Origin of the sequence: Arthrobacter globiformis (assembly GCF_030815865.1) — a bacterium.
Lineage (GTDB): Bacteria > Actinomycetota > Actinomycetes > Actinomycetales > Micrococcaceae > Arthrobacter > Arthrobacter globiformis_B.
Window position 1 is genome coordinate 3,931,548 of sequence record NZ_JAUSXI010000001.1, and the last position, 113,590, is coordinate 4,045,137.

Sequence of the window (113,590 nt, forward strand, 5' to 3'; positions counted from 1 at the left end):
TCAGCCCGGCGAGGGACCACAGTTCGTTCCGGCGGTGGATGCGGCGCCCGTTGGCGGCCAGTCCGTGGTTCCGCGCCCCGAGCCATGCCTCACCGGCGCGGTACAGGAACAGGATGCCGATGGTCGCAGCGAACGGAACACCCGTGGGCCGGGAAAGGCACATGGCCAGAACCACGGGAATGGCCCACAGGTACCGCCGCCGGACAACCAGTAGCAGCGCAGCGGACAGCAGCAGGAGGTTCAGGGATTCCGCGTACGGCACCTGGAGCACCGGCGAAACGGGGAAGGTGGAGAAGAACGCGGCACCCCACATCGCCGGCCAGTGGGCTGCCCTCGTGCGGAACAGCACGTAGACCACCAGCGAGGCCGCCAGTCCGGCGAGCATCGCGATCAGGATGAGGGCGGCCGCGGGGCTGAGGCCGGTGGCAGCGGAGAGCATCCGCCCCAGCGTGGGAAACAGAGGGTAGAAAGCCCAGGTGTTCTCCTGCACGTTTCCGGCCGCATCCACCGGCAGTTCGTTCGGGTACCCTCCCGTCATGACGGACTCGTACCACCGCGCGTCCCAGATGTTGATGAAGTTCCAGTAGTCGGGCTTGCCCGGGAACCAGGGGTTGAATCCCTGATGCAGGGCGGCCGACATGAAGATGCAGGCGCTGACCAACCGGGCGGCCACGTACACCGCAGCCACCTGGGCCCACCACGGCCAGCGGACCAGACGGCCACCCAGCCGTGCCGCGGCGGTCCGGAACACCGTGTCCAGCCGCGTCCCGTGATCGGACGACGGGGGTTCGGCTGTTGCCGGCGGCAACGGGCCCGGAGGCGGCATTGGGGAGCTCACGTCCGGTCCTCGGCGGACGGCTGTTCGGCCCGGACCAATTGGGCGGCCGGCTGTTCCCCAGCGGCCAATGGTTCGGCACGGGCGCTCAACTGCTGCCGGAGGCTTTCTATTTCGGCGTTCCTGGCAGCCAGCTGGTCCCGCAGGTCGTCCAGCACCTGGTCCACCTGGTCCATCCGGTAACCCCGCAGCCCCAGCGCAAACCGGACATGGTCGACGTCGGCCGGTTTTGCGTCGTCGGGGAGCAGTACGGGTGGCAGGGACGCGACGGGTTCATCGAACCCGTCGTTGAAGCCGTCTCTGGCGAGAGGCGCGCGGGCGCGTTTCCTCCGCAGCATGCCCGCCCCGAGGTCGGTCCCGATGAGGACGGTGGCTCCAATCAGGACGATGGCGAGGAAAACGAGGAAGAAGCTCACACCCCCAATCGTGCCAGATGCAGCCCCGCCTGCTGCCTAGTCCGGCAGCTGCTGCCCAGGCCGCGTGCCCCGGGCAGCTGCTACTCGGGGCGCTGGTCCTCGTCGGAGGACGGCGCCCGGACATGGCCATGGAGGACCAGGTTCACAGCTTCCTCCGGACTGTCCACCACCTGGATGAGGTCCAGGTCCTTCTCGTAGACCATCCCCTCAGCCACCAAGGTCCCCTTGATCCAATCGATCATCGGCCCCCAGAACGCCGCGCCCAGCAGGACGATCGGGAACGATGTCACCTTCTGTGTCTGAACGAGAACCATGGCCTCGAAGAGCTCATCAAGGGTGCCGAGCCCGCCGGGAAGGACGATAAAACCCTGGGCGTACTTCACGAACATGGTCTTCCGCGCGAAGAAGTAGCGAAAGTTGATGCCGAGGTCCACCCACTGGTTCAGGCCCTGCTCGAACGGCAGCTCGATGCCCAAGCCGACGGAGACGCCGTTGCCTTCTACGGCGCCCCTGTTCGCTGCTTCCATCGAGCCCGGTCCACCACCGGTAATGACAGCCACGCCGGCTTCGGCCAGTTTGCGTCCCACCTCGACGCCCATCTCGTAGAACGCACTTCCGGGTTTGGTGCGCGCCGAGCCGAATACGCTGACCGCCTGGCCCAGGTCAGAGAGTGCACCGAAGCCTTCCACGAACTCGCTCTGGATCCGCATGACCCGCCACGGATCGGTGTGGATGAAATGTCCGGGTCCCTTGGTGTCGAGCAGTCGCTGATCCGACATCTCCACCGCAGCCTGTTTACGGCGCAGCTCTAGGGGCCCTTTCCGGCGGGGCTGTACTGATTTCGACGGGTCTGCGTTGATGCTCATCCCCCAAGGCTAACCTGCTGACCTGCAGGTATCTCTTGAATTACGATCAGCGGGAATTGGGGTGATTCCGGTCATAACGGTGCAATGTTCGCTAGATTCTTACTTATGACTACTCAACTGCCCGGCGATGCACTCGTCTCTCTGAATGCCGTCAACAAGCATTACGGTCAGCTGCACGTTCTGAAGGACATCAACCTCCAGGTCCGCAAGGGCGAGGTGGTTGTGGTCATCGGCCCGTCAGGTTCGGGGAAGTCCACACTGTGCCGGGCGATCAACCGGCTGGAAACCATTGACGACGGCGACATCGCCATTGACGGCAAGCGGCTGCCCGAGGAGGGCAAGGAGCTCGCCCGGCTGCGCGCCGACGTCGGCATGGTGTTCCAGTCGTTCAACCTGTTCGCGCACAAGACCATCCTGGAGAACGTGACGCTTGGCCCCATCAAGGTCAAGGGCGTCTCCAAGGCAGAGGCGGACAAGGAGGCCATGGCCCTGCTCGAGCGCGTGGGCGTGGGCCACCAGGCGCCCAAGCTCCCGGCTCAGCTCTCCGGCGGCCAGCAGCAGCGCGTGGCCATCGCACGTGCCCTCGCCATGAAGCCCAAGGTCATGCTGTTCGACGAGCCAACTTCTGCGCTCGACCCCGAGATGATCAACGAGGTCCTGGACGTCATGATCCAGCTGGCCAAGGAGGGCATGACCATGATCGTGGTAACCCACGAGATGGGGTTCGCCCGCAAGGCCGCCGACCGCGTGGTCTTTATGGCCGACGGCCAGATCGTCGAGGACGACACACCCGAAGAGTTCTTCACCAAGCCCAAGAGCAGCCGCGCCAAAGACTTTCTGTCCAAGCTGCTCACGCACTGACAACCGATCCAGCAGTCCCCACCAACATTTCAAGACCACCCGAATTCGCACCCAGGCCGTCACCGGCGGCCGCCCAATGAAAGGAATGTCATGAAGGCATTTTTGACCCGAAGGAAATCCCTTCTGGCAGCAGCATCCGCGGCCATCGCTCTTACACTGAGCGCTTGCGGCGGCGGCGGCGGCACCGGGACCGGGTCCAACCCCACGCCGGTCGAGAAGCCCAGCTTCGCTGCAGGCACAACCATGGAAAAGCTCGCCTCGGCCGGCAAGGTGACCATCGGCACCAAGTTCGACCAGCCGCTGTTCGGCCAGAAGGGCCTGGACGGCAAGCCTGTCGGTTTCGACGTCGAAATCGGCAAGCTGCTCGCCGCCAAGCTGGGCATCCCCGCAGACAAGATTGAATGGGTCGAGACCGTCTCCGCCAACCGCGAGCAGTTCATCAAGCAGGGCAAGGTGGACCTGATCGTGGCCACCTACACCATCAACGACAAGCGCAAGACCGAAGTCGACTTCGCCGGCCCGTACTACGAAGCCGGCCAGGCGCTGATGGTGAACAAGGACAACACGTCCATCACCAAGCCCGAGGACGTCAAGGGCAAGAACGTCTGCTCCGTGACGGGCTCCACCCCGGCCTCCACCATCGTGGAGAAGTACGGCGCAGTCCTGGTGCCGGCCGCCACTTACTCGGCCTGCCTCGAGCCGCTGCGCAACAAGCAGGTTGAAGCCGTCACCACGGACAACGTCATCCTAGCGGGCTTCGTCAACAAGGAACCGGACGCGTTCAAGCTGGCATCCGACGAGACCTTCACCAAGGAGCCCTACGGCATCGGCCTGAAGAAGGGCGACACGGAGTTCCGCAACTGGGTCAACGACCAGCTGGAAAGCTTCTCCAAGGACGGTTCCTACAAGAAGGCCTGGGAAGACACGGCCGGCGCGGTCATCAAGACGGCACCGGAGCTTCCGGCCATCGACCGCTACTAAGACGATCGTGGCGGTTACCGGCGGCTGTGCATGCCACAGCCTGCCGGTAACCGCCGCTTCCGTTTTCCGCACATTCCCCTGAACGCAGCTAAAGGATCCTATGGACGTCATCATTGAAAGCCTCCCCCAATACTGGGATGGCTTTCTCAGAACCCTGTTCCTGGCCGCCGTTTCCGGCATCATCGCCTTGGTGGCAGGCACGCTGCTGGCCGCCGCCCGCGTCTCCCCTGTTGCAGCGCTCCGCGGCTTCAGCATGGCCTACGTGGAGGTGGTGCGTAACACCCCGCTGACCATTGCCTTCTTTTTCGCGGCGGTGGTCCTTCCCCGCCTGGGCGTGACCTTCCAGCAGTTCGAAATCGCGGCCATCATCGCCCTGAGCGCCTACACCGCCGCCTTCATTGCCGAGGCTGTGCGCTCGGGCGTCAACAGCGTTCCTGTCGGCCAGGCGGAGGCAGCCCGCAGCATCGGCATGAAGTTCGGCCAGGTACTCTCCCTCATCATCCTTCCGCAGGCGCTCCGCACCGTGATCCCGCCGATGATCAACATCCTCATCGCACTCGTCAAGAACTCCTCGGTTGCCGGCGCCTTCTACGTGTTGGAGCTGTTCGGCTACGGCAAGCAGCTGGCAAACGACCATGGCGACGCCGTCATGTGGGTACTGGTGGGGGTTGCCTTCTTCTATCTCCTGATCACCGTGCCGCTGGGCTACCTCGCCCACCAGGTCGAACGAAAGGTGGCGATCGCACGATGAGTTCGGTTCTCTACGACGTCCCCGGCCCCAAGGCCCGCCGCGTCTCGCTGATCGGGTCAGTGATCGGCGTCGTGCTGATCGCTGCCCTGCTGGCCTGGGCCGTGATGACCCTGGGCCAGCAGGGGATCTTCCAGGCACAGCGCTGGGCGATCTTCGGTCAGGCTGATGTCTGGTCGCTGATCGCCAACGGCATCGGCGCAACGCTGGCCGCGGCGGCCATCGCAGCGGTCATTGCCTTTCCGCTGGGGCTTCTGCTGTGCCTGATGCGCATCTCCGACGTCGCCTGGATCAGGATTCCCACCAGGATCGTGCTCGAGTTCCTGCGCGGCATGCCCGTGGTCCTCATGATGCTGTTCGTGCTGCTGGTCTTCGCCACCAGCTCGTTCATCGCCGTGGTGACCGGCCTGGTCCTCTACAACGCCGCGATCTTCGCGGAGATCATCCGCGCCGGCATCCAGTCCCTCCCACGCGGCCAGCGTGAAGCAGGTTTGGCGATCGGCCTGACCAGCTTCCAGTCCCGGCTGACCATCGAACTGCCGCAGGCCGTCCGCCGCATGCTGCCGTCCCTCGTTGCGCAGCTCGTGGTCCTGCTGAAGGACACGTCGCTGGGGTACATCGTTGCCTACGGTGAACTGCTGCGTGCAGTGCAGGTGATGGCGGACTTCCTGGGCCCGCAGTTCCTGTTCCCGGTCTTCTTCGTAGCCGCGGCCATTTACATCGCCATCAACCTGGCGGTGTCCCGACTGGCCATCTGGATTGAGCGGCGCGGTTCCAAGAAGGCCGCCGGCGGAGTGGCAAAGGCCCCCACCGCCGGCGTGTCCACCGTAGTGAAGTAAACGTCGTGAAATAAGGCGGCAGGCACTAACAGCGAAGGGTCCGCAGCCAACCGGCTGCGGACCCTTCGTGCTTATCTGCCAGTGCCCAGACGTCTGAGTCTCAGCGCAGCATGCTCAGGACAGCCACGTCTGCAGTGCGCGCAGGCAGGTGCGGACGGCTTCGGCCTCCACGTGTTCGTTGTCCTTGTGGGCCAGCAGCGCGTCGCCGGGCCCGAAGTTCACTGCCGGAATGCCCAGTTCGCTGAAGCGGGCGACGTCGGTCCAGCCGTATTTGGGTTTCGGCTCGCCGCCCACGGCGGCAACGAAGGACGCGGCAGCAGGGTGGTTCAGTCCCGGCCGCGCGCCGGCGGCGCTGTCAGTGCGGACCACATCGAAGCCGTCCAACAGCGCGCGCACATGCGCTTCAGCCTGGTCGGGGGTCTTGTCCGGGGCGAAGCGGTAGTTGATCTCCACAACGCACCGGTCCGGGATGACGTTGCCCGCGGTGCCACCGTGGATCTTCACCGCGTTCAGGCTTTCGCGGTAGTCCAGGCCGTCCACGGTCACGGTCTGCGGGCTGTACGCCGCAAGACGTTCCAGGATGGGCGCGGCTGCGTGGATCGCGTTGCGGCCCATCCAGGCCCGGGCGGAGTGGGCCGCCTCGCCGGACGTGGTGGCGTGGAACCGCATGGTGCCGTTGCAGCCGCCCTCCACGGTTCCGTCTGTCGGTTCGAGGAGGATGGCAAAGTCGCCGCCGAGCAGCTCCCCGTGGTTCCGCACCAGCCGGCCGAGCCCGCTCTTGACGGCCTCCACCTCCTCATGGTCGTAGAACACAAAGGTGACGTCCTTGCTCGGTTCCGCCCCGCCGTCGAACATGGACGCCGCAAGTGCAAGCTGGACCGCAACGCCGCCCTTCATGTCCGTGGCGCCGCGGCCGTACAGGACGCCGTCGCCGGGGACCCCGGACGGCCAGGTGGACGGCACCGTTCCCAGCGAGTCTTCCGTAACGGGCAGCGGCACGGTGTCCAGGTGGCCTGCCAGGATGACCCGTTCGCTGCGGCCGAGGTTGGTCCGGGCGACGATGGAGTCGCCGTCACGTACCAGTTCGAAGCCGGGGAGCTGGCGGAGTGCCGACTCGACGGCGTCCGCAAGCTGGCGCTCGTTGCCGGAAACGCTGTTGATGTCGATCAGCGCGGCGGTCAGCAGTGCCACGTCCTGGCGCAGGTCAAGGGTTACGGGGGCTGTTTCGGCAATCACCATCCCACTGTATCCCGCGCCCGCCGGTCCCAACCGGGTAGCAGCTCAGGGCGTTCCCAGCGCCGGGAACGCCCTGAAATGCGACTCAGATATGAGCGGACCGGTTTCGGTGCGTGCACCTCGTCTCGATAGACTTGGCCCATGACTGAAACCGCTTCTTCCGCCGTGCCCGCTGCCCAGACATTGTCCGACGAATCCCGGTCGGCCTATGGATTCGGCGTAGCCACCATCGCCACGCGGAACGGCGAAGCCACCGTGCTGGATGCCTGGTTCCCCGCCCCCGCCCTCGGTGTGGCTGCCGAAAGCCTCCGCGCCGCGGAAAACGCCGACGAAACCCTGACGGACATCGCGGCCGCCGGCACTGACGCCGACCGCGGCACCGAGCAGAAGGTGGTGTTCGTCCAGATCAACCTGGACGAGGCCCCTGCGGACACCGCCGATGCCTATCTGCGCCTGCACCTGCTCTCGCACCGCCTGGTCCGGCCCAACAGCATCAACCTGGACGGCATCTTCGGCAAGCTCCCTAACGTCGTCTGGACTAACTTCGGCCCGTGCGCCGTGGACGGGTTCGAACTGACCCGCGCCAAGCTGCGCAAGCGCGGCGCGGTTACCGTCTATGGCGTGGACAAGTTCCCGCGCATGGTGGACTACGTCGTCCCGGCAGGCGTCCGCATTGCCGACGCCGACCGCGTGCGCCTGGGTGCCCACCTCGCCGAAGGCACCACTGTCATGCACGAAGGCTTCGTGAACTTCAACGCCGGCACGCTGGGGACCTCCATGGTTGAGGGCCGCATCTCCGCCGGTGTGGTGGCCGGAGACGGCACCGACGTCGGCGGCGGTGCCTCGATCATGGGCACCCTCTCCGGCGGCGGCAAGGAGAAGGTATCCCTGGGCCAGCGCGTCCTGCTGGGCGCCAACTCCGGCGTGGGCATCAGCATCGGGGACGACTCCGTGGTGGAAGCCGGGCTGTACGTCACGGCAGGCACCCGTGTCCGCCTTGCCGGCCCTAAGGACGCCGACGGCGAGGACACCAGCAAGATCGTGAAGGCCGTGGAGCTGTCCGGCGTGCCGAACCTGCTGTTCCGCCGCAACTCCACCACCGGTGAAGTTGAAGTCCTGCCCCGCCAGGGCCAGACCGTGGAGCTGAACGACGCCCTGCACGCCAACTGACCGCACGCCAACCGACCGTGAGGACATAGCCGGCACGCCATCCAGACGGGCGTGCCGGCAGATTGCTGGAGTAACAACGTGACACGCAGACGCAGGCTGCGCGGGGCTGTCATCACCGGCCTTTCCCTCGCCCTGGTCGCCGGCGGCATCTACACCGCGGCCACTTTGCTGCAGCGCTCCGAGCAGCTGATCACCGAGGAATGCACCGCCGCCATCGGCTCACAGCGGTCCGATCTGGCCACCGACCAGGCCGCGAATGCGGCGCTGATAACGGCTGTCTCGGTGCGCCGCGGGCTCCCTCCGCGGGCAGCCAGCATTGCCCTGGCCACCGCCATGCAGGAATCCAAGCTTCGGAACATCGGTCACGGCGACCTTGCCGGCCCGGACTCCAGGGGCCTCTTCCAGCAGCGCCCGTCCCAGGGCTGGGGCACCCAGGACCAGGTCATGGACCCGATCCATGCCACGAACGCCTTCTACGATGCCCTCGTGAAGGTGCCCGGCTATGCCACCCTGGAAATCACCGACGCCGCCCAGCGCGTCCAGCGCTCCGCCTACCCGACTGCCTACGCCGAGCACGAGGCCATGGGACGGTCCTTCGCCTCGGCATTGGCGGGTGAGACGCCCGCTGCCCTGAACTGCACGCTCCGCTCACCGGACACCGCCGGCAACCCCGCCACCCTGCTCAGTGAGCTGGAAGCCGCTTACGGAACCATCCCCACGGCGGCCTCCGACCGAACGCTGGAGGTGGACGTCGCCGACAGCTTTGCCTGGTCCGTGGCCCACTGGGCGGTGGCAAACGCCAAAGAGTATTCGGTGGAACGCGTGGACGTGGACGGAAAGCGGTGGGACAGGAAGGCGCGCAACGGGTGGCAGGATGCGCCGGATGCCGGCGGCCGGGTGGCCATCACGCTTGCTGCTGCCGGGGCCTGAATCTGACGCCGGTCCTGAATGCGCGGACGTCCTGAATGCGCGGACGTCCCGAAATGTGCGGACTTAAACGAGGATCTCCACGACCGGCTGCACGTAGCTGCGGAACACCTCGGGCTGCGAGAGCAGCTCGTGGCTCATGATGATCTTGTCCGGTTCCAGGTACCACGCCCGCTGCTCATCCAGCGGCAGCTCGATGATCGTCAGCGCAAAGTCCCGTGAATCCCGGCCGACTTCCAGGAGCCGGTCCTCCACGATGTCCTCGAGCAGGTGCGCGGAGCCTCCGGCCACGCGTTCGGCCTCCAGTTCGGCGTACTCCGCGCGCCGCTCCCGAGCCCAGGTCAGGGCTGCCCCGAAGTGCGCCTGCAGGACCTTGCGCAGCGCCGGCGAGTTGGCGAAAGACCGGAATCCCGGGGGCGACAGCTCAGGAGACATCTGCGGGTGGGCCTTCAGCAGCTGCTCCCACCAGGCTTCCCACTCAGTTTTCAGGGCGCCGATACCGCCCACTTCAGCGGTGAGGTGGGCATGGTCCACGTGGCGGACCTTCGGCGCGGCATGCGAAAGCGCCGGAAAGCCTGCGCCGTCGAGCCCGGCAACATCACGTATGTAAAGGGCAATAAGCATGGGCCCCGACGTGTCCATAGTGATTCGCCAGCCTGGACCGCCTGTGTGCTGCATGCGTATGCCTCCTTGGCATCTCGTTATCCACCCCGTTTGTGCGGCCACCCGCTCTCCGGCTTTCAGTCTATTCCCCCAGCCCGGGGACGTTAATGGCTGGCACCGACCCTCCTGCGGAGGCCCGCGACGTGGAATTCGAGCACGTCGAGGCACATTTCCGGCGACATCCAGCCCGGCTGAAGAAGGGCATGCATGGCCAGCCCGTCAAGGGTGGCCAGCAGGTGCTCGGCCGCAGTCACAAGCTGCGGTCCGGCATCGGCGCCGGTGGTATCGTCCTCATGCAGGAGCCGGGTGATCACCCGGCCGACGACGGCGGCCACGGCCCGGTGGCTCCTGTCCGCCTCGGCGGCCAGGAAGGGCCGGATCCGCGCCGCGTTCCTGAACGCCAGCCAGGCGCACGCATCCAGGGCGCGCTCTTCGTCCAGCGGCAGGAATTCGCCCAGCAGTGTTAATACGGCACGGCTCGTGTTTGGGTCACTGGCTGCGGGCCCGAGCCCTATAAGCGCTTTGTCGAGGCGCGTCAGGATGCGGCCGGAAACAGCTGCAAAGGAGTAGGCCAGCAGGTCATCGCTGCTGTCGAAGTAGTGCCGCACGGAGCCCACCGCGAGGCCCGCCTCATCCGCCACTTCCCGCAGGGACGCGCGCTCCAGTCCGTCTGTGGCGATGATCCTGCACACGGCGCCAACGATCTCCTGCCGGCGCTGCGCGGCGTCCACGATTTTCGGCACTCTTGTTTTTAGCACGGGTGCGCCCCCAAACCGCGGCGGCGCGGCGGTCCATGTTTTAACCCCGACGGCGGCCGCCCACCGGGAAGGTGGACGGCCGCCGTCGTGAATTGGACCCTTAGTTTGGGAGCCGGTGGAGGGCCCACACCGGCGAGGGGCCCGAACCGAGCGTGCGAGGTTTGGGAGCCGGTGGAGGGCCCACACCGGCGAGGGGCCCGAACCGAGCGTGCGAGGTTTGGGAGCCGGTGGGGACTAGCGGGCGGGGTACTGCCGCTCGGGCTCACCTGTGTAGAGCTGCCGCGGACGGCCGATCTTGGTGTTGGGATCGTTGATCATTTCGCGCCACTGGGCAATCCAGCCCGGCAGGCGCCCGATGGCGAACAGCACGGTGAACATCTTCTCCGGGAAGCCCATGGCCTTGTAGATCAGGCCGGTGTAGAAGTCCACGTTCGGGTACAGCTTGCGCTGGATGAAGTAGTCATCATTCAGGGCCTTCTCTTCGAGGCGCAAGGCGATGTCCAGGAGTTCGTCGTTGCCGCCGAGCTTCGTGAGGATCTCGTGAGCCGTGGCCTTGACGATCTTGGCGCGCGGGTCGTAGTTCTTGTAGACGCGGTGACCGAAGCCCATGAGGCGGACGCCGTCTTCCTTGTTCTTGACCTTCTCCATGTAGTCCTCGGGGCTTGGTGCCGTCGGCCTGGATCTGGCGCAGCATCTTCAGCACGGCCTCGTTGGCGCCGCCGTGGGCGGGACCGAAGAGCGCGTTGATGCCTGCGGACACGGAGGCGAACAGGTTGGCGTTGGAGGAACCGACCAGCCGGACCGTGGAGGTCGAGCAGTTCTGCTCGTGGTCGGCGTGCAGGATGAGGAGCAGGTCCAGCGCCTTGGCGACCACAGGGTCCACCTCGTACTGCTCGGCCGGCAGTCCGAAGCTCAGGCGCAGGAAGTTCTCCACCAGGTTGTGGGAGTTGTCCGGATACAGCATCGGCTGCCCGATCGACTTCTTGTGCGCGTAGGCCGCAATGACCGGCAGCTTCGCCATCAGGCGAATGGTGGAAACCTCCACCTGCTCGTCATTGAACGGGTCCAGCGAGTCCTGGTAGAACGTGGACAGCGCGGACACAGCCGAGGACAGCACGGGCATAGGGTGCGCGTCCCGGGGGAAGCCGCCGAAGAAGCCCTTAAGCTCCTCGTGCAGCAGGGTGTGGCGGCGGATCTTCTGGTCGAAGTCCTCCAGTTCGGCCGGCGTCGGGAGGTTGCCGTAGATCAGCAGGTACGAGACTTCCAGGAAGCTGGAGTGCTGGGCAAGCTGCTCGATCGGGTAACCGCGGTACCGCAGGATGCCTGCGTCGCCGTCGATGTAGGTGATGGCCGACGTCGTGGCGGCCGTGTTCATGAAGCCAGGGTCAAAGGCAACGGCGCCGGTCTGCTTCAGTAGCTTGGAAACGTCGTACCCTTCGTTTCCCTCAACAACCTTGATGCGCGGAAGTTCGAGTTCGCCGCCTGCGTGGCGCAAGATCGCACTGGTGGTCTCAGTAGCGCTGGTGGTCTCAGTCATGGAGTCCCCTTCATGAGGCCTCTTGGCCTCGCTAGAAAGCTGTATCCAACATCAGGTGAGCCGCGCGGGATCCCGCACGGCGGGACATCCAACGGCCGTGCTGCCTTCTTGTAGAAAGCCACCATTGATAGTCAGTTAAAAACTACCGCCACTTGCGGGTTGCCACTAATCCAGAAGCGCCAAATCATCCCCAAAACGGGCCAGTTGTGGCGCGAGTCACATCATTGTTACGGCGTTCCCAGAGTCAAAAGTCACCCTCGTCTCGGCATGACCACAATGCGAAAACTGGGAAACCGCTATGCCAGGCGGGCCACCGCGGCGTCGATCCGTTCGTCGGTTCCGGTGAGGGCCACTCGAACATAGCCGTGCCCCGCGTCGCCGTAGAACACACCCGGACCCACTACGATCCCCCGCTCCGCGAGGCGTGCCACGGTGTCCCAGGTTGCTTCGCCCGCCGTGCACCACAGGTACAGGCCGGCGGCGGACTCGTGCAGCGTCAGCCCGAAGGACCTGAGCGCCGGCAGGAGCCGCTCCCGCCGTCCGCGGTACAGGTCCTTCTGCTCGAGGACGTGCGCGTCGTCGCCCAGGGCCACGCGCATGGCTTCCTGCACCGGGTACGGCACGATCATGCCGGCGTGCTTGCGGCTGTTGACGAGGTTTGCCATGAGGGCCGCGTCACCGGCGACGAAGGCGGCCCGGTAGCCGGCCAGGTTGGACTGCTTGCTCAGCGAGTACACGGCGAGGAGCCCGTCGTGGGACGCACCGGCGACGCGTGGATCCAGGATGCTCGGAACAGCCTGTCCACCGCGCTGCAGGTCCCACTCGCCCCAGCCAAGCTCGGCGTAGCACTCATCGGATGCCACCAGGGCGCCGATTTCGCGCGCCTGGTCCACGATCTTCTTCAGCGACGCGGCGTCCCGGACGCTGCCGGTGGGGTTGCCCGGCGAGTTGACCCAGACCAGCCGGACTTTCGCCCGGGTAGCCGCGTCCAGCTCGTCGAGGTCATCAGCCGCAACCGCCGTGGCCCCGGCGAACGTGGCCCCGATGTCATAGGTGGGGTAGGCGACCGTGGGCCGGACGACGACATCTCCCGGTTTGAGGCCCAGCAGGAAAGGCAGCCACGCCACGAGTTCCTTGGAGCCCACCGTCGGCATGACGGCGCTGGGGTCCAGCCCCTCGACGCCGCGGCGGCGGGCGAACCACGCGGCGATGGCCTCCCGGAGCGCGGGCGTACCGTGCACGGTGGGGTAACCCGGCGCATCCGCGGCCGCCTTCAGGGCGTCCTGGATGACCGGCGGCGTCGGGTCCACGGGCGTGCCTATGGACAGGTTGACCACTCCGCCAGGGTGTTCAGCCGCTTTGGCGAGGTACGGCGCCATCGCTTCCCACGGGTAGTCGGGCAGGCTAAGGCCGAAACTGCGCACAGCTGTAGTCACGAAGGGGTCCGCCTCAGTGGTCCTGGTTCTGCGGCGGGAGCGCTGCAATCATCGGGTGGTCCTTGCCGGTGTTGCCCACCTTGGCGGCGCCGCCCGGGGAGCCGAGGTCGTCAAAGAACTCGACGTTCGCCTTGTAGTAGTCTGCCCATTCCTCGGGGGTGTCATCCTCGTAGTAGATGGCTTCCACCGGGCAGACGGGCTCGCATGCACCGCAGTCGACGCACTCATCGGGATGGATATAGAGGGAGCGTTCGCCTTCGTAGATGCAATCGACGGGGCACTCCTCAATGCATGCCTTGTCCTTAACATCTACACACGGCTGCGCGATTACGTACGTCACGTCCCTTGCCTCTCCACGTTGATTCCCGGCGGCTGGCCGGTTGCTGCATCCGGCCTGCATGCCGGGCTGTCCACTTCAGAGCCTATTATCTCCCAGGCCCGGCCCGCGAACGAAGCGGGCGCGTCACACTCCGGACAGGTCATACGATGGACGGGTGAGTCCGACGACACCAACGCCCCGCCAGTTCCTGGCCACGGCCCCGGCCGGAACGCGCGTGGTGGTGCGCTACAGGATCGACGGCGGCTTTACGGATGCGCTGGGAGACCTTCTGGAGTGCGGCGAAAGTGAGTGCACGGTGCGGACCCGGAGGTCCGACGTCGGCATTCCCCTTGACAGCGTGGTGGCCGCCAAACAGGTGCCGCTGGCACCTCCGCGGCGGGGTTCACGGCTGACCCCGCCAGCCGCGGGCTGACGGCCCGGGCCTAGGCCCTGTCCTTTTCCTCCAACACCTCGGCTTCCGAGGAACTATCTGCCAGCACGTCACCCGTCTGCACCCCGTCGGGAAGGGTGCGCATCGTGCGCAAGGGAGAGAACAGGACCGGGGCGGCGGCCAGGAGACTGCCAGCCGCTCCGATCATCATGGTGGTCACCAGGCCTATGTGCTCGCCCAGGTACCCCGAGGCCAGGGCCGACAACGGAATAACGCCCCACACGGCAAACCGGATGGACGCATTCATCCGGCCGAGAAGCCGGGGCGGGCAAACCCGTTGGCGCATGGTGAGCTGCACGACGTTGTACACCAGGACGCTGAAGCCAAACCCGAATTCGGAGATCACCAGCAGCACCAGTGAGACTGCGGGTTCGGGAACGACGCCGGCGAGCGGCACGAGCAGCAGAAAAACAGAGCTGACCACGGCGCACACCGGAATCACCGTGCCTTCGCCAACGCGGGCGGCCAGCCTCGGCGCCGCCACGGCGCCCAGCACTCCGCCGACCGCGCCAACGGTCATGACCAGGCCTATGCCCTGCGGCCCCAGCCCGAGATTGCGCAGCACCAGCAGGGGCGTCAGCGTGAAGATCAGCGTGCCGAAAAAGTTCATTCCGGCGGTACAGGCCGCAATGCGGCTGATGAGCGGATGCCGGAGCACAAAGGAGAGGCCTTCCCGGATTTCCGCGGGGAGCGGCCGCCGGTCGGCCGGGGGCACACGTACTTCTGAGTCCCGGGTGCGGGCCAGGAACACCGCGGAGAGCAGGTAGCCCGCGGCCTCCCCCACGAACAGCGCAGGAGCCGAGACAAGCGCCAGCATCGAGCCGCCCACGGCGGGTCCGCCGATGCGTGCAACCTGGGTGGTCGCCTCCAGCTTTGAGTTGGCCTCCCGCACCTGCGGAGACTCGACCAGCACCGGAACGTAGCTCTGGTACGCGACATCGAAGAACACCGTGGCCGTTCCCACGGTCGCCGCGATGACGTAGAGGTGCCAGATTTCCAGGCTGCCGCCCCACCACAGGAGAGGCACAGCGGCCATGGCGGCCATCCGCACCAGATCCGCGGCGATCATGGTTTTCCGCTTCAGCCAGCGGTCCACCCAGGCCCCAGCTGGAAGCCCAACAGCTAGGAAGGCGGCCAAGCCTGCGGCGGTCAGCACGCCAACCTCGAATTCGGACGCGCGGAGCATGCTGACGGCCAGCACGGGGAATGCCAGCTGGCCCAACTGCGCGCCGAACTGTCCCAGCGCCTGGCCGGCCCAAAAGGTGGTGAAGTTGCGGTCCCGCCACAGCGTTCCTGCTGTTGGGACCATCGCGGTTGGTTCGGCAGTCACGGCTTCAGTTTCGGGCAGTGATTGGCATATGTCAATCGTTCATTGCTCGTTACACTGGCGTCTATGACACCCCCGCCGGAAAGCGATGATGCAGACCTGGTGGCAAAGGGCCGCGCCCTAAGTTCTCCGCTACGGCTGAGGATTCTTCGTTTATGCCTGCACCAGTCACGTACCAACAAGGAGATCGCCGAACTGCTCGGCCTCAATCCCGCGTCCAGCCTCCACCACGTCCGCACCCTGGTGCGGACCGGGTTCCTGGTGGCCGAGGAGCGCCGGAAGGGGCGGCGGGGTGCCACCGAGGTACCCTACATCGCCAGCCGTAAGTCGTGGAGCACTCCCGTGGACAACGTTGCGCCCATCCTCATCGAGACGTTCCTGCAGGAAACCCGGGACCTTCCGCCCGAGGACATCGAGGTGTGGCGCCTCGGGGTGAAGTTCAACGCCGTCAGACGGGAGGAGATGCTGGCCAAGCTCCGCGCCGTGATCGAGGAGTACATGGCACTTCCCGCAGACAACGACGGCGAGGCCACCTCACTCATGATTGCGCACCACCGGGACCCGGCGGCAGACTAGCGGGCGGAACCGGACGAGCGGCTGTACCACCTGCACCAGGCCAGCATCGCGACGGTAACCACCACGATCCCGTAGACCCAGATGCCTCCGGCCAAGTCACCGGCAATGAGCCGCTTGCCTGGCTCCATCCCGGACCACCAGCCGGCCAGGGCATAACAGACCGCGCCGCACACCGCCGTCGGAATCAGCGTCCGGAACGCCGCACCAAGGAACAACTGAAGCGACGCCAGGAGCAGCAGCGCCGCCACGGCACCCATCGGCAGAACGGAACCGGCAGCAGCGAACTCCTGACGGTGCAGCGCGGTTCCGGCGAAGGCAGCAAAAAGAGCTGCCGGCACGGCGGCGGCCAGGCCGCCTGCCATGCCGGCAGCTCTTCTGTTCACGATTCCGGTTCCCTGCGGGAGGGTGCCGTTATGCCTTCGCGCGGGCGCGGTTGGCCTTGGCACGCTCGTTGGTGTCAAGGATGACCTTGCGGATGCGGATGGCGTCCGGGGTAACCTCAACGCACTCGTCCTCGCGGGCGAACTCGAGGGACTCTTCGAGGGTCAGGTCACGCGGCGGCGTCAGGTTCTCGAAGGTGTCCGAGGAAGCTGCACGCATGTTGGTGAGTTTCTTTTCCTTGGTGATGTTCACGTCCATGTCGTCGGCGCGGGAGTTCTCGCCCACGATCATGCCCTCGTACACCTCGGAGGTGGGCTTGACGAAGAAGGAGCCGCGTTCCTGCAGGTTGATCATGGCGAACGGGGTCACGACGCCTGCGCGGTCGGCCACCATGGAACCGTTGGTGCGGTATTCAATCGGGCCGGCCCAGGGCTCGTAGCCCTCGGAGATGGAGGCTGCGATGCCGGCGCCGCGGGTGTCCGTGAGGAACTTGGTGCGGAAGCCGATCAGGCCACGGGCGGGAACGATGAACTCCATGCGGCACCAGCCGGTGCCGTGGTTGGCCATATTGGTCATGCGGCCCTTGCGGGCGGCCATCAACTGCGTGACGGCGCCGAGGTACTCTTCCGGCACGTCGATGGTCATGTGTTCCATCGGCTCGTGGATCTTGCCGTCGACCGTCCGGGTGACAACCTGCGGCTTGCCCACGGTCAGCTCGAAGCCTTCGCGGCGCATCTGCTCCACGAGGATGGCCAGCGCGAGCTCGCCGCGGCCCTGGACTTCCCAGGCATCCGGGCGCTCGGTGGGGAGAACCTTGATGGAGACGTTACCGATCAGTTCCTTGTCCAGGCGGTCCTTCACCTGGCGGGCCGTGACCTTGGCGCCCTTGACCTTGCCGGCCAGCGGGGAGGTGTTGATACCGATGGTCATCGAGATAGCGGGATCGTCAACGGTGATCAGGGGCAGCGGCTGCGGGTTCTCGACGTCGGTCAGGGTCTCACCGATGGTGATCTCCTCGATGCCGGCGACGGCGACGATCTCGCCCGGACCGGCGGACTCGGTCGGAACGCGCTCGAGCGCCTTGGTGGCGAGGAGTTCAGTGATCTTGACGGTCTTGAGCTCACCGTTGGCGCGGGCCCAGGCAACCTGCTGGCCCTTGCGGAGGGTGCCGTTGTAGATGCGCAGCAGGGCGAGACGGCCCAGGAACGGGGAGGCGTCCAGGTTGGTGACATGCGCCTGCAGGACACCTTCCGGGTTGTAGGTCGGGGCGGGGATGTGCTCGATGATCGCGCTGAAGAGCGGCTCGAGGTCCTCGTTCTCCGGGGCGGTGCCATCAGCGGGCTGTTCGAGGGAGGCGCGGCCAACCTTGGCGGCGGCGTAGACCACCGGGACGTTGAGGATCTTGTCCAGGTCAAGGTCGGGAACCTCATCGGCAAGGTCGGAGGCCAGGCCCAGGAGCAGGTCCATCGACTCATGGACGACCTCTTCGATGCGGGCGTCGGGGCGGTCGGTCTTGTTGACCAGGAGGATCACCGGCAGGTGCGCGGCGAGGGCCTTGCGGAGGACGAAGCGGGTCTGGGGCAGCGGGCCCTCGGACGCATCCACGAGGAGAACGACGCCGTCCACCATGGACAGCCCGCGCTCCACTTCGCCGCCGAAGTCGGCGTGGCCGGGGGTGTCGATGACGTTGATGGTGATGGTTTCGCCGTTGGAGGACGGTCCGTTGTAGGCCACCGTGGTGTTCTTGGCCAGGATGGTGATGCCCTTTTCGCGCTCCAGGTCACCGGAATCCATGACACGGTCTTCGAGGTGGTTGTGCTCGGCAAAGGAGTTGGTCTGCTTGAGCATGGCGTCCACAAGGGTGGTCTTGCCGTGGTCAACGTGGGCCACAATCGCGACGTTGCGCAGGTCACTGCGAACTGCAGTTGCTACCGCGGTGTTGGTGGTGGATTCAGACATGCGTTATTGCTCGATTCAGTGGTGAAGTCAGCTGTTGTATCGCGACATTTCCAACCGGAACGCACGACGGATCAGACCCTTAACACAGGGCACCTGCCTCCAGTCTAAACGCTGAGCCATTTATTGGCCTAAAACGCGCGCCCGCACGCGCGCCGGACCCGTTACCAAATCGTGAATCCGATGGGGCGTCATGTGAGCAAAATCACTGGCTTTTCCGAAAGTGATCCACCACTATTGCTAGACCACTTACGAACAGGCCAGGAGTCCACGGATGTTACAAGCCTCGACGCGGGCCCTCCTGATTGGTCCGGTCATCGCCGCCAGCGTGTTTTTGGCGGGCTGCGGCGCAGCAATGGAATCGCCGCCGTCCGGTGCCGGATCGGCGGCGCCGGCGGTGCCGCGTGCCGCCGCCCCGGTGGCCGCCCCCGGTGAGGCCGTGGCCGCCGGTTCTGCGGTCGTGGGCGAGCTGGGGGCCGCCGTCGACCCCGCCAGCCTTCCGGCCGGAGCGCTATACCGCAATCCGGTCAACGGGCGGGACGAGGTAATCGTGGGCAACATCGCCCACACCGCACTGCTGATTGGCGACTCGCAGTCCGAGCCGCAGGCCAGCTGGCCACGCCGGGCCTTGGCAGGCCTGGGCTATGACGTCTTCTTCTGCGGCAAGGGCGGCACCGGCTACGTCGCCTCCAACGGCGCCACCGGCAACTACGTCGAGGCCCTGCAGCGCGGCGACTGGCACCTCCCCTACGGTTTCCCCCCGCTGGTGGTCATCGAGGGCGGCGGAAACGACGCGAAGCAAGGGGCGAGCGACGAGCAGATCTCGGCCAACGCAGACCGGCTTATTACGACGATCAAGCAGCGCTACCCGGGCGCGAAGCTGGCCATGGTGGGAACCTTGGGTAAGGGATCGGAGCACGGCGGCGCCCGGCGCGCCGAGGTGGACGCGCTGCTGGGGACCGTCGCCGCGGACCACGGTATTCCGTTCGTCAGTGTCGGGGACTGGCTCACGCGTTACGGGCTGGAGGCGCAGCTCAAGGACAGCGTCCACATGAACGGCGACGGGCACCGCGCCCTGGGTGCGCTGCTGGGTGAGAGGCTCGCGAAGCTGGGGCTGGCCCTGTCCTAGGGCCGTTTTTAAGCGAAAAAGCAAAAGGGAGCCGGTGGCCGCCCAGTGGCGGTCACCGGCTCCCCTGCTTTTGCTTCGCGCCGCGCTACTCTGTTCCGGTGACCAGCAGCTGTGCCCGCAGTTCCCGGCGCTCGCGCTGTTTTTCCGGATCCGGCAGGGGCACGGCGGCAAGCAGCCGCTGCGTGTAGGCTTCCTGCGGGTTGCGCAGGATCTGGTCGCGGGAGCCCTGCTCCACGATGCGGCCGCGCTGCATGACGCAGATGTGGTCTGCCAGCACGTCCACAACGGCGAGGTCGTGGGTGACGAAAAGGCAGGCGAATCCGAGCTCACGCTGGAGGTTCTGGAACAGCTCCAGGACCTTGGCCTGCACGGACACGTCCAGCGCAGATGTCGGCTCGTCCGCCACCATCAGCTTCGGCTTGAGCGAGAGTGCCCGGGCAATGCCGACGCGCTGTTTCTGCCCGCCGGACAGCTCGTGCGGGTACCTGTTCCGGTAGTTCCGCGGCAGCTCCACCTGGTCCAGCAGCGCCTCGATGCGCTTCTGCAGGTCGGCGCCCTTCGCCACGCCGGCAAGGTACATGGGCTCGCCGATGCTTTCGCCGATGGGCAGGCGCGGGTTCAGGGACGAGGACGGGTCCTGGAACACCATGCCGATGTGGCGGCGCACCTGGTGCAGCTGCTTGCCGTTCTTCTTCGCGGCGGAGATGTCCTCCCCTACAACGCGCATCGTTCCGGCAGCCACCGGCAGCAGTCCGACGGCGGCACGCCCGATGGTGGTCTTGCCCGACCCCGACTCCCCCACGAGGCCCACCACCTGCCCGGGATGGATGGTCAGGTTGGCGCCCTCGACGGCGCGGAAGGCCGGCACGCGGCCCTGCTTCGGGTACTCGATGGCGACGTCGGTCAGCTCCAGGACCGGTTCTCCCACGGGTCCCCTGGATTCGGCGGCTGCCAGGGCCGCCGCGTTCTCCCGCTCGCGGCGGACCAGTTCGTCGTGGTCTACGGAGTCAAGCTCGGCATGGGTGGCCGCTGCCAGCGCTGCTGTCACATCGACCTCCGGCGCAGTGTCCGTTCCGCCCTGGCCGAGGTGCGGCACGGCCGCAAGCAGCGCTTGGGTGTAGGGATGCTGCGGGTTGTGGAAGATCTGCTCCGCGGTGCCGGTCTCCACGATCAGGCCCTTGCGCATGACGGCGATCCGGTCCGCCAGGTCCGCCACGACGCCCATGTCGTGGGTGATTAGGACGATGGCGCTGTCCAGCTTGTTGCGCAGGTTCCGCATCAGGTCCAGGATCTCCGCCTGCACCGTGACGTCCAGGGCCGTGGTGGGCTCGTCAGCGATCAGCAGTTTGGGATCGCAGGAGAGCGACTGCGCGATCATGGCGCGCTGCCGCTGGCCGCCGGAGAGCTGGTGCGGGTAGGACTTGAACGCCTTTACCGGGTCCGGCAGCTCCACCAGCTCCAGCATCCGCAGCGCGCGCTCCTTGGCTTGGTCAGGTGAGATTTCGTTGTGAAGCCGCACCGTCTCGACGATCTGCGCGCCCACCGTGTAGACCGGGTTCAGCGCCGTCATGGGCTCCTGGAAGATGACAGCCACGTCCTTGCCGCGGACGCTGCGGATATTGGCCGCATCCGCGCCCAGCAGCTCCTTGCCGGAGAGCCTGACGCTCCCGGACACCCTGCTGTTGCTGGGCAGCAGGCCGAGCAGCGCCATGGAACTGGCGCTCTTGCCCGAGCCGGACTCGCCAACGATGGCCAGGACCTCGCCGGCGCGGACCTCATAGTTGAGGCCAATGGCGGCCGGCACCCACTTCTTTTCCACGCCGAAGTCGACGCTGAGGTCCCGCACTTCAAGGACGATGGAACCCTTCCCGTCGGCCCTCCGCCGTCCGGCGCCGGGCTCAATGGAGTCCGGCTCCGACGACGGGCGGTCAGGGCTGATGTAGTCAGACATGTTGGGGTTTTCCTTCCACGCGGGCCAGCGGAGCAGCTTTGATTAGTGCTGCGGCCGGGAATACTGAATTATTGGGGGCATGAGCACTGTGCCGCATGCCGGAAGCGCCGCAATTTTCAAGGCACGCACCAACAAATGGTTTGCCGGATTCTCGTGGCTCGTGGCGGCCGCCGGGCTGGCCGGCCTGGTTGTGGCGGGCGGAGTCCCCGCCCTGTCGGGTGCCGGGCCACTGCTGCTCATCGCCTACCTGGGCTGGCTGCTGTTCTGGCGTCCGGCGGTGGTTGTGCACGACGCCGGGGTCACCATAGAAAATCCGTTCCGTGCCATCACGGTGCCATGGGCGGCGCTGGTTCAGGTGGACACGCGGTACGCGCTGACCCTTGTCACGCCCGGCAGAAGCTACGGGGCCTGGGCGGCTCCCGCACCCGGCATCTGGGGCGGACGCAACGCCCGCCCGGAGGACCTCAGGGGGCTGCCGGACAGCACGTACGGGCCGGGGAACTCCGTCCGCCCCGGCGACCTCAAGAGCACCGACTCGGGGCAGGCCGCGCAGCTGGTCCGTGGACGCTGGCAGCAGCTGGTCGAATCGGGACTCCTTGATGCCGGAGCAGCCGAGAGCACTCCGGTCAGCGTGAAGTTCCGCTGGCGCGAGGCTGCCGCGACCCTGATCCTTCTCGGGCTGAGCTACTGGAGCGTGGCCGTCCTGTAGGCAGGCAGCGCGCTGCACCCGCCCGCGGCGTCGCAGCAGCAGCACGTCAGGCTCCCCTGTCCCCGCCGGCGGTCCGGCCGTCATCAGCCCTGCTGTCCAGGGCCGCCCCCGGCGTCGCCTCCGGGACTGTTGCCCCGGCGTCCCTGGCCTTCTTGGCGTTGAACTTCTTTTGCCGCGGGTCAAAGGCGTCTCGCAGGCCGTCGCCAATGAAGTTGATGCTGAGGCAGATGAGGACGATGAACAGGCCGGGGAACCAGAACAGCCAGGGTCGGGTGGCGAAGGCTTCCTGGTTCTGTGAGATGAGCAGGCCCAGCGAAGTGTCCGGGGACTTGACGCCGACGCCGAGGTAGCTGAGGGCCGTTTCGGTAAGAATCGCCGCCGACATGGTCAGGGTGACGTTGACGATCAGCACGCCCACCGCGTTGGGCAGGATGTGCTTGAAGATGATCCGGGCATTGCTGGCGCCGGAAATCCGCGCCGCGTCGACGAATTCGCGCTCCCGCAGGGTGAGGAACTCGCCGCGCATGAGCCTCGCCAGGCCCACCCAGCTGATGAACCCCAGGAAGATGCCGAGGGCGAGGACACCGTTGCTGCTGGCGAAGGCCGCGAACCAGCTGCCTTCATCCCGGCGTCCTGCCAGCTGGGCCATGACGGCGGCGAGGAGCAGCGCCGGGACGATGATGATGACGTCTGTGAGCCTCATCAGGACGGCTTCCATCCATCCCCGGAAATAGCCGGACAGTGCCCCGACGACCACACCGATCAGGCCGGCGATAAGGCCGATGACCACCATAATCGTGATGGACTGCTGGGCACCGCGCATGGTCATGGCGAACAGGTCGCGCCCGATCCGGTCCTGGCCGAAGGGATGCTCCCCCCAGGCCAGGGGCCACAGCGAAGCCGTGGGCGTGCCGTCGTTGACCAGCGGCGAGACGGCCTCGTGGGTGTACTTCCACCAGCCGGGGATCCCGGCATAGCCCACCGACGTGAAGGCCATAACGAAGATGATGGCGAAGACGGCAAGGCCGACGATGGCGCCGGAGTGGCCAAGAAACCGCTTACGGACAATTTGGCCCTGGCTAAGGCCCCTGGCTTCGGAGACAGGTTCGATGCCGGCAGATTCCTGCCGCAGGCCGGCCTCCTCCGCCATGATTTCATCCTGCTGACTGGGCTGGCTCATGCTTTCACCCTTACTCGTGGATCCAGTGCGGAGTAGGCGAGGTCCGCGATGAGGTTGAACGCCATGGCCGTGATGGCGACGCAGACGAAGACGCCCATGACGGGGTTCGGGTCAACGTGCTGGATGCCGTCCAGGAACAGGAATCCCATGCCCCGGACGGAGAAGACCGTCTCGGTGATGACCGCGCCGCCGATCAGCCCGCCGATGTCGAACGCGACGATGGTGGCCACGGGGATGAGAGCGTTCCGGAACGCGTGGCGCATGACCACGGTCCGTTCCGACAGGCCTTTGGCCCGCGCTGTGCGGATGTAGTCCATGTTCATGATCTCCAGCATGGAGGCCCGGGTGAACCTGGTGTAGCCGGCGAGCGAGATGAGGATGAGTGCGGTGGTGGGGAGGATCAGGTGCGTAAAGGAATCCAGGCCGAGGATCCAGAAGTCGCCTTCGATGTTCGGCGTGCCGGCGCCGATGGTGGCGATCGGCCGTCCCCGGACCCTGCTGTTGTTGAAGTACGCGGGCCAGGCCTGCATGAAACGGTCCAGCACGATGAGGAAGCCAACCAGGAAGGACGTGATGGCCGCCGCGCGCATGGACTGCCCGCGGTCGTAGCCGCCCATGAAGTAGCCGATGGCCATGCCGACCAGGACCGCGGCAACCGCCAGCAGCACGACCATCAGGAACGTGGCCTGGTCCAGCAGAGGCTGGACCACGAAGTAGAGGACCAGCCCTACGCCCACGGCGATCAGGGCGGACTGCAGCGCCTTGCGGTTCCGCAGGCCTGCGGTCAGCAGAGTTACGGCAAAGGCGATGCCCACCCCGGCGATGGCGATGACCACCGGCCCCAGGCCGGGTGTCTTGAACCACTGGGTCACCGAGAAGTAGGTGAGGACCGCGGCGACAGCAGCGAAGACGATGGCGCCAGTCGATGCCTTGCGTCTGGCGTCGCCGCCGGCCACGATCACGGCCACGGCGCCGAGGACGGCGGCGACGCCGAGAGAGACCGGCAGCGGAATCTCCGGGTTGCGGAGGAAGTTGTTGAAGCCGATGGCGCCGAATTCCTTGAGCAGGACGGCGACCCAGAAGATCGGCAGGGAGAAGAACAGGAAGGCCATGAAGGTCACGCCGTAATCCAGCGTGCTGTACTGCCGCAGGGCGGTGATGATGCCCAGCGTGATGCCCACAAGGATGGCCAGGACGGCGGCCCCGGTGACAAGCGTCAGTGTCTGAATGAGTGCATGGCCAAGGGCGTCTGTAATGGGCTGGCCGGCGATGTTCTTGCCGAGATTGCAGGATCCGGTGAAGGGCACCAGGCACTGGGCCGCACCGCCGAGCCATTTGAAATACCGCACGGGCGCCGGCGTATCGAGGTCCAGAAGTGCGGATCTCGAGTCCATGAGCTGCTGCTTGTTCGGCGCGCTGCTGGCACGGAACTCTGCGAGCGGGTCGCCTGATGCTGCGGTCAGCAGATACACCAGGAAGGACGCGCCCAAAAGGATGAGTGCGGCGGTGACAAGCCGCCGGACTATGTAGGTCACCATTGTGATAGAACCTCAGGATTCGGGCCCAGGGATTGCCCGGACCGGTCGCAGGTTTGGCGGCGCCTTACTGCTTGTGCTGCCAACACAGGCACTGCCGGGAGATGGCGCTGCAAGGCGCCGGGACCGTGGTGCATGGTCCCGGCGCCTCACCTAGCTAGTTGAACTTCGTGGCACGGGCTTACTTCTCGGCCCACTCCCAGAAGTTCCACCAGACACCCGTCTGGTTCGGCATGAACTTCACGCCGGTGATGCGGTCGCTGTAGGCGTCAACACCAACGGACTGGAACAGCGGGAGGCCGTAAGCCGAGTCCCAGATCTTCTTGTCGATCTGCTTGGTCAGGTCATCCTGCTTGCTGCGGTCAGTCGTCACAATGAGTTCGTCCATGAGCTTGTCGGCTTCAGGATCGCTGAACTTGTTGAAGTTGGAACCGTTTCCGGAGCGGAAGATCTGCGGCACGCCGGAGACCCCGACGCCCGGGTTGATCCAGCCGAAGATCGTGGCGTCATAGCCGCCCTTGCCCAGGGCCTTGCCCCAGTCAGAGGCGCCAAGTCCGCCGTCGATGATCTTGAAACCGGCCTTGGTTGCGGACTCGCGGATGAGCGAGAACGCGTCCACACGGTTCGGGTTGTCCTTGTTGTACATGATGCGGACCTCGGGGGTCGCACCGTTCAGGAGCTTCTTGGCGCCGTCAACATCAGCATCCGCGAAGGCCGAGGATCCGTTGCCCTGCACGGAGGCGTCGTAGGCCGGCTGCGCGGGAACGAACAGCTGCGAATCCAGGGGCTTTGCCTCGGGGTCGAGCTTCTTGATGATCTTGTCGACGATGTCCTTGCGCGGAACCGTCTTCATGAATGCCTCACGGACATTCTTGTCTGCGAAGGGTCCCGAGTAGTTCAGGTCGATGTGGTCGTAGGAGAGCTGGTTGCCCTGTTCGACCGTGACGCCCTGGCTCTCGAGTGCCTTGAGCTGATCGAGGGTGTCAGCCGATGCCTGCGGGGCGATGATGTCGGCTTCGCCGTTCTTCAGCGCCTGAACCTGGGCCGGGGAGGAACCGATGTAGCGGACGGTGATCTCGTCCAGCTTGGCCTCGGGGCCCCAGTTGTAGTCCTTGTTGCGGACCATGGTCAGGGACTGGTCCTGGTTGATGCTCTGGACAACGAACGGGCCGTTGGAGAGGAACAGGCTCGGATCGCTCGGCAGGGTCTTGGAGTCGAAGCCGGTGTTCCACATGTCGGACATGGCCTTGAGCTTGGCATCGGCGGTCTTGGGCGCCTTGGCGTCGCCGCGGGGCATGCTCTTGAGGTGGTCGATGAAGGCCTGCGTGTCGGCCAGGCCGGCCTTCTTGGCCAGAACGTGGGCCGGGATGTCAATGCCCGGTCCGCCCAGTGCGATCTCCCAGTCCGCGAACGGCTTGGAGTACTTGATAGTCATGGAGCGGTTGTTGTCGCCGATTTCGGGGAAATCGGTGAGCGCCAGACCCGTTGGGTCCCCGGCGTAGGAGAAGTAGGACGTTCCGGCCTTACCCTCGGCGTCGGCGTCGTTGTAGTACCCGGAGAAGGCTGCCCACTGCAGGAGCAGGTCGGCCGCGGTGACGGGCGTGCCGTCCGACCACTTCACACCTTCGTTGATGGTGTACTTGACGGTCAGCGGATCGTCGGACGTCTTTTCCATCTTGCCGAATTTGTCGTTGTGGACGATGTTCAGCTGGTTGTCGATGTAGTAGAAGCCGGAGTGTGTGGCGTAGCTGACCTTCGAGTTGATGTCAGTGTTGCCATCGGCCGTGTTGGGGTTGAAGGTGTTGAACGCGTTGACCTCAACTACAGTGGCTGTTCCCCCCTGCTTGCCGGCCGCATTACTGGACGGGGTTGTCCCGCCATTAGTGCTCGCGCAGGCGCTGAGCGCCAGTGCAGCCGCGGCTGCAACGCCTACTGCTTTGGAAATACGACTGAATCGCATTCCGCCTCCTATGTTTCTGTGAGTGTGGAAAAGACCTTCGCTGTGGGCGCCGGCCAGACCCGCTACATCCCCCCAGTGAGATGTGGCGAGTCTCACATGAGAAGTAGCCTAGACCCGAACGTGCCACCTGCGGTCCGAAAGTTGTCCCCCAGTAAAGGTTGTTATCGAGATGCAACCAAGCTGTTGCCGAGCGAAAAGTCCGCGTTCTTTTTCCTTGACGCCATGTTGCACGGAGGGTAGAGGAGTCAATCACAAAAAAGCCCCGATCCAAAGGATCGGGGCTTTTTGCCGTTAATACTCAATCACTGAGTAGCTCAGCGCAAACTCACACGTTGAAGCGGAACTCCACCACATCGCCGTCGGACATGACATATTCCTTGCCTTCGATGCGGACCTTGCCGCGCGACTTGGCCTCCGCCATGGAGCCCGCGTCGATGAGGTCCTCGAAGGAGACAACCTCCGCCTTGATGAAGCCGCGCTGGAAGTCCGTGTGGATGACGCCGGCTGCCTGCGGGGCGGTGTCGCCCTGGTGGATGGTCCACGCGCGCGCCTCCTTGGGCCCGGCCGTGAGGTAGGTCTGCAGCCCCAGCGTGTGGAATCCGACGCGGGCCAGCTGGTCCAGCCCGGATTCGTCCTGCCCGTTCAGTTCGAGCATTTCGCGCGCCTCGGCCTCGTCCAGTTCCACCAGGTCGGACTCGAGCTTGGCGTCAAGGAAGATGCAGTCGGCCGGCGCAACCATCGCGCGCAACTCGGCCTGCTTCTCCTCGCTGCCGAGAATTCCTTCGTCTGCGTTGAAGACGTAGATGAAGGGCTTGGCCGTCAGAAGGCTGAGCTCCTTGAGGTGCTCCATCTCCAGCTTGTCGCTCTTGACGGAAGAGTAGATGGTGTCACCGCGCTCCAGAACCACCTGTGCGGCCTTGATGGCGGCGAGCTCCGCAGCCTCCCGCTTCTTGATCTTGACCTCTTTTTCGATCCGGGGAATGGCCTTCTCGATCGTCTGCAGATCGGCGAGGATCAGCTCGGTGTTGATGGTTTCCATGTCGGAGCGGGGGTCGACCTTACCGTCGACGTGGATGACGTCGGGGTCATCGAAGACGCGCACCACCTCGGCGATGGCTTCCGCCTCACGGATGTTGGCGAGGAACTGGTTGCCCAGGCCTTCCCCTTCGGAGGCGCCCTTGACGATGCCGGCGATGTCGACAAAGGAGACAGCCGCGGGCAGTACACGCTGCGAGCCGAAGATCCCCGCGAGCTGCTGGAGCCTGGGGTCGGGCAGGTTCACGACGCCGACATTCGGTTCGATGGTGGCGAACGGGTAGTTCGCGGCCAGGACCTGGTTGCGGGTCAGTGCGTTGAAAAGTGTTGATTTGCCGACGTTGGGCAGTCCGACGATGCCAATAGTAAGAGCCACGGACATTTATTCTACCTGTTCGGCCCCCGCATCCCGTGCCGGGCTGTTGCCTTCCAATAAATGTCACAGCCCCGTGCCACAGTGAAGGCATGGAACCTTTTGCAGTCATTCTGGCCCTTTTGATGCTGTTGCTGGGTGCCGTGTCCGGCGCCGGCGCGGTATACGTGGTGTTGCGCCGGCGGAGCGCCGCCGTGGAAGCGGATTTCGACGGCGTTTCGGCGCGGCTTTCGGAAGTCAGTGCCCAGTTTGCTGCCGCGGATGCCGAGCGGAGGCTCCTGTTGGCCCAGAACCGGGAGCTGGGCATGTCGCGTGAGCAGGACGGAAGCGTACTGCGGGCCCTGGCGCCGGTGGCTGAGAAGCTGACGGCGGTGCAGCAGCAGGTATCCCTGCTGGAACGGGACCGGCTCGAACAGTACGGGCAGCTGGCCCAGCAGCTGCAGGAAGCCCGCCTCACGGACGAGCAGCTGATGCGGTCCACGCATGCCCTTGAGTCGGCGCTCCGGTCGAACAGCGCGCGCGGCCAGTGGGGCGAAGTGCAGCTGCGCCGTGTTGTGGAGGCGGCCGGCATGATGCGGCATGTCGATTTCCATGAGCAGCACCACGGCACGTCAGGCACCGAGGCCGCCGTCCGCCCCGACCTTGTGGTCCAGCTGCCGGGCGACAAGCAGCTCGTTGTCGACGCCAAGGTCCCCCTGTCCGCCTACCTTGAGGCGCAGGAGTTGGGGCAGTCGGCCGGCGACAAGCCCGGGCTCACCCAGGCAGCGCGGGAAAACCTCATGGCGGCGCACGCCAAGGCGCTGAAGGCTCACGTGGACGCCCTCAGCACCAAGAAGTACTGGGACATTTCGGGGAACTCGCCGGAGCTGGTGATCTGTTTCGTCCCGGCCGAGTCCATCCTCGCCGCCGCTCTCTCCGCCGACCCGGCGCTCCTGGATCACGCCCTGTCCAGGAATGTGGTGCTTGCGTCCCCCGGCACGCTGCTCGCGGTGCTCAAATCCGTGGCGTTCACGTGGCGCCAGGACGTTCTCACGGACAGTGCGCGGGAGCTCTTCGAACTTGCCCGGCAGCTGTACGAGCGGATGGGCACTCTCGGGGACAACGTCGGCAAGCTGGGATCCTCGCTGAAAAGCTCGGTGGACCGCTATAACGCGATGGTAGGCACGCTTGAGGCACGGGTGCTTCCCACCGCGCGGAAACTGAATGCCCTGGACACCAGCGGACTGGTCACGCCCCCGGCCGTGCAGGTCACGCCGCGGTCCCTGGCAGCCCCGGAACTGCAGCACGATGAACCGCAGCACCTGGACCTGGAGACCCAGGAGCTGCATGCCACGGAACTGGAAGCCGGCGCATTGCGGGCGACTGAGCAGGAAGAGGACGCCGCTTAACGGATCCGCCGAATGGACGCCGGCTCGCGTGCTTCTTCTAGCGCGAGCGGCGTCCGCCAAGGGCGCGGGATACGTCCCCCGCTTCCTTGAGCGTGGCGCGGAGCTCCTTCGGCAGGGAGAAGAGCAGGTCCTCCTCCGCAGTCACAATTTCCTCGACGGCGTCGTATCCGTAGTCGGCCAGGAGGCGGAGCACGTCCTTGACCAGGACCTCCGGAACGGACGCGCCCGAGGTGACACCCACCGTGGCAACACCCTCAAACCAGGACTCGTCCACCTCGTTGGCGAAGTCAACACGGTACGACGCCTTGGCGCCGTACTCGAGCGCCACTTCGACGAGGCGGACGGAGTTGGAGGAGTTGGCCGAACCAACCACGATCACCAGATCGGCCTGGGGCGCGATCTTCTTGATGGCCACCTGGCGGTTGGTGGTGGCGTAGCAGATGTCGTCGCTGGGCGGATCCTGGAGCGTGGGGAACCGGTCCTTGAGCAGCCGGACGGTCTCCATGGTCTCGTCCACGCTGAGCGTGGTCTGCGAAAGCCAGATGACCTTTTCGGGATCCCGTACCGTCACCTTGTCCACCTCATGTGGGCCGTTGATGATCTGGATGTGTTCGGGAGCTTCGCCGGCCGTTCCTTCAACCTCTTCGTGGCCGTCGTGGCCAATCAGGAGGATGTCGAAGTCGTCCTTGGCGAAGCGGACGGCTTCCTTGTGGACCTTGGTCACGAGGGGGCATGTGGCATCGATGGTGCGCAGTCCGCGGTCCTCTGCGGACTGGACCACGGCCGGGGACACCCCGTGCGCCGAGAAGATGACCAGGGCGCCCTCGGGCACTTCGTCAGTTTCGTCCACGAAGATGGCGCCCTGCTCCTCAAGGGAGCTGACCACATGCACGTTATGGACAATCTGTTTCCGGACGTAAACGGGCGGTCCGTAGTGCTGCAGGGCCTTTTCGACGGCGATGACCGCGCGGTCCACGCCGGCGCAGTATCCGCGCGGAGCCGCCAGCAGAACCCTCTTGGGGCCCGGGACCGGTGCCGCCGCGAGCACTTCCGCCGGCGAACGCCGCCGGCGCGGGACGGTTGGCATCGAAAGGGAAACTGCAGAGGAAGTCATTGCTCCATGCTACCGGCTGGGCCGCAGGCCTCCGGGCGGCTCATCGCCTGCGGGCAGGACCGCCGACCACCCTGAGCAGCAGGCCTGCCGCCACCAGGGCCGCACCCACGAACGCCGAAACCAGCGTCCAGGACGCAAACCCGGCAGCGGAAGCCTCGACGAACTCCCGCTTGAACAAGTCAGCCATTTCGTTTCCGCTCGCGGTGCCCATGACGGCGTCGGCGGCCCAGCGGGATGCCAGCGTCCACAGTCCGGAAAGCGCCAGTGCGCCCACTCCTATGCCAGCCAGGACTTTCCACCGCCGGCGTGCCGTCACGAGCGCCAGGAGGAACGCCACCCCGGCGCCGACGGCCAGGCTGTATCCCAGCGGAGAGTAAGCGGAAACCCGTTCGACGAGCTGGCGCTGGTTCGTCTGGCCGATGTTCACCAGGGTCTGGCCCGGAGCCTCCAGCGGAACACCAACCTGGCTGGAAATCTGCTTGGCCGCGAGGGCGACCAGCGGGGCCACATCCAGGGTCAGCGAGGTGCTGGAATCCGCCTCGGGCGGCAGGGACGCCGGGTCGGCGAAGTTGAGGCGGTGGCTCTTTCGCAGGGTCTCTTCCCAGGCAGCCGGGTACTCAGGCAGGCCGGTGAGGGAGGTCGCTGCCTTTTCCAGCACCGGCCGCACCAGTTCGGCCACCGGTGCCGGGATGGTGCCGCCTGTATCGATGCTGCTGACGGCGGCGGTCGCCAGGCGCTTCTGGAAATCCGGATCCTTGCCCAGCGGTGCCGCCAGGGCAACGAAGCCATCCTCCTGCACGATGTTGCGGTCCACCCATATCGCCGGAACGGCGGCGGCGGAAAGGAGAAGACCAAGGATGACGGCCAAGGCCGCAAGAAATGAGCGCAAGGGGTTCCTAGCTGGTCGGGTTTCTCGGCTGGTCGGGTGCCTGGCTGGTCAGCAGGACACTGCAATCCTAGGCGCGCCGTCCCACTATCGAAAAAGTAAGGCGATAAAAATGCCGGGCGACCAAAGATGCCGGGCCGTCTGAACTGCCGGGTTATCAGCAATGCCGGTAAATGCCGCGTTCACCAACAATGTCGGAGCCCGGTGATACAGCTATGGATAGAGTTGACTGACCCACCGCGCACGCACCATCCACAGGCAAAGGACCGCGACCATGCAACTGGCATTCGCCGCCAACGGGGCTGCACATGGCTGAAAACGCCACTGTCCCTGCACCCGGAGCGGTCCCTGTACCCGGCACGGCCCCGGCAGCCGGCCCCAGCACGGTGCCGGCCACCGCCGCCGAGACAAGCCCGGACAACCCGTGGCCGCTGCAGTTGCTCTCCCAGAAGCTCAAGACCCACATCGAGCGGGCACCGGCAGCCTGGGTTGAGGGCCAGGTCATCGAACTGAACCGGCGCGGCGGCAGTGCGTTCCTCACCCTCCGGGATGTGGACGCCGAGATCTCCCTGCCGGCTTCCATCTGGTCCAAACTGCTCGACCGGCAGGAGACGCCGCTTGAGCGCGGCAGCCGGGTGGTGGCCCTGCTCAAGGCGGAGTTCTGGCTGAAGACCGGGCGCCTGAACATGTCCGTGAAGGACATCCGCCCTGTTGGACTGGGCGATCTCCTCGCACGGATAGAACGGCTGCGCCATGCCCTGGCCGCTGAAGGCCTGTTCGCCGAGTCGCGGAAAAAGCGGTTGCCGCTGCTCCCCCACCGGATCGGGCTCATCACCGGACGCGACTCCGATGCCAAAAAGGACGTTCTGCGCAACGCTGCCCTGCGCTGGCCGGCAGTCGAATTCGAGATCCGCGAGGTCGCGGTGCAGGGCAACACCGCCGTATCCCAGATGGTCAAGGCGCTTCGTGAACTCGATGCCCGTCCCGAGGTCGACGTGATCGTCATCGCCCGCGGTGGCGGCGCGCTGGAGGACCTGCTGCCGTTCAGCAGCGAGGAACTCATCCGCGCCGTCGCGGCCGCGGTGACTCCGGTGGTCAGCGCAATCGGGCACGAGGCGGACCGGCCCATCCTGGACGACGTCGCCGACCTCCGGGCCTCCACGCCCACGGATGCAGCCAAGCGCATCGTGCCGGAAGTCTCGGAGGAACTTGCCCGGGTCCGGCAGGCTGAAGCCCAGCTGCGCCGCTCGGTGACGCTGCTGGTAGCCAGGGAAACGGACCGCTTGGCGGCAATCCGGTCCCGTCCGGTCCTCGCGGCCCCGGAGAGCATGATCACGGCGCGCGCGGACGATGTGGAACGGCTGGCCCGCCGGTCCACGGCGGCCATCAGTGCTGCCGTGACGAGGGCTTCCGACCAGCTGGTCCACCTCCAGGCGCAGGTCCGGGCATTGTCACCGCAGCAAACCCTGGACCGCGGTTACGCCGTGGTGCAGCTTTCCGGGTCCGGCGGGGCCGTTGTCCGCCAGCCGTCCCAGGCCCCCGCGGGAACACCACTCGCGGTAAGGGTGGCCGGCGGACGGTTCGGCGCGGAATCCACGGGCGCTCCATAAGCCGGGACGAATACGAACCAGCACCTCAAATGACGCCGGCACCGAAGACAGCACCACCGACATGACAGGCCAGGAAACATGACAGATCCGACCATCAATACAGATCAGCCGCACAGCACGGAACAAGATACCGCAGCCCAACCCGGCCCCGCACTTCCTCCGGACATCGATGCCCTCAGCTATGAGGAAGCACGGGAACAGTTGGTAGCCGTGGTATCCAAGCTTGAGGCCGGCGGGACCAGCCTTGAGGATTCCCTGGCGCTGTGGGAGCGGGGCGAAGCCTTGGCACGGCGCTGCGAAGACTGGCTGGAGGGCGCCAGGAAGAGGCTCGCGGCTGCCCGCAAGGACAGCTGAACGCCAGAGGAGGTCCAGCCGGAGGTTAAGCCCGCTGAGGACCGCCCGCCCTGGTCAGGACCGCTCTGGTCAGGACCGCTCGACGAGGCGGCGCTCCGCTTCCACGTCGAACTCGGCCTTGGGCCACTCCAGTTCGAGCTCGCCGAGTGCCTCCAGCAACAGTTGCTGCACGGCGATGCGCGCGTACCATTTCTTGCTGGCAGGCACGACGTACCAGGGCGCTTGGTCCGTGTTCGTGGCGTCGAAGGCTGCCTGGTAGGCAGCCATATAGTCGTCCCAGAAGGCACGCTGTTTCAGGTCCTCGGTGTTGTACTTCCAGTGCTTGGCTGGATTGTCCAGCCGGGCCAGCAACCGCTCTTTCTGCTCGTCATTGCTGATGTGCAGCATGACCTTCACCACCTTCGTGCCCACCGCCACCTGCCGTGCCTCGAACTCGTTGATCGCCCGGTAGCGGCGTTCAAGCTCCTTCGGATCGGCCCAGCGGTGAACCCGGTGGATCAGGACGTCCTCATAGTGGGACCTGTCGAAGACCCCCAGCATGCCGGCGGCGGGGACTTCCCTTTCAATGCGCCACAGAAAGTCGTAGGCACGCTCCTCCGGCGTGGGGGCCTTGAAGGACTTGAACTGGACGCCCTGCGGATCCATGGCGCCCAGCACGTGCTTCACGACGCCGCCCTTGCCGGCGGTGTCCATTCCCTGCAGGATCAGGAGGACGCGCTTGGTTCCGCCGAACTTGGACTCGGCAAACAGCTTCTCCTGGAGCTCCGCGAGCTTTGCGTCCAGCTCCTCGAGGAGCAGCTCGCCGTCGGCTTTGTTCCCCGGATACCCCAGCGTGGCGTCAGGGTCTACGTCGGCCAGCTTGAAGCCCTTGCCGACTTTCAATGATTCTGAGGGGAACTTCGTGAATTCCACAACGCCGGCCATCGGGTCCTCTTTCCACGGTTGACTGTGGGTAAAGGCTAGTTCCCCTCATACCTGCTGAGGAAGTCTCCCATCCGGCCAATTGCCTCCTCGATGTCCTTGACGTTGGGCAGGGTCACCATCCGGAAGTGGTCGGGCCGGATCCAGTTGAATGCACGGCCGTGGGAAACCAGGATCTTCTGTTCCTTGAGCAGGTCCAGGACAAACTTTTCGTCATCCCGGATGTTGTAGACCTCAGGGTCGAGCTTGGGGAACAGGTACAGGGCGCCCCGTGCCTGCTGGGTGCTGACGCCGGGGATGGCGTTGAGCATGTCGTACGCCTTGTTGCGCTGCTCCAGCAGCCGGCCGCCGGGCAGGATGAGGTCGTTGATGCTCTGGTACCCGCCCAGTGCCGTCTGGATGGCATGCTGGGCCGGAACGTTGGCGCAGAGCCGCATGTTGGCCAGCAGGTTAATGCCTTCGAGGTAGTCCGCGGCCTCCTTCTTGGGCCCCGAGATGGCCATCCAGCCTGCGCGGTAGCCGCAGACGCGGTACGCCTTGGACAGCCCGCTGAAGGTCAGGCACAGCACGTCGTCGCCGGTAAGCCCCGCCATGTTTACGTGCACGGCGTCCTCGTAGAGGATCTTTTCGTAGATCTCGTCGGCGAAGATCACCAGCCCGTGCTTTTCCGCCAGGGCAACGATCTTGCGCAGCGTGCTTTCCGGGTACACCGCGCCGGTGGGGTTGTTCGGGTTGATCACCACGATTCCCTTGGTGCGGGGCGTGATCTTGGCCTCGAGGTCCTCCAGATCGGGCTGCCAGCCGGACTCCTCGTCGCAGAGGTAGTGCACCGGACGGCCGCCGGCAAGCGCCACCGAGGCGGTCCACAGCGGGTAGTCCGGGGTGGGGATTAGGATCTCGTCGCCCTCTTCGAGCAGGGCCATCAGCGACATGGTGATGAGCTCGCTGACGCCGTTGCCCAGGTAGATGTCGTCCACGTGGATGCTCTGGATGCCGCGGGTCTGGTAGTACTGCGAGACGGCGGTGCGGGCGGAGAAGATGCCGCGGGAATCGCTGTATCCCTGGGCGTGGGGCAGGTGGCGGATCATGTCCACCAGGATCGCGTCCGGCGCTTCAAAACCGAAAGGTGCGGGGTTGCCGATGTTCAGTTTGAGGATGCGGTGACCCTCTGCCTCCATCTGCTGGGCGGCCTGAAGAATCGGTCCACGGATGTCGTAAAGGACATTATGAAGCTTGGTGGACTGCTTAAATTCTGCCATTCATCAAATATGCCACAAGCGGGATGTAGTTCCGGGGAGACGTGCCTCACACACGGTTGACCCGGAAGGCGCCCAGCCGCCCGCCCTCACTTAACGCCGACGGCGGCTGCCGGTCCCCGCGGAACCCGCAGCCGCCGTCGTGCTTTCCTCGTCAGCCCAGGGCCTACTTAACGATGCCCTTGTCCTTGAGCCACGCAGCGGCCGCGTCCTTGGCGTTCTGCTTCTGGCTGCCGCTCACCGCACGGTTGAGGTTGATCAGGTCCTCAGTGGTGAGGGTCTTGGAGACATTGTTGAGTGCCTCCTTGGCCTTGTCCGTCACCTTGGCGTCGTTGTAGAGCGGCAGCACCTGCTGGGCCTTGAAGTTGTTCTTCGGGTCCTCGAGCACAACAAGGTCGTTATCGGCGATGGACGGCGTGGTGGTGAAGATGTCAGCCACCTGGACCTCGTCGTTCAGGAGCGCCTGCAGCGTCAGGTTGCCGCCGCCGTCGCTGAAGGGCTTCAGCGCCTTGAGTTCGCAGCCGTAGTTCTTCTTGAGCCCCGGGAACCCGTAGGACCGGGTTTCAAATGTGGCGGGTGCGGCCATGGTCAGGTCCTTGCAGACCTTGGCCAGGTCCTCGATCGACGTCAGCTGGTACTTTTCGGCGGTGGCCTTGGTGACCACCATGGCGTCCTTGTCCTCGGCCTTCGATGGCTCAAGCACGGCGAGTCCTTGCGGCAGCTTGTCCGGAAGAGCCTTGTAGATGTCCTCCGGCGTGACCTCGGCAGCCTGCGCATCGACGTGGGACAGCAGGTTGCCGGAGTAGTCCGGAACGACGTCCACCGACCCGTCCTGCACCGCTTTGAAGTAGATCTCCCGCGAGCCGATGTTCGGCTTGGTGGTGGCGGTGACTCCGGCCGCGCTCAGGGCACCGGCGTAGATCTCGGCGATGATCTGGCTTTCCGGGAAGTCCGCGGAGCCGACGACGAGGGAACCGCCGGAGGTGGCACCCCCGGTTGCACTTGTGGACGGGGACGACAGCGGATTGCCGCTGCTGCAGGCGGACAGGGCAAGAGCGAGGCCGACACCGGCGGCGAGGCCGCCCAGGCCACGGCGGGTAAGAGTCGTGCGGACGGGGTAATTCATGCGGTGCCTCCTTGAACAGCGGCTGCCGCGGGCGCGGCGGCCGAGAGATCGGTGACGGCCTTGCGGCCACCCTCGGAACGTGCAGACAGTCCCGGTGAAACGACCAGCCGCTGCACGGCCGCCAGGACAAGGTCGACGACGATCGCCAGCGCCGCGATGAGGAGCGACCCTGCCAGCATCCTCGGGAAGTCCTGGAGCACCAGCCCGTCGAACAGGTAGCGGCCCAGGCCGCCGAGCGGAAGGTACGCCACCACCGACACGGTGGCGATCACCTGCAGCACGGCGGTGCGGACGCCGCCGAACATCACCAGGAGCCCGTTCGGAACCTCCACGCCGAACAGGACCTGCAGCTCTTTCATACCCATGGCGCGGGCGGCGTCCACCACGTTTGAGTCCACGCTGGAAATGCCGGCGTAGGTACCGGCCAGCAACGGCGGCACCGTAAGGATGACCAGGGCCCACACCGGTGGCATGAGGCCGCTTCCGGCGACGAGGGCGAACAGCACCAGGAGCCCGAGCGTGGGCAGCGCGCGGAGGGCGCCGGCCACGGCCACGGCCACAACGCGGCCCCTGCCGGTGTGCCCGATGTAGAGGCCGACCGGGACAGCGATAGCGACGGCGATGATCAGGACCAGGCCGCTGTACTGCAGGTGTTCGAGCAGGCGGACGGGGATGCCGCCCGGACCGGACCAGTGCGCTGGATCCGCGAGCCAGGCGAACGTTTCAGTGAAGATGTTCATGAGCCCGCCCCCGCGTGCACTTTGGCGTCCGCGAGGAATTCGGCGCCGGACCTGGCGTTCGCGTCGGTCTTTACGGAGCCGGCCCTGGTCCACGGTGTGAGGACCCGTTCCAGGATCACCAGCAGAGCGTCCATCACCACTGCCAGCAGCAGGATGGCGACAATCCCCACCACCACTTCCGTGACGAAGTTCCGCTGCAGCCCGTCCGTGAACAGCATCCCCAGGTTTCCCACGCCCAGCAGCGCGGCGACGCTGACCAGGGAAATGTTGCTCACCGACACCACGCGGAGGCCGGCGAACATCACGGGCAGGGACAGCGGCAGGTCGATCTGCAGGAACCGGGCGGCCGGCTTGTAGCCCATGGCCACGGCCGCCTGCCGGAGGTCGTCATCGACGGAATCGAAGGCGTCCATGGCAGCCCGCACCAGCAGCGCCACGGCGTAGATGGTCAGGGCGACGATGACGTTCAGCGGGTCAAGGATCCGCGTTCCCAGCAGCGGCGGGAGAATGATGAACAGCGCCAGCGACGGGATGGTGTAGAGCAGGGAGCTCACGGTGGCCACCAGCTGCCGCAGTGCGCTGTGCCGGCGCGAGAACTGTGCCAGCGGGATGGAGATCAGCAGACCCAGGACCATCGGAACCAGGGCCAGGACCAGGTGCTGGCCGGCCCGTTCAAAGACCATGGGGCTGTTCGCCAGGAACCACTCCATCAGAGGGCGCCCTGCCGGGTCTGGCGTGCGGACTCGATGACGGAGAGCACCTCCGCGCCCTTGACGATGCCGGCAACCTTGCCGTCGCCGTCGACCGCGACGCCGAGCCCCGATGGGGAGGACAGCGCGGCGTCCAGGGCGCGCCGGAGGGTGTCGCCCGGCCGGAACAGGGAGCCGCCGGGGACGAGCTGGGAGTCGAGGCCGGGGCCCTCCCACCCCAGCGGGCGCTGCTGGTCATCCACCACCAGGCGCCAGGCGTCCGCGCTGGCCCTGGCATCCCCGCCCCGGGTGACCGTTTCAACGGGGTGAACCGCGACGCCGTCGGCCGTGGTGAAGGCGAGGTGCCGGAACCCGCGGTCCCGGCCCACAAAGGAAGCCACGAACTCGTTGGCCGGTGCCCGGAGGATCTCCTCCGGGGCGGCGTACTGCGCGAGCTTGCCGCCGACGGCGAAAACAGCCACCTTGTCGCCCAGCACGGTGGCCTCGTCAATGTCGTGGGTGACAAAGACGATGGTCTTGGCCAGGTCCCGCTGCAGGCGCAGGAGTTCCTGCTGCAGTTCATCGCGCACCACCGGGTCCACGGCGCTGAAGGGCTCGTCCATCAGCAGGACCGGCGGATCGGCGGCGAGCGCCCGGGCCACGCCAACGCGCTGCTGCTGGCCGCCCGAGAGCTGCGACGGGTACCGCTTGCCCAGCGACGGAGCCAGCCCCACGACGTCGAGCAGTTCCTCCGCGCGCTTGCGGGCGTCGGCTTTTGGCACGCCGTTTAGCCTCGGCACGGTGGCGATGTTGTCCACGACGGAGCGGTGCGGCATCAGCCCGGACGACTGCATCACGTAGCCCATGGAGCGTCGGAGCTCGGCTGCGGGCACGGAAGTGACGTCGCGCCCGCCCACCGTGATGGTCCCGGAGGTGGGCTCCACCATCCGGTTGATCATGCGCAGGGAGGTAGTCTTGCCGCAGCCTGATGGTCCTACGAACACCGTGATGGAGCCCTGGTCAATGGACATGCTCAGCTGGTCCACCGCCGGTTGCCCGCTCTGGTACTGCTTGGTGACGCTCTGGAACTCAATCATGGCTTCGGCCATACCCGGCTTACCTAACTGTTGGGGGGCAACATCGGACGGTAAAGCGAATTGATCATAAGCACGCTGTTTTTTGGCTGTAAAGCGCGTCTTGACACAGCGTAACCAGTGCCCAAAGCAAGACCGCCGCAGGCACGGATACCGTGATCATTCGGAGACAAACACGATTGATTCGGCGCCCTCCCCGCCCGGATGGGTGGAGGAGTTTTTGTCCAGATAATGCGCTCTCCGAGAGCTTTTCGAGCCATTATCTGGACAAATACTCCAGTCTAGGAATGGCGGTAGCGTTCGGCGGCCCGCTGGCTCCGCCCGGCCACCACCACCTTCTGGTGCCATTCCCGCTGGTACGTCCTTCTCGCCGCAGCGTCGTGGCGCCGCTCCAGGGCGGCGAGCTCGCGCTGGAGCTTGAGGTAGCTGGCCCACCGCCTCTCCTCGAGGGATCCGTCGTCGAGCGCCGCCCGCACGGCGCACCCGGGTTCCCGGTCATGGGCGCAGTCGGAGAAGCGGCACTGCTCGAAGAGCACTTGCAGATCGCCGAACATCTCCTCCATGCCGTCCTCGGCGTCGAACAGGCCGAAGCCGCGGACACCGGGTGTGTCCATCAGCACCGCGCCGTTGGGCAGCGGCACCAGCTCCCGCGACGTCGTGGTGTGCCGCCCCCTGCCGTCGGTGGCCCGCACGTCCCCGGTCGACTGGACGTGGTGCCCCACGAGCGCGTTGATGAGGGTGGACTTCCCGGCGCCGGAGGGCCCGAGCAGGGCGAGCGTCCACCCCGGCTGCACCCGGGAGAGCAGTTCGTCGATGCCGTCCCCCTGCTCGGCCGAGGTGGTCACCACGTCCACGCCGGCGGCCTGCAGAATCACCTTCCCGACGACGTCATCGGCGATGTCCGCCAGGTCCGCTTTCGTGATGATCACCAAGGGCGTGGCACCGGAATCCCAGACCGCCACCAGGGTCCGTTCGAGCCTGTTGTGGCTCAGCGGACGATCCACGGGAACAACCACGCCCACCATGTCGATGTTCGCGGCGAGGACCTGCGCCTCCGTGGACGGGTCGAAGGCACGTTTACGGCTGAGCACGGAGGTGGGTGGAAGCAGCCCGACGACGGCCGGTTCCGCAGCCCGGTTGCGGCCGAGCCAGACCCAGTCGCCGGTGGCCGGCACGGCACCGGCCGGATACGGCAGGTGCACCAGTCCGTCGGCCGTGGCTGCGACGATCCGGTTCCGGTCCACCCGGACGACCCGGGCCGCGGCCTCGCCGCCGTCGGCCGGATGGGCCGCGAAGTGCTGCGCCACAACCTCCGTGAAACCGTACTGGCCTGGGCCGGGCATGGGCTCAGTGTTTATGAAAGGGGTTGGGTTATGGGTTTGGTTTTGAAGCTGGTTGGCACGAATGCCGGAAGAATTTTTCACTGTAAACCTCGGGTTGGCCCGAAGCGCCGCCGGCTGGCAAAGCAGTGCGCTGTGTGCGCTGGCTGGCTAAGAGTGGGCAGCAGCGGGGGCAGGAGTAATGAAGGTGTTTTCGAGAAGGCGCGGAGCGCGCACGAATTCTGCAGTCATCAGGTCCACCTCCCCCGTACGAAGTTCATGCCAGACTGGCCGCCGCCGGACAGAAGGTCCGGGGACTCCCCCAGAATAGCCAGCGCGGCGCCGGCTGGCTAGGGTAACCAGGCTGCGGCCGGAAATCAGTCCAGGACTTTCTGTCCAAGCGAGCGAATTCAGTCCAGCTTGCCGTTGACCGGCCGCTCCGAGAACAGCCGAAGCGCGGCGTCAACCAAGGACACCTTGTTCAACGAACCGACATCCTGCAGCGGAATCCACGCGGCATGTGTGGTGGTGCCGTTCGTTTCGTGGGTGAGCTCCCCGCCCGTCACCCTCGCCTCATAGACCAGGCGGAGTGCCTGGAAGTCGCGGTCCGCCCCGTCCAGCCGCGAATTCGCTGGCCAATGGCCGACGTCGATCCCGAGCATCTCGCCGATTTCGGCGTGGTACCCCGTCTCCTCGAAGACCTCACGGATGCAGCCGTCCACGGGGTGCTCGGCCAAGTCCAGCCCGCCGCCGGGCAGCGTCCAGCCTTCCTTGCCGTCCTGCTTCCAGTACGCCAGAAGGATGGCGCCGTCGCGGATGATGACCGCGTAGGCGGCGGGCCGGGTGTCGAAGAGAACGCTCATGGCTCCAGCGTAGCCCCGCGCTATCCGCGTGCAGGCGGCCGTCCTAGAGTGGGACTGTGACGAATCTGGAGCTTCTCCCGCAGGAGGAAACCTGCCCGCCCGCCGGCCCGGACACAGGGACGGGTGCCGGGCCCTGCCTGCAGTTGTGGCCGGCACGCGAAGTGCCGCTCGGCGGGGTCCGCGCGATGTCAGTGCTCCGCACCCTGCCCCAGCGCGGCCTGCCGACGGTGGGGGCCTGGTGCTTCCTGGACAGTTTTGGCCCCGACCGGACGGCGATGTCCGTGCTGCCGCACCCGCACACCGGACTGCAGACCGTGACGTGGCCGCTGGCCGGGCAGATCAGGCACCGGGACAGCGTGGGCAGTGACGTCATTGTTCGTCCGGGCGAGCTGAACATCATGACCGCGGGCCACGGCGTCTCGCACTCCGAGTTTGCCGTGCTGCCGGCGACGGACGACGGCGGTGCCGGGCTTCCGCTGCAGCGCGGGCTGCAGCTGTGGGTCGCGTTGCCCGACGGGGAGCGGGACAGGCCCCCCGCCTTCGAGCAGCACCGCGACCTGCCCACGGTCCATGGCCCGGGCTTCACCGCCACGGTGATGGTGGGATCCTTCGCCGGCGCTTCCTCGCCGGCCACGATGTACACGCCGATCGTCGGAGCGGACGTTCGCTGCGGCGGCGCCGCCGCTTTCCCGCTTGACCCGGCGTTCGAGCACGCCGTTCTGGTGCTCGACGGCGGCCTGACGGTGGACGGGCAGGAGATCGGCCCGGGACCGCTGGGCTACCTCGGGGCCGGGCGCGAGGTCCTGGCCGTGGATGCCCTGCCGGAGACCCGGTTCGTTCTGATCGGCGGCGAGCCGCTCCACGAGGAACTGCTGATGTGGTGGAACTTCGTGGGCCGAACCCATGAGGAGGTCGCCCAGGCGCGGGCGGACTGGGAGGCCCAGGCAGAGCTGTCCGACCCGGCGGCGGAAGGTGCCCGCTTCGGGCTGGTCCACGGCCACGGACCGGATGCGGGACGCGAGGCAGGCAGGATCCCCGCGCCGCCCTTGCCCGGAGTGAAGCTCAGGCCGCGGACCCGGTCCTAGGGCCCGGCAGCAACCCCGGCCTGGTTCCGTCCCGCCTGTTTCCGTCACGGCGTGAACGCACACAGCGCGAACGGACACTTGGGGCCCTCAGGCGGGGCCTCAAGTGCCCGTTCGCGCTTGATTGCACCAGTATCAGGGCTGGTCGCGGACCAGCAGCGGGACACCGAAGACGGGGTCCTGCGCCAGGATCCGCACGTCGCTGACTCCGGCTGCGGCCAGGTGCTTCCGGAATGATTCCTGCAGCCGGACAACGTTCATGCCCAGGCCGCTGCCCAGAATGACCGGACCGTCCAGCCCCAGCTGCCGGAGGACCTGCGCGGCCATCTCCGCCAGGTCCTTGCCCGCCTGGTCTATCAGGTCGCGGCTGACGCTGTGGCCGGCGTCGGCCGCCTCCACCACCAGCCGGGCCTGCTGCGCCCAGAAGCGCCGTCCGGTGTCCGGGGAGTGGAAGAGCGCGATCAGCTTGTTCGGGTCATCGGTGTGGCAGGAATCCAGGAGTGCCCGCGTCAGCTCGTCCGGTTCCTGCCCCTGGTTCATGCGCCTCAGGCTGTGCCGGACGGCCTCGCGGCCAAGCCAGTAACCGCTGCCTTCGTCGCCCAGGAGGTAGCCCCAGCCGCCGGCCCGCGCCTCGTCGCCGTCCCCGTTCGCGCCCCAGGCCGCCGAGCCCGTGCCCGCAATGACTGCGACGCCGGTGCTGGCGCCGCCTGCCGCGAGCAGGAGCCGGGAGTCGTGGACCACGGTAATCCGGGCCCCCGGGGCGTGCGGCTCAATGAGGGCGGCCAGGGCGGCCGCGTCCTCATCGGTGTCAATCCCGCCGGCGCCGGCGTAAACCTGCGCCACCGGCCCCCGGCCGATTTTGGCGAAAAGCTCCGCTAGGTGCGCCGCGGCTTCCGCACGGCTCACGTTCTGGACGTTGGCGCTTCCCACGCTCTGGTCGGCTACCGGTTCCCCGTGCTCGAATCGGATGCCCCTCGTCTTGGTGCCGCCGATGTCGAGGCCGATCACGACGTCGTTGGTCCGGGCGTCGCCGGACGCGCCCGTGCTGGACGAAACAGGGGCCGCACCGGATAGGTTGTCAGAGTTAGTCACCAGAACAGATTACTGATTAGCCCCTAGGAGCCAGCCATGCCCCACGCCGAGATTGGTACCCGCATCATTGCAGCGCCCATGGCAGGCGGGACGTCCACGCCGGGCTTCGTCTCGGCAGTACACCGCGCCGGGGGACTGGGCTTTCTCGCCGCGGGGTACAAGAGTGCGGATGCGGTCGGTGCGGAGATTCGCGCCTGCCGGGACGCCGGCGTCCGGTTCGGGGTCAACGTTTTTGTGCCGGACAACGCACAGCTGACCCCCTCCCCCGATGCCGTGGCAAGGCTCGAGGAGTACCGGAGCAGCCTGGGCCGGGACGCCGGGCGCTACGGCGTAACCGTCCCGCCCCTGGTGCTTGACGACGACGATGCCTGGGAGGCGAAGATCGACCTCCTGTTGCAGCACCCGGTTGAACTGGTCAGCTTCGCGTTCGGGCTGCCCGATTCCGCAGTTGTCGAGGCGCTTCGGCAGGCGGGGTCGACGGTCCTCGCCACGGTCACCAGCCGCGCCGAGGCAGAGCTGGCAGCGGACCGCGGAGCCGACGCCCTCATCGTCCAGCACAGCAGCGCCGGCGCCCATTCCGGTGCTTTCCTGCCCGGGACGAAACCTGGCGGCATGCCGCCGTCGACGGCTGACCTGATCCGGGAGGTGACGGCCGCCGTCGACCTGCCGCTGATCGCAGCCGGCGCGGTGTCCGACGCCGCCGCCGTCAGGTCGGTCATTGCCGCGGGGGCAGTTGCCGCGCAGGTGGGAACGGCGCTGCTGCGGACGGACGAAAGCGGCGCACGCCAGCTGCACAAGGACGCCCTTGGCGATGACCGCTTCACCGAAACAACACCGACCCGGGCGTTCACCGGCCGCTATGCACGGGCACTGGTCAATGACTTTGTCCGCGCCCACGGGGACGCCCCCGAGGGCTACCCCGCCATCCACCATCTGACAGCTCCCATCCGCGCAGCGGCCGCCGCTGCCGGTGACCAGGAGCGGCTGAACCTCTGGGCGGGCAAGGGCTGGCGCTCGGCCAGGACGGGACCCGTGGCCGAGGCTGTGGCCGCGCTCCTGAACGGTTAGAGCCCGGTGCTGGTTAGGGCCCCGGCGCCAGGGGGCCCGTCAGGCGCCTGAGCGGGCCCGGACCAGCCCCGCAAGCAGCCCGGGCCCCTCCTCCAGCACCAGCTCCCGGAAGAACCGGACGGCGTCAGGTTCGCTCTCCCGCACGCTGCGGCGCTCCCGCCAGGCAAGGCCGATCTCGCGGTACGCCAGTTCCGATTCGAGCGCAATTTCGACCCAGCCCAGGTCGCCGGTGTCCGCCGTGACGCCGAGGCCCGGCCCGCTGCCTCCCTCCGGGGGGAGGATGCTGACACCCAACCCGGCGGACACCAGACCACGCGCGGTGTGTGAATCCTGGCTTTCAAAGGCGATCCGCGGCCTGAAGCCGGCCTCCCGGAACAGGGCCTCCGCCAGGGAGCGCAGCCCGTAGCCGGATCCGAGCGCAACGAACGGATCTTTCCGGATCTCGGCCATGGCCACCGACTTCCGGTCCGCCAGCGGGTGCCGGTGGTGCACCACGAGCCTCAGCGGTTCCCGGTACAGCGCGGCGGAGCCGATGGTCCTGCTGGCGGGTGCCACGGGTGCGGTCAGGGCGAGATTGGCGGCGCCGGAGGAGAGTTCCGCCAGGCAGCTGTCGCGGGAGCCCTGACGGAGATCGAACTCCGTCTGCGGATAGCGGCTCCGGAATGCGCTGATGAGCAGGGGCAGCGTCGCCTCGCCGAACGTGTGCTGGAAGGTCACGGTGACCCGGCCGCGAACCACCTCCGATTCGTGCCGGATAAGGTCCAGGCCGGCACGGAACTCGGCGAGCGCCGATTCCACATAGGGCAGCAGCGTCGTGGCAGCAGATGTCAGCCGGACGCCCCTGCCGTCCCTGATCAGCAGATCGGTCCCCACCACGGCGCTGGCCCGCGCCAGCGCGCGGCTGACGGTCGACTGCGGAACGCCGAGCAGCTCGGCGGTTTCGGTGATGTGCTGCGTCCGCCCAAGCTCCGCCAGCAGCGGCAGAATAGGCAGCAGCTGCACCAGCTGCCTGTGTTCGATATCCACGGCTCTCCTCCGTCAATCAATCCTATCCGGCATGAATTATTGACGAATCATGCATTGGATACTAGGTCAGCATAGATCTACGCTGAAGGCATGCCAACGCCCCACAAACACGCCCCCGGAAGTCTGGGGTGGAACGGGCACCCGAAAGGTTCACAGGCCTACGGCAGGATCCTGGCAGGCCTCGCGTTCGCCGGTGTGGCCACCTTCGCGCAGCTCTATTCCACCCAGGCCGTGCTCCCCGTCATGGCCGCTGAGCTTCGAGTGACCGCCGCTGAAGCCGCGCTGACCATTTCGCTGGCCACCGTGGGCCTCGCCGTCACCGTCATCCCTTGGTCGTTCCTCGCCGACCGGATCGGGAGGGTGAAGGCCATGACCTGGGGAATCTGCCTGGCCACAGCACTGGGACTGCTGGTGCCGCTGGCAACGTCCTTCCCCGTCCTGCTGGGCCTCCGGATGCTGGAGGGCATGGCTCTGGGCGGCATTCCTGCCATCGCCATCGCCTATCTCAACGAGGAAATCGACCGGGCACACGCCGCCGTGGCCGCGGGCAGCTACGTCGCGGGCACCACACTGGGCGGTCTGGCGGGAAGGCTCGTCGCCGGACCGGCCGGGGAATTATGGGGATGGCGCGCCGCCGCGCTCGCGGTCTCCGTCCTGGCCACCGTGGCCGCCGTGCTCTTCCTGGTCCTCATCCCGAAGGCCCGCGGCTTCACCCCGGCCCGGGGCATTGGCCTCCGCAGTGCGGCCAGGACCCTCTCCGGCCATCTGGCCAACCCCAGGCTGCTGGCACTTTACGTGCAGGCCTTCCTGCTGATGGGCGGCTTCGTGGCCGTCTACAACTATCTCGGATTCCGGCTCTCCGGCGAACCGTTCAGCCTCCCCGCCACGCTCATCAGCCTCATCTTCCTGGCCTACCTTTCGGGCACCGTGACCTCGCGCTGGGCCGGAGCCCTGACCCAGCGCTTCGGCCGGCGCACGGTGCTGCTGGCCGGCATTGCGGTTATGGCGGCGGGCCTGGCCCTCACCCTTACGCAGGTGCTGGTGCTGATACTGGCCGGCCTCTTCGTCTTCACCGGCGGCTTCTTTGCGGCCCACAGCATCGGCGCGGGCTGGACCGGAGCCATCGCCCGGTCCGGCCGGGCACAGGCAGCATCGCTGTACAACCTCGCGTACTACCTCGGCTCCAGCATCCTGGGCTGGGCAGGCGGACTGGTGTTTCAGTCCCTCGGCTGGCAGGCGCTGGCGGCCGCCGTCATCATCCTTGGGTGCGCGACGGCGGTGATCACCGCCGTGGTGCATCCTGCTTCCGGGCGCGAACCGAGGCAGCGCCAGCAGGACGAGGCGAGCCTGCAGCATCCCTGAATAATCCGCCGCCCAACGGAGCAGGAGTCCTGCAGTTGTTCGGGAGTGCCGCCTGCCGGTGAATGTCTTGGCAACATTCGCGCCGCTAAGATGAACGGAGACCACTCCAGGAGGATCCGTGAGCACCAACGCGAAGAATATTCGGCCGGCGGCGGGACACGAACCCCTCGATGCCATTGACGAGCGGCTGCTGGCGGCTCTGGTGGACGATGCCCGGATTTCCAACAAGCAGCTGGCCGAGCTGGTGGGCATCGCCCCCTCCACCGCACTCATGCGCACCCGCGCGCTCTCGGACCGGGGCATCATCCAGGGGTTTGAGGCGAAACTGAGCCTTTCCGCGATTGGCCGGTCGGTGCAGGCCCTGATCGCCGTCCGGCTCCGTGCCCACGACCGGGAGCAGATCGACCGGTTCACCTCCCGTGTCCCCAAGCTGCCCGCCGTGCTGTCGACCTTCCACACGTCGGGCTCGGTTGACTATCTGCTGCACATCGCCGTCGCCACCACTGAGGACCTGCGGGACTGGGTTCTGGACAACCTGGCTACCGATCCCGTAGTCGGCCACACCGAAACCACATTGGTGTTCGACCACATGCAGGGCAACCACGGGCCGCTGCCGGACCGCGACTGACTCAACACCGGGACTGAGTCAACACCTGGACTGACCCAACACCCGGACTGCGCCAACCGGGACTGCGCGGCCCGGCAACGACCGGCCCGGCGCTACCTAGCGGCGGGGAAGCAGCAGGCCTGAGTGGGCTGCGCCGAGGACATCCCCACGCAACAGGTTCAATTCGTCACGGCGCCGCGCGGCGTCCCGCTGCTGCCGGACGGTTTCCTCCGGAACAACCCGGCGCCGCTCCGCCCATTCCACCAGGCCGGCGCCGACGCGCACGGCCACGGCTTCCAGCACGGAGGCACGGCGGTAGCCGGGGACGGACTGGTTGACCGATAGCGCGCTCATGGCTCTTTCCTTTCGGGGTTCGTTGGCTGCTTTGTGCTGGTGGATTCCGCTTGGGCTGTTTTTTGCTCCGCGGGCTGCGCTTTTCGCTGGCCGCGGCTGCCGGCGGACGCGGGGACACCGAGGATGGGGAACGCGTTGAAGTGGATCTGGACCGGCCGGGCGCCTTGCTGCTCGTCCTCACCCCGGATCTCCTCCAGCAGGCGGTAGGAGTAGGCGTCCATCGCCCGTGTATAGGCACCCAGCTGCCCTTCGTTCATTCGCACGTTGGCGGTGCTGACGATGGCCGCTTCCAGCCAGTCGCGGTCCAAGGTGTCCGCCCCGTGTGCCATGAAATCGGCCAGCACGGCCTGGCGGCGGTGTTCGAACTCCCGGTTGACCAGCCGTGACGCTTCCTGGGTGGCGGGGGAACTTGCAAGCTCAGGTGACGAGACCTCAATGGCGCCGCGCGGCCTCTCCCACCACCGCTCACGTGCCGTGCCTTTTCCCTCTACTTCCCGAACGAAGTCGTGCTTGGCTAGCTGGCGCAGGTGATAGCTCGTGGAACCGCTGGACTCCCCCAGCAGCTCGCCGAGGCTGCACGCCGTCTGTGCGCCGTACCGGGACAGCATTTCCAGGATCTGGACGCGCAGCGGATGTGCAAGCGCCTTCAGGGAGGCGGGGTCCATCTTCCGGACGGGGTACGGCAGATCCTGCACGTCGGGGGCTTCGGTGTTCGGCTTGGTGGCCATACCCCAACGGTACTCTTGCAAAGATTTCTTTGCAATGATTATTTTGCAACGATTATTTTGCAATCGGTTCTTTGCAACTGCTTCTTTGCAAGCGACCGTTTACGACGGCGGCGCCCCCGCCGCTGCCACCGGCGGAGACTGCGGCCCTGCTACCGAAGGAGGCTGCGGCGCCAGGTGATCGCGGCCAGCAGCGCCGCCGCAACGGCGCAGGCTGTCACGAATCCGGCGACGGCCGCGTCGAGACCGTAGGCCGCCGTCGCGAGCCCCAGCCCCACCACCGGCACAGCACTACCGAGGTAGGTAATCACATAGACGGTACTGACGATCTGTGCATGCCGGGACGCCTCCACCTTGCCCGCCACGTCGTTGAAGACGATCCGGAAGGCGACGCCCTGGCCGGCGCCTGCGGCCAGGCTCGCCGCTACCAGCAGCCACGGGTTGCCGGCGGCAGCCGCGGCAGCGATCAGCGCCACGGCGCCGCCCAGCACAGCCAGCCCCGCCGGCACAGCGAACCTGCTCCGGACGGCGATCAGCTGACTCAAGGCGGACGAACCCAGGGTGAGCCCGGCCAGCAGGCCGATCAGTGGCCGTGAGTCGGTGCCCAGGATCTTCGCGAAGTAGCTTGGCGCGAGGGACAGGCAGAAGCCGAAAACGGCAAAGCTGAGGAAGCCGACGGCCGCCGCCAGCCAGAATGCACCACGGGCCTCCCGGGACACCGTCGGCCGGCGCGGCGCCAGGGCTGTCAGCGGGCGCGGGCCTGCTGCCGGTTTGATGGCAGGGCGGGCGCGCAGCAGGTACAGGGGGATCAGCAGGGCGGCCAGGACGAGCGAATGGATGAGGTACGGCGTGGTGGTGGAGCCGGGCAGGAGGGAGAGGATCCCGCCGATCGCGGGGCCCGCCGCCACTCCCCCGGCCGAAGCCAGCAGGGTGAAACGGGAGGCCCACTCCGGGCGCTCGGGCAGCAGCTCACGCAGTGCCGCCGAGCTGGCCCCCGTGGCCAGGGCGACGGCAACGCCTTGGAGGGCCCGGCCGCCGCACAGCCCGGTGAGGCTGTCCGCATTCGCAAAGACCAGGCCACCCGCGAGCCCCGTCAGCACAGCAAGGAGGAGGGCCGCACGGCGCCCGATGTGGTCGGACCAGTGCCCCGCGAGCATGAGCGTGGCGACGAGCGCCAGGACGTAAGCGGCGAACGCGACGGTGATGCCCAGGGAACTGATGCCGAGCCGCATTTGCAGCAGCGGGTACAGCGGGGTCGCCAGGTTTGCTCCCACCAGGAGCGTGAAAATGACGACGCCGGCCATGGCCAGCCGTGAGGTGGTGGACGCATCCCAGCCCCAGCGGGTGGCCGCAGCCGGACGCATTCGAAGTTCGCTAAAGACGGTCATGCCCGTGCCCTTGCCTGTGCGTCCGTGTAACCGGCCCCTTGTGGGGGCTGCTTGCACGGATGGAATCTTGGTACCTAAAGAATGCGGCAGGAGTGCGTACCGAGTGCGTAATTTTGTGGGAATATTGAGCAAAACCATCAATCTTTGGCCGGATTAATGAACCGGAGTGACGATTTGAACACGTTGGACCCCACGGATCTGAAGATCCTGCTCGAGCTGATCCGCGACCCCCGCGTTCAGATCGGCGAGCTGAGCGAAAAACTCGGCATCGCGCGGAACACTGCCCAGTCACGCGTGCGTCGCATGCTCCGCTCCGGCATCCTGCACGACGGCGGCCGTGAGATCGACCTCGAGTCGGTGGGATTCGACGTCGTCGCCTTTGTGACGATTGAGGTGACCCACCGGGAGCTCGACGGCGTGATCGCCGCTTTGCGGCTGATTCCCCAGGTCCTCGAAGTGCACGAGATCTCTGGCAGGGGTGACGTCTGGTGCCGCGTGGTGGCCACGGACACGCAGAATCTGCAGGCCGCGCTGCGTTCGATCCTGCGTATCAAGGGCGTGATCCGCACCGAAACCGTGCTGGCCCTCCACACGCACATCCCGTACCGGACCGAGCCGCTGATCAGCCGCCTCGTGCAGTCTGCCGGGGCGCAGTCGGAATAAGATTCGAGGATGGATTGGCTCTCTTACTTCTTTCAGGTCAACTGGCTTGCGGTGCTTCTTGCCTTCATCGCGAGCATGGCCATCGGTTTCGTCTGGTATTTGCCCGCCGTGCTCGGCAAGCGGTGGATGGAGGCCGTGGGCAAGACCGAAGAGGACCTCAGGAACTCTGAGGGCGGCGCCGGAACCTGGGTTCCCATGATGGCGGCCGCAGCCGTGACCGCCATCCTCCTCGCAGTGCTGATCAGCAAGCTTGGACTCGACAACGCGTTGGCCGGTGGGTGCTTCGCCTTTGTGCTGGCGGTCGTGTTCCGCGTGGGAGGCCACGTAATCCACAATGGTTTCGCCGGACGTCCCGCCGCTGTGACGCTCATCGACTCCGGCCATGACGTCCTTGCTGTGACAGCAGCGGGAGCAATCATCGGCGCGATGTCCTGACCCGAACAGACGGAGACCTACAGACTGTGACCATCATTGACAACGCCGTCTACGTCGACGGGGTCCGCACGGCGGAGCCCGAAAACCTGGAACAGACGTTTGAAACGCTTGACAGCCACGGCGGAATGGCCTGGATCGGCCTGTACCGTCCCTCGAAAGCCGAGATGGCCGCCGTCGCCGACGAGTTTGGGCTGCACGACCTGGCCGTCGAGGACGCCGTCTCGGCCCACCAGCGGCCAAAGCTGGAGCGCTACGGTGACAACCTCTTCACTGTCCTAAGGCCGGCCCGGTACCGCGACGACACCGAATCCGTGGAATTCGGGGAGCTCCATATATTCGTTGGCCCGAACTTCGTGGTGACCGTCCGGCACGCGGAGATGTCCGGTGTGGGAAAGGTGCGCCGCCGCCTGGAATCCCGGCCGGACCTCCTGCGCCACGGACCGCCGGCAGTACTGTACGGACTTCTGGACCAGGTGGTGGACGACTACGCTCCGGTGGTGGCCGGGCTGGAAAACGACATCGACGAAATCGAGGACCAGCTCTTCTCCGGCGACTCTGCGGTGTCCCGCCGCATCTATGAGCTCGCCCGCGAGGTCATCCAGTTCCAGCGGGCCATCCATCCGCTGCCGGCCATGATGCAGCAGCTCAACGAGGGATTCGACGACTTCGCTGCCGACGCCGAGCTCCAGCACAATCTTCGGGACGTCGAGGACCACGTCGAGCGGGTGATTTCGCGGGCCGATTCCTTCCGCGACCTCCTGCAGAATGCCCTGACCCTGGACGGCACCCTTACTGCCAACCGGCAGAACGAGGCCAGTGCGCAGCAGAACGAGCAGGTGAAGAAGATCTCGTCCTGGGCTGCCATCTTCTTCGCCCCGTCATTCGTGGCCGGCGTGTACGGCATGAACTTTGACCACATGCCTGAGCTGCACTGGGCCTACGGCTATCCCATGGCGATGCTGCTGATGGCCGCCACCGCCGCCCTGATGTATCTCATCTTCAAGCGGAAGGGCTGGCTCTAGTGGCCGGTTTCCACCAGGGCCTGATCATCACTCCCGGCACGGAACGGCAGTTGGGCGCCTACGGGCTGTTCAGGCCTTCGCCATCCCAGCGGGAGGTCCTGGCCCTGCCCACCGGTCCGTTGTCAGTCAAGGGCGCCGATCCGGACATCCTGTGGGTCAGCTTCACGGAGCTGTGCGTCGGGGTCCGGTCGACGGCGGACTATCTTCTGCTGGCGGAAAGGTTCCCTGCTTGGGTGGTGGACGGCATCCCGTCACTTCCTGGAGAGTCCACTGCCAGCCCGGCTGACTGGCAGCGGTTCCTGGCTTTGTTGGACGTCCTCCACGAGCGGGAGATCACGCCGTTCCTCATCACCCCTGGACCGCATGGCGATCCCTTTGGCGCGCCGCAGGGCAGCGCTGCTGATGAACTTGCCGTCGTCCTGTCACGCATCGGAGAGCGGCTCTCCGAGCTTCGCCGGATCGAGTCGGACGAACAGTTGCCGGATGAGCAGTTCGGCGGCTGCTAGCAACAGCCGTAACCCGTCCGTCCTGAGCCGGTTGCGTCTGCTTACAATCGATTGACATCAACTACTGAGGGAAACATGAAGAAACTCACCACCGCCCTGCTTGCCGCCGGGTTCGTCCTCTCCGCTTCCGCCTGCGCTGCACCGCAGCTCACCACCGCACAGACGTGCGACCGGATCCGGACGGTTGTCTCGAACCCCACGAACTCCGTCGGCAAGACCGGCATGACCCGCCTGGCCAACCAGATCCGTCCCATCGAGGCAGTGTCCTCCGACGAGCTGCGGCCCGCGCTGCAAGCCATCCTGGAATACACGGACGAGTCCGCGAAGGAAACCCCGGATGAGGCGAAACTCACCGAGCTGAAGACCGGCTACGAGCAGGCCGGCAGCACCTACAGCAGGTTCTGCGGCGGTCAGTAGCCCGCATCTCTTACACGTCTGGCGGCCACGGGCAGGGCACTCCTCCTGCCCGTGGCCGATTTTCGCGTCGGCACAAACAAGGCCGCCCCTGCGCTCACGCGGGGCAGGCGCGAGTCACGTAAACGCGCCTCATTCGCTGGGATTAGTCAAGACAGTCTCCCGAATGGTCTGGAACGAGCCAAGGCTCTTCATGAGAGCGATACTAGGCGCCACCTTCCCCTCCAGGTGAGAGCCGCTCTAGACGTGAACCAAAGCCCGCCCCCGGACCTTGGGAAAACCTCGGGCATGCGGCGTCCACCCCCCACACAGGGGGTAAAAACGAAGCCCGACGATCAGGTAGCACCCGCATTTCACAATGTGCAGGCCGCAGACTGTTCCTGTCCCTGAAGCAGAAGGTAGCCGCGAACCGTTGCTTCAGAACGCCGGGTCCGGAACGCATTCCCCCGATGTACCCCGGACCCGGCGGACAATTCCATGAGGCGGCCAGGGGCCGCCGGAGCTTGCTGCCTGCGAGGCCGGCTGCGGCTCCCTGGTGATGCTGTCGAACTCTTGATCCGAACCTGCGATGACGGTGGCAGGTTCTTGAGCTGCGTCCGGGACCATTTCATTGAGAATCGCAGGACGGCGTGGACAACTGGATGAGGTGGCTGCATGGCGGAGGACGCGGACGCGGGCCAGGACCTTCCGGTACTGGATGACGCTGCATTGCGGGACCTCAGAGACGAAGCCGGGGAGGATGCGGCGCAGAAGTTCATGCAGGAGTATCTGGTGATGCTTCCCGTGCGGGCGGCCAAGATCTTCAAGGGCCTAACCCGCGGCGATACCGAGACCACTCTGGACGCCATCATCAGCCTGAGGGTCAGCTCCGGGATGGCCGGCGCGAGGCGCCTTGAGTCCTACTGCGGCAGTCTCGAGAGCGCACTGAAGCACGGCCATACCCCTGAAATGACAGCAGTGAAGGCCGTGCTGTTCGCGAACATCCGGCAGGTAGTCCGTGAAGCGTCCCGGCGCGGCCACCTCCCGCCCAAATTCCACGGTTCCGCAGAGTCCTGACTTTCAGCCGTGCTGTCGTCACGGGGCGAACTCGGCACAACGGAAGTGCAGTTCCCGCAGCGCCCCATTCAGGGGTGAGCCGGTGAACGGCAAGGCTTCCAGGTCGATGGGCCACTGCCAGTGCGATGGTATTGGTCTGCGTAACGCGCGGACGAGAGGCCCGCGACATCTCAGGACACCATTTGCTTGTGTCGCTACGGCGCACTTGCATCTAAAATTCAGGCGTGGAGCGTAATGATGCGCAGTACCGCACGTGGCTGGAGTTAGTTGGAGAAATCCTTCAACTGCCGTGTGGCCCGTCATTGCGATACGAAGAGCAACTCCTGGAGCTCTATACGGAGTCGTTCGACGGAGCGTGCTCAACGCGAAATCATGTGCGACACGATTGGGACAATCGCATCATCACTTGCTGGCCACCGAAGTACATCCCCGACGAGCCGCCAGGGGACTTTGACTACAGGCAACAACCGCTGTTGCGCTGGTATGCATGGACTGGACAAAGGGGACCACAATCCATCGGGCGGGTTCCTGACGCTCTAGCCAGCAACAACATCAAGCAGGCCTGGGACGAGATAGCCCGGCCCTGGAACGTGAACCATCAGTTGTCCATCCCGCTCCACTTGGGCGGGAATGACCTCCACTCCTATCTCGTCCAACGACCTGACGACTTCACGGAGCAAGAGTTCGACTTGGCATCACTGCTTCAACCAATCTTGACTGGCCTTGCCTTTCATCTCAGGCTTGCGTCGACCAGTGCCGAGGCTTCCGTGCAAGGCTCCACACAGGGATTGACTGTCCGGGAGATGGGGATTTTGACTCTGCTCAGCAAGGGACTGACCGCAGACAGTCTGGCGCGGAGGCTCAACATCTCGCCGCGCACCGCGGAAAAGCACCTGGAACACATTTACCGCAAACTGGATGTCGGTGACCGGCTGATGGCTGTCCAAAGGGGTTATGAATTGAGACTGCTGGACCGTTCACCGCTGTCGACATGAAGGCCCGAGGCGCCGGTCTGAGCATTCTGGGGCATGACCGACGCAGACGAAATTCGTCGAAGGGCAAGGGACGGTCCACACCGTTACCAACGGAAAAAGATGGGAAATTTCTCTTTTCCTTCAACCTCCATGCCAAGGGGTCGGAAGCGAGGGCAATGAGTACGTCATGAATTGGATCAGTAAGGAACGCTCCGACCAAGACAGCAACATGCTTGGCGAAGCCACCTTCGAAGCTGACTGCAGGGGTTAGGGCAGGACATTCTCCACCGCCCCTTATCGATGAGACTCAGGATCACCTCGGCTGGTCGCTAAGACCGGCCGGGATTTCCTTCTTTGAGGCGCTTACGGAGGTTGCAGAACCGCGAGGACACGCTTGCTTGCTGGCTGGGCTGGCTGACACGCGATCGTCGCAGTAAGGGCCAACCGCGACTCGTCACGGGCAGGGCTGGCCCTTCGGCACACACGTCTCGACCTTCACTTTGGGGGAGCAGTGTATAACCACCCCGTCGCAGATGACGTTCAATTCACAGGTGGTGTTGTTCTGCACTTTTTGAATCCTTCACCGCACACGGGCCGGCGGATTCGTGAACGGGCACGATTTTCCGCAAGAACATTGGACGCGGGCAGGACGAGCTGCCACGGTCAAGGCCAGGACCCGCTCCAGGACGCCTCGATCCCGGCAGAGGATCCGCGGATGGGAGGAGGCGAGGGGGCGAGGGGGCCGAGTTGTTGAACCACGGCCTGCTTGTCCTGGGTGGCCGCGGGCCGGTCGCCGACCGGAACGGATGATCCTGCGGCAAGGACTGCAATGAGTGTTGCCCCGGCTGCTAGGCTAAAAATCGGATGCATGATGTGCTCCTGATAACGGATCAGGCGAATCGGATCTGACTCCTATCAGCGGTCCCGGTGACGCCCACGGATGTGGATTGGTCCGCCTTCGACAGGATCGTCGGCAGCCTTCCTGCCCTTCTGCTCGAAGGCCAGGAAGATGCGCGCAGCCCACCCATCTCTACCTAGTTCTGCATCGTGAGTACCAGCTTGGGTGCGGCGGTGCTGCCGGCTTCCTTGGAGTTGAGCTCCAGGCCGTCGCTGCTGCTGCTGTCCAGGCCCAGTGAGAGCAATTGGCCGAGCTCACCGGTCAGGCCACCGACGGTCAGCGAAACGCTGTAGTTGGTGTTGGTCGTGGTCGGGCCGAGCCTACCGATGCTGGTGCCAAGCGGCGGACGGTTGTTATAGGTGATCCCAGTCTCGGACCAGGTATCAGTGGCGACCAGTTTGACGTTCTGCGTACCCGTGGACCCGTTCCCGGCACTGCGCAGCTGCAACGTGGCGCTCTGCAGCGTCCTGCCCGCATACGCCGACAGATCGAACTTCAAATACGTGGTATCCACCGGGCTCGCGTCGACACGCAACACCGTACTCGCGCCAAAGTTCGTCCCCGTCGCCCCGCTGGAGACAAAGCTGTCAGCAGTGGCCGTGAGCGTGACCGTCTCCGTGCCGCCGCCAGCGGCAGCCGTGGTGAAGGTCCACGTCCTGTCCGAGGCCAGCGCGTTCCCGGCAACATCCTTCACCCCATTGGTGCCGCCCCTGATCGTCGCCGTATACGTCGTGCCCGCCGCCAGGTCCGCATCAGGGTTCAACGTCGCAACCATGCCCGTGCTGTTGTACGTCACAGCAGCCGGCACCGTCGTTGTCCCCGTTGTCAGCGTGAACGTGGCCGGCGTGATCGTCGAGGCATCCATCGCCTCCGAGAACGTCCCCGTCACATTCGCCGTCACCGCCACACCAGTGGCACCAGCAGCCGGAGACGTACCCGTCACCGTCGGAGCCGTCGTGTCACCAGGCGGAGTGCCACCACCGCCGCCGCTCATCGTGAGTACCAGTTTGGGTGCGGCGGTGCTGCCGGCTTCCTTGGAGTTGAGCTCCAGGCCGTCGCTGCTGCTGCTGTCCAGGCCCAGTGAGAGCGATTGGCCGAGCTCACCGGTCAGGCCACCGACGGTCAGCGAAACGCTGTAGTTGGTGTTGGTCGTGGTCGGGCCGAGCCTACCGATGCTGGTGCCAAGCGGCGGACGGTTGTTATAGGTGATCCCAGTCTCGGACCAGGTATCAGTGGCGACCAGTTTGACGTTCTGCGTACCCGTGGACCCGTTCCCGGCACTGCGCAGCTGCAACGTGGCGCTCTGCAGCGTCCTGCCCGCATACGCCGACAGATCGAACTTCAAATACGTGGTATCCACCGGGCTCGCGTCGACACGCAACACCGTACTCGCGCCAAAGTTCGTCCCCGTCGCCCCGCTGGAGACAAAGCTGTCAGCAGTGGCCGTGAGCGTGACCGTCTCCGTACCGCCGCCAGCGGCAGCCGTGGTGAAGGTCCACGTCCTGTCCGAGGCCAGCGCGTTCCCGGCAACATCCTTCACCCCATTGGTGCCGCCCCTGATCGTCGCCGTATACGTCGTGCCCGCCGCCAGGTCCGCATCAGGGTTCAACGTCGCAACCATGCCCGCGCTGTTGTACGTCACAGCAGCCGGCACCGTCGTTGTCCCCGTTGTCAGCGTGAACGTGGCCGGCGTGATCGTCGAGGCATCCATCGCCTCCGAGAACGTCCCCGTCACATTCGCCGTCACCGCCACACCAGTGGCACCAGCAGCCGGAGACGTACCCGTCACCGTCGGAGCCGTCGTGTCACCAGGCGGAGTGCCACCAGGTCCCCTCGTTCCGCTGTCTGTCTGCATACCGCCATGGACCGGCCGGAACTCCCACGTATAGGAGCCATCAGGTTTGAGGCTCATCCTCAGATGGCCCCACGTGTCACTGAATTTCCTCTGCACATAGGCAGGGTTGCTGGTGAAGGTCCGCAAACCGATACCGCCGGTGGACACCTGGAACTGCTGCATCCCGTCCGTGACGCACTGATCCGCGTTGTTCACCGGGCAGGTCCGCTCATAGTTGTGCTGCGAACCAGACATGAGAACCTTGACCCGGTTCGCCCAGAACATGTCGATCCACGGCTTGGCCTGAGTAAAGCGGGTATGGGCCGATGTGTTTGATGTGAAGTATGGGTCGTGGTAAGCAACGGCTAGATGCTTCCCGGCGGCTTTCGCCGCCTTTATATCAGTGTCCATCTCCGCGGTCATGGCCTGTGCCCTTGCGGCGTTGTATAGCCAAGTAGCCGTAGGAGCTACCACGATGTGCCAGTTGCCCTGATCAAACGAGTACCATTCAAGGGCGTCCTGGAACCGGCCAAGAGTTGTGTTCGTTGCACTTTTCGTCGTAGACAAACATTCACCGTTCATGAACCTGTCCAGGTCATCATTCACACCGGGATCCACGTCATGGTTCGGCCCAGTCGTCCAGAACGTCATGGCTTTCGCCCCACCCCACAGGGTGTTCCACGCCCCGAGGGCCGAACAGGTGCCCTTTTCGTACTGGAAGTCGCCGAGGCCGATGAAGTTGTGCAGTGACCCGTCGTTCAGGCTGGTGATGATGCTGGCAGCGTTCTTGCCGGATGCGGACGAGGTGGACGTGTTCCCTGCCGGGTTCATGTCACCCACAGCAGCGAACTCGAACGGGTCTGTGGGCGGTACCGCCGTTGGGGTGACTGCGTTGAGCGTGGGCGTGGTGGGTACGGCAACCGCTCTAGGGTCACCACTGACCCCCGTGCCGAATAAAACAACGGCGCCAACAGTTACCGCCGTGAGAAGTGATGCGACAAAGGTTCGGGATTCAGTAATCATCGGGCACTCCCTGAGCGGGCCCCTGACGAATGACAGGACTCGCCTTGCAGGTAGAAGTATTAGATGCGGCGGCGGCCTCTGGGCCCGAAAACCACCGAGGGCCGGTGCTGCGGCGGCTGCGGCATTCCTAATGCCGCGGCGCCTGCCAGGAGGACGCGCTGTGCGGTCTTCATGATGGGGTGCCTCGTGGGGCCCTGTAGCTGTCACCTTTTGGTGAGCTGTTCTACATGCTACGTCCCGGTTTGAAGGGATACTCAGATGTGTCTTGCCTATGCACACAGCGGAGCATTCTTGCGGCGAGAGTCAGCTCTTATCGAACGTATCCGCAGGACCGGTGCGGCCACCTCTGTTGTGGTCCTATGCCTGCTAAACCCAAGGCTATAAAGGAGGCGTACCTATCCCAATACGCACTTATACGTATGCTCTGGACGAGCAGCCATGGCCGCCGTGACCGGGCGGCCGGCGCCGCTAGTTCAGGTTCATGCCGAACTGCCGGGTGAGGAGAGCCCTCTTGTAATGGGCTTCGGCGGAATCCACCTGGGCGGCCGGCGCGCTCGGCGAGAAGACCTGCAGGATGCTGAACTGGAAGTGCTGCCGGTGCCGGGCGTCGGCGGCAGCCAGCTCCCGGAGGGCAACGTTGCCGGCGTGGCCGTTCCTGGCGTACTCGCTCCAGCGGCCCAGGAAGCGTTCGGCGCCGTCGGCTTTCCCCACGTACAGTTTGCCGGTCGTGGTGTCGGCGATGAGGTAGATGCCCTGAACAGAGCTGAGTGCCGTCCGCCATTGCCCGCAGCGGTCGTCCGTGATGACGGCCTGGAGCTCGTCGTAGCTGACAAGGAGCGAGTCGAATCCGGGGAAGGCCACGCTGGACGGGTCGGCGATCTCGACGACAGTCATGCCAACCGCCTGATCTCCTGTCTTGGCCCAGTTCACCGGGTCATTTGTCCACTCAATAACCAGGCGGTCCTCCAGGGCAGCGAACACCGGCGAGGGCTGCAGGTCGAAGTAGCGGCGAAGGTCGGTGCGCTCTGCAAGGACTTCGCCATGGTTCTCGTGCGCGGTAAGGAACCGGGCACGCCGTCCGGTGGTGGCGAGGAAGTTCAGCCAGATCCTAGGAGGAGTCGCTGGCCGCTTGCTGTTGCGGATGCCCTGTTCCCGCACGTACGGCAGGAGGCTGGGCCCCATTGCATCCGCCCGCGTTTTCAGCCATCCGGTTTGAGCGTATGCCGGATGACCTGCACCTCCTCCGGTGCCAGCCCAGCCGCCAGGAAGAAATTTCCGAGGCTCAGTCCGCCCGAGATGTCGTTGTTCATGTCTTGCCTTCGCTCAATCCTGCCGGTCGGCAGCCCATAACTTCACGTCTGGGTATACGCCAGGACGAAAGAAGGCCGCCCCTCTTTCCAGCACTGCACTGGGTCCAGCACAACACTCCGAAGGGCAACCTCGTCAGCCATCCTATGTTCGGAGCCGGCAGGAGCCGAATCGGCGATTACGATAACGAGCAACACAGATTCCTGCTGAACCGGGTACCGGGCGCTACCAGAATCATGGGCGACAGGTTCCTTCCCTGGGAGGTCAAGCGGCGGCAGCTAGTGCCAGCCGAAGGTCCGCCAGCGCCATAAGCGCAGGCAGTTACGGCACGTCATCTCCGAGAGGCAGGGGCAGTTTGATCGGTTCATCGGCTTTCGTGATCAGGGCATCAGGGCACGTCGTGTCCTTCGGCGTGGAGCCCTTCCCTCCCCCAGACCCAACAGCTGCGTTGCAGGCGGCCACGGTGGGTGGGAAACAGGGAACTCCGCTGACGGTTCCACTGATTTACACCGGGGTCGCTTCGGGGCCCGTCCGCCTGGCTGTCGAGGTCCTCGGCGGAAGACCGAAGGTCACCGGGGCTGATTGGGAGGACATTCATGAGGTGTCCCTGGCGCTCCCTGAAGGCAAGACGTACTTCAACGAGCCCACAGGCTGGGACAGGAAGGACGTCGGGACCATTGAAAGGCGACGAGAAGGGCAGTTACCGCGCGCGGCGTCACGCCACCGGACGGGACACCCTTTGATGCTGTCGTGGAGTCACCAGTTGAGCGTCACCTGGTCCAGTTCTGGAGGGAGCCGCCGTCACCGATGTCTGTCCTGTCATCGCAATCAGAGGGAGGCAAGAGTGTGCCTCGCTTCATTGAGATGTGGCAGGGGCCGCCGGGCGCCACGGCCGGCAGCGAACCTCAACTGCTGTAGCCGGGAAGCGTAAAGAAGGACTTCGGATCGTCGGCTCCGAGCAGGTCGTGATGGAACACGATGGCATCCACCGGCCGGGTGTCCACGAACAGGACCGCGACCTCGCGGGAATGGACGACAGTGTACCGGACGGGCCCGTCCAGTCAGGAGTGGATGCGGTGTACTCCTCGACAAACAATCCGTCACCGAGCAGGCCCCGCTCCGAAAGCAGGTCGTAGACAACATTCCAGGCGAGACCCATCAACTCGTGGATGGCCGCCTCAACAGTTGGAGCCGTCATGCGACCATGCCACGTGCGCTGCTACGACGGATGGCTCGCCTGCTCACGCAGAAACACACTGGCGGGCTTGGGGCTGATTCCCCGCTGACGTAGAGGCTCATCGTCCCACGTGGCCTCGTAGAGATCCTGGTGCAGCCCGGCGCCGAAGACGGAGGCCAGTGCGTCGTTGCGGCGCTTGAGCAGACGCACGGCAAGACGGGCCACAAGGCGAGGCATCCGCTGGGTTTTCATCGGCCGGCCGGTCAGCTTTTTTGCAACGACGACGGCTTCGTTCTTTGACAGGGCCTCCGGGCCTCCGAACTCAACAAGGGCGGGCGGAGCAGGCTCGAGTGCTACAGCGCAAAGCAGGGCAGCGACATCTTCCGTAGCGACCCAACGCCTCTTGGTGTCTCCTTTGCCGATGATGGCTGCCTTTCCTGCGGCCATGTCGAAGCGTCCTAACGGCGCGAGATGGACTTCTTGGAAAGCGTCCGCCCGGACGATGACCGTTTGCATTGAGGAGCTGTGAAGCCGTTTCTCGATGGCGAGCTTGGCTTGTTCCAGCGGTGTACCGATGGCGTACTCCACCCCGGTGAAGGACAGGTAGACGAAGCGGCGCACGCCAACGGCCTCGGCGGCAGCGACTAGAGATCCCATACCCTCTTCATCTACATCTTTGATGGTGGACTGGCTGGTCCCTGCGAGCCGTCGCCCCATCGCCGTGGCCGTCGCGATCACAGTGTCAACGCCTTCGCATGCTGCCCGGAGGCTTGAAGGTACTGTGAGATCGCCTCGCACGACCTCCGCGCCCACCTCCTGCAAGAGCTCCTCGCGCTTGCTTTCCCTGAGAAGGCAACGGACCCGCTGCCCCTCCGAGCGCAACCGCCTGACAACACGGCTGCCGAGATCACCGGTGGCACCTACGACGAGAATCATGACGCACCACTTTCAAGCGACGAGCAGAATGGATGGAGCTTAGGGCCCAGTCCCTCGGGCGTCAACGGTCTCCCGCGCTGCAAACTGAGTCAGTCGTCAGCTACTCGTGTCCTCTTCCCCGTCGTTCGTCAGCTCGCCGGCCGCCACGCGCTCGGCGGTGCGCCGGTAGGCCTCGGCGATATAGTCCTCGAGGTCGTTGGCCCCGATGCGCCAGATGGCCCGGCCGCCGACCTGGATGGCGCGAAGCTCACCGGTCCTGATCAGTGACGGGATGAGGCTTTGCTTCACGTTCAGCTCTTTAGCCGCCTGGTCGATGGTCAGGAATCGGTTCTTCTTGGATTCATCGGGCACCTGACGATCCTATGTGCACGGGCGCTCTCATCGGGCTCGGTCTGCACCCGCCATGCTGCCGAACACGACAGCAGATCCCAGCACAGCGGCACCCGCGGCTACCACAAGCAGAAGTACTCCCCGAGGCTTCATAGTGGGAGCCTAATCCTTCGATTAGCCGCAGTCTTCCTCTAGGGCTCTTTCGACCGCGTTAGGTGATTCTTTGAGGAACCAAAACAGGCGGCTTGAAGAGAACGCATGCAGGGGATCCGAAGACTCAGAATCCCCTGCATTCGTGGAGCTAAGGGGATTCGAACCCCTGACCTCTTCGATGCGAACGAAGCGCTCTACCAACTGAGCTATAACCCCGTGGCGCCGTTTCCCGGAGGAACTCCAACGCCGGTTTCCCTAGGCTACAAATTTTCTTGCCGGTTTGCCAACCAGGCCTCAAATGTCGCGTGTCCGTAACGCTGTTCGGGCGCCAGGTTCTTTCCCTCACGCAGAAATCTGCCTGTCAATCCGGGCAGCGGCAGTTCGGTCACGAGGCCCCGGGCGCCGGTTATCCGTTTCCACGCGCCGGCCAGCGATCCCATGCTCAGCACCTCCGGCCCTCCGACCGTCTGCAGCGCGTGGGATCCACCGGACGGCGGCCCCAGCGCGGCTTCCAGCAGCGCCGACGCCACGTCGGCCGGGGAGATCGTCTGGAACCGGGCACCTTTGATCACCGGCACCAGGCCGACGCGGGAACCCGCGTCGAAAACCCCTGCCACCAGGCTGTGGAACTGCGTGGCCCGCACCGTGAGGGTTTCGAGCGGCGACCTAGCATACACGCGCTCCTTGTCCGCCTTTGACCGGTAATACGCGAGGGTGCTCTGGTCGCAGTTGACGATGGAAAGCTGTACGGCCCGGGCCACGCCCGCCGCCGCGGCTTCACCCAACAGCAGGGCGCCGCCGGCCGCATAACGCCTGAGTGCTTTGCCGGTCCGCGCTTCGAGGCAATCGACGACGACGTCGGCACCCGCCAGCGCTTCCGGCAACCCTTCTCCGGTGGTGACGTCCGCACGGAAGTAGGCGGCGCCGTCGTAATACTCCCGGGCGCCCGGGAGCGGCGGGTTCCGGCTCAAAACGGCGACGGCGTGCCCCAGCTCAAATGCCTGGCGCACCACTTCACTTCCAGCCTGGCCGGTGCCGCCGGCAACGCAGATGCGGACCATTACTGTGGCGCCTGGTGCTCCGCCGACGCCCGGCTACGCGCGCCGGCGCTGCAGGACGTCGTCAAGGTTGCTCAGCGCGCTCTGGGCCTTGGTCAGCGGCTTGGTGGGTGCGGCATTCGGGGAGGCTACAGGCGGTGCGGCGGCCGGACCCTGCTTGAGTGAAGGTTTGCCCACGGACTTCGGAGCCTCGGGCAGCGCCAGCGGCTCGGGTGCCTGACGTTCAGCTTTGGCCGCTTCAACGTATGTCGGCTTGGGAACTTCCACCGGCTCCCAGCTGGATTCAGGCGAGGCCGCCGGGCCCTGCACCGGGGCTGCGGCGCTTTCATCGCCGGCCGCAAGAGCAACTGCCAGTGCAGCCTCGCGAAGTTCGACTGCGGTGAGGGGCTTGGGCTTCGGCGCTTCCGCCTCGGCATCGAAGAGTGCACTCTCCCGGAGCTGCACAGGCTCCGGAGCTGGTGCCGCCTCCACGTGGCCCTCGGCGGCGGACTCCCGGCTGGCGGGCGGGCCCATGGCCGCTCTGAACGCGGCGCTGACTTTCCTGCGGCGGTCACGCACGGCGAGGCGCCGCAAAACCACGACGGCGGCAACACCGGTCAGTAACGCCGTGGCCGGAACCCAGGGGTTGCCGAGCCCAAAGAGGCGCAGGACCCCGGTCACAATCGCAGTTAGGAAGGACAGCAGCCCAACGAACGCGATTGCCGTCCGTCCGTACCGGATCCGAAAAGCACCGGCCCCCTTGGCGGCAGGCCTGCTGCCGGACGGAGCCGGGGTAAGGCCTGTTGCTGGTTCGCTGCTCTTCCTGGTGTCCATGCGTTTCTCCTGCTGGGCGGTCATATACACAACCGTCCCGGCTTGCGGGTTTGCAGTTTCGGCGTCGACGCTCTCCAGCGTCAGGTCACCGGCAGCCTGGAACTGATGCCGGCCGTTGCGGAGCACGTAAGGGGCAACCCAAACGATCCAGAGCGCAACAGCAGCCACAAGGATGACTGAGCTGCTAAGGGGGAAGTCCACAGACAAAACCGTATGAGGAATGTTGGGGCTCTTGTGGCATTCGTCTCGGTGTGTCGCGGCCGAGCTTCAAATCAATGGACTTATGTGTGGAACCCGGGTCTGACCAGCGGCTCTGTCGGTCTGCGGGTCAGACGGGCCTGACCCGCAGCCAGCGGCTGAGGAGTCCTTCGGGAATTTCCTCTGACGTCAGCGCGAAGGAGCGGTGGTCGGCCCATTCCCCGTTGATGTGCAGGAAACGCGGGCGGTAGCCCTCGTCCCTGAAACCGAGCTTTTCCACGACTCGCAGGCTTGGGCCGTTTTCGGGACGGATGTTGATTTCCATCCGGTGGAGGCCAAGCGTCCGGAAACAATGGTCGGTTGCCATCGCCACCGCCGTCGGAGCGATCCCATGTCCGGCCCGAGCCTGGTCCACCCAGTAGCCGAGAGTCGCCATCAGGGCGGATCCCCACACAATGGAGGAGACAGTCAGCTGCCCCACGATGACCGGGTCACGGAATCCGGGTGTCCACTCAGCGATCACAAACGGCAGCGCCGTGGCCTGGGCTGCCTGGGTATTCAGGGACCTGACCATCTGCCGGTAATCGGGCAGAGCCCCGCCCGGGATCGGATTGGAGGCCTCCCAAGGTGCCAGCCATTCGCTGTTTCGCGAGCGGACCTCGGTCCATTCCTTCCGGTCCCGGTACCTGATGGGCCGCAGGACAATATCCCCGCACTCCAGCGTGACCGGCCAGATGTGGCTGACCCTCATGAATGGTTACTCGGACAAACGGGCGGCAATTTGCGGAAGCCACTCACGCAGACCAGGTCCGAGGTCGTCGCTGTCGATGGCGAGCTCCACGCAGGCCTTGAGGTAGCTGAGCTTGTCCCCGGTGTCGTAACGGCGGCCGCGGAAGACCACGCCGTACACACCGCCGCCTTCACCGTCCCTGCTGGCCAGTTCCTGCAGGGCGTCCGTCAGCTGGATTTCGCCGCCGCGGCCGGGTTCGGTCTTTTCCAGCACATCGAAGACATCGGGGTGGAGCACGTAGCGGCCGATGACGGCCAGGTTGGAGGGCGCGTCTTCGACGTCCGGCTTCTCCACCAGCTTGTTGATCTTGACGAAGGCTTCGCCATCAATTTCGGAGATGTCCGCGCAGCCATAGGCACTGATCTGGGACGGTTCCACCTCGATGAGGGCCACGACCGAACCCCCGGTCTTCGCCTGCACGTCGATCATGATGCTGAGGAGCTCGTCGCGGGCATCGATGAGGTCGTCACCGAGGAGAACGGCAAACGGCTCATGGCCCACGTGCTGGCGTGCACGCAGCACCGCGTGGCCAAGGCCCTTGGGGTCACCCTGGCGGACGTAGTGGATGTCACCCAGGTTGCTCGCGGCCTGGATCGACTCCAGCTTGGCGGTGTCGCCCTTGGCCTCAAGCGTCGCTTCCAGGGTCGGAACGCGGTCGAAGTGGTCCTCGAGCGCGCGCTTGTTACGGCCGGTGATCATCAGGACGTCGCTCAGGCCAACCTTGACGGCCTCCTCGACGACGTACTGGATGGCCGGCTTGTCGACCACCGGCAGCATCTCCTTGGGCATGGCCTTGGTGGCTGGCAGGAACCTGGTGCCGAGCCCAGCAGCGGGGATCACGGCCTTGCGGACTGAACAATTAGTGGAAGTCACTGTTCTAATCTATCCGAGGGAACATTCATACGGTAAATGCTTCCGGCAGCGGCCGGCCGCCTGCCGCTGCGACAAAGGAAGAGACCCATGCCAACAGGGACCATGCCTTCGAAGGACGTCATCCGCTCCCGGCACCGGCAAATCCGGGCCATGATGACGCCGGCGGACCTCTCAAACGCCGGCGAGGGCATCGCCTCCCATGGCCTGCCCTGGGCCGAGGCTATCGCTGCCGGCAACCCGGCCACGTTCACCGCCTACCTCGGCGTCGATTTCGAACCGCCAACCCTTCCCCTGCTGCACGCCCTGCATGAGGCAGGCCACAGTATCCTGCTCCCGGTCTGCGAGCCGGACCGCGAGCTCAGCTGGGTCTTCTGGACTCCGGACAGCGAATTCGTCCGCAGCCGGTATGCGCCCATCCAGGAACCGGCCGGTGAGCGCCACGGCCTGGACACGGTGCGGGCTGCGGCCGGGATGTTCATGCCGGCGACCGCCGTGGACCGCAGCGGAAACAGGATCGGACAGGGCGGCGGCTACTACGACAAGTTCCTGGCTGCAGCCAACGCCGGCGGCCTGCACCTTCCGAAGGCCGCCATCATTTACGACTCCGAGCTCCTGCCCGCACAGACCATTCCGGCTGAAGACTTCGACCGCCCTGTCGAGGCAGTGCTCATGCCCTCCGGGCTGGTAGCCTTCGCGTGACCTCTCCCGGCCGGGATGATAGAATTGGCACTCAGGCCCTGCGACTGCTAATGGAGTCATTTCCGCCTCGGTGATCCGTCAAGGAGAATCCGGGAAATGAAGCCAGGCAGCACGGGACCTGTCGTTTGTCCAAGAGGAGGATCTACAGTGCCCACGTATGCCTATGCCTGCAAAGATTGCAGCCATGCCTTCGACATCGTGCAGTCTTTCACCGACAGCACTCTGACGTCCTGCCCCGAATGCCAGGGCACGCTTCGTAAGAAGTTCAACAGCGTCGGCGTGGTCTTCAAGGGCTCCGGCTTTTATCGGACTGATTCGCGCGATTCCAAGGGAAGCACCGTCTCGCCCTCCCCCGCCGCGTCAGCACCGGCTGCCCCCGCCTCCTCCTCGTCGTCTTCATCATCGGCTGCCCCGGCAGCCGCAGCCGCGAGCTAGGCGAGTCCCTGCGGCACCTGCCGCCTTCAAACTTTGAGAGTCCGGCCGGGTTTACCCGGCCGGGCTCTTTTGCTTCGCCGCTTGTTCCAGGGCCCAAGGGTCCGTTCCCGCTTTCAGGGCAGTCCTTTGATGCGTTTCGGGCCGGCTTTTCCACATACGGCTCCCGGTGCCTGTCATCGGCCAGCAGGGGCCCGTAGCGTGGCGGCATGCCAGCTACCGGTATTTTCCCTGCAAGGGCATCCCGCCCGGCCGTCCGTCCCGGGCGCCGCAACGCTTTGCCCGGTTCTGCCGCCCGTCCGCGCCCGCGCGGACGGCGCTTCTCGGGATGGCTGAACCGTAACCGCCGTCTTGCCGTGGCACTGCTCCTCTCCGCGGCCGCGGGGATCGCCGTTCACCAGCTGACTCCTGCCCCTGCCCAGACCGTGAGCGTTCTGGCCGCTGCCCGTGACCTTCCGGCCGGAGCGAACCTGAACGGCAATGATGTCAGGACCGTCAGCGTTCCGCCGGCCATGGTGCCGGACGGGACTTTCGCTGACAACTCCGGAGTGGACAGCAAGCAGCTGGCAGCGCCGCTCCGCAAGGGCCAGCTCCTCACCGATGCGCAACTGGTGGGTCCAGGCCTGCTGACGGGAGCGCCGCCCGGGTCCGCTGCGGTGCCGCTGCGAATGGCAGACCCATCATCCATCCAGCTGGTATCCCCCGGACAACTCGTGAACGTGGTCCTGACAAGCGGCAACGGCTATGAGCAGGCATCAGCCTCGAAGGTACTCGCCAAGTCAGTGCCGGTCCTGTGGACCTCCGGCCAGGAAGGCCAAAGCGGCCAGTGGCTTGCTGCCGGGGATTCGGACGGGCTGCTGGTAGTGGCCGCCACCCCTGCCCAGGCCAGTGCCCTGGCGGGCGCGTCAACCCAGGGAAAGCTGTTTTTCGTTCTGGTGGGAGCCGGTGCCCGGTGAGCCCGCCCGTGCGAGTCCTCTGCCCCGGGCGAACCCTCTGGTCTGCGCGAATCCGCCGGTCCGTGCAAATCCGCTGGTCCGCGCAAATCCGCAGCGTGTTTGTCCGGTTGCTCAGCCCCAGTGCGGGGGCTTCTGCTCCTTCAGCCACGCGTCGTGGTCGTTGCCGGATTCCGCGTCGCCCCAGGCGCGCGGATCGTCCTCGGCAGCCCTCTTGGGAACGGCGACTGTCCGCGGCTGCGCGCCGGCTTTGGTGCGGCGCACCTTTGCGGGCTTCTCCCCGGCCGCGGCCTGCTCATCTTTGCGCTCGGTCCCGTCTTTGCGCTCGGCCCCGCCGTCAGTCACACCGGGCCCTCCTTCCGTTCCGTGGCCGCCCCGTCCAGGCTAGTCTCAGAACCGAAGCCTACTCCGGCGCCCGCGGCCTCGGAATTGGAAGTGTCGTGGTCCGTTTGGTCAACGTCCGCCTGATCGGTGCCGGTCTGACCAGCGTCCGTCCGATCAGCGTCTGTCTGATCCGCCTCCGGCTGGTCAACGTCCCTCTGATCAGCATCCCGCTCGTCAGCATCGTCACGGCTCAGCTCGTCGCCGAAACGGTCATCGAGGTTCTCGTAGGCGGTCTCCTGCCCCGGCTCAGGCTCGAGGTCGCCCACCGCGAGGGTACTGACGTCGTCATCCAGGAAGAATCCCGGTGCGCCAACCGAGCGAACCGAAGGCGAAGGCTTCTCAAGCCCGAGGTAGCCGCCGATCCTGTCGGCGCACGCCGAGGGGTCGGTGAAGACCTCGATGGTCCACAGCGGCATGTACCGCCAGCCGAGCCGCTCCAGCAACTGGGGGCGCAGCCGGCTGCGTTCCCGGACTGTCATCTGCCGGTACTGCTCGGTGCCGTCCGATTCGATGGCTACCGGCCGAGGAATATCGGCGTCGTCCTGGCCCATGGTGCTGAGCGGATCCGCCGCGGCCACCACATCGATGGCGCCGTCGTACTGGTGCCACACGCGGGCACCGCGGGCCCGCAGCCGGTCGCCGAGATCGGCAACCAGCGGATCGGCCCCGAGGGCCTGTTCACTGGCCGCTGCCCGGGATGCAGGAGTCCCCAGGTCGGTGTTTCCGGAGATCTCACGGTCCAGAAGTTCGAAAAGGTCGACGGCGCCGTGGGCCAGTCGAGTCCGGTCAAGGTCCTCCGGCTTGAAGCACGTCAGGACGTGCAGCGACTGCCGTGCCCGGGTCATGGCCAGGGCGAACTTGGCCCGGCCGCCCTCGGCGGACAGCGGACCGAAGCTGTGCAGGGCCCGGCCGTGCGGCGTCCGCCCGTAGCCCGGCGAAAAGATCACACGGTCGCGGACCAGCCCCTGGGCGCGTTCCAGGTCCACAACCCGGAAGGATTCTTCACCTGCCGTGAAGAATCCGGACAGCGAGGGATGGTTGGGCAGCTGCAGCCGGATGGACTCGCCGATGCGTGCCGCGTGCCGAAGGCTGGCGGTCACCACAGCCAGCGAGGTCCGGGGCTGCAGCCGGGCGTGTTCGAACACGAGTTCAACCACCCGCTTGACTTCGGCCACCACCGATTCGACACCCTCATGGTCCGCGCTGGGCAGGCCGGTGCCGTCGGGCAGATACTCCACCGTCAGCGCACGGTCCAGCCCGGTTGCCGATTGTCCCTCCGGCAGGCGGCGGAGGCCGCCGTCGTAGAAGTTCTTGCTCAGCTGCAGCACCAGGTCCTCGTCCACCGCGCGGTAGACAGAGCGCAGCGGCGCCGTCGGCAGCACCGCCGAAAGTGCGGTGAACGCGCTTTCGACACTGTGGTGCGACTGTTCGCCGGCGGCGAGCCGCTCCACCGCGACCGTAAAGGTGCGGGGGCTGGCTATCCTGTCGTCGCCGAAGACGATCACCTGCCGGGCGCGGGCGACGGCCGGAAGCACCGCCTGCAGCGACGTCGCCTCGGCGTCCAGGATCACCACGGCGTCAAACTTTTGCTCGGCCGGGAGGAGTCCGGTCATGAGGTAAGGGCTGACCGACCAGACGGGCACCAGCATGGGAACCAGCCCGGGCGCCTGCGCCGTCAGCGCAGCCAGCGTGACGCGCCCGTCCTTGAGCAGGCTCCGGAGCAGGTCCGCCTGGCGGGGATGCTCCTCGATGCCCGCGCGCCAGCGCTCGGCCAGCTTCCATCGCAGCCGTCCGGCGCCGCTGACGATGTGCGCGTTGTCCGCGAGCCGGTACTCCGCCTCAAGCTGGCGCAGCGCGTCGCCGTCGGACATGGCAAGGTAGTCGTCTCCGCTGATCATCGCTTCGAGCGCAGACTGCCACCAGGCCAGGTCAAGTTCGGCAGCGACCGACCCGGCCCCGACCTCGCGTTCCGAGAGGTCCGCCAGCAGCTCCCCCAGCCCGTGCTCGCGCATGTTCTCGATGAGCAGCGTGCGCTCGGGCAGGGTCTGCAGCGTCTGTGTGTCCGCGACCAGCCGTTCCAGTCGCTCCATGAGCTCCGGGTAGGGAATGTTTTCGAGCGAACCGCCGGCGGCCGTATGCCGCAGAGCGTCGCCCAGCATCTTCATCTCGCGGGTCAGTCCGCGGTGCATGACGCTGATCTCCGCCAGGCCGGACGGCACCGCCGGATGCCGCTGCGTGGTGGCGTACCCGGCCCACTGGACACGCTGTTCCTGGACCAACACCAGAGAACTGTGCAGATCCGCAATGTGCACGCCCGGGCGGACGTACTCCTTGGCCACCCGTCGCAGGCGGGACCGCTGCATCGAGGCCATGTCGATGCCCCGCTCCCTGCGCCAGGACGAGGACGCCGTCGCCGAAATCAGGTCGGTCACAGGCCGGTCGAAAATATCGGGGGTGAACTTGTCCAGGCTTTCGCGGACGGCCACCAGGAGCTTGAGCTGGGAGCCCCATTCGGCGAAGGTGGTGCCCAGACGGATTTCGGCGTGGCTGGCCACGTCCTTCATACGTTCCTGCAGCAGCGGCAGCTTCTTCGCCACCGCACGCGCCAGCTCCTGCGCTTCCTCGGTTTCCTTGCGGGTCACCAGCCGTGCACCGTGCCAGGGGCTGGTGGTCGATGCCCTGCTGAACGCACCGAGTTCGGCGGCGCGCTTGAGCCGGCCGGCCAGCTCCTCGCGGTCCCGGATGCTGTCCAGGACGCTGCGCTTGAGGCGGACGGTGGTGGCCGGGGCGGGCTGGATGGACGTCAACTCGGCGAGAGACTGCATGGCCTGATACGGCGAGCAGCCCCACCGCTGCCGCACGTTGTGCAGCGACGCGACGTGGTCAAGAAGCGCATGGCGGTGCTCGGTGAGCGTCTTGTGCAGGCTGCCGAGCCGCGGCTCTTGGGCCTTCTCATTGCGCACGATGGAGCGCACCAGCTGGCCTTTGAGCTGCTGCGGTGTTGCGTTTCCGGACAGCTGGAAAAGGATGGAGTCCAGGCCCAGGTTTTCGAGGCGTCCGGCCACCTGGTTGAGGCTGGCTCGCCGGTCGCCCACCACCAGGACGGTCTTGCCTTCGTCCACGAGCGCACCGATGGTGTTGATGGCCGTCTGCGTCTGGCCGGTGCCGGGCGGGCTGCTGACCACCAGCGAGTCCCCTGCACGGACGGCGTCAATCACATACTGCTGGTCGGCGTCGGCGTCGAGGAGCAGGAGCTCTTCCGCCGGGTCCCGCTCGTCCACGCTGGGGAAGCGCCCGGGCTGGAGCGCGGGCACGTCGACGATCTCACCCGACGCTGCCTTGGCCAGCGAGGCCACGAGTTCGTTCTGGCCGTTGATCCACGGATCGTCGAGGTTGCCGGAAAGGTCCGCGAAGGTCGAGACGAGCAGGTTGTGCTCCACATCGGCACCGTGGATCGGCTTGACCAGGGTGCTGATCCGGTCCAGCACGGGCAGGGGGTCGAACCGCGCAGTGCTGTACGCCATCCGCGTCACGGCGTTGACGTCGAACACGATCCCGTGGATGGTTTTCAGGTGACGGATCAGGGCCGGGTTGATGCGCGCCTGCTCCGTAAGTTGAAGTTCGTAGTCGTCTTCCCCGGGCCGGATGGTGAGCGACATGGCGGTCAGCATCACCGGCGCCGAGACACGCTGCGGTTTGCCCCCGACGGCGGAGGTCCACACCACGGTGCCGGCCGAGAAGTACCCTGCCTCGATGCCGCGGTCATTGGCCAGTTCGAAGATCTTGGAGCGCAGGTTCCGGCAGGCCCGGGCGGCCACGACGTACTGCTGCTGGTCACGGATCAGCGTGGAGAGCCGCGTCCGGCGCCCGGCCATGAGCTGCGCCAGGCCCGAAGGATGCGCGTGCGTGAGGTCGATGGAACCCTCGGGCGTCTTGGTGAAGCGCAGCATGGTGTCTGCCCCCGTAACGGGCTTGAGCCCGGACAGCCATTTCCTGAGCTCCTCCGAACCCTCGGAGTCGACCTGACCTACTGACACTGCTGCCTTCTTTTCTGTGCTTGCGCGTGACACCTTGGACCATACGGGCATAGTTTCGAGCGTAGCCGGAAACCGCCGCGGTTGAGAGACCGCAACACTGGGACGGCCCAAGTTGCGGCGCATTTCGCACCGTTGCCGGCCATGCTACCCGGGAGTGCAAAATGGCCGGCCTCCCTGCGGAGGCCGGCCATTTTCACAACTCTATTCCCACTCGATGGTTCCCGGCGGCTTGCTGGTGACGTCAAGCACCACCCGGTTGACGCCGTCCACCTCGTTGGTGATCCGGTTGGAGATCCGGGCCAGCAGGTCGTACGGAAGCCGCGACCAGTCGGCCGTCATGGCGTCCTCGGAGGAGACGGGGCGCAGCACGATCGGGTGGCCGTACGTGCGGCCGTCACCCTGGACGCCGACGCTGCGGACGTCCGCCAGCAGCACCACGGGCATCTGCCAGACGTCGTTGTCGAGTCCGGCAGCGGTCAGTTCAGCGCGGGCGATGGCGTCTGCCTTGCGCAGCAGGTCCAGGCGTTCCTTGGTGACTTCGCCCACGATGCGGATTCCCAGGCCGGGACCGGGGAAGGGCTGGCGGCCGACGATTTCCTGCGGCAGGCCGAGCTGGGCGCCCACGGCACGCACCTCGTCCTTGAACAGCGCGCGCAACGGCTCGACGAGCTCGAACTGCAGGTCCTCCGGCAGACCGCCCACGTTGTGGTGGCTCTTGATGTTTGCTGCACCCTCGCCGCCGCCGGATTCGACGACGTCCGGGTACAGGGTGCCCTGCACGAGGAACCTGATCTTTTCGCCATGCGCGGCGGCGTCGGCGATGATCGCGCGCTCGGCCTCTTCGAAGGCCCGAATGAACTCGCGGCCGATGATCTTGCGCTTGGTTTCGGGGTCGCTGACGCCTGCCAGCGCCGCCTGGAAACGCTCCTGCTCGTTGGCCACGTAGAGGTTTACGCCGGTGGCGGCAACGAAGTCGCGCTCCACCTGCTCGGCCTCGCCTTCGCGCAGCAGTCCGTGGTCGACGAAGACACAGGTCAGCTGGTCGCCGACGGCACGCTGGACGAGGGCTGCGGCAACGGCCGAGTCCACGCCGCCGGAGAGGCCGCAGATGACCCGGGCATCACCGATCTGCTTGCGGATGCGCTCGACCTGCTCCTCAAGGATGTTGCCCGTGGTCCAGTTCGGTTCCAGCCTGGCGCCCTTGAAGAGGAAGTTCTCCAGCACTTGCTGGCCGTAGGCGGAGTGCTTCACTTCGGGGTGCCACTGCACGCCGTACAGGCACTTCTCCTCGTTGGCGAAAGCGGCAACTTCCGCACCTGCCGTAGTGGCCAGCACCTCGAAGCCCTCGGGAGCCTCGTGGACAGAGTCACCGTGGCTCATCCAGGTGTTCTGGTGCTGGGGCATTCCTTCGAGGACGGAACGGCCTTCGCCGAGGATGGTGGTCTGGGTGGAGCCGTACTCCCGCAGGCCGGTCTTGTCCACCTTGCCGCCGAGGGCGTTGGCCATGGCCTGGAAGCCATAGCAGATGCCGAAGACCGGGATGCCGGCCTCGAAAAGGTCGGCGCCGACGCTTGGGGCGCCGTCTGCGTACACGCTGGCGGGGCCGCCGGAGAGGATGATGGCGGCAGGGTTCTTGGCCAGGAGCTGCTCAGTGCTGTGGGTATGCGGAACCACTTCCGAATACACATTCGCTTCCCGGACGCGGCGGGCAATCAGCTGCGCGTACTGGGCACCGTAGTCAACAACCAGCACCGGCTTCTGGGAAGTCTGGGATGCAGTGGGAGTAGTCACCGTACTAGCCTACTTTGCGCGCTTGTCCCGACGCATCTTGAGCGGGCCCGCTGTGACGCACGGAACGCGGATCAGTAGCGGCTGGCGGCCTGAGGGTTGGCGGCCAGCTCAGCCTCAACCTCGGCGTGGAACTTCTTCTCCACGATGAAGGACAGCAAAGGGACCACGCCGCCGAGTGCCAGCAGGATCATCTTGGCGAACGGCCAGCGCATCAGCGTCCACAGGCGGAAGTTGGACATCAGGTACACGACGTACATCCAGCCGTGGACGATGAGCACGGTCACGGACACGTTGAATCCGCCGAGGACGCCCTTCGGTTCCGCCTGGGCGAAGCCGAAGCCAAACGGCTGGCCGGTCAGGGCGTCCGTACCGCCGGCGAAGAGGTACTGGCCGAAGCCGTAGCGGGCCACCAGCTCCGCGCACAGCAGCAGCAGCATGGCACCCGTGAGGTAGGCCATGACCTTGTAGAACTTCAGGGCGGAGCGGATCTGCGCCTCCGTGCCGCCAAAGCGTCGCTTCTTCGCCGCCCCGGAAGGGTTCGAGGGCTGGATGGCCGGCTTGGGTTCGATCATGGCTGTACCTTTTGTTGGATCTCGTTGGGTTGGGTAGGTTCGGGTCCGCCGCGGCCACCGGCGTCATCCTCGGCGTCCTCGAGGCTTCTGCGGTAGTCGTCCTTGACCAGCCGCCACCAGATGAACAGTGCGAAGCCGGCGAAAACGATCCACTCCACGGAGTAGAACAGATTCAGCCAGTTGACCTTCGCGGCCGGGGGCTGGGCGGCGATGCTGAGCGGCTCCAGGCCGCTGCCGGCGGCAGCACCGACGTCGGCCGTTCCTGACTTTTCCGCCGTGGCGGAAACGAAGGCGGGGTAACTGCTGACGTTCCAGGCGTTGATGAGTTCGGCCACAGAGACTGCCGTCGCCCGGCTGGGCTCAGGGGCCGTGTTGGGAACCGGGGCCTCGGACGGCAGGAGCCGTCCCGTCAACCGGATGACGCCCGACGGCGGGGCGCTGGCGTCGGCGGGATCGGCGATCCAGCCGCGGGCCACCGGTATGTAGGTTTTCGGCGAGGCTGCCGCGCCTTTGAGTACCGGGGCGTCTGTCACCGCGAAGGCCGTGACCACCCAGTATCCGGTCTTGCCGTCCTTAAGGCGGCCCGGCACCAGGACCTGCTTCTCCGGATCGTAGGTGCCGAATGCTGTGACCATCTGGTCCGCCACCGAGCCGCGGAAGAAGTCGCCGGGCTGCAGGGTCTTGGTCAGGGCCTGGACCTGCTCCGTGGTGGGGCTGACCGGCACTTCTGGCTGCGTGGAACGGCCGAACTGCCATTGGCTCAGGAGCACAAAGACGCCCGAAACGGCGATCGCAAAGACCAGGCCTGCGATCCACCGGGGCTGGAGGGCTGTTTTCCACACCCCTTAACGTTACTTCGTCCGCATGTAGAACAACGAAACGCCTGCCCAGGAGCGGGGCTTAGAGAGCAGCCGGGTCCCTACGTGGCGACGGAGTCGACACGAAAGGGCCTGCCCCAATCTCTTAGTGGTCGAAGAAGACCAGGCTTGAGTTGATGAGCTCTGCGATGATGTCGGCATCGTAGGCCCGGCGCAGCGACTCCCGGAACGATTCCTTGGACAGGGACCGCGCCAGGGTGGCGAGCACTTCGAGGTGGTCGGAGAACGAACTCGCCGGCGTGGCGATGAGCAGGACCACGGTGGCGGGGCCGTCCGCGGCCCCGAAGTCGAGGGCCTTGCCGTATTTGGTGATCCCGACGGCGATCGAGGTCTCGGAGACAAACTCGCTGCGGGCATGCGGCAGGCCCACTCCCCCGGGCAGGCCGGTGGCCAGCTGGTGCTCACGGGCGTTCACGTGCCCCAGGAAGCCCTCGAGGTCTGAGACGCGGCCGGCGTCATACAGCTTCCGCGCCAGCTGGCTGGCCGCGTCCACCTTGTCCTCGGCATCCAGCTCGAGGATCACCATGTCCGGTGTGGTGAGCTCGGCATCATAACGGTCCAGTGGTTCCGCCAAGTGGTGTCCCTTCAGTGAGGCCGGGGCCTGTCCGGCGGCGGTCTGCGAAATCAGCGCAGCGGAACGATGTCCTCCGCGCCCAGCCGGGCAGCATCGGCCGATTCATCATCGGGCTGCTGCTGACTGAGCCGTTCGGCTTCCACCCGCGCAAGGTAATGCTTGATTTCGCTTTCCCGCTGCGCATCGCTCCAGCCAAGAATTTCTCCCATAAGCTTAGCGACTACCGGTACGGCAGACACACCACGGTCCCACGCCTCGATGGAAATGCGGGTGCGCCGGGTCAGGACGTCGTGCACGTGCCGGGCGCCTTCATGGGTCGCCGCGTAGACTGCCTCCGCCTGCAAGTAGTCGTCCGCACCGGGCAGCGGTTCGGCCAGTTCGGGCCGGTCCTGAATGATGGCCAGCACCTCCGACGTCATGGATCCGTAGCGGTTCAGCAGGTGCTCCACGCGCGCCACGTGCACCCCGGATTCCTCGGCGGTCCGGTTGCGGCGGTTCCAGGCGGCCTTGAACCCGCTGGCGCCCAGCAACGGGATGGTCTCGGTGCAGCTCGGCGGCACGCGCTCGTCCATGCTGCGGACGGCTTCGTCCACGGCATCCTTGGCCATGACGCGGTACGTGGTCCACTTGCCGCCGGCCACCACCACCAGGCCGGGCACGGGGTGGGCCACGATGTGCTCGCGGGAGAGCTTGGCCGTGGAGTCGTTTTCCCCGGCCAGCAGCGGCCGCAATCCGGCGTAGACACCTTCCACGTCTTCCCGGGTGAGCGGCCGTTTGAGGACCTTGTTGACGTGTTCCAGAAGGTAGTCGATGTCCTTGCTGGACGCCGCCGGGTGGGCCTTGTCCAGGTGCCAGTCGGTGTCCGTGGTACCGATGATCCAGTGCCGCCCCCACGGGATGACGAACAGCACCGACTTCTCCGTCCGCAGGATCAGCCCCACCGTTGACTGGAAGCGGTCCCGCGGCACCACCAGGTGGATGCCCTTGGACGCGCGCACCTTCAGCTGGCCCCGGTCGGTGACCATGGCCTGGGTTTCGTCCGTCCAGACCCCGGTGGCGTTGATGACCTGCTTTGCGCGGATGTTGAAGTTGGAGCCGTCCTCGCGGTTCACCACCTTGGCGCCCACCACACGTTCGCCTTCTCGCAGGAAATCGACGACGGCGGTCTGGTTGACCGCGTGCGCGCCGTAGTAGGCGGCGGTCCGCACCAGGTTTGCCACGTACTTGGCGTCGTCCACCTGGCCGTCGTAGTAGCGGATCGAGCCGACGAAGGCGTCGTCCTTCAGGCTCGGGGCGGCGCGCAGGGTGCCCCGGCGCGACAGGTGCTTGTGGAACGGCACGCCCCGCTTGTGCCCGCCGGAAATGGACATGGCGTCGTACAGCGCGATGCCGGCGCCGATGTACGGCCGCTCGACGAAGTGTTTGGTCAGCGGGTACAGGAAAGGCACCGGCCGGGCCAGGTGCGGCGCCAGCTCGGAAAGCAGCAGCCCCCGTTCCTGCAGCGCCTCCTTCACCAGAGCGAAGTCGAGCATTTCCAGGTAACGGAGGCCGCCGTGGATGAGCTTGGAGGACCGTGATGAGGTCCCGGCGGCCCAGTCGCTGGCTTCCACGATGCCGACGCTCAGGCCGCGGGTGACGGCGTCGAGGGCCACACCGGTGCCGACAATGCCGCCGCCGACGATGAGGATGTCTAGTTCCTTGCCCGGCTCCGTTGAAGCCTTTAGCGCGGCCAACGCGGCCTCCCGCGCCTCGGGGCCGAGTGCACCCCTGGTCACCGCCGGACGTTCACCGAAACCGGTCATGACAGGCCTCCATCCTCATCGAACGTTGTAGTTCACCAGAGTACTTCGTACGTCTGCCGATGGGCAGGGTGCGGACTGTGTTGCCGGGGGCCGCAGGTCAGTTGCCGGCGTAGGGCGAAACCACGACGTCGACCCGCTGGAACTCCTTGAGGTCCGAGTAGCCGGTGGTGGCCATGGAGCGGCGGAGCGCGCCGATCAGGTTGGAGGTCCCGTTGGTGTGGTGACCCGGACCGAAGAGCACCTCTTCCAGCGGACCGACAGTTCCGATGTTGACCCTGTCGCCGCGGGGCAGCTCCAGGTGGTGCGCCTCCTGGCCCCAGTGCCAGCCCTTTCCGGGGGCCTCCTCTGCCCGGGCAAGGGCGGTGCCGAGCATGACGGCGTCGGCGCCCATGGCGATCGCCTTGACGATGTCGCCCGAGGTGCCCATGCCGCCGTCGGCAATCACATGGGCGTAGCGTCCGCCGGACTCATCCATGTAGTCGCGGCGGGCGGCAGCGACGTCGGAGATGGCGGAGGCCATGGGCGAGTGGATGCCCAGGGCCCGGCGCGTGGTGGTGGTGGCACCGCCGCCGAAACCGACCAGAACGCCGGCCGCGCCGGTGCGCATGAGGTGCAGGGCGGGCGTGTAGCCGGCGGCGCCGCCCACGATGACGGGGACGTCGAGTTCGTAGATGAACTGCTTGAGGTTCAGCGGCTCGTGGTCCTTCGAGACGTGCTCGGCGGAGACCGTGGTTCCGCGGATCACGAAGATGTCGACGCCGGCGGCCACCACGGTCTTGTAGTGTTCCTGGGTGCGCTGGGGGGTCAGGGACCCGGCCACGGTGATGCCTGCCGCGCGGATCTCGGCCAGACGCGACGTGATCAGTTCAGGCTGGATGGGTGCCTGGTAGAGCTCCTGCATCCTGCGCGTGACAGCCGGACTGTTGGTTTCGTCCGCCAGCGCGCCGATCTCATCCAGCACGGGCTGCGGGTCCTCGTACCGGGTCCAGAGGCCCTCGAGGTCCAGGACGCCCAGGCCGCCGAGCTTGCCCAGCGCAATGGCCGTCGCCGGGGACATGGCGGAATCCATGGGTGCCGCGATGACCGGCATGTCGAACTTGTAGGCATCGATCTGCCACGAGACGGAGACGTCCTTGGGGTCACGGGTGCGACGGTTGGGGACGATCGCAATGTCATCCAGGGAGTAGGCACGACGCCCACGCTTGCCACGGCCAATCTCAATCTCGTAAGTCACTGCTCTAGGTTATCCCAGCTACAGTGGCCGAATGGGCGGACGCTGGGTCTTCGACGGCCACATCGCAGGCATCGGGACGGGCTCCGGACTGCGCGCGGTGGTGGGGATCTGGCAGGAATCGCCCTTCGGTCCGTTCGCGGATGCGATGGTCCAGCTGCCGACGGGGCGGCGGGTATTGCTTGCTCCAACCGACGAGGTGGCTGAGTTCATCGCCGCCACCTACAGCTTCGAGGAGGTCCGCGTCGTGGACGTCTCTGCCGTGCTGGCAGGGCTATCGTGGACGGTCGACGCCGGTCCCTTGGCTCTCCGGGCCATCTGGCCGCTGTCAGCCCGCTGGCGGCGGTGGCCACCAGGGGAGCCCGGACCTTCGGCACGGCGGGGAACGGCAGGCTCGAGTATTACGGGGTGAGCGACCTGCACCACATCAGCTCCGCCGTCGCCAGCTGGGAGGGCAGGGACGCCGGACCGCTGTCCACCATCAGCCCTCCGGTGACCTTCGGATTCAGCAGCGTCTCTCCGCGGCCCAGCCTCGCCCGGGTCCGGACCACTGTGGCGGAAGCTAGATCCCCCCGGCCTCCTCAACACTGAGCTGGGACTCGAACATCCGGAAGTACCGGCCGCGTAGAGCCACCAGTTCCCGGTGCGTGCCCTGCTCCACGATCCGGCCGTCCTCCAGCATGTACACGATGTCGGCCTTCTCGATCGTGGCGAGCCGGTGGCTGATGGCGATGATGGTACTACTGCGCTCGGCGAACAGCCGGGTGAAGATGCGGTGCTCTGCCAGCGCGTCGATGGCGGAGGTCGGTTCGTCCATGACCATGAAGGAGGCGTTCCGGTAGAAGTTGCGCGCCATGGCGAGCCGCTGCCACTGCCCCCCGCTCAGCCCGCTCCCCTTGCGGCCGCGCGGATCCTCCATCCAGTTGCTGACATGGTTGTCCAGGCCGTTGGGCAGCTTATTGATGAAATCCAGTGCCTCGGCATCGGCGGCCGCCCGGCTGATTCGCTCGTCGTTCCGGGGCGAGTCGACGTCACCGAACAGGATGTTTTCTGCAGCGGTGGCGAACTCGTACTTGAGGAACTCCTGGCTCAGCACCGCCAGGTGGCGGTGCCAGGAGGTGACGTCGACGGCGGCGAGGTCCACCCCGTCGAGCATCACCTGCCCGGAATCCGGGCGGTAAAGCCCCGCCAGGATGCGGATCAGGGTGGACTTCCCGGCGCCGTTCTCCCCCACGATGGCGATGTGCTGGCCCTCGCGGATGGTCATGCTGATGCCGCGGATCACTTCGATGTCACTGCCGGTGTACGTGAAGCGGATGTCGCGCAGTTCGACGGTCTTGGGTGCCTCCAGCAGCGGGGGTGCGTGGCTGGAGTGGACGGGCAGGGCCATGAACAGCTCGTAGTCCTTGAGGTTGGCGAGGTCCTCATCGATCGAGCTGAGCGAGGACACCAGGTTGTTCGCCGTGGACAGCGCCCGGCTGACGATCTGCTGGACGTAGAGGAACTGCCCCACCGGCTGGGCACGGGCGATGATCTGGCCGACCACCCAGATCAGCGAGACAACTTCCGCGGCGTACTGCAGGGCGTCGGCGGCCAGCTGCATGGGGATGTACCGCTTCTGGAAGTCCAGCCGGCGCTTCTCGTCCGCGTCCCGGAGCCGGGAGCGCAGTCCCATGAGGTATCCGACGATCCCGTACAGGCGCATCTCGGCGATGTGCTGGGGGCGGAGCAGGTTGGTCTCGATCATCCGCCGCTGCCGGCGCGAATCCACCTGGGTGTTCCAGTGCGCGATCTGCTCGCGGGACAGCTTGAACTGCAGGTAGACGCTGGGGACGATCGCGACGAGCACGATCACGGCGATCCACCAGCTCACCAGCAGCAGCGCGCCGATGGCCAGGATCACCGACACCAGCTGCGTGAAGATGGCCGCGATCCGGTCCAGGACCCTGGCGTAGGAATCGGAGAACCGCTTGGCGCGGTCGTAGAGGTCCACCGTTTCCTTGTCGTCGTAACGCCAGAAATCCAGCGCAAGGAATCGCTCGTACATCAGGTCGCCCACGATGGCACCCACCCTGAAGCTCATGAGCTGCTGAATGTAGCGGTCCACGCTGCCGAACGCGCCCCAGAACAGTCCGAGCGCCGCGGTGATGATGACGTAGACGATGGCCTGCCGGCCGGCGGCGGCGTCCCCGCTGTAGGCGGCCGCCAGCGCAGTGGTTGTCAGGCCGGCGAAATAAGTGGTGACCAGGGGCAGCACCGCCGAGATCAGCGATCCGGCCACCTTCATGAGCACGGCACCCGGCGAAGCGCGGAAGCTGACGCGCAGGACCTGGGCCACAGCGCGGGCGTAGGGCTTAAGTGCCAGCCGCCGCCGGGGTTCCCGTTTCGGGTTCAGTTCGGCGGGATGGCGAGGTTGGGACATGGCTCCAGCCTAGTCCCGGGCGTGTCCGCCGGTTGAGCCTGCGAAACCGAGGTTTCGGCAGGCTCAACCAACGGCGGTTTCGGCAAGCTCAACCAACGGCAGTTTCGGCAAGCTCAACCAACGGCGGTTTCGACACAGGCTCAACCAGCGGCGGTTTCGACAAGCTCAACCAGCGGCGGTTTCGACAAGCTGAACCAGCGGGACTGGGCCTAGCGGGAACCGTAGTTCGGCGCCTCAACCGTCATCTGGATGTCGTGCGGGTGCGATTCCTTCAGCCCGGCCGGGGTGATCCGGACAAACTTGCCGCGGGCCTTCAGCTCGGCAACGGTGGGAGCGCCCGTGTAGAACATGGTCTGGCGGAGGCCGCCCACCAGCTGGTACGCCACCGAGGCCAGAGGGCCGCGGTAGGCCACGCGGCCTTCGATGCCCTCGGGGATGAGCTTGTCATCGCCGGAGACGTCGGCCTGGAAGTAGCGGTCCTTCGAGTAGGACGTGTTTTTGCCGCGCGACTGCATGGCGCCGAGGGAGCCCATACCGCGGTAGCTCTTAAACTGCTTGCCGTTGACGAAGATGAGCTCGCCCGGGGATTCGTCACAGCCGGCCAGCAGGGAGCCGAGCATCACGGTGTCAGCACCGGCGACCAGCGCCTTGCCGATGTCGCCCGAGTACTGGAGACCGCCGTCGGCGATCAGGGGAACGCCGGCCGGAATGGCCGCCTTCGCCGATTCGTAGATGGCGGTGATCTGCGGAACGCCCACACCGGCCACCACGCGGGTGGTGCAGATGGAGCCCGGGCCGACGCCCACCTTGATGCCGTCGGCACCGGCGTCGATCAGCGCCTGGGCGCCTTCGCGGGTGGCGGCCTGGCCGCCGATGATGTCCACGTGCGCCGCGACCGGATCGGACTTCAGGCGGCGGATCATGTCCAGCACACCCTGCGAGTGGCCGTTCGCGGTGTCCACAAAGAGGGCGTCCACGCCGGCGTCCACCAGCTTCATGGCGCGTTCCCAGCCGTCACCGAAGAAGCCGATGGCGGCACCGACGCGCAGCCGGCCCTCCTCGTCCTTCGTGGCCAGCGGGTACTGCTCGGCCTTGGTGAAGTCCTTGGTGGTGATGAGGCCCTTCAGGCGCCCCTGCTCGTCCACCAGCGGGAGCTTCTCGATCTTGTTCGTGGCCAGCTTGTGCGAAGCTTCCTCGCGGCTGATGCCGACGTGGCCGGTGACCAGCGGCATCTTGGTCATGACGTCGCTGACCAGGCGGATCGGGAAGTCCGACTCCGGCACGAAGCGCGTGTCGCGGTTGGTGACGATGCCGAGGAGGCGGTTGCCGTCGTCGACCACGGGAAGGCCGGAGACGCGGTAGCGGGCGCACAGCTCGTCGAGTTCCAGCAGCGTGGCCTCGGGACCGATGGTGAGCGGGTTGGTGATCATGCCCGACTCGCTGCGCTTGACGCGGTCCACCTGGTCAGCCTGGTCGTCGATCGCGAGGTTGCGGTGGACGACGCCGAGGCCGCCCTGGCGTGCCATGGCGATGGCCATGCGGGACTCGGTGACGGTGTCCATGGCCGCGGAAAGCAGCGGCGTCTGGACCGTGATGCGCTTGGAGATCCGGGAGGACGTGTCGGCCTCGGAGGGGATCACGTCGGTGTGGCCGGGAAGCAGCAGGACGTCGTCGTACGTCAGGCCGATGAAGCCGAAGGGGTCGTGCTCGGGCTGGGTCATGAGTGCGCCTCTTACCTTGGTTTACAGGTTCACGGGTAGGGGTTGCAGCCGATGACCAGCCCGTCATTACGGGACTGGCCTGTGCAGGGGTGGCTCGGGGCCAGGAGGTGGTTCTGGAGGAATTGAATTAATACTAGAACCTTGGCGGCGATCCCCATATTCCGCGCGGGCATTGTGAGCAAGGGCACTCCCGGCAGGCTACTTCCATCCCGTAGCGGCCAGGAGCCGCTTCTCGAACATCGGAATCATGGACTGGACGTAGGTCTTGGTGAGGTGGTTGTCGTCCTTGTAGACGTAAACGTTGCCCACCACAGCCGGGCAGATGCCGCCGGCGCAGATGAAATCGCTCATATCCATCAGGTGCAGCCCATCCACCTTGCCCCGGTACGCATCCAGCGGCGACTTTGCGGCAAGGGATTCGCCCAGCGGCGGGTTGCACTCCGGCGCGTCGGTGCCGTACTTCTGGACGCATTCGGGCATGTTGAGGGCGAAGCGGGGGTTGTCCCGGACCCCCACCACGTCTATCCCGGCGTCAGTGAACGGCTTGATGCCCTCCGGGTAGCCGGGCACCTCAGTTTCGAACGGGGCTTCCTTGTGCGTCAGGGATGCCACGGTGAACACTGCGTCGGGCTTGTGCTCCATGACGTACTCAGCGCTGGCCTTGTTGAAGGCGTTGCAGTCGGCGTCGCGCTCCGGGGATTCGGCACCGAACCGGCAGTTGCCCTTCAGGAGGGTGACCACCTCCCAGCCGTGGTCCCTGGCGATGGGGCCGAGTGCGGCCATGTACTGCTGCGCGTGGGAATCGCCGAGCACCACGATCCTCTTGGTGACCTTGTCCGGCTTGCTGTTCTGCAGGCAGCCGCTGAGCAGCGGGTCGCTGGGGACGTTTTCGTCGGTGCACAGCCCGTCGATGTCCGCCCACTCGTTTTTCATGGCGGCAGGTGCCGGGATCACGGTGGCTTCCGGCGTCGGTCTGCCGGCGTTCTCCGGCGCCAGGGCGGCGGCACCGGGAGTCAGTTCGCGCGGCTGCGCGGCTGCTGCCGCCTCTTCGGCGGTCAGCTTGGTCTGCCACACCGCGACCGGACCGGCCAGCAGGGCACCACAGGCAACAATCACGACGGCGGTGCGCCAGGCCCGCAGTTGAGGCCAGTGCCATTCGCGCAGGGGCTTTTCGACGAAGCGGGTGGTGAGTACAGCCAGGACCACGGAACCGGCCACAATGGCGAGGCCCTGGACCAGGTTGGGCTTTTCGATGCCGGTGGCTGCAAGTGACAGGACCAGGATGGGCCAGTGCCAGAGGTACAGGGCGTAGGAGTTGTCCCCCAGCGCGACCAGCGGCTTTGAGGTCAGGAGCCTGTCCACGCCGAACCGGCTGCCGCTTTGGCCGGCCACGATGATGGCAGCCGCGGCCAGGGTGGGCCACAGCGCAATGAAGCCCGGGAAGGACCGGTCAACGGTGAGCAGCAGCCCGCAGGAAATCATGGCGGCGAGCCCGGCCCAGCCCAGCACAACGCGCAGCGCTTTCCCCGGCTTCAGGTGGGGCAGCACCAGTGCCAGCAGGGATCCCAGTGCGAACTCCCACAGCCGGGTCCGCGTGTCGAAGTAGGCGTAGGCCTGGTTGCTGGCCGTCTGGTCGATGGAGAACACCAGGGAAGCGATGAAGATGCCGCCGAAGGCAAACATCAGGACGGTCCGGTAGCTGACATCCCGGCGGCCTCGCAGCATCCGCCACACCAGGGCGGAGCCGGCGAAGATGAGGGGCCAGAGAATGAAGACCTGGCCCTGGATGGACAGCGACCAGAAGTGCTGGAGGGGGCTGGCTCCGGAGTGGTCCTGCGCGTAGTAATCCACTGCCGTGCTGGCCAGCAGCCAGTTCTGCCCGTAGAGGAGGGACGCCCAGGCCTCATTGAGAACGTCAGGCCAGCGGCTCTGCGGCAGGACCAGCCAGGTTCCGGCCAGCACACCGAGGATCACCACGACGGCGGCCGGTATCAGCCGCTTGAAGAGGTGCAGCCAGTGGCTCACGAGGCGCAGCGGCGTGCCCTTTTCCACCTTGCGGACGAAGGACATGGTCAGCAGGAACGCCGAGATGAGGAGGAAAATATCCACGCCGCCGGAAACCCGGCCAAGCCACACATGGTACGTGACGACCATGAGCACCGCGAGGGCACGAAGGCCCTGGACCTCGGGCCGGTAGCCCGGTTTGGCCTTCAGCCGGGCAGCCCGCGGCTCTTGGCTGTGTTCCTTCGTTTCTGGCACAGAAAACCCCTCAAACGGCAGCACAAAGTATCCACGTTACCGTTTCGTGATTTTTCAGACCAATCAAACGCGCCGGATGTGACCGGGGTCTCAGTCGGGGAAATGCCCGGCCATACGCAAAGGAGGCCCGGCCAGCGACAGCTGGACCGGACCTCCTTGTGAAGCCGCGAGAGCGGGCGGCAGCCTAGTGGCTGTGGCCTGCGTGCTCGTTTTCCTCGGCCGGCTTTTCAGCCACGAGGGTTTCGGTGGTGAGCACCAGCGCAGCGATGGAGGCTGCGTTGCGAAGAGCTGCACGGGTGACCTTGACAGGGTCAATGACGCCCGCCGCGATCAGGTCCTCGTACTCGCCGGACTTGGCGTTGAAGCCGTGGTTGTTGTCCTGCTCGGCAACCCGGGCGGCCACAACGTAGCCATCGTGGCCGGCGTTCTGGGCGATCCAGCGGAGCGGCTGGACCAGTGCACGGCGGACGATGCCGACGGCAGCGGCCGCGTCACCTTCGAGTGCCGTGACGGCCGGGTCCTCGTCCAGCGCCTTCAGCGCGTGGATCAGGGCGGAACCGCCACCGGCCACGATGCCTTCTTCGAGGGCGGCGCGGGTGGAGGACACTGCATCTTCGATGCGGTGCTTCTTTTCCTTCAGCTCAACCTCGGTGGCTGCGCCGACCTTGATCACGCCGATGCCGCCGGCGAGCTTGGCCAGGCGTTCCTGCAGCTTTTCCCGGTCCCAGTCGGAGTCGGTGCGGGTCAGCTCGGCGCGCAACTGCGCAACGCGTGCTGCAACGTCCTCGGCCGAACCTGCGCCGTCGACGATGGTGGTGTTGTCCTTGGTCACCGTGATGCGGCGGGCAGTACCCAGCACCTCGAGGCCAACGGAGTCCAGGCTCAGGCCCAGTTCCGGGGACACAACCTGGGCGCCGGTCAGCGTGGCGATGTCCTGCAGCATGGCTTTGCGGCGGTCGCCGAAGCCCGGAGCCTTGACGGCAACCACGTTCAGGGTGCCGCGGATGCGGTTGACGATCAGCGTGGACAGAGCCTCGCCGTCGACGTCCTCGGCGATGATGAACAGCGGCTTGGAGCTCTGCAGCGCCTTCTCCAGCAGCGGCAGGAATTCCTGCACCGAGGAGATCTTGCCCTGGTTGATCAGGATAAGGGCGTCCTCGAGGACCGCTTCCTGGCGCTCGGTGTCCGTGATGAAGTACGGGGACAGGTAGCCCTTGTCGAACTGCATGCCCTCGGTGAGCACCAGCTCGGTCTGCGTGGTGGAGGATTCCTCGATGGTGATCACACCATCCTTGCCAACCTTGCCGAATGCCTCAGCGAGCAGCTCGCCCACCTCGTCGCTCTGCGCGGAGATGGCGGCCACGTTGGCCACCTGGGTGCCCTCGACGGGACGGGCGTTCTCCAGCAGGCGCGCTGCGATGGCCTCGACGGAGACCTCGATGCCGCGCTTGATCTGGCCCGGAGCGGCGCCGGCGGCAACGTTGCGCAGGCCTTCCTTGACCAGGGCCTGAGCGAGCACGGTGGCAGTGGTGGTGCCGTCACCGGCGACGTCGTTCGTCTTGGTGGCGACTTCCTTGGCCAGCTGGGCGCCAAGGTTCTCGTACGGGTCGTCCAGTTCGATTTCCCGGGCGATGGTCACGCCGTCGTTCGTGATCGTGGGGGCGCCCCACTTCTTGTCCAGCACGACGTTGCGGCCGCGGGGACCAAGCGTCACCTTAACCGTGTTGGCGAGCTTGTCGATGCCGGCTTCAAGCGACCGGCGGGCAGCGTCGTTAAACGCAAGCTGCTTTGCCATGGTTTGTCCTTTCAAGACAGAACCCCGCGCAGCCGCCCGGTCAGACAGAATCAGACTCGGGCAGCGGCACGGGGATCTAAAGAGTTACTTAACTACGATCGCCAGAACGTCGCGGGCGGAGAGCACGAGGTACTCGGTGCCGCCGGTCTTGACTTCGGTTCCGCCGTACTTGGAGTAGATGACGACGTCGCCAACTGCTACGTCGACCGGTACGCGGTTGCCGTCTTCGAAGCGGCCGGGGCCTACTGCAACAACTTCGCCTTCCTGCGGCTTCTCCTGGGCGGAGTCCGGGATGACCAGGCCGGAAGCCGTGGTCTGCTCGGCTTCGAGCGGGCGGACAACAATACGATCCTCAAGAGGCTTAATAGAGACCGACACTCGGACCTCTCCTTTTCGTCAAAATTCATGGACAGTAAAAACTGTTGCGCCGTGGCGGCAGACCGTCGTCGCGGTGCCGGCAGCAGCCAGGCTGGCAGCTCTTCGTGTGTTAGCACCCTCCTAGGGAGAGTGCTAATGATGACTCTATGTAAGGGGTTAGCACTCGGTCAAGGTGAGTGCCAGAATTTCATCCGCCGTAACGGGCGCGGACCCTTCGTTCAGCGCCCGGCGAGGTCGTCAAACCCCAGGTCCTCGCCGCCGTCGGCGTCTTCGTCCCCGGCTTTCCGCTGTTCGCGGACAAGCACGACGGCGGCCGCCGCGGCGGTCACGACCGACACGATGAGCACCACGATGCCGCCAACACGCGCACCCAGGTACAGGTCCCGGATCTGCCGGGCTTCCTCGGTGGCATCGCTGATGTTCTTGCCGCCCACGGAGTAGACGGTGGCATTGAAGGAGTCCAGCAGGAAGATGATCACCAGCAGGATAAGACAGACGACGGCGACTCCGGCTCCGGCGATCAGCACCGGGCGTGCGTACCGGACCAGGCGGCTATGCTGTGCCGGACCAGGGCTGGTGCTTTCGGGCTGATCGGGGGTTGGCGTTTCGCTGGATTCCATTCAGACCACCCTATCGGGAAGAGCTTGGGGCGGCCGCTCCACTAGGCTTGACCCCATGTCTGAAGCACCGCAGGACCAGATCGCCCCGCTCCTCACAGAAGAAGGATGGGAGCTGCTGGCCTCGCTCGGACCCTACCGGGAAGACGACTCCTTCACCCTCAGCTCAAGCCTCCGCAAGGCCGGCCACTCTCCCGAACTCGTGTCCGCCGTCCTGACGCAGTCACGGCTCCGGACCAGGGCCGAGGCCAAGTTCGGGGAGTTTGCCCTGCAGATGCTCTTCACCCAGGCCGGCCTGGAGCAGGCCACCCGGCTCAACGTGGCGGCCCGGCACGCCCAGCGCTTTGCCCAGGCGGGCGTCCGCCACGTTGCCGATCTGGGCTGCGGCCTCGGCGCGGACGCCATGGCCCTGGCCTCGCTGGACATCGCCGTGACCGCCGTGGAGGTCGACGAGACCACGGCCGCCTGCGCCACGATCAACCTCATTCCCTTTCCGCACGCCACGGTGGTCCACTCCGACGCGACGTCGGTGGACCTGGAGGACGGGGCCGGCGTCTGGCTGGACCCTGCCCGGCGCACCACCACCACGTCCGGTACCAAGCGGATCTGGGACCCCGAGGCGTTCTCTCCGCCGCTTTCCTTCGTGGAGTCGCTGGCCGCCGCGGGGCGCGCCGTCGGCGTCAAAATGGGGCCCGGCATGCCGCACGAGTCGGTGCCTGCCGGCTGCGAGGCACAGTGGGTCTCGGTGGGCGGCGACGTCACGGAAGTCGCGCTGTGGTTCAACGCCGTGGCCCGCCCTGGAATCCGCCGGGCCGCCTTGGTCATCGGTGCGGAGGGCGCCGCCGAACTTACCAGCGGGGAGGAGTTCGACGCCGGACCCGTGGCCCCCGTTGGCCCGGTGGAGGGTTTCCTGTACGAGCCGGACGGCGCCGTCATCCGTGCCGGGCTCGTGGCCGACCTGGCCCTCGGCCTGGGCGGCCATCTCGTGGACGAGCACATCGCCTACATCTGCGCCCCGAAGCTTGTGGATACTCCGTACGCCCGGGCCTACCGGGTCCTGGAAGTCATGCCGTTCAACGTCAGGGCGCTCAAGGCCTGGGTCCGGGAGAACGGCGTCGGCGTGCTGGACATCAAGAAGCGCGGCACGTCCGTCACCCCGGAGGAGTTGCGCAAGCAGCTGCTGTCTGGGGGTAAAGCCGGCAGCAAGGGCGCAGGCAAACCCGGCGGCAAGGCCGCGGGCAAAAAGACAGCCACCCTGGTCCTCACCCGGATCGGTGAGGAAAGAGTGGCTGTCTCCGTGGAGCCCGTGTAACCCCTGGTTGCTTAAAGGATCTACTGGGCGCGGACGAACGCCTCGGCGTCCCGGACCTGCTCCTCGGTGGGGCGGATTCCCGTGTACAGCACAAACTGCTCCAGCGCCTGGATCGTGGCCACCTCGGCACCGGTGATGACCTGCTTGCCGGCCGCCCGCGCTGCCTTGATGAGCGGCGTTTCCGCCGGCAGGGCCACGACGTCGAAGACGATCTTGGCGGCTTCGATGGTTTCGGCGGGGAAGGACAGCGCATCCGCCTCCGGTCCCCCGGCCATCCCCACCGGCGTGACGTTGATGACCATGTCCGCGGTGGCCTCCGGGCCGCTGCCCAGCTCCCCGCGCCAGGCAAAGCCGTACAGATCGGCGAGCGCCCGGCCAGTTGCTTCGTTGCGGGCGATGATGGTCACGTCCTTGAATCCCGCGTCGCGCAGGGCCGCGGCCGTGGCCTTGGCCATGCCGCCAGCGCCCTTGAGCAGCACCGATGACTCCGAAGGCACGGCGTTGCGCTGCAGCAGCTGCTCGATCGCCGTGTAGTCCGTGTTGTATGCCGTCAGGCGCCCGCCGTCGTTGACGATGGTGTTGACGGAATCGATGGCCTTGGCGGACGGGTCCATGGCGTCCACCAGGGCGATCACGTCCTCCTTGTAGGGCATGGAGACGGCGCAGCCCCGGATCCCCAGGCCGCGGACGCCCGCGATCGCTTGGGCCAGGTCGGTGGGCGCGAAGGCCTTGTAGATCCAGTTCAGGCCCAGCTGGTCGTACAGGTGGTTGTGGAAGCGGGTCCCGTTGTTGCTCGGCCGGGCCGAGAGGGAAATGCACAGGGTCATGTCTTTATTCAGAATCGGCACCCCTCCATTAAACGGCGGGGCAGGCTTTATTACCTGCAGCCGGCTGTTATCTGCAGCCCGTGCCGGACCGGTAGGGTCCGACGGCGGCCGGCAGCTTCCCGGGGGCGGCGGCCTTCCCCATCAGGACGGCCAGCAGCGCCTTGTACGCTCCGGGCGTGCGGCCGTAGAGGGCGATCTTCGTGGGCGCGACGGACTGCGCCAAGGGCCACGGCGCATCCAGGGTCACCGCAATATCGCCCTTCGCGGGCCCGCCACCGTAGCCGATCAGGGTAACCAGCGGACCCGCTCCCAGGGAGATCCCCGCGTCCTTGGCCGCTGCGGCAAATCGCGCCCGGTCCTCTGGCGTGCCGCCTGCCACTCGCACGCGGCCGGACACGGAGGCGCCCTTGCATCTCCCCGTGACCACCGTAATGGCCTGGGCCGAGATCTTCGCGGAAAGGTCCCCGCCGCTGCCCGGTGCTGCCGGGGGCTTCGGCTGTGCGGTCCGTCCGCGCCAGACCATCATGGTGACCACCCGGCGGGCCGCCTCATCGAGGCGCGACAGCGGGAGCTTTCCCTCGGTGACAGCCCGGACAACGGCGGCATGCGCGGCGGTTGCGTCCGCCGGCATCAGCAACAGGTCCGCCCCGGCCGCCAGCGCGGCGGGCGCCGCGGAACCGTGGGGATAGCGGTCCGTCACCGCGCCCATGTTCAGCCCGTCCGTGACCGCCACGCCTTTGAAGCCGAGGCCGCGGAGTGCCGTATAGGTCGCCTTCGAGAGGGACGCCGGCACTCCCGGGTCAAGGGCTCTCACTGCAATGTGGCCGGTCATGATCATCGGTGCTCCCGCACTGACCGCGGACTGGAACGGCTTCCAGTCCCGCGCCTTCAACTGCGCGACGGTGGCGTTTTGGACCGGGAGCCCCTTGTGGGAATCGGTGGTCACCGAACCGTGCCCGGGAAAATGTTTGACGGTGGGCAGCACGCCGCCGGCCAGCATGCCTTTGGCGAAGCCTGCACTCAATGATGCCGCGGCGCGGGGGTCGGCGGACATGGACCGGGCTCCGATGGTGGGATCGGCGGGACCCATCGTGACGTCGGCCGCGGGCGCGAAGTCGACGGTGAAGCCCAGCGGCGCAAGTTCCGCCGCCAGCCCGGCCCCAGCCTCGGCGGCGAGGGGCACGCTGCCGGCCGCGCCGTAGCTCATGGGAGTGGGCCAGCGGGTCAGTGGGGCGCCGACGCGGCTCACCGCTCCGCCTTCCTGGTCAACGCCGATCAGGCCGGGCCAGGTGCGGCCGCCGGAGCGGGACGCCTCGTCCAGCCGGCGCGTCACCCCGGCCAGCGCAGGGACGTCCACCAGACCGGTGGCGGTTCCGGGCACATTGTCGGCCATGATCATGGAACCGGCAAGGTGGAGCCGTTCCACCGTGGCGGCCTGGGTTTCGTGGTCAAGGCCGGTGTAGAAGGGCAGGAGCACCTGCCCGGCCTTCTCCTCGAGGGTCATTTTGGCCACCGCCGCGGCTGCGGCGTCGGCGTCCCGCTGCTGCGGGCCCCAACCCAGCGCCGCGGATTCCTTCGTTGCGGGCTCCGCCGTGGACGGGGCGGGTCTCTGTGTATTTGTCTGGGGTGAACCGGAGCGCGGTGAAGAACTCTGTGCCGCCTGCGGTGAGCCGGAAGCGGAAGCCGCGGGCGCCGTCGTCGTACCCTGTCCTGGTTCGGGTGCTGGCGGCGTGCACGACGCAACCGCGAACAGCGCCGCGAGCGCTGCCGCAGTCCGGGAGCATGCAATGCCGGAGCGTTTCCTGGGGGAATTCGGGCGGCTGGTTGTGTGAACACTCTCACGCGCCCTGTGTAGCCAAGCCATCACTTCGATGCTACCCCTGCACTAGACTTGAATGACCGTTCCCCTGCCAGCCGTTCGCCAGGAACGGACGGCGACCGGACCCGACGTCATCAGGCCAGCACACAGCGAGGAACACATGAAGATTGATTTCGCTTCATCAAGGCAATCAACTCTGGGTGTGGAATGGGAACTCGCGCTGGTGGATGCGCAGACCGGTGAACTGTCGTCGGTGGCCAACGAGGTCCTGCGCGGGGTCGTGGCACGGCACCCCGAGCTGAACGAGGATGACGAGCACCCCCACATCAAGCAGGAGCTGCTGCTTAATACCGTGGAGCTGGTTACCGGCATCTGTGAAACCGCCGCGGAAGCGAAGGAAGACCTCGCCCGCTCCCTGGCTGCCCTTCGTGAAGTCACGGACCCGATGGGCGTGGAAGTGTTCTGCGCCGGGAGCCACCCCTTCAGCCCGCCGCAGCTGCAGCCGGTCACGGACAAGGAACGCTACGCCAAGCTGATCGACCGCACGCAGTGGTGGGGCCGGCAGATGGTGATCTACGGGGTGCACGTCCATGTTGGCCTGGACCGGCGCAGCAAGGTCCTCCCGGTGCTCGATGGCCTGGTCAACTACTTCCCGCATTTCCAGGCCCTGTCCGCGTCCAGCCCGTTCTGGGGTGGCGAGGACACCGGCTATGCCTCGCAGCGGGCGCTCATGTTCCAGCAGCTGCCGACGGCGGGACTGCCCTTCCAGTTCGCCAGCTGGGAAGAGTACGAGTCCTACGTCCAGGACATGACCACCACCGGCGTGATCGACAGCATCTCGGAGATCCGCTGGGACATCCGCCCGGTGCCGGCCCTCGGAACCATTGAGATGCGCATCTGCGACGGCCTGGCCACGCTTGAGGAAGTGGGCGCCGTGGCAGCTTTGACGCAGTGCCTGGTCCACGAATTCTCCACCATCCTCGACGCCGGCGGCAGCATTCCCACCATGCCGCCCTGGCACGTCCAGGAAAACAAGTGGCGGGCCGCCCGCTACGGCATGGATGCGATCATCATCCTCGACGCCGAGGGCCACGAGCAGCTCGTCACCGACCACCTGCTGGAGACCCTCAACCGGCTCGAACCGATCGCCGCGAAGCTGGGCTGCCTCGATGAGCTGGCCGACGTCGAAAAGATCATCAGCCGCGGCGCGGGGTACCAGCGCCAACGGCGCGTGGCCGCCGAAAGCGGCGGAAACCTCCAGGCCGTGGTCCTCGATCTCGTGAAGCAGATGCGGAACGGCCCCCACCGCGTAACCCAACTAGGTAGCAGTTGAGGGGGTTCCCAGCGCCGAGAACGCCCTGATCTGCGACTCACTTCGCGCCGAGACCGTGGTCACCGGCATGGACGAGTCCGGCGCGAAGGCTATGCCGCTCGGTTCAATGCCGGCCATCACCAGCTGCGCCCCGAGCGCGGCCACCATCGCGCCGTTGTCCGTGCACAGGTCCAGCGGCGGAACGTGCAGCGTGATGCCGGCGGCCGAGCACCGCTGTTCGGTCAGCTGCCGCAGCCGCGAATTGGCGGCCACTCCCCCGCCCAGCAGGACATCCGTGATGCCACGCTCGCGGCAGGCCAGGACTGCCTTGGACGTGATGACGTCCACCACGGCTTCCTGGAATGCTGCGGCGATGTCCGCCACCGGCACGGGATCACCCGCGGCTTCGAACTGCTCCACGCACCGGGCCACCGCGGTCTTCAGTCCACTGAACGACCAGTCGTAGCGGTGCCGGCCGGGCTCCTCCGCGGTGCCCATGTATTTGGCCTGCGTCAGGCCGCGGGGGAACCGGATGGCCTTGGCGTTTCCTTCGCGCGCCAGCCGGTCAATTGCCGGGCCGCCGGGGTAGCCCAGGCCCAGGATCCTGGCGACCTTGTCGTACGCCTCGCCCGCGGCGTCGTCGATGGTGGAACCGAGCAGCTCGACATCATCAGTGATGCTACGGATCCGCAGAATCTCGGTGTGCCCGCCGGAAACCAGCAGGGCGCCGAGGTTGTCGGGCAGTATGCGCTTGTCCTTGCCGTCACCGCCGGTGTTGCCGCCCGTTCCGACGCCGGGCCGCGGGTTGAGCAGGCCGACCCCCACATGGGCCACCAGATGGTTGATGGCATAGAGCGGTTTGCCCGTGGCGACGGCGAGCGCCTTGGCAGCGCACACGCCGACCATCAGGGCACCCGCCAGCCCGGGACCGGAGGTGACTGCGATGGCGTCGATCTCGTCCAGCGTCACGTCTGCCTCCGCCAGGGCCGCCTGCAGGGCGGGGACGAAGGCATCCAGGTGGGCGCGCGAGGCAATTTCGGGGATGACGCCACCAAACCGGACGTGCTCCTCCATGGACGAGGACACCGTGTTGGTCAGGAGGTCGGCGCCGCGGACGATGCCTACGCCCGTTTCGTCGCAGGATGACTCAATGCCGAGTACTAGCGGCTGCGAGCGGTTCATTTCTGGTCTGCCTCCGTCGGAGCGGTCTCGCCGGCACGGCCGGCTTCGTCAGTCTGCACAGTCTGGGGTTCGGCCTCGTGCACGATGTCCTGGTGCACAGCGAGCACGTCCTCCAGCTGAAGCCGCATGATCAGGGCATCGACGCCGTCGCGGTAGTACCTTTTCCGCACGTGGATCTGCTCGAAGCCGAAGCGGATGTACAGCTGCTGGGCGCGCGGGTTGTCGGCCCGGACCTCGAGCAGGATGTCGGCTGCGCCGCGGCGCCGCCCCTCGGCGATCAGGTCAGTGAGGAGCGCGGTGCCGATTCCCCTGCCCTCATATTCGGGAACCACGGCGATGGTCTGGACGTCGGCGATCGGCTCCACGCACATCAGTCCCGCATAGCCGACGATGCCCCCCGAAGCCTCGGCCACGAAGTACCGGCGGGTTTCCACCTGCATCAGTTCGTCCCGGAACATCTGCAGCGGCCATGCGTCCACCGGGAACAGCCGGACCTCCAGCTCGTGGACGGCAGGGATGTCCGTAGGAAGCATGTCCCGTATGGTCACGCCCGAGTCCAGCTGGCGGGGCAGTGCAGGCGCGTTACCGGATGTCGGGTCGCCGGGTGTGTCGGAAGCACCAGGTGTTTGAGGCAACAGGTTCACAGGGCACGCTTTCGGGGGCCGGGGACCTGCGCGTCAGATTCACGGAGGTAGAGCGGCGTGGAGTCAAGGAGCTCCTCGCCCGCTTCCAGCCTCGCCAGCGCAAACTGGCCCAGGTACAGCGCGTCCGGCTGTTCAGTGCTGAAGTCCGGATCGGCGCGGAGGGCCTCAGGGTAGAGCCCTGCGCCCGCGCCGTAAGCCGGGAGGTCTGGAAGGTCCGCGGCGAAGCCCACGTGCGGCCCGTCCGTGAGCTTCGGCAGCTGTCCCGCGGCCAGGGTGTAGCGCGCCCAGTAGACCTCTTTACGCCGGGCGTCCGTGGCCACGAGGAACTCGGCCGGCGCATCGGTGGACTCTGCCACCTCGAGGGCGACGGCGTCGAGGCTCATCATGCCGTGCAGCGGCGTGTTCCAGACAAAGGACAAGGTACGCGCCGTCGCAATGCCGGACCGGAGCCCTGTGAAGGGACCGGGACCAACGCCCACAACGATCGCGTCAATGTCGGCCCCGGTAACCTCGGCGTCTGCCAACAGCCGCTCGATTCCGGGCGCAAGGACCTCGGCGTGGCTCCTCGTGTCCTCAGTGGAGAAGCTGCCCACCACGCCTTCGAGGGCGTCGTCGGACACCAGCGCGGCGCTGGCCACGGCCGAGGTGTCAATGGCAAGAATGAGCATCAGGAGATTCCTTCCGCGGCGAGAACAGGCTGTTCGGCCCAGCGCGGCCCGAAGCCGCGGATGATGATGGTGCGGGGCACGTCGTCGTCCTCGGACTCGAAGTCCAGGACGGGCGCTTCAGAGCCGGGCGCCGCAGCGCCGGGTCCCGTCGAATCCACGCCGGCGTGAAGGTGCCCGGGAGCGGCGCCGCCCAGCTGGCGGTGCAGTTCCACCTCAAGCCGGCTCTCGGTCAGGTGCTCCACGCGGTCCCGGCCCCACTCCACCACGGTCACGGCAGAGTCCAGCGTGTTCTCCAGGTCAATGTCGTCGATTTCCGACGCCGACCCCAGCCGGTAGGCGTCCACGTGCACCAGGTCCGGCCCGCCCGGGCGCGGCCCGTCGGGGAGGTTGGGGTGAATGCGCACCAGCACGAAGGTCGGGGAAATGATGCCCTCGCGGACGCCCAGGCCCTCGCCGAGGCCCTGCGTGAAAGTTGTCTTGCCGGCGCCCAGTTCGCCCGTGAGCACCAGGAGGTCCCCCGCCCGGAGCACCTCGGCCAGAGCTGCGCCGAGCGCGTGGGTCTGCTCCGCCGTCGTGACCGTCAGGGTCTGGACCCACACCGGAGCGTTGCCGGTTTCCGGGATGCTCACGGCGCCGGCGTTTCAGTCGCGTGCGATTCGGTTGCGGGCGATTCGCCGGCCGGCGCTTCGCTGCCGGGGGATTCGTTGATGTAGGTGCGGGGCACGCGGGGGCTGATGCGGGTGACGATCTCGTAGTTGTTGGTGCCGGCGGCGCGGGCCCAGTCGTCGGCTGTGGGGCCGCCGTCGGCGCCATCGCCGAAGAGGACGGCCTCTGCTCCGAGGACGCTGTGGCCGCCCCGGGTCACGTCCAGCGGGCCGAGATCAATCACCATCTGGTCCATCGCAATCCGTCCCACCACCGGATACGTGACGCCCTCCACGCGGACCGGGCCGCCGGTGGCAACGCGGGGAACGCCATCGGCATACCCGAGCGGAATGAGCCCCAGCGTGCTGGCGCCGGAGGTGTGGTATTTGAAGCCGTAGGAGACGCCCTGGCCGGAGTGCACGTCCTTGCAGTGGGACACCACGGTGCGCAGGGTCATCGCCGGGCGGAGGCCCAGTTCAGCGGAGTCCTGCCCCTCGAAGGGCGAAAGGCCGTAGATTCCCAGCCCCACGCGGACCAGATCGAAGTGTGTGTCGGGCCGGGACAGCGTAGCCGGGGTGTTGGCCAGGTGGCGGACTTCGGGGTCCACGCCGGCGTCTTCGGCAATGGCCAGGACCTCGCGGAACGCGGCAAGCTGGTCATCGGTTTCCGGGCGATCGGGTTCGTCGGCCACGGCAAGATGGGAGAAGATGCCCACCACGCGCAGCAGCCCCTGGTCCTGGTACTCCACGGCTTCGCCCACTAGGCGGTCCCACACCTCGACGGTGGCGCCGTTGCGGCCAAGCCCGGTGTCCACCTTCAGGTGGACACGCGCCGGCCGTTCCTGTTCCCGGGCGGCGGCCACGATCTGTTCCAGCTCCCAGCCGGAACAGCCGATGTCGACGCCGGCGGCCACCGCGGCACCGAAGTTGCTTTCCGGGGTGTGCAGCCAGGCGAGCAGCGGCGCTTCGATGCCTGCCGCGCGCAGTGCCAGCGCTTCGGAGATGTGGGCGACGCCCAGCCAGCTGGCGCCGGCTTCAAGGGCCGCGCGCGCCACCGGCACCGCGCCGTGCCCGTAGGCGTCGGCCTTGACGACTGCCATGACCTTCGCCGGTTCGGCGGCCCCGGCGAGCCTGCGGACGTTGTGCCGGATGGCCTCGAGGTCGATCACGGCGGAGCGTTCGTGGGCCGTCCGGTTGTAACCGCGGGACGGCCCGGCCGTGCCCGTTACTGCCGGGCGGTCTCCTGTTGCTGCTGGATAAATCACTCTACTGATTCTAGTGCTGGCACTTCGGGCCGAATAATTGCCGTGCCGACGACTCAGGCGTCCGAGAGGTGGGCGATGGTGGCGGCCGCGCGCCGCTGGGCCTCCTGCGGAACGTCGCGGACGATCTCGGCGAGGAAGGAGTAGCGGCGCAGCCACTGACTCCCGCGGCGTTCCGGCCGGGCGTTGGCGCGCTTCCACCAGTCGGCGATGTCGCCCCAGCCCGGCGCCGCGAGGGACCCGCCCACCTCCTGGACGGCCAGGGCGGCGCAGAGGTTGGCGAACCGCAGCCGGTCGCTGAGGGGCCATCCTGCCAGGCTGCCGACGATGAACGCGGCCCCGAAGCAGTCCCCGGCACCGGTGGGATCGTAGGCGGCCACGGGCAGCGAGGGCACCCATTCCTCCTCGCCTGTTTCCGAGTCCACGGCCACGGCCCCCTGCGCCCCCAGGGTCACCACCGCCACCGGCACCCGGTCCGCCAGGGAGTACAGCGCCGCCCAGGGATCGTTCTTGCCGGTGAAGGCCATGGCCTCGCGCTGGTTGGGCATGAAGGCGTGGAAGTACTGCAGGTTCGCAAGCCGCGCGTGGGCCCATTCACCAGTGGGGTCCCAGCCGACGTCGCCGAACAGCTTCACTCCCTCTTTGTGCGCCGCCAGCGCCCACGGCTCCAGTTCATGCCCGAGGTCCGCCACGGCCGCCAGCGCGCGGGGTGGATTCCCGATCAGTTCGGAGGAGGTCACCGGCGCCGGGTGCCCGTGCGTGACCATCGAGCGGTCGTGGTCTACGCTGAGGGATACGGTCACCGGCGAGTGCCAGCCCGGGATCCGGCGGGACAGCGACAGGTCCACGTGCTCCTGCCGGTCCAAAATTTTCCAGTTGTAGTCGCCGTAGCCGTCGTCGCCGAAGGCCGCCGCCAGCCCGGTCCGCAAGCCAAGGCGCGCGGCCGCGATGGCCTGGTTGGCCACCCCGCCGGGGCAGCTGCCCATTCCCTCGCTCCAGATTTCCGTTCCGGGCTCGGGCGCATGCGGCAGCCCGGTGAAGATGATGTCCTGAAATACGGTCCCGGCGAGCAGCAGGTCGAACTCTCCGGCCGCCTGGGGACGGACGGCGGAGAGCGGGTCGAAACGGCTTGCGGGATTCGCCTCCATGTTCGGCACATTACGCTGTGTACCTTGGCGTTGAAACCCCGCGATGTGGGGGTCGGAGTGCGACGGCGGGACTGCGGCGCCGCAGTTCAGGCCACGTTGCTGGCAGCAGCGCATAGACTCCTGCCATGCGGCTCATGATCGCCGGCGGCGGCGGATTCCGGGTTCCCCTTGTTTACCGTGCCCTGTGTTCCGGGCCCTACGCCGGACTGGTCAGCGAGGTGGTGCTGTTCGACGTCGACGGCGGCCGGCTGACCGCCATCGAGGCCGTACTGCGGTCCATGCCTTCGAAGGTGAGCGGCGCGCCAAGCGGAAGATCCGCCGTCGGACATTCCGCCTGCCGTCCACCTGCGGTGACGTCCACGACGTCCCTTTCCCAAGCCCTCAACGGGACGGACATCGTGTTCGCCGCCATCCGCCCGGGTGGCACGTCCGGCAGGGTTGCCGACGAAAGGGTGGCCCAAAACCTCGGGCTGCTGGGGCAGGAAACCACCGGCGCCGGCGGAATCTCCTACGCGCTGCGATCCATCCCGGCCATGCTGGAGCTGGCCGCGAACATGCGGAAGCACTGCCCGGACGCCTGGCTGATCAACTTCACCAACCCGGCCGGGATGGTCACCGAGGCGCTGGTTCCCGTGCTGGGCCGAAAGGCGATCGGCATCTGCGATTCCGCCAGCGCCCTGGTCCACCGCGCCGCCCGGGCGGCCGGGGTGCCGCTGCCGGCGGGAAGGCTCGACGGCGTGGGCTACTACGGGCTGAACCATCTCGGCTGGCTGTACCGGCTGGAGAGCGGCGGCCGGGATGTCCTCCCCGGCCTGCTGGCCGACGCGGATGCCCTGTCCGGCTTCGAGGAGGGCAGGCTGTTTCCGCAGCCGTTCCTGCGCGATCTGGGACTGCTGCCGAACGAGTACCTGTTCTACTACTACGAGGCGGCGCGGGCGGCGGCGGGCATGCGGGCCATGGCCAGGACCCGCGGTGAGTCGATCCACGGCCAGCAGGCGGAGCTGTATCCGCGGCTGGCCACCGCCGGCGGCGAAGCGTACGGCTTGTGGGAGGCCGCGCGGCGGTCGCGCGAGGAGGGGTATCTCGCCGAGGCCAGGACCGGCGGTGAGGCGCGGAACCCCGAGGACCTTGCCGGCGGCGGTTACGAGCAGGTGGCGCTGGCGGTGATGCGGGCGCTGGGCGGGGGTGCCGGCGTCGATGGCGCGGGTGCTGGGGCGGGTGCCGGGCCTGGTGCCGGTGCCGGCGCTGGCAACATTGTGGCCGGCGCCGCCGAGCTGATCCTCAATACACCGAACTCCGCTGGACAAGTTCTCGCCGGAGCGGGCGGCTCCCAAGCCGCTATTCCCGGCCTGCCGGCGGACGCCGTCGTCGAAGTTCCCTGCACGGTCACACCGGAGGGGGCAGTGCCCATACCGCAGGCCAGGCCCGCCGAACCGCAACTCGGCCTTCTGCAGGAGGTCAAGAAAGTGGAGCTGCTGACTGTGCGTGCGGCTTCTACTGGCGACCGCGATGCGGCGCTGGAAGCCTTCGCCGAACATCCGCTGGTCGGCTCGGCGGTGCTGGCCAACGCGCTGCTCACCGGCTACGAAGGCGCGTTTCCGGAGTTGCCCCGGTTGTGGCGCCGCTGAACGCGCCAACGGGCGGCGTTGAGGGGCCGGACCGTTTTAGCAGGGCCGTGCTACATCCGCCCGCCGCCCTGGTTGGCGTGTGAAACACCACGCTGGCAGCACTTGAACCCCCACCGTGGCCGGGACTGTTCAGGAGTAGTGTTTTATCCGATGCAGTTCCAGCAGTACGGAGAGGAAGGAGGCGCATGTCCGTGGTCAAGCGGGTGGCTTTCCTGTCGCTGCACACCTCCCCCATGGAACAGCCCGGATCCGGGGACGCCGGCGGCATGAACGTCTACATCCGCGGCCTCGCCTCCGCCCTGGCTGAAACCGGCATCGAAGTGGAAATCTTCACCCGCTCCACCTCCGCCGGGCAGCCCGCCGTCGAACATCCCGACCCCGGCGTCTGCGTGCACAACGTCCTGGCCGGACCGCCCCGCAAACTCCCCAAAGAAGAACTCCCCGAACTGCTGCACAGCATGGTCGCCGAAATCGAACGCATCCGCGCCCAGCAGCCCCACGGCCGCTACGACCTTATCCACTCCCACTATTGGGTCTCCGGAATCGCCGGCATCGAACTCTCCGGCCTGTGGAACGTCCCGCTCGTGCACACCATGCACACCATGGCCAAAGTCAAGAACCTCCTCCTGCACTCCGGCGAACAACCCGAACCCCGCCGCCGCGAAGACGGCGAACACCGCATCGTCGACGGCGCCACCCGCCTGATCGCCAACACCACCGCCGAAGCCGCCGAACTCGTCTCCCACTACGGCGCCGACTTCGACCACATCGACGTCGCACCCCCCGGCGTCGACCTCTCCGTCTTCACCCCCGCGTTCCGGACCCGTTCCCGGACCGAACACGGCATCGCACCCGGCACCTTCCACCTGCTGTTCGCCGGCCGCATCCAACGACTCAAAGGCCCGCAGATCCTACTCAAGGCCGCCGCCCTGCTCCGCCAACGCCGCCCCGACATCGACCTCAAACTCACCATCCTCGGCGCACTCAGCGGCGCCAAGGACTTCAACCTCAAAAGCCTCGTCAGCGCCGCCGGACTGGACGACGCCGTCACCCACCACCCGCCGGTCGGCGCAGCGGAACTCGCCGCCTGGTACCGGGCAGCCGACGTCGTCGTCATGCCCTCCTACAGCGAATCCTTCGGCCTCGTGGCGCTGGAAGCCCAGGCCTGCGGCACCCCCGTGGTCGCCACGCGCGTCGGCGGACTCGCCCGCGCCGTCAGCCACGGCCGCACCGGCCTTTTGGTAGACGGCCACCGGGCCGCCGACTGGGCCGACGCCCTCGAAGCCCTCCACGACGACCCTGCCACCCGCCACAACATGGGCACCGCCGCCGCCATCCACGCGGCAAACTCCGGGTGGCAACGCACCGCCGCCATCACCCTCGACAGCTACCACGCCGCCGTCGACGAATTTGCTTCCAGCCACCCCATGGCCGCCGCCTACGGGTCATGGCTCACAGGCTAAACACATTCGGAAAGGACGACGATGTCTGACAGCACTCCCCCGAGCGATACCGGCCAGAGCAGCGCTCCACTGAGCGACCTGGACATTGCCCGCAGGGCAGTGCTCCGGCCGATCGAGGAAATCGCCGCGGCCGCCGGCATCGATGCCGGGGCCGTGGAGTTCTATGGCCGCTTCAAAGCCAAGATCGACCCCGCGAAGCTGTCAGCCCCGGCGCCCGCCGGAAAAGTAGTCCTGGTTTCGGCGATGTCGCCAACGCCCGCCGGAGAAGGAAAATCAACCACGACGGTGGGACTCGCGGATTCGCTTGCGCGGGCGGGCCACAAGGTGATGGTCGCGCTGCGGGAGCCCTCGCTCGGTCCCATCCTCGGCATGAAAGGCGGGGCCACGGGCGGCGGGCTGTCCCAGGTGCTGCCCATGGACGAGATCAACCTGCACTTCACCGGCGACTTCCATGCCGTCACATCTGCCAACAATGCCCTCATGGCCCTCGTGGACAACCACATCTACCAGGGCAATGAACTGAACATCGACCCGCGGCGCATGACATTCAAGCGGGTCCTGGACATGAACGACCGTTCCCTCCGCGAGGTGGTCATCGGACTCGGCGGCCCCACCCAGGGCGTCCCGCGCCAGGACGGCTTCGACATCACCGTCGCATCCGAGATCATGGCGGTCTTTTGCCTCGCCACGGACGTGGCCGACCTGCGGGACAGACTGGGCCGCATCACCTTCGGCTACACCCACGACCGGGCTCCGGTTACCGTGGCGGACCTGGGCGTGCAGGGCGCGCTGACGCTGCTGCTGAAGGAAGCGATCAAGCCGAACCTCGTCCAGACCATCGCCGGCACCCCCGCACTGGTCCATGGCGGGCCGTTCGCGAACATCGCCCACGGGTGCAACTCGCTGATTGCCACGCAGACCGCCCGCAGGCTGGCCGACATCGTGGTGACGGAGGCGGGATTCGGGGCCGACCTGGGGGCGGAGAAGTTTATGGACATCAAGGCGCGGATCGCGGATGTGGCGCCGGCCGCCGTCGTGGTGGTGGCGACCATTCGGGCACTCAAGATGCAGGGCGGGGTGCCCAAGGACCGGCTGGGCGAGCCGAACGTAGAGGCCGTGGCAGCAGGTGTGGTGAACCTGCGCCGGCATGTCCGGAATGTGGAGCGGTTCGGCGTGACGCCGGTGGTGGCGGTCAACAAGTTCCCCTCCGATACCCAGGAGGAGCTCGACTGGCTGCTCGGCTGGTGCGCCGGCGAGGGCATCCAGGCGGCGGTGGCGGATATCTGGGGACGGGGCGGGGGCGGCGACGGCGGCGATGAGCTGGCTGCCAAGGTCGCCGCTGCGGTGTACGGACCGTCGTCGTTCCGGCATCTCTACCCGCTGGACATCTCCGTGGAGGACAAGATCCGCACCATCGTCCAGGAAATCTACGGCGCCGACGGAGTCGACTTTTCGGTGCCTGCCCTGCGCCGCCTGGCGGATATCGAGAAGAACGGCTGGTCCGGGCTGCCGGTCTGCATGGCCAAGACGCAATACTCTTTCACCGACGACGCCTCGCGACTGGGGGCGCCCAAGGGCTTCACCATCCACGTCCGCGACCTCATCCCCAAGACCGGCGCCGGCTTCATCGTGGCCCTGACCGGAGCGGTGATGACCATGCCGGGCCTTCCGGCCATTCCGGCGGCCATGCGGATGGACGTGGACGACGACGGCAATCCGGTCGGCCTCTTCTAAACCCTTCCTCACCTTCGTCGCCCCAACCCAGACGCTTCCTCACGTCCCGTCGCTTCAACCCCAACGCTTCCTCAGGTCCCGTCGCTTCAACCCCAACCCCTCCTCAGACGAGATCGGCAAATCCGGACGCCTGAGGATGGTCCAGCTGGCTCTTACGCATTCCACGCTTGATCTGGCGGATGGCCTGCTCGAAGCCGTCAGCCAAATCCTTCTTGCCAAACACAACAACGGTCCACCCGGCAGCCTCGAATGCTTTGTCACGCCGCTTGTCGCTGAAGATTTGGGGCTCGAGAAGGTGGTGGTCGCCGTCGTACTGTAGGGCCAGCCGCCGATGCCTGTAGCCGAGGTCGGCAGTCGGCCCGAGGGTCTTGTCCTCTCGCAGTGGCACCTGCAGCTGAGGCTCCGGAAGGCCTGCGTCCTCCATCGCGAGGCGGAGTAGCGACTCGGGCGCAGAATCCGCTCCGACGCGCATCCGCTCGATCGCGGCACGCGCCCGGACCACTCCCTGAAGATTCGGATGGCGGGCGACGAGGGAACGCAGTCCCTCAAGCGTGTCGAACGGCTCGGTGCGGTCTTCGAATGCCGCTCTGGGAACGCGAATCAGTTCATCGCCCATGCAGACCAGCTCGCTCTCCGACAGCCGTCTCGCCATATCGAGCCAGGTGCGGGACCTGCTGCTGATGCGGATGCCGTCGACGATTTCGACCTCGCCTTCCGCTGCCAAAACCGAGTGCCCAATCACACCTCTTCGCCGCACCTCCGGCAGGGAATGGGGTTTGCTCAAGTGCAACTCGGTCGAATCTGCCAGCCATGCCGGCAGGATTTGGCTTCGAATCCGGGCCGCCGTGACATGCGAGATCCAGGCGCCGGGCGAAGCCGCAGAAAGTGCCCGGGCCGCCTCCTCAAGCTCGAAGCTCCAGGTCGTCGGGCGGTACAGTTCACGACTTACATGCACGACGTCGGCCCTGCGCAGTCTGTTAGGTGGAACTCCGGACGCTTTCGCGGATCCCAGCGCGAACGGGGCAGACACCAGACTGACAGGAAGATCGGTGCGTGATTGCATACGGCATTGTCGCTCGAAGTCGACCGGACCCGCAGAAGTTATCCACAGGCAGGGTTTTGCGCTAACCGCAGCTGAGGAAGCGTTCGGTCCAAGCGACGAAAGGTGATGAAGGGTTCGGCTTGAAGCGACGGAAGCTGAGGAAGCGTTTGGGTTGAAGCGACGAAAAGTGAGGGGGCGTATGACCGTCCGGGTTTTACTTAGAACCCGCTGCGGTCCCTGCTGGGGACACAGCCGCCGTCAGCCGCTCTGCAGTCCGCATCGTGCCAGGGCGACGGCCCTCGCCGCGCCGGAGCGAAATGAAGACGACGGCGACGCTGAGCGCCACCAGCGCGGCAACGTACAGGGCGGTCGGCAGATCCTCGGTCAAGAGGCGAGGAATGGCACGCCCCGGAACCGCAATGGCGAAGCCGAACGCCACAGCGATGCCGATGTAGCTGCCGATCATGTTTCCCCTATGCGCCGGGATGTTGCGGCGCACCGCACTGATCAGCCCAAGGGTGACCGTCACGATGGTGAACGCGGACAGCCCGTGAAGCCAGCTGAAATGCCCGTCACTGACGATCCAGAAACTGCTGAAGCAGACGTAGTACATGGCCGCGACCCACAGGTGTCCCATGGTGCGGTGGATGCGGTCCCGGCGGCGGCGAAGGATCTGAAACGGACCAATAGCGAGGACAAAAAGGGCGGCAATGACGTGGCTGGCAAGCAGTACATTCCAAGGCTCCATGCCTCTAGGATAGGAGCACTATCCAGTGGTGTAAATCAAGATAGCCCGCGCGGCAGCAGCTATCTAAGAGGCTGCCATCCGCCGAGGAAGGAGCAAGCATGCAGCTGAAGGAGCTCAGCGAGCGGACCGGAGTCTCCCCTGCCAGCATCAAGTTCTACCTCCGCGAGGGCCTGTTGCCCGCGGGCCGCTCGATCCACGCCACCCGGGCGGAGTATTCAGAGCATCACGTGAGCCGGCTGGAACTGATCCAGGCGCTGCGGCGCGTGGTCGGACTGAATATCGCCGAGATCGGCTCCCTGCTCAGAATGGCCGACGGCGGTGCACCCCGCCTTGATCTTTTGGCGGCGGTCCAGCGCACAGTGCTGGGCCTCGACGACGTGAGTACGGAGCGCGGCGACCTGCGCACCCCGGCGGGTGACGCCGTCGTGCGTTTCCGGAACTGGCCGGACGTCCCGAGCGACGCCAGAAACGCCCTCAATGCCCAACTGGTCCTGATGGAAAGCCTCGGCGTACCTGTCACGGCCGAGCTGCTCGACGCGTACAGCCAAGCGGTGGACGCCATTGCCGCAGTCAATATTTTGGCCACAACCGCGCCGGAAGACATCAATCAGCTGATCATGACGGCGGCCGTCGGCATGCATCTGCATGGCCAATTGGTCCTGAAGCTGCTGGCCCTCGCACATGCGAGCCACGCGATTCGGCGCTACGACAAGGACGCTTAAACAGCGATGCTCCCCCACAAGTGAGGGAGCATCGCGTGAAAACCTGCAGGACCTGAGGAAGCGTCGGGTTGAAACCTGCAGGACCTGAGGAAGGGTACGGGGGGTTAGCGGTCGAGGTCGCCGCGGATGAAGGCCTCGACCTTGTCGCGGGCGAGGTCGTCGTTGAACTGCTCCGGCGGGGACTTCATGAAGTAGCTCGAGGCCGACAGCAGCGGGCCGCCGATGCCGCGGTCCAGGCCGATCTTCGCCGCACGGATCGCGTCGATGATCACGCCCGCGGAGTTCGGCGAGTCCCAGACCTCCAGCTTGTACTCCAGCGACACCGGGGCGTCGCCGAAGTTGCGGCCCTCCAGGCGCACGAAGGCCCACTTCCGGTCATCGAGCCACTGCACGTAGTCGGACGGGCCGATGTGGACATCCTTCGCAGCCAGCTCGGCCTCGACGTTGGAGGTCACCGCCTGGGTCTTGGAGATCTTCTTGGACTCGAGCCGGTCCCGCTCCAGCATGTTCTTGAAGTCCATGTTGCCGCCCACGTTCAGCTGGTACGTGCGATCCAGCGTCACGCCGCGGTCCTCGAACAGCTTCGCCATGACGCGGTGCGTGATGGTGGCACCGATCTGGCTCTTGATGTCATCACCCACGATCGGCACACCCGCGGCGGTGAACTTGTCAGCCCACTCCTTGGTGCCCGCGAGGAACACCGGCAGGGCGTTCACGAACGCCACGCCGGCGTCGATGGCGCACTGGGCGTAGAACTCCGCGGCTTCCTGTGACCCGACCGGCAGGTAGCAGACCATGACGTCAGCCTGGGCGTCCTTGAGCGCCTGGACCACGTCGACCGGCTCGGCCGGGGACTGCTCGATGGTCTCCAGGTAATACCGGCCCAACCCATCCAGGGTGTGCCCACGCTGGACCGTCACGCCGCTGGGCGGAACGTCTGCGAGCTTGATGGTGTTGTTTTCGCTGGCCAGGATCGCATCGGCCAGGTCGACGCCGACCTTCTTGCCGTCCACATCGAACGCGGCCACGAACTGCACATCGTTGACGTGGTACTTGCCGAACTCCACGTGCATCAGACCCGGAATCGTGGCCTGAGGGTCGGCATCCCGGTAGTAATGGACACCCTGGACCAGCGAAGCGGCACAGTTACCCACGCCGACGATAGCAACACGAATCGGATTTGAAGACACGGAACTCCTTTGAGAACAAACTTCATGTGCCCTGCGCGTCCGTACCATGCTGTACGAAGGCGTCTGACGGGCACCGCGCCACGCGGCGCGCTTATCAGTCTAACCAAACGCCGCCGGGGCCGGCTTTGTTCCCGCCGGTCCCAGCAGCTTGGTTACGTACACCTGCTCAGACCCGCTGCGCCCAAAGGTTGATTTCGGATTCGACGGCGAACTCATCGATCGCGGTCAGCTCCTCGCCGCTGAACTCAAGGTTGTCGATGGCGGCCAGGGTGTCCTCGAGCTGCCTGACGCTGGACGCCCCGACGAGAGCGGAGGTCACCGGGGAGCCCTTGGGCTGGTCGCGCAGAATCCAGGCGATGGCCATCTGCGCCAGCGATTGTCCGCGGTCAGCGGCGATGGCGTTCAGCCCGCGGACCCGGTCCAGTTTGTCCTCCGTCAACGAAGATTCGGACAGGAACCTGGCCTTGGCGGCGCGGGAGTCGGCCGGGACGCCGTTGAGGTAGCGGTCGGTGAGCATACCCTGGGCCAGCGGGGAGAACGCGATGGAGCCGGCACCCACCTGCTCCAGCGCCTCGTAGAGGTTCGGCGAGCCGTTCTCGGTCCAGCGGTTCAGCATGGAGTAGCTGGGCTGGTGGATGAGCAGCGGGGTGCCGAGCTCCTTCAGAATGCGGGCGGCCTCGAGTGTCTGCTCCGGGGTGTAGGAGGAGATGCCCGCGTACAGGGCCTTGCCGGAGCGCACGGCGTAATCCAGCGCGCCCATGGTCTCCTCCAGCGGCGTCTCCGGGTCCGGGCGGTGGCTGTAAAAGATGTCCACGTAGTCAAGGCCCATCCGCTGCAGCGACTGGTCCAGGCTGGAGATCAGGTACTTCCGGGAGCCCCATTGGCCGTACGGGCCGGGCCACATGTAGTAACCGGCTTTGGTGGAGATGACCAGCTCGTCGCGGTAAGGCTTGAAGTCGTCCTGCAGGTGCCGGCCAAAGTTGGTCTCCGCGGAGCCGTCGGGCGGGCCGTAGTTGTTGGCGAGGTCGAAGTGGTTGACGCCGAGGTCGAAGGCGCGGCGCAGGATAGCGCGCTGTTCGTCGAAGCGCTTGTCGTCACCGAAGTTGTGCCACAGGCCCAGCGAGATCGCCGGCAGTTTCAGGCCGCTGCGTCCGACGCGGCGGTACGGCATGGTGTCATAGCGGGTGTCCGAGGCCACATAAGTCATATGTTCTATCCTGCCAGCCGCACCAAGGCTGCGGGGCTGGCGTCCACCATTCGGTCACCGGCGGTGGACGCCAACCCTGGCTAGTGTGGCCGGAGCTCAGTCACTGACGACGGCGGCGCTGAGCGGGCCGAGCTCCGCGCGCCCACTTTCCAGCCGGACGGCGTCGTCGGTGGCCAGCAGCAGGGCCGTCCCCGCACCTTGCAGGCTTACCGGCTGCTCCGAGAAGTTGAGCAGCACCTGCACGCCGCCGCGCCGGAACCGCAGCCAGCGGGCGTCCTCGTCGAACTCCACCTGCGTGTCCTCAAAGCCCAGCTTGGTGAGGTCCGGCGTGGAGCGGCGCAGCGCGGTGAGCGAACGGTACAGCTCCAGCAGCCGGGCGTGGTCGCCTTCGGCGGCCTCCGCCCAGTCCAGCTTGGACCGGCGGAAAGTCTCGGGATCCTGGGGATCGGGCACGACGGCGGGATCCCACCCCATGCGCTCGAACTCCTTGATCCGGCCTTCCGCGGTGGCCTTGCCGAGTTCCGGCTCCGGATGGGAGGTGAAGAACTGCCACGGCGTGCTGGCCCCGTACTCCTCGCCCATGAACAGCATGGGCGTGAAGGGCCCGGTCAGGGTCAGCACCGCGGCGAGCGCCAGGCTCCCGTACGGCAGGGTCTGCGAGAGCCTGTCCCCGGTGGCGCGGTTGCCGATCTGGTCGTGGTTCTGCGAGCAGACCACCAGGGCGGCGGGGTGGACGGCGCTGGAATTGATCGGCCTGCCGTGGTGCCGTTCCCGGAAGCTGGAGTAGCTGCCGTCGTGGAAGAAGCCGTCCCGGAGCACCTTGGCGAGGGCGCCGAGCGAGTCGAAGTCGCTGTAGTAGCCCGTGGTCTCACCGGTGACGTTGACGTGGACGGCGTGGTGGAAGTCGTCGCTCCATTGCCCTTCCAGCCCGTACCCGTTGACGTCCCGCGGATACAGCAGCCGCGGGTTGTTGAGGTCGGATTCGGCAATGAGTGTCAGCGGCCGTCCCACCTCGGCGGAGATCTGGCTGGCCAGCGCCCCGAAATCCTCCAGGATGTGGACCGCGCGCTCGTCCTTCAGGGCGTGGACGGCGTCCAGCCGCAGGCCGTCAACGCGGTAGTCGCGCAGCCACATGGCCAGGTTGTCCAGGATGAACCGGCGAACGTGGTCGGAGCCGGGCCCGTCCAGGTTCACGGAGTCGCCCCACGTGTTGCCCTCGCCCTGCTTGAGGTAGGGCCCGAACCGCGGCAGGTAGTTCCCGCTGGGGCCGAGGTGGTTGTAGACCACGTCCTGGATGACGCCGAGACCTGCCGCGTGGGCGGCGTCGACGAACCGTTGGTACGCTTCCGGTCCGCCGTACGCCTCGTGGACGGCGAACCACTGCACGCCGTCGTAGCCCCAGTTGTGCGTGCCGTTGAACGCGTTCACGGGCAGCAGCTCGATGAAGTCCACGCCCAGGCCGGCGAGGTAGTCCAGCTTGCCGGCTGCCGCATCCAGCGTCCCTTCGGGCGTGAACGTACCGAGGTGCAGCTCGTAGATCACCGCCCCCTGCAGTTCCCGGCCCTGCCAGCCGTCCTCCTGCCAGGTGTGCGCGGCGGGGTCGAAGGTGCGCGACAGGGCGTGGACGCCGTCGGGCTGGCGCCGGGTCCTGGGGTCTGGCAGCGGGGTTTCGTCGCCGTCCAAGAGGTACCCGTAGTCGACGTCACCGTCAGCGGGTGCGTCGGCGGCGGTCCACCAGCCCTCGTTCTCGGGTCCTGTGCCGGGCCGGCGCTGCATGGCGTAGCGCTCCCCGCCGGCCAGCAGCGTCACGGATCCGGCCTCCGGTGCCCAGACGTCGAAACGCTCCGGGCCCTGCACAGGCTTCGCGGCTTCGCGGGGGTAGGTTGCCTGGCCTGTCTGCGTCATCGCTCTTCTCCTGTCTCGGGTACCAGCAGCGCCACCGGGTAAGTCCGGAAGATGTCAGTGATCTCCACGGCCCCCGGTCCGAAGCCGGCACCGGTCAGTTCGTCCTTCATGGCGGTCTCCAGTTCGACGGCGGTGTCCCGCCAGCCGCCGTCACGTTCCAGTCCGTAGGGAAGCCGGGTTGCGAGGGTCATCGCACCCGGCGCTGCCGCGGTGCCGCGGTGGAACGCGAGCAGGTGCCCGGCGGCGGGGCCGCTGGCCTGGACCGGGCGGTAGCCGGTGAACAGCTCGGGCCGGTCCCGGCGCAGCCGCAGCGCCCGCGAGGTCACCAGCAACTTGGTCCGCTCGTCTGTGAATGACGGGGGCAGGTCGCCGGCATCAAGCTGCTCCAGCGCGGCGCGGCGGTCGTCGAAACTGAACGGGCGCCGGTTGTCCGGGTCTGTCAGCGACCGGTCCCAGAACTCCGTGCCCTGGTACACGTCCGGGACGCCGGGCATGGTGAGCTGCACAAGCTTGGCTGCCAGGGAATTCGAGGCGCCGTGGGGTTCCAGGAATTCCACGAGCGACTCGACTTCAGCCCGGACCGCAGGGTTGTCGAACGCGGCATCGACGGCGGCGGCCAGCTTCTCCTCGAACGCAGGGTCCGGATCGGTCCAGTTGGTCGAGTTTCCGGCTTCGCGCGCGGCCTTCAGCGCGTAGTACTGCAGGCGCTCCCGGCTGGCGGGCCAGGCACCGGCGATGGCCTGCCATAGCAGCGCGGACAGCGGGCCGTCCGGCAGCGGAGCCAGCTCGCGCAACCGGGTCAGGGCTTTCTCCCATTCGCCGGCAACCTCGGAGATGACCGAGATCCGCGCCCGGGTGTCCTCGCTGCGTTTGGTGTCGTGCGTGCTGAGCGTGGTCATGGACAGCGGCAGCTCCGCCTGCCGGCGGGCCATCCTGGCATGGAACTCGTCAGGCTCCACGGCGAACTCGGTGGGGTCGGCGCCCACTTCCGTGAGGGTGCCCAGGCGGTTGTAGCGGAAGAACGCGGTGTCCTCCACGCCCTTGGCCATGACCATTCCGGAGGTCTGCTGGAAGCGCCGGGCAAGTTCCAGGTCGGTGTCCAGCAGCAGCGGCTGCAAAAGCTGGACGGCCTCGTCGAGTTCCGGCCGCCGGCGCGCGGCAAGCTCGCAGGCTTCCTTCAGGATCTCCGCTCCCTCCGGCAGGTACGTGCGGTAGACCGGGAAGGCGGCTATGATTTCGCCGATCGCGTCGGCCGCGGTGTCAATCGAAACGCCTGCGTCATCGGGAACCAGTCGGGCCAGCCGCAGGATCTCCGAGTGGAGGATGCCGTCGGTGATCCGGCGCTTGGTTCCGCGGATCATGTCCTCGTAGTCGGCAGGCTCGCCGCCGCGCAGCGAGGCATCCAGCCGGTCCAGAGCTGGCTGCCCGCTAGGGTCCACGAGAACCCGGTCGACGTCTGCGAGGGCGTCGTAGCCCGTGGTGCCCTCGCATTCGAAGCTGGCGGGCAACTGCTCCCCCGGCTCGAGGATCTTTTCGACCAGCAGGTAGGCGCCGCCAGTGGCTTCCCGGAGCCGCTTCAGGTACCCCTCGGGGTCGGCAAGGCCGTCCGGGTGGTCGATCCGGAGGCCGTCCGCGAGCCCCTCGCGGAACCAGCGCACCACCTCCTGGTGTGCCTCGTCGAAGACGGCGGGAATCTCCACGCGGACGCCGGCGAGCGTGTTCACCGCGAAGAAGCGGCGGTAGTTCAGCTCGTTGTCCGCGCGCCGCCAGCCCATCAGTTCGTAGTGCTGCCGGGCGTGGACGTCGCGCGGGGAGTCGCCTTCGGTGTAGCTGCCGTCGGCCAGCGGGAAGCGGTGGTCGTAGTACCGCAGCTCCCCGTCCTTGATTTCGAGCTGGTCCAGGTCATCG

The 113,590-nt window shown here is 66.4% G+C and carries 104 protein-coding genes, 1 tRNA gene and 1 pseudogene (2 of these 106 only partly in view); 35 read left to right on the forward strand and 71 right to left on the reverse strand.

What is annotated here, in order from left to right; translation table 11 throughout:
* From QFZ33_RS18235 to QFZ33_RS18245, 3 genes are all read right to left on the reverse strand, one after another.
* Positions 1–838, reverse strand: the 5' portion of a protein-coding gene (locus tag QFZ33_RS18235; protein WP_307029739.1) for a hypothetical protein. It extends 482 nt beyond the left edge of the window; only the first 838 of its 1,320 coding nucleotides appear in the window; the start codon lies at positions 836–838; its stop codon lies beyond the left edge, outside the window.
* Positions 835–1,251: a DivIVA domain-containing protein gene (locus QFZ33_RS18240; protein WP_307029741.1), complete on the reverse strand. Its 417-nt coding sequence runs from the start codon at positions 1,249–1,251 to the stop codon at positions 835–837. Before QFZ33_RS18240 ends, QFZ33_RS18235 begins: the two co-directional genes overlap by 4 nt.
* Positions 1,252–1,331: 80 nt before the next feature.
* Entirely contained in the window at positions 1,332–2,117 is a 786-nt protein-coding gene (locus QFZ33_RS18245; protein WP_307029743.1) for an LOG family protein, read from the reverse strand.
* Between the two features lie 105 nt (positions 2,118–2,222).
* Here QFZ33_RS18245 and QFZ33_RS18250 point away from each other — a divergent pair, with 105 nt between their 5' ends.
* From QFZ33_RS18250 to QFZ33_RS18265, 4 genes are all read left to right on the forward strand, one after another.
* A complete protein-coding gene (locus tag QFZ33_RS18250) occupies positions 2,223–2,978 on the forward strand; it encodes an amino acid ABC transporter ATP-binding protein (RefSeq protein ID WP_214853778.1) in 756 nt (251 codons plus the stop codon).
* Between the two features lie 90 nt (positions 2,979–3,068).
* Complete coding sequence (locus QFZ33_RS18255; RefSeq protein ID WP_307029746.1) at positions 3,069–3,959, forward strand: glutamate ABC transporter substrate-binding protein; 891 nt, start codon at positions 3,069–3,071, stop codon at positions 3,957–3,959.
* Positions 3,960–4,059: 100 nt separating this feature from the next.
* On the forward strand, positions 4,060–4,710 hold the full coding sequence (locus QFZ33_RS18260; RefSeq protein ID WP_236804286.1) for an amino acid ABC transporter permease: 651 nt from the start codon (positions 4,060–4,062) through the stop codon (positions 4,708–4,710).
* Positions 4,707–5,546, forward strand: coding sequence for an amino acid ABC transporter permease (locus QFZ33_RS18265; RefSeq protein ID WP_307029749.1), 840 nt, complete (start codon positions 4,707–4,709; stop codon positions 5,544–5,546). The genes QFZ33_RS18260 and QFZ33_RS18265 overlap by 4 nt, the downstream gene beginning before the upstream one ends.
* A 114-nt stretch (positions 5,547–5,660) precedes the next feature.
* On the opposite strand, the gene dapE is transcribed toward QFZ33_RS18265, so the two are convergent.
* Positions 5,661–6,785: a succinyl-diaminopimelate desuccinylase gene (gene dapE, locus QFZ33_RS18270; protein WP_307029751.1), complete on the reverse strand. Its 1,125-nt coding sequence runs from the start codon at positions 6,783–6,785 to the stop codon at positions 5,661–5,663.
* Between the two features lie 138 nt (positions 6,786–6,923).
* Here dapE and dapD point away from each other — a divergent pair, with 138 nt between their 5' ends.
* Entirely contained in the window at positions 6,924–7,952 is a 1,029-nt protein-coding gene (dapD, locus tag QFZ33_RS18275; RefSeq protein ID WP_307029753.1) for a 2,3,4,5-tetrahydropyridine-2,6-dicarboxylate N-succinyltransferase, read from the forward strand.
* 78 nt (positions 7,953–8,030) lie between these two features.
* A complete protein-coding gene (locus QFZ33_RS18280; RefSeq protein WP_307029754.1) occupies positions 8,031–8,882 on the forward strand; it encodes a hypothetical protein in 852 nt (283 codons plus the stop codon).
* 63 nt (positions 8,883–8,945) lie between these two features.
* Here QFZ33_RS18280 and QFZ33_RS18285 read toward each other — a convergent pair whose 3' ends face one another.
* The 5 genes and pseudogenes from QFZ33_RS18285 to fdxA all read right to left on the reverse strand — a co-directional run bounded on the left by QFZ33_RS18285 (position 8,946) and on the right by fdxA (position 13,613).
* On the reverse strand, positions 8,946–9,557 hold the full coding sequence (locus tag QFZ33_RS18285; RefSeq protein ID WP_214853796.1) for a hypothetical protein: 612 nt from the start codon (positions 9,555–9,557) through the stop codon (positions 8,946–8,948).
* Between the two features lie 89 nt (positions 9,558–9,646).
* The gene (locus tag QFZ33_RS18290; protein ID WP_307029757.1) at positions 9,647–10,285 is read right to left on the reverse strand and encodes a TetR/AcrR family transcriptional regulator; all 639 of its coding nucleotides are present in this window, start codon (positions 10,283–10,285) and stop codon (positions 9,647–9,649) included.
* A 249-nt stretch (positions 10,286–10,534) separates the two neighbouring features.
* Positions 10,535–11,837 (reverse strand): annotated as a pseudogene (locus QFZ33_RS18295) (citrate synthase).
* Positions 11,838–12,133: 296 nt separating this feature from the next.
* Positions 12,134–13,273, reverse strand: coding sequence for a succinyldiaminopimelate transaminase (gene dapC, locus QFZ33_RS18300; protein ID WP_307029759.1), 1,140 nt, complete (start codon positions 13,271–13,273; stop codon positions 12,134–12,136).
* Between the two features lie 13 nt (positions 13,274–13,286).
* On the reverse strand, positions 13,287–13,613 hold the full coding sequence (gene fdxA, locus QFZ33_RS18305; protein WP_026265673.1) for a ferredoxin: 327 nt from the start codon (positions 13,611–13,613) through the stop codon (positions 13,287–13,289).
* A 154-nt stretch (positions 13,614–13,767) separates the two neighbouring features.
* On the opposite strand from fdxA, the gene QFZ33_RS18310 reads away from it, so the two are divergent.
* Positions 13,768–14,025 (forward strand): putative acetyltransferase, encoded by a 258-nt coding sequence (locus QFZ33_RS18310; protein ID WP_307029761.1) that lies wholly within the window; start codon positions 13,768–13,770, stop codon positions 14,023–14,025.
* A gap of 10 nt (positions 14,026–14,035) precedes the next feature.
* Here QFZ33_RS18310 and QFZ33_RS18315 read toward each other — a convergent pair whose 3' ends face one another.
* The gene (locus QFZ33_RS18315) at positions 14,036–15,373 is read right to left on the reverse strand and encodes an MFS transporter (protein ID WP_307029763.1); all 1,338 of its coding nucleotides are present in this window, start codon (positions 15,371–15,373) and stop codon (positions 14,036–14,038) included.
* 63 nt (positions 15,374–15,436) lie between these two features.
* On the opposite strand from QFZ33_RS18315, the gene QFZ33_RS18320 reads away from it, so the two are divergent.
* Positions 15,437–15,946: a helix-turn-helix domain-containing protein gene (locus QFZ33_RS18320; protein ID WP_307029766.1), complete on the forward strand. Its 510-nt coding sequence runs from the start codon at positions 15,437–15,439 to the stop codon at positions 15,944–15,946.
* On the opposite strand, the gene QFZ33_RS18325 is transcribed toward QFZ33_RS18320, so the two are convergent.
* Entirely contained in the window at positions 15,943–16,329 is a 387-nt protein-coding gene (locus QFZ33_RS18325; protein WP_307029768.1) for a hypothetical protein, read from the reverse strand. The two genes, QFZ33_RS18320 and QFZ33_RS18325, sit on opposite strands and share 4 nt — an antisense overlap.
* Before the next feature lie 28 nt (positions 16,330–16,357).
* Positions 16,358–18,286 carry a translational GTPase TypA gene (gene typA / locus QFZ33_RS18330; RefSeq protein ID WP_307029770.1) on the reverse strand — a complete coding sequence of 643 codons (1,929 nt, stop codon included), beginning with the start codon at positions 18,284–18,286 and terminating at the stop codon, positions 16,358–16,360.
* Positions 18,287–18,557: 271 nt separating this feature from the next.
* Between typA and QFZ33_RS18335 the strand changes: the two genes are divergently transcribed.
* Positions 18,558–19,412, forward strand: a complete 855-nt coding sequence (locus QFZ33_RS18335) for an SGNH/GDSL hydrolase family protein (RefSeq protein ID WP_307029771.1) — start codon at positions 18,558–18,560, stop codon at positions 19,410–19,412.
* An 85-nt stretch (positions 19,413–19,497) separates the two neighbouring features.
* On the opposite strand, the gene QFZ33_RS18340 is transcribed toward QFZ33_RS18335, so the two are convergent.
* Positions 19,498–21,363 carry an ABC transporter ATP-binding protein gene (locus QFZ33_RS18340; RefSeq protein ID WP_307029774.1) on the reverse strand — a complete coding sequence of 622 codons (1,866 nt, stop codon included), beginning with the start codon at positions 21,361–21,363 and terminating at the stop codon, positions 19,498–19,500.
* Positions 21,364–21,442: 79 nt separating this feature from the next.
* Between QFZ33_RS18340 and QFZ33_RS18345 the strand changes: the two genes are divergently transcribed.
* Positions 21,443–22,072 carry a PH domain-containing protein gene (locus tag QFZ33_RS18345; protein WP_307029776.1) on the forward strand — a complete coding sequence of 210 codons (630 nt, stop codon included), beginning with the start codon at positions 21,443–21,445 and terminating at the stop codon, positions 22,070–22,072.
* Between the two features lie 46 nt (positions 22,073–22,118).
* Here QFZ33_RS18345 and QFZ33_RS18350 read toward each other — a convergent pair whose 3' ends face one another.
* The 4 genes from QFZ33_RS18350 to ychF all read right to left on the reverse strand — a co-directional run bounded on the left by QFZ33_RS18350 (position 22,119) and on the right by ychF (position 28,158).
* Entirely contained in the window at positions 22,119–23,252 is a 1,134-nt protein-coding gene (locus QFZ33_RS18350; protein ID WP_373427293.1) for an ABC transporter permease, read from the reverse strand.
* Positions 23,249–24,790, reverse strand: a complete 1,542-nt coding sequence (locus QFZ33_RS18355; RefSeq protein ID WP_307029778.1) for an ABC transporter permease — start codon at positions 24,788–24,790, stop codon at positions 23,249–23,251. Before QFZ33_RS18355 ends, QFZ33_RS18350 begins: the two co-directional genes overlap by 4 nt.
* A gap of 178 nt (positions 24,791–24,968) precedes the next feature.
* Entirely contained in the window at positions 24,969–26,747 is a 1,779-nt protein-coding gene (locus tag QFZ33_RS18360) for an ABC transporter family substrate-binding protein (RefSeq protein WP_307029780.1), read from the reverse strand.
* A 325-nt stretch (positions 26,748–27,072) separates the two neighbouring features.
* Positions 27,073–28,158: a redox-regulated ATPase YchF gene (ychF, locus tag QFZ33_RS18365; protein ID WP_307029782.1), complete on the reverse strand. Its 1,086-nt coding sequence runs from the start codon at positions 28,156–28,158 to the stop codon at positions 27,073–27,075.
* An 89-nt stretch (positions 28,159–28,247) separates the two neighbouring features.
* On the opposite strand from ychF, the gene QFZ33_RS18370 reads away from it, so the two are divergent.
* Positions 28,248–29,543, forward strand: a complete 1,296-nt coding sequence (locus QFZ33_RS18370; protein WP_307029783.1) for a DNA recombination protein RmuC — start codon at positions 28,248–28,250, stop codon at positions 29,541–29,543.
* 37 nt (positions 29,544–29,580) lie between these two features.
* On the opposite strand, the gene QFZ33_RS18375 is transcribed toward QFZ33_RS18370, so the two are convergent.
* On the reverse strand, positions 29,581–30,657 hold the full coding sequence (locus tag QFZ33_RS18375; RefSeq protein WP_307029785.1) for a 4-hydroxy-3-methylbut-2-enyl diphosphate reductase: 1,077 nt from the start codon (positions 30,655–30,657) through the stop codon (positions 29,581–29,583).
* A gap of 40 nt (positions 30,658–30,697) precedes the next feature.
* Positions 30,698–31,546 carry a hypothetical protein gene (locus QFZ33_RS18380; RefSeq protein ID WP_307029787.1) on the reverse strand — a complete coding sequence of 283 codons (849 nt, stop codon included), beginning with the start codon at positions 31,544–31,546 and terminating at the stop codon, positions 30,698–30,700.
* 305 nt (positions 31,547–31,851) lie between these two features.
* Between QFZ33_RS18380 and xseA the strand changes: the two genes are divergently transcribed.
* Together xseA and QFZ33_RS18390 are read left to right on the forward strand one after the other, a co-directional pair.
* Positions 31,852–33,153, forward strand: a complete 1,302-nt coding sequence (gene xseA, locus QFZ33_RS18385; RefSeq protein ID WP_307029789.1) for an exodeoxyribonuclease VII large subunit — start codon at positions 31,852–31,854, stop codon at positions 33,151–33,153.
* A 78-nt stretch (positions 33,154–33,231) separates the two neighbouring features.
* Complete coding sequence (locus QFZ33_RS18390; protein WP_307029790.1) at positions 33,232–33,507, forward strand: exodeoxyribonuclease VII small subunit; 276 nt, start codon at positions 33,232–33,234, stop codon at positions 33,505–33,507.
* Positions 33,508–33,576: 69 nt separating this feature from the next.
* Here QFZ33_RS18390 and QFZ33_RS18395 read toward each other — a convergent pair whose 3' ends face one another.
* The 8 genes from QFZ33_RS18395 to QFZ33_RS18430 form a co-directional block, all read right to left on the reverse strand.
* Positions 33,577–34,431 carry a PPK2 family polyphosphate kinase gene (locus QFZ33_RS18395; RefSeq protein WP_307029792.1) on the reverse strand — a complete coding sequence of 285 codons (855 nt, stop codon included), beginning with the start codon at positions 34,429–34,431 and terminating at the stop codon, positions 33,577–33,579.
* A 35-nt stretch (positions 34,432–34,466) separates the two neighbouring features.
* The gene (locus tag QFZ33_RS18400) at positions 34,467–35,687 is read right to left on the reverse strand and encodes a pyridoxal phosphate-dependent aminotransferase (RefSeq protein WP_214853840.1); all 1,221 of its coding nucleotides are present in this window, start codon (positions 35,685–35,687) and stop codon (positions 34,467–34,469) included.
* A 163-nt stretch (positions 35,688–35,850) separates the two neighbouring features.
* A complete protein-coding gene (locus tag QFZ33_RS18405; RefSeq protein ID WP_307029795.1) occupies positions 35,851–36,810 on the reverse strand; it encodes an ABC transporter substrate-binding protein in 960 nt (319 codons plus the stop codon).
* Positions 36,807–37,550 (reverse strand): ABC transporter permease, encoded by a 744-nt coding sequence (locus tag QFZ33_RS18410; protein WP_307029797.1) that lies wholly within the window; start codon positions 37,548–37,550, stop codon positions 36,807–36,809. Before QFZ33_RS18410 ends, QFZ33_RS18405 begins: the two co-directional genes overlap by 4 nt.
* Positions 37,547–38,260, reverse strand: a complete 714-nt coding sequence (locus QFZ33_RS18415; RefSeq protein ID WP_307029799.1) for an ABC transporter permease — start codon at positions 38,258–38,260, stop codon at positions 37,547–37,549. Before QFZ33_RS18415 ends, QFZ33_RS18410 begins: the two co-directional genes overlap by 4 nt.
* On the reverse strand, positions 38,260–39,348 hold the full coding sequence (locus QFZ33_RS18420; RefSeq protein ID WP_307029801.1) for an ABC transporter ATP-binding protein: 1,089 nt from the start codon (positions 39,346–39,348) through the stop codon (positions 38,260–38,262). The genes QFZ33_RS18415 and QFZ33_RS18420 overlap by 1 nt, the downstream gene beginning before the upstream one ends.
* 266 nt (positions 39,349–39,614) lie before the next feature.
* Positions 39,615–40,676 (reverse strand): ribosome small subunit-dependent GTPase A, encoded by a 1,062-nt coding sequence (gene rsgA, locus QFZ33_RS18425; protein WP_307029803.1) that lies wholly within the window; start codon positions 40,674–40,676, stop codon positions 39,615–39,617.
* A gap of 386 nt (positions 40,677–41,062) precedes the next feature.
* Positions 41,063–41,515 carry an NUDIX hydrolase gene (locus QFZ33_RS18430; RefSeq protein ID WP_307029805.1) on the reverse strand — a complete coding sequence of 151 codons (453 nt, stop codon included), beginning with the start codon at positions 41,513–41,515 and terminating at the stop codon, positions 41,063–41,065.
* A 56-nt stretch (positions 41,516–41,571) separates the two neighbouring features.
* On the opposite strand from QFZ33_RS18430, the gene QFZ33_RS18435 reads away from it, so the two are divergent.
* Positions 41,572–42,600, forward strand: coding sequence for a pirin family protein (locus QFZ33_RS18435; RefSeq protein WP_307029807.1), 1,029 nt, complete (start codon positions 41,572–41,574; stop codon positions 42,598–42,600).
* Positions 42,601–42,732: 132 nt separating this feature from the next.
* Here QFZ33_RS18435 and QFZ33_RS18440 read toward each other — a convergent pair whose 3' ends face one another.
* Positions 42,733–43,689, reverse strand: a complete 957-nt coding sequence (locus QFZ33_RS18440) for an N-acetylglucosamine kinase (protein ID WP_307029809.1) — start codon at positions 43,687–43,689, stop codon at positions 42,733–42,735.
* A 36-nt stretch (positions 43,690–43,725) separates the two neighbouring features.
* Between QFZ33_RS18440 and QFZ33_RS18445 the strand changes: the two genes are divergently transcribed.
* The gene (locus tag QFZ33_RS18445; RefSeq protein ID WP_307029811.1) at positions 43,726–44,757 is read left to right on the forward strand and encodes a nitronate monooxygenase; all 1,032 of its coding nucleotides are present in this window, start codon (positions 43,726–43,728) and stop codon (positions 44,755–44,757) included.
* 39 nt (positions 44,758–44,796) lie between these two features.
* On the opposite strand, the gene QFZ33_RS18450 is transcribed toward QFZ33_RS18445, so the two are convergent.
* Complete coding sequence (locus tag QFZ33_RS18450) at positions 44,797–45,783, reverse strand: LysR substrate-binding domain-containing protein (RefSeq protein ID WP_307029813.1); 987 nt, start codon at positions 45,781–45,783, stop codon at positions 44,797–44,799.
* 90 nt (positions 45,784–45,873) lie between these two features.
* Here QFZ33_RS18450 and QFZ33_RS18455 point away from each other — a divergent pair, with 90 nt between their 5' ends.
* Together QFZ33_RS18455 and QFZ33_RS18460 are read left to right on the forward strand one after the other, a co-directional pair.
* Positions 45,874–47,145 carry an MFS transporter gene (locus QFZ33_RS18455; RefSeq protein ID WP_307029815.1) on the forward strand — a complete coding sequence of 424 codons (1,272 nt, stop codon included), beginning with the start codon at positions 45,874–45,876 and terminating at the stop codon, positions 47,143–47,145.
* A gap of 118 nt (positions 47,146–47,263) precedes the next feature.
* A complete protein-coding gene (locus tag QFZ33_RS18460) occupies positions 47,264–47,773 on the forward strand; it encodes an Lrp/AsnC family transcriptional regulator (RefSeq protein ID WP_307029817.1) in 510 nt (169 codons plus the stop codon).
* Between the two features lie 96 nt (positions 47,774–47,869).
* Here the strand turns inward: QFZ33_RS18460 and QFZ33_RS18465 are convergent, their stop codons facing one another.
* The 3 genes from QFZ33_RS18465 to QFZ33_RS18475 all read right to left on the reverse strand — a co-directional run bounded on the left by QFZ33_RS18465 (position 47,870) and on the right by QFZ33_RS18475 (position 50,219).
* Positions 47,870–48,106, reverse strand: a complete 237-nt coding sequence (locus QFZ33_RS18465; RefSeq protein WP_307029819.1) for a 2-nitropropane dioxygenase — start codon at positions 48,104–48,106, stop codon at positions 47,870–47,872.
* Complete coding sequence (locus QFZ33_RS18470) at positions 48,103–48,834, reverse strand: ArsR/SmtB family transcription factor (protein WP_307029821.1); 732 nt, start codon at positions 48,832–48,834, stop codon at positions 48,103–48,105. Before QFZ33_RS18470 ends, QFZ33_RS18465 begins: the two co-directional genes overlap by 4 nt.
* 149 nt (positions 48,835–48,983) lie before the next feature.
* The gene (locus QFZ33_RS18475) at positions 48,984–50,219 is read right to left on the reverse strand and encodes an MFS transporter (RefSeq protein ID WP_307029823.1); all 1,236 of its coding nucleotides are present in this window, start codon (positions 50,217–50,219) and stop codon (positions 48,984–48,986) included.
* A gap of 174 nt (positions 50,220–50,393) precedes the next feature.
* Here QFZ33_RS18475 and QFZ33_RS18480 point away from each other — a divergent pair, with 174 nt between their 5' ends.
* The 7 genes from QFZ33_RS18480 (at position 50,394) to QFZ33_RS18510 (ending at position 55,310) form a co-directional block, all read left to right on the forward strand.
* A complete protein-coding gene (locus QFZ33_RS18480) occupies positions 50,394–50,882 on the forward strand; it encodes an Lrp/AsnC family transcriptional regulator (protein WP_373427294.1) in 489 nt (162 codons plus the stop codon).
* A 9-nt stretch (positions 50,883–50,891) separates the two neighbouring features.
* A complete protein-coding gene (locus QFZ33_RS18485) occupies positions 50,892–51,317 on the forward strand; it encodes a DUF1761 domain-containing protein (protein ID WP_307029827.1) in 426 nt (141 codons plus the stop codon).
* A 26-nt stretch (positions 51,318–51,343) separates the two neighbouring features.
* Positions 51,344–52,339: a magnesium/cobalt transporter CorA gene (gene corA, locus QFZ33_RS18490; RefSeq protein WP_307029829.1), complete on the forward strand. Its 996-nt coding sequence runs from the start codon at positions 51,344–51,346 to the stop codon at positions 52,337–52,339.
* Positions 52,339–52,845, forward strand: coding sequence for an AFG1/ZapE family ATPase (gene zapE, locus QFZ33_RS18495; protein WP_307029831.1), 507 nt, complete (start codon positions 52,339–52,341; stop codon positions 52,843–52,845). The genes corA and zapE overlap by 1 nt, the downstream gene beginning before the upstream one ends.
* A 75-nt stretch (positions 52,846–52,920) precedes the next feature.
* A complete protein-coding gene (locus tag QFZ33_RS18500; protein WP_003805240.1) occupies positions 52,921–53,262 on the forward strand; it encodes a hypothetical protein in 342 nt (113 codons plus the stop codon).
* Positions 53,263–53,913: 651 nt separating this feature from the next.
* Complete coding sequence (locus tag QFZ33_RS18505) at positions 53,914–54,315, forward strand: hypothetical protein (protein WP_307029833.1); 402 nt, start codon at positions 53,914–53,916, stop codon at positions 54,313–54,315.
* A 224-nt stretch (positions 54,316–54,539) separates the two neighbouring features.
* Complete coding sequence (locus tag QFZ33_RS18510; protein WP_307029834.1) at positions 54,540–55,310, forward strand: helix-turn-helix transcriptional regulator; 771 nt, start codon at positions 54,540–54,542, stop codon at positions 55,308–55,310.
* Between the two features lie 642 nt (positions 55,311–55,952).
* Here QFZ33_RS18510 and QFZ33_RS18515 read toward each other — a convergent pair.
* From QFZ33_RS18515 to galU, 10 genes are all read right to left on the reverse strand, one after another.
* Complete coding sequence (locus QFZ33_RS18515) at positions 55,953–56,159, reverse strand: hypothetical protein (protein WP_307029836.1); 207 nt, start codon at positions 56,157–56,159, stop codon at positions 55,953–55,955.
* A 164-nt stretch (positions 56,160–56,323) separates the two neighbouring features.
* Complete coding sequence (locus QFZ33_RS18520) at positions 56,324–59,044, reverse strand: CBM96 family carbohydrate-binding protein (RefSeq protein WP_307029838.1); 2,721 nt, start codon at positions 59,042–59,044, stop codon at positions 56,324–56,326.
* A 468-nt stretch (positions 59,045–59,512) separates the two neighbouring features.
* Positions 59,513–60,226 carry a GIY-YIG nuclease family protein gene (locus tag QFZ33_RS18525; RefSeq protein ID WP_307029840.1) on the reverse strand — a complete coding sequence of 238 codons (714 nt, stop codon included), beginning with the start codon at positions 60,224–60,226 and terminating at the stop codon, positions 59,513–59,515.
* Positions 60,227–61,571: 1,345 nt separating this feature from the next.
* Positions 61,572–62,465 (reverse strand): SDR family oxidoreductase, encoded by an 894-nt coding sequence (locus QFZ33_RS18530; RefSeq protein WP_307029842.1) that lies wholly within the window; start codon positions 62,463–62,465, stop codon positions 61,572–61,574.
* A gap of 96 nt (positions 62,466–62,561) precedes the next feature.
* Positions 62,562–62,816, reverse strand: a complete 255-nt coding sequence (locus QFZ33_RS18535) for a helix-turn-helix domain-containing protein (protein WP_307029844.1) — start codon at positions 62,814–62,816, stop codon at positions 62,562–62,564.
* A 275-nt stretch (positions 62,817–63,091) separates the two neighbouring features.
* Positions 63,092–63,164: transfer RNA gene (locus QFZ33_RS18540), tRNA-Ala, on the reverse strand.
* Between the two features lie 44 nt (positions 63,165–63,208).
* Positions 63,209–64,009: an SDR family oxidoreductase gene (locus QFZ33_RS18545; RefSeq protein ID WP_307029846.1), complete on the reverse strand. Its 801-nt coding sequence runs from the start codon at positions 64,007–64,009 to the stop codon at positions 63,209–63,211.
* Positions 64,010–64,042: 33 nt separating this feature from the next.
* Positions 64,043–65,020 carry a hypothetical protein gene (locus QFZ33_RS18550; protein WP_307029848.1) on the reverse strand — a complete coding sequence of 326 codons (978 nt, stop codon included), beginning with the start codon at positions 65,018–65,020 and terminating at the stop codon, positions 64,043–64,045.
* A gap of 127 nt (positions 65,021–65,147) precedes the next feature.
* Positions 65,148–65,768, reverse strand: a complete 621-nt coding sequence (locus QFZ33_RS18555; protein ID WP_307029850.1) for a GNAT family N-acetyltransferase — start codon at positions 65,766–65,768, stop codon at positions 65,148–65,150.
* Between the two features lie 6 nt (positions 65,769–65,774).
* Positions 65,775–66,680: a UTP--glucose-1-phosphate uridylyltransferase GalU gene (galU, locus tag QFZ33_RS18560; RefSeq protein ID WP_214855905.1), complete on the reverse strand. Its 906-nt coding sequence runs from the start codon at positions 66,678–66,680 to the stop codon at positions 65,775–65,777.
* A gap of 87 nt (positions 66,681–66,767) precedes the next feature.
* Here galU and QFZ33_RS18565 point away from each other — a divergent pair, with 87 nt between their 5' ends.
* From QFZ33_RS18565 to cpaB, 3 genes are all read left to right on the forward strand, one after another.
* A complete protein-coding gene (locus QFZ33_RS18565) occupies positions 66,768–67,379 on the forward strand; it encodes a 5-formyltetrahydrofolate cyclo-ligase (RefSeq protein WP_214855902.1) in 612 nt (203 codons plus the stop codon).
* A 147-nt stretch (positions 67,380–67,526) separates the two neighbouring features.
* Complete coding sequence (locus tag QFZ33_RS18570; protein WP_307029853.1) at positions 67,527–67,814, forward strand: FmdB family zinc ribbon protein; 288 nt, start codon at positions 67,527–67,529, stop codon at positions 67,812–67,814.
* A gap of 206 nt (positions 67,815–68,020) precedes the next feature.
* Positions 68,021–68,767: a Flp pilus assembly protein CpaB gene (cpaB, locus tag QFZ33_RS18575; protein ID WP_307029855.1), complete on the forward strand. Its 747-nt coding sequence runs from the start codon at positions 68,021–68,023 to the stop codon at positions 68,765–68,767.
* A 111-nt stretch (positions 68,768–68,878) separates the two neighbouring features.
* Here cpaB and QFZ33_RS18580 read toward each other — a convergent pair whose 3' ends face one another.
* The 8 genes from QFZ33_RS18580 to QFZ33_RS18615 form a co-directional block, all read right to left on the reverse strand.
* Positions 68,879–69,109: a hypothetical protein gene (locus QFZ33_RS18580; RefSeq protein ID WP_307029856.1), complete on the reverse strand. Its 231-nt coding sequence runs from the start codon at positions 69,107–69,109 to the stop codon at positions 68,879–68,881.
* Positions 69,106–73,236 (reverse strand): AAA family ATPase, encoded by a 4,131-nt coding sequence (locus tag QFZ33_RS18585; RefSeq protein ID WP_307029858.1) that lies wholly within the window; start codon positions 73,234–73,236, stop codon positions 69,106–69,108. The genes QFZ33_RS18580 and QFZ33_RS18585 overlap by 4 nt, the downstream gene beginning before the upstream one ends.
* A 150-nt stretch (positions 73,237–73,386) precedes the next feature.
* Positions 73,387–74,976 (reverse strand): glutamine-hydrolyzing GMP synthase, encoded by a 1,590-nt coding sequence (gene guaA, locus QFZ33_RS18590; protein ID WP_307029860.1) that lies wholly within the window; start codon positions 74,974–74,976, stop codon positions 73,387–73,389.
* A 71-nt stretch (positions 74,977–75,047) separates the two neighbouring features.
* Positions 75,048–75,548: a DUF3817 domain-containing protein gene (locus tag QFZ33_RS18595; RefSeq protein ID WP_307029862.1), complete on the reverse strand. Its 501-nt coding sequence runs from the start codon at positions 75,546–75,548 to the stop codon at positions 75,048–75,050.
* The gene (locus QFZ33_RS18600) at positions 75,545–76,390 is read right to left on the reverse strand and encodes an SURF1 family protein (RefSeq protein ID WP_307029864.1); all 846 of its coding nucleotides are present in this window, start codon (positions 76,388–76,390) and stop codon (positions 75,545–75,547) included. Before QFZ33_RS18600 ends, QFZ33_RS18595 begins: the two co-directional genes overlap by 4 nt.
* Positions 76,391–76,511: 121 nt before the next feature.
* Positions 76,512–77,000: a PTS sugar transporter subunit IIA gene (locus tag QFZ33_RS18605; RefSeq protein WP_307029866.1), complete on the reverse strand. Its 489-nt coding sequence runs from the start codon at positions 76,998–77,000 to the stop codon at positions 76,512–76,514.
* Positions 77,001–77,050: 50 nt separating this feature from the next.
* Positions 77,051–78,802: a glycerol-3-phosphate dehydrogenase/oxidase gene (locus QFZ33_RS18610; RefSeq protein WP_307029868.1), complete on the reverse strand. Its 1,752-nt coding sequence runs from the start codon at positions 78,800–78,802 to the stop codon at positions 77,051–77,053.
* Positions 78,803–78,899: 97 nt separating this feature from the next.
* On the reverse strand, positions 78,900–80,036 hold the full coding sequence (locus QFZ33_RS18615; protein ID WP_214852186.1) for a GuaB3 family IMP dehydrogenase-related protein: 1,137 nt from the start codon (positions 80,034–80,036) through the stop codon (positions 78,900–78,902).
* A gap of 31 nt (positions 80,037–80,067) precedes the next feature.
* Between QFZ33_RS18615 and QFZ33_RS18620 the strand changes: the two genes are divergently transcribed.
* Positions 80,068–80,445: a hypothetical protein gene (locus tag QFZ33_RS18620; RefSeq protein WP_373427295.1), complete on the forward strand. Its 378-nt coding sequence runs from the start codon at positions 80,068–80,070 to the stop codon at positions 80,443–80,445.
* Here QFZ33_RS18620 and QFZ33_RS24030 read toward each other — a convergent pair.
* From QFZ33_RS24030 to QFZ33_RS18650, 7 genes are all read right to left on the reverse strand, one after another.
* The gene (locus tag QFZ33_RS24030; RefSeq protein ID WP_373427296.1) at positions 80,435–80,584 is read right to left on the reverse strand and encodes a hypothetical protein; all 150 of its coding nucleotides are present in this window, start codon (positions 80,582–80,584) and stop codon (positions 80,435–80,437) included. The genes QFZ33_RS18620 and QFZ33_RS24030 overlap by 11 nt on opposite strands.
* Positions 80,585–80,595: 11 nt before the next feature.
* Positions 80,596–82,455, reverse strand: coding sequence for an ABC transporter ATP-binding protein (locus QFZ33_RS18625; RefSeq protein ID WP_307029870.1), 1,860 nt, complete (start codon positions 82,453–82,455; stop codon positions 80,596–80,598).
* 209 nt (positions 82,456–82,664) lie between these two features.
* Positions 82,665–84,176: an IMP dehydrogenase gene (guaB, locus tag QFZ33_RS18630; protein WP_307029872.1), complete on the reverse strand. Its 1,512-nt coding sequence runs from the start codon at positions 84,174–84,176 to the stop codon at positions 82,665–82,667.
* A 198-nt stretch (positions 84,177–84,374) separates the two neighbouring features.
* Complete coding sequence (locus tag QFZ33_RS18635; protein ID WP_307029874.1) at positions 84,375–86,435, reverse strand: acyltransferase family protein; 2,061 nt, start codon at positions 86,433–86,435, stop codon at positions 84,375–84,377.
* 184 nt (positions 86,436–86,619) lie between these two features.
* Positions 86,620–88,230, reverse strand: a complete 1,611-nt coding sequence (gene groL, locus QFZ33_RS18640; RefSeq protein ID WP_307029877.1) for a chaperonin GroEL — start codon at positions 88,228–88,230, stop codon at positions 86,620–86,622.
* Between the two features lie 84 nt (positions 88,231–88,314).
* Complete coding sequence (gene groES / locus QFZ33_RS18645; protein ID WP_003805290.1) at positions 88,315–88,608, reverse strand: co-chaperone GroES; 294 nt, start codon at positions 88,606–88,608, stop codon at positions 88,315–88,317.
* 218 nt (positions 88,609–88,826) lie between these two features.
* Positions 88,827–89,228 carry a hypothetical protein gene (locus QFZ33_RS18650; RefSeq protein ID WP_307029879.1) on the reverse strand — a complete coding sequence of 134 codons (402 nt, stop codon included), beginning with the start codon at positions 89,226–89,228 and terminating at the stop codon, positions 88,827–88,829.
* 55 nt (positions 89,229–89,283) lie between these two features.
* Between QFZ33_RS18650 and QFZ33_RS18655 the strand changes: the two genes are divergently transcribed.
* Positions 89,284–90,537 (forward strand): class I SAM-dependent methyltransferase, encoded by a 1,254-nt coding sequence (locus tag QFZ33_RS18655; protein WP_307029881.1) that lies wholly within the window; start codon positions 89,284–89,286, stop codon positions 90,535–90,537.
* Positions 90,538–90,557: 20 nt separating this feature from the next.
* Here the strand turns inward: QFZ33_RS18655 and QFZ33_RS18660 are convergent, their stop codons facing one another.
* Positions 90,558–91,385: a shikimate 5-dehydrogenase gene (locus QFZ33_RS18660; RefSeq protein WP_307029883.1), complete on the reverse strand. Its 828-nt coding sequence runs from the start codon at positions 91,383–91,385 to the stop codon at positions 90,558–90,560.
* Between the two features lie 46 nt (positions 91,386–91,431).
* A complete protein-coding gene (locus QFZ33_RS18665; RefSeq protein ID WP_307029885.1) occupies positions 91,432–92,868 on the reverse strand; it encodes a glycoside hydrolase family 3 N-terminal domain-containing protein in 1,437 nt (478 codons plus the stop codon).
* 1 nt (position 92,869) lies between these two features.
* Between QFZ33_RS18665 and QFZ33_RS18670 the strand changes: the two genes are divergently transcribed.
* Positions 92,870–93,196, forward strand: coding sequence for a hypothetical protein (locus QFZ33_RS18670; protein WP_307029887.1), 327 nt, complete (start codon positions 92,870–92,872; stop codon positions 93,194–93,196).
* 147 nt (positions 93,197–93,343) lie between these two features.
* Complete coding sequence (locus QFZ33_RS18675) at positions 93,344–94,516, forward strand: glutamate--cysteine ligase (protein ID WP_307031898.1); 1,173 nt, start codon at positions 93,344–93,346, stop codon at positions 94,514–94,516.
* Here QFZ33_RS18675 and tsaD read toward each other — a convergent pair.
* The 6 genes from tsaD to QFZ33_RS18705 form a co-directional block, all read right to left on the reverse strand.
* Entirely contained in the window at positions 94,502–95,677 is a 1,176-nt protein-coding gene (gene tsaD, locus QFZ33_RS18680; RefSeq protein ID WP_307029889.1) for a tRNA (adenosine(37)-N6)-threonylcarbamoyltransferase complex transferase subunit TsaD, read from the reverse strand. The genes QFZ33_RS18675 and tsaD overlap by 15 nt on opposite strands.
* Complete coding sequence (gene rimI, locus QFZ33_RS18685; RefSeq protein WP_307031900.1) at positions 95,674–96,210, reverse strand: ribosomal protein S18-alanine N-acetyltransferase; 537 nt, start codon at positions 96,208–96,210, stop codon at positions 95,674–95,676. Before rimI ends, tsaD begins: the two co-directional genes overlap by 4 nt.
* 107 nt (positions 96,211–96,317) lie before the next feature.
* On the reverse strand, positions 96,318–96,989 hold the full coding sequence (gene tsaB, locus QFZ33_RS18690; protein ID WP_307029891.1) for a tRNA (adenosine(37)-N6)-threonylcarbamoyltransferase complex dimerization subunit type 1 TsaB: 672 nt from the start codon (positions 96,987–96,989) through the stop codon (positions 96,318–96,320).
* A complete protein-coding gene (gene tsaE / locus QFZ33_RS18695; RefSeq protein ID WP_307029892.1) occupies positions 96,989–97,618 on the reverse strand; it encodes a tRNA (adenosine(37)-N6)-threonylcarbamoyltransferase complex ATPase subunit type 1 TsaE in 630 nt (209 codons plus the stop codon). Before tsaE ends, tsaB begins: the two co-directional genes overlap by 1 nt.
* The gene (gene alr / locus QFZ33_RS18700) at positions 97,615–98,898 is read right to left on the reverse strand and encodes an alanine racemase (protein WP_307029894.1); all 1,284 of its coding nucleotides are present in this window, start codon (positions 98,896–98,898) and stop codon (positions 97,615–97,617) included. The genes tsaE and alr overlap by 4 nt, the downstream gene beginning before the upstream one ends.
* A gap of 53 nt (positions 98,899–98,951) precedes the next feature.
* The gene (locus QFZ33_RS18705; RefSeq protein WP_307029896.1) at positions 98,952–100,043 is read right to left on the reverse strand and encodes a carbohydrate kinase family protein; all 1,092 of its coding nucleotides are present in this window, start codon (positions 100,041–100,043) and stop codon (positions 98,952–98,954) included.
* Between the two features lie 125 nt (positions 100,044–100,168).
* Here QFZ33_RS18705 and QFZ33_RS18710 point away from each other — a divergent pair, with 125 nt between their 5' ends.
* The 3 genes from QFZ33_RS18710 to QFZ33_RS18720 all read left to right on the forward strand — a co-directional run bounded on the left by QFZ33_RS18710 (position 100,169) and on the right by QFZ33_RS18720 (position 104,868).
* Entirely contained in the window at positions 100,169–101,671 is a 1,503-nt protein-coding gene (locus tag QFZ33_RS18710) for a family 4 glycosyl hydrolase (protein ID WP_307029898.1), read from the forward strand.
* Between the two features lie 185 nt (positions 101,672–101,856).
* A complete protein-coding gene (gene mshA, locus QFZ33_RS18715) occupies positions 101,857–103,134 on the forward strand; it encodes a D-inositol-3-phosphate glycosyltransferase (protein ID WP_307029900.1) in 1,278 nt (425 codons plus the stop codon).
* Between the two features lie 21 nt (positions 103,135–103,155).
* A complete protein-coding gene (locus QFZ33_RS18720; RefSeq protein WP_307029901.1) occupies positions 103,156–104,868 on the forward strand; it encodes a formate--tetrahydrofolate ligase in 1,713 nt (570 codons plus the stop codon).
* Between the two features lie 103 nt (positions 104,869–104,971).
* Here QFZ33_RS18720 and QFZ33_RS18725 read toward each other — a convergent pair whose 3' ends face one another.
* Both QFZ33_RS18725 and QFZ33_RS18730 read right to left on the reverse strand, forming a co-directional pair.
* Positions 104,972–105,931: a hypothetical protein gene (locus QFZ33_RS18725; RefSeq protein WP_307029902.1), complete on the reverse strand. Its 960-nt coding sequence runs from the start codon at positions 105,929–105,931 to the stop codon at positions 104,972–104,974.
* 193 nt (positions 105,932–106,124) lie between these two features.
* Complete coding sequence (locus QFZ33_RS18730; RefSeq protein WP_307029904.1) at positions 106,125–106,658, reverse strand: DUF2306 domain-containing protein; 534 nt, start codon at positions 106,656–106,658, stop codon at positions 106,125–106,127.
* Between the two features lie 98 nt (positions 106,659–106,756).
* Between QFZ33_RS18730 and QFZ33_RS18735 the strand changes: the two genes are divergently transcribed.
* Positions 106,757–107,380, forward strand: a complete 624-nt coding sequence (locus tag QFZ33_RS18735; protein WP_307029906.1) for a MerR family transcriptional regulator — start codon at positions 106,757–106,759, stop codon at positions 107,378–107,380.
* A gap of 104 nt (positions 107,381–107,484) precedes the next feature.
* Here QFZ33_RS18735 and QFZ33_RS18740 read toward each other — a convergent pair whose 3' ends face one another.
* From QFZ33_RS18740 to treY, 4 genes are all read right to left on the reverse strand, one after another.
* Positions 107,485–108,570 carry an inositol-3-phosphate synthase gene (locus tag QFZ33_RS18740; RefSeq protein ID WP_307029908.1) on the reverse strand — a complete coding sequence of 362 codons (1,086 nt, stop codon included), beginning with the start codon at positions 108,568–108,570 and terminating at the stop codon, positions 107,485–107,487.
* Between the two features lie 166 nt (positions 108,571–108,736).
* Positions 108,737–109,777 carry an L-glyceraldehyde 3-phosphate reductase gene (mgrA, locus tag QFZ33_RS18745; RefSeq protein ID WP_307029910.1) on the reverse strand — a complete coding sequence of 347 codons (1,041 nt, stop codon included), beginning with the start codon at positions 109,775–109,777 and terminating at the stop codon, positions 108,737–108,739.
* A gap of 96 nt (positions 109,778–109,873) precedes the next feature.
* The gene (gene treZ, locus QFZ33_RS18750) at positions 109,874–111,682 is read right to left on the reverse strand and encodes a malto-oligosyltrehalose trehalohydrolase (protein WP_307029912.1); all 1,809 of its coding nucleotides are present in this window, start codon (positions 111,680–111,682) and stop codon (positions 109,874–109,876) included.
* On the reverse strand, positions 111,679–113,590 hold the 3' portion of the coding sequence (gene treY / locus QFZ33_RS18755; RefSeq protein WP_307029914.1) for a malto-oligosyltrehalose synthase. It continues 416 nt past the right edge of the window; 1,912 of the gene's 2,328 nt are visible here — the last part of the coding sequence; its start codon lies beyond the right edge, outside the window; the stop codon is at positions 111,679–111,681. Before treY ends, treZ begins: the two co-directional genes overlap by 4 nt.

Coding starts and splice junctions, on each gene's coding strand:
- QFZ33_RS18625 (WP_307029870.1), bottom strand. CDS start 82,455: ATGTCCCAACCTCGCCATCCCGCCGAACTGAACCCGAAACGGGAACCC.
- QFZ33_RS18665 (WP_307029885.1), bottom strand. CDS start 92,868: ATGACCCTCGAGGAGAAGGCCGGGCAGGTGCTCCTGCCCTTCTACACC.
- QFZ33_RS18650 (WP_307029879.1), bottom strand. CDS start 89,228: ATGGAATCCAGCGAAACGCCAACCCCCGATCAGCCCGAAAGCACCAGC.
- QFZ33_RS18395 (WP_307029792.1), bottom strand. CDS start 34,431: ATGGCCGGCGTTGTGGAATTCACGAAGTTCCCCTCAGAATCATTGAAA.
- QFZ33_RS18260 (WP_236804286.1), top strand. CDS start 4,060: ATGGACGTCATCATTGAAAGCCTCCCCCAATACTGGGATGGCTTTCTC.
- QFZ33_RS18335 (WP_307029771.1), top strand. CDS start 18,558: ATGTTACAAGCCTCGACGCGGGCCCTCCTGATTGGTCCGGTCATCGCC.
- dapE (WP_307029751.1), bottom strand. CDS start 6,785: ATGGTGATTGCCGAAACAGCCCCCGTAACCCTTGACCTGCGCCAGGAC.
- QFZ33_RS18445 (WP_307029811.1), top strand. CDS start 43,726: ATGCCCCACGCCGAGATTGGTACCCGCATCATTGCAGCGCCCATGGCA.
- QFZ33_RS18375 (WP_307029785.1), bottom strand. CDS start 30,657: ATGACTTCCTCTGCAGTTTCCCTTTCGATGCCAACCGTCCCGCGCCGG.
- xseA (WP_307029789.1), top strand. CDS start 31,852: ATGGCTGAAAACGCCACTGTCCCTGCACCCGGAGCGGTCCCTGTACCC.
- QFZ33_RS18710 (WP_307029898.1), top strand. CDS start 100,169: ATGCGGCTCATGATCGCCGGCGGCGGCGGATTCCGGGTTCCCCTTGTT.
- QFZ33_RS18415 (WP_307029799.1), bottom strand. CDS start 38,260: ATGGAGTGGTTCCTGGCGAACAGCCCCATGGTCTTTGAACGGGCCGGC.
- cpaB (WP_307029855.1), top strand. CDS start 68,021: ATGCCAGCTACCGGTATTTTCCCTGCAAGGGCATCCCGCCCGGCCGTC.
- QFZ33_RS18345 (WP_307029776.1), top strand. CDS start 21,443: ATGAGCACTGTGCCGCATGCCGGAAGCGCCGCAATTTTCAAGGCACGC.
- QFZ33_RS18675 (WP_307031898.1), top strand. CDS start 93,344: ATGAAGATTGATTTCGCTTCATCAAGGCAATCAACTCTGGGTGTGGAA.
- mgrA (WP_307029910.1), bottom strand. CDS start 109,777: ATGACTTATGTGGCCTCGGACACCCGCTATGACACCATGCCGTACCGC.
- QFZ33_RS18420 (WP_307029801.1), bottom strand. CDS start 39,348: ATGGCCGAAGCCATGATTGAGTTCCAGAGCGTCACCAAGCAGTACCAG.
- QFZ33_RS18475 (WP_307029823.1), bottom strand. CDS start 50,219: ATGACCGTCTTTAGCGAACTTCGAATGCGTCCGGCTGCGGCCACCCGC.
- QFZ33_RS18485 (WP_307029827.1), top strand. CDS start 50,892: ATGGATTGGCTCTCTTACTTCTTTCAGGTCAACTGGCTTGCGGTGCTT.
- QFZ33_RS18515 (WP_307029836.1), bottom strand. CDS start 56,159: ATGCATCCGATTTTTAGCCTAGCAGCCGGGGCAACACTCATTGCAGTC.
- QFZ33_RS18350 (WP_373427293.1), bottom strand. CDS start 23,252: ATGAGCCAGCCCAGTCAGCAGGATGAAATCATGGCGGAGGAGGCCGGC.
- QFZ33_RS18410 (WP_307029797.1), bottom strand. CDS start 37,550: ATGAACATCTTCACTGAAACGTTCGCCTGGCTCGCGGATCCAGCGCAC.
- QFZ33_RS18545 (WP_307029846.1), bottom strand. CDS start 64,009: ATGGTCCGCATCTGCGTTGCCGGCGGCACCGGCCAGGCTGGAAGTGAA.
- QFZ33_RS18245 (WP_307029743.1), bottom strand. CDS start 2,117: ATGAGCATCAACGCAGACCCGTCGAAATCAGTACAGCCCCGCCGGAAA.
- QFZ33_RS18455 (WP_307029815.1), top strand. CDS start 45,874: ATGCCAACGCCCCACAAACACGCCCCCGGAAGTCTGGGGTGGAACGGG.
- QFZ33_RS18705 (WP_307029896.1), bottom strand. CDS start 100,043: ATGGAGGCGAATCCCGCAAGCCGTTTCGACCCGCTCTCCGCCGTCCGT.
- QFZ33_RS18465 (WP_307029819.1), bottom strand. CDS start 48,106: ATGAGCGCGCTATCGGTCAACCAGTCCGTCCCCGGCTACCGCCGTGCC.
- QFZ33_RS18720 (WP_307029901.1), top strand. CDS start 103,156: ATGTCTGACAGCACTCCCCCGAGCGATACCGGCCAGAGCAGCGCTCCA.
- QFZ33_RS18340 (WP_307029774.1), bottom strand. CDS start 21,363: ATGTCTGACTACATCAGCCCTGACCGCCCGTCGTCGGAGCCGGACTCC.
- QFZ33_RS18655 (WP_307029881.1), top strand. CDS start 89,284: ATGTCTGAAGCACCGCAGGACCAGATCGCCCCGCTCCTCACAGAAGAA.
- typA (WP_307029770.1), bottom strand. CDS start 18,286: ATGTCTGAATCCACCACCAACACCGCGGTAGCAACTGCAGTTCGCAGT.
- QFZ33_RS18725 (WP_307029902.1), bottom strand. CDS start 105,931: ATGCAATCACGCACCGATCTTCCTGTCAGTCTGGTGTCTGCCCCGTTC.
- QFZ33_RS18285 (WP_214853796.1), bottom strand. CDS start 9,557: ATGCAGCACACAGGCGGTCCAGGCTGGCGAATCACTATGGACACGTCG.
- QFZ33_RS18595 (WP_307029862.1), bottom strand. CDS start 75,548: ATGATCGAACCCAAGCCGGCCATCCAGCCCTCGAACCCTTCCGGGGCG.
- QFZ33_RS18730 (WP_307029904.1), bottom strand. CDS start 106,658: ATGGAGCCTTGGAATGTACTGCTTGCCAGCCACGTCATTGCCGCCCTT.
- QFZ33_RS18320 (WP_307029766.1), top strand. CDS start 15,437: ATGACACCCCCGCCGGAAAGCGATGATGCAGACCTGGTGGCAAAGGGC.
- treZ (WP_307029912.1), bottom strand. CDS start 111,682: ATGACGCAGACAGGCCAGGCAACCTACCCCCGCGAAGCCGCGAAGCCT.
- QFZ33_RS18520 (WP_307029838.1), bottom strand. CDS start 59,044: ATGATTACTGAATCCCGAACCTTTGTCGCATCACTTCTCACGGCGGTA.
- rsgA (WP_307029803.1), bottom strand. CDS start 40,676: ATGCCCGGCCCAGGCCAGTACGGTTTCACGGAGGTTGTGGCGCAGCAC.
- guaB (WP_307029872.1), bottom strand. CDS start 84,176: ATGACCCAGCCCGAGCACGACCCCTTCGGCTTCATCGGCCTGACGTAC.
- rimI (WP_307031900.1), bottom strand. CDS start 96,210: ATGCTTCCTACGGACATCCCTGCCGTCCACGAGCTGGAGGTCCGGCTG.
- QFZ33_RS18430 (WP_307029805.1), bottom strand. CDS start 41,515: ATGAGCGTTCTCTTCGACACCCGGCCCGCCGCCTACGCGGTCATCATC.
- dapD (WP_307029753.1), top strand. CDS start 6,924: ATGACTGAAACCGCTTCTTCCGCCGTGCCCGCTGCCCAGACATTGTCC.
- QFZ33_RS18250 (WP_214853778.1), top strand. CDS start 2,223: ATGACTACTCAACTGCCCGGCGATGCACTCGTCTCTCTGAATGCCGTC.
- mshA (WP_307029900.1), top strand. CDS start 101,857: ATGTCCGTGGTCAAGCGGGTGGCTTTCCTGTCGCTGCACACCTCCCCC.
- QFZ33_RS18555 (WP_307029850.1), bottom strand. CDS start 65,768: ATGAGGGTCAGCCACATCTGGCCGGTCACGCTGGAGTGCGGGGATATT.
- QFZ33_RS18505 (WP_307029833.1), top strand. CDS start 53,914: ATGGCGGAGGACGCGGACGCGGGCCAGGACCTTCCGGTACTGGATGAC.
- QFZ33_RS18585 (WP_307029858.1), bottom strand. CDS start 73,236: ATGCCCGTATGGTCCAAGGTGTCACGCGCAAGCACAGAAAAGAAGGCA.
- QFZ33_RS18620 (WP_373427295.1), top strand. CDS start 80,068: ATGGGCGGACGCTGGGTCTTCGACGGCCACATCGCAGGCATCGGGACG.
- QFZ33_RS18525 (WP_307029840.1), bottom strand. CDS start 60,226: ATGGGGCCCAGCCTCCTGCCGTACGTGCGGGAACAGGGCATCCGCAAC.
- QFZ33_RS18500 (WP_003805240.1), top strand. CDS start 52,921: ATGAAGAAACTCACCACCGCCCTGCTTGCCGCCGGGTTCGTCCTCTCC.
- QFZ33_RS18565 (WP_214855902.1), top strand. CDS start 66,768: ATGCCAACAGGGACCATGCCTTCGAAGGACGTCATCCGCTCCCGGCAC.
- tsaB (WP_307029891.1), bottom strand. CDS start 96,989: ATGCTCATTCTTGCCATTGACACCTCGGCCGTGGCCAGCGCCGCGCTG.
- QFZ33_RS18530 (WP_307029842.1), bottom strand. CDS start 62,465: ATGATTCTCGTCGTAGGTGCCACCGGTGATCTCGGCAGCCGTGTTGTC.
- QFZ33_RS18470 (WP_307029821.1), bottom strand. CDS start 48,834: ATGGCCACCAAGCCGAACACCGAAGCCCCCGACGTGCAGGATCTGCCG.
- QFZ33_RS18735 (WP_307029906.1), top strand. CDS start 106,757: ATGCAGCTGAAGGAGCTCAGCGAGCGGACCGGAGTCTCCCCTGCCAGC.
- QFZ33_RS18610 (WP_307029868.1), bottom strand. CDS start 78,802: ATGACCGGTTTCGGTGAACGTCCGGCGGTGACCAGGGGTGCACTCGGC.
- groL (WP_307029877.1), bottom strand. CDS start 88,230: ATGGCAAAGCAGCTTGCGTTTAACGACGCTGCCCGCCGGTCGCTTGAA.
- QFZ33_RS18265 (WP_307029749.1), top strand. CDS start 4,707: ATGAGTTCGGTTCTCTACGACGTCCCCGGCCCCAAGGCCCGCCGCGTC.
- QFZ33_RS18390 (WP_307029790.1), top strand. CDS start 33,232: ATGACAGATCCGACCATCAATACAGATCAGCCGCACAGCACGGAACAA.
- QFZ33_RS18405 (WP_307029795.1), bottom strand. CDS start 36,810: ATGAATTACCCCGTCCGCACGACTCTTACCCGCCGTGGCCTGGGCGGC.
- QFZ33_RS18360 (WP_307029780.1), bottom strand. CDS start 26,747: ATGCGATTCAGTCGTATTTCCAAAGCAGTAGGCGTTGCAGCCGCGGCT.
- QFZ33_RS18355 (WP_307029778.1), bottom strand. CDS start 24,790: ATGGTGACCTACATAGTCCGGCGGCTTGTCACCGCCGCACTCATCCTT.
- tsaD (WP_307029889.1), bottom strand. CDS start 95,677: ATGAACCGCTCGCAGCCGCTAGTACTCGGCATTGAGTCATCCTGCGAC.
- QFZ33_RS18370 (WP_307029783.1), top strand. CDS start 28,248: ATGGAACCTTTTGCAGTCATTCTGGCCCTTTTGATGCTGTTGCTGGGT.
- QFZ33_RS18255 (WP_307029746.1), top strand. CDS start 3,069: ATGAAGGCATTTTTGACCCGAAGGAAATCCCTTCTGGCAGCAGCATCC.
- QFZ33_RS18400 (WP_214853840.1), bottom strand. CDS start 35,687: ATGGCAGAATTTAAGCAGTCCACCAAGCTTCATAATGTCCTTTACGAC.